Source organism: Pseudomonas chlororaphis (genome assembly GCA_001023535.1).
Taxonomy (GTDB): domain Bacteria; phylum Pseudomonadota; class Gammaproteobacteria; order Pseudomonadales; family Pseudomonadaceae; genus Aquipseudomonas; species Aquipseudomonas chlororaphis_E.
The window spans coordinates 3,038,994-3,153,667 of sequence record CP011020.1 but is presented as its reverse complement, the minus strand read 5'-3'; the positions used below and the strand labels follow the sequence as shown (position 1 = coordinate 3,153,667).

Here is a 114,674-nt window from a genome sequence, read left to right as displayed (position 1 = left end):
AAGTAATCCCACACGGCGCTGTTGAACACAGCGCCGAATGCATTTCTGGAGCCTGCATAAGGCTGCCCGAAAGCTTGAAGCCAACGATAGTCAGGACGTTATTTTTGAACACAGCGTTAATTGTCCCAAGCCAACGGCGCTTTGCCGGCCTGGCAGTGGAATCCAGCCACGAACTCTACGTGGGTAAACCGTGAGCGTTTCTCTAAGCCGTCTCGAGCGCCAGCTCGGCTATACCTTCAAGGATCCGGAGTTGATGCTCCTGGCCCTCACTCACCGCAGTTTTGCCGGTCGCAACAATGAGCGCCTGGAATTCCTCGGTGATGCGATCCTCAACTTCGTCGCCGGCGAGGCGCTGTTCGAGCGCTTCCCGCTGGCCCGTGAAGGCCAGTTGTCGCGTTTGCGCGCGCGCCTGGTAAAAGGTGAGACCCTGGCCGTGCTGGCCCGTGGTTTCGACTTGGGTGACTACCTGCGCCTGGGTTCCGGTGAGTTGAAAAGTGGTGGTTTTCGCCGCGAGTCGATCCTCGCCGATGCCTTGGAAGCGTTGATTGGCGCGATCTACCTGGACGCCGGCATGGAAAAGGCTCGCGAGCGCGTGCTGGCCTGGTTGACCTCCGAGATCGACAGCCTGACGCTGGTGGACACCAACAAGGACCCGAAGACGCGCCTGCAGGAGTTTTTGCAGTCGCGCAGTTGCGAGCTGCCGCGCTACGAAGTCGTGGATATCCAGGGCGAGCCGCATTGCCGAACTTTCTTCGTCGAATGCGAAGTTGTCTTACTGAATGAAAAAAGCCGAGGCCAGGGTGTGAGTCGTCGTATTGCCGAACAGGTAGCGGCCGCCGCAGCACTGATTGCCCTGGGCGTGGAGAATGGCAATGACTGATACAACCCTGACCCGTTGCGGCTATGTCGCCATTGTTGGCCGGCCGAACGTGGGCAAGTCCACATTGCTGAACCACATCCTCGGGCAGAAGCTGGCGATCACCTCGCGCAAGCCCCAGACCACCCGCCACAACATGCTGGGCATCAAGACCGAAGGCGCCGTGCAGGCGATCTACGTCGACACCCCTGGCATGCACAAGGGCGGCGAGAAGGCGTTGAACCGCTACATGAACAAAACGGCGTCGGCGGCGTTGAAAGACGTCGACGTGGTGATCTTCGTGGTCGACCGCACCAAGTGGACCGAAGAAGACCAGATGGTCCTCGAACGCGTCCAGTACGTGACCGGTCCCTTGATCGTGGCGCTGAACAAGACCGATCGCATCGAGGACAAGGCCGAGCTGATGCCGCACCTGACCTGGTTGCAGGAACAACTGCCCAACGCCCAGATCATCCCGATCTCGGCCCAGCACGGCCATAACCTCGACGCGCTGGAGCGGGTGATCGCCGAACACCTGCCGGAAAACGATCACTTCTTCCCGGAAGACCAGATCACCGACCGCAGCAGCCGTTTCCTGGCCGCCGAGCTGGTGCGCGAGAAAATCATGCGCCAGATGGGCGCCGAGCTGCCGTACCAGATCACCGTCGAGATCGAAGAGTTCAAGCAGCAAGGCAAGACCCTGCACATCCACGCCTTGATCCTCGTCGAACGTGACGGCCAGAAGAAAATCATCATTGGCGACAAGGGCGAGCGCATCAAGCGCATCGGCACCGAGGCGCGCAAGGACATGGAGCTGCTGTTCGACTCCAAGATCATGCTCAACCTGTGGGTCAAGGTGAAGGGTGGTTGGTCGGACGACGAGCGGGCGTTGCGCTCGCTGGGTTACGGCGACCTTTAATCCGTCCGGCCGTACGCCACGGACCTTGTGGGAGCGGGCTTGCTCGCGAATGCGTCCTGTCAGTCGACATCATTGTTAACTGATACACCGCCTTCGCGAGCAAGCCCGCTCCCACATTGGTTTGGGTTGTTATACAAACGTGCTCCGTCAGCGAGACTTCAACTTCCATGTCCTCCAGCCCACCCATCGCCCAATCCGCCTACGTCCTGCATTCGCGCGCCTACCGCGAAAGCAGCGCCCTGGTGGACTTCCTCACGCCGCAAGGGCGGCTGCGGGCGGTGTTGCGTGGGGCTCGGGGCAAGGCCGGGACCCTGGCGCGGCCGTTCGTGCCGCTGGAAGTCGAATTGCGCGGTCGGGGCGAGTTGAAGAATGTCGGGCGCATGGAAAGCCAGGGCGTTGCCGCCTGGCTCAATGGCGAGGCGTTGTTCAGCGGCCTGTACCTCAATGAATTGCTGATCCGCCTGCTGCCCGCCGAAGATCCCCATCCCGCGGTCTTCGACCACTACGCCGCGACCCTGCTAGCCCTCGCCGAAGGCCGCCCGCTGGAGCCGCTGTTGCGCTCGTTCGAATGGCGGCTGCTGGATGACCTTGGCTATGGTTTTGCCCTGGACACCGACCTGCATGGCGCGCCCATCGCGGCCGACGGCCTGTACCGCTTGCAAGTGGATGCCGGCCTCGAGCAGGTCTACCTGTTGCAACCGGGCTTGTTCAACGGCGCCGAACTGTTGGCCATGGCCGAAGCCGATTGGACCGCGCCAGGCGCCTTGTCGGCGGCCAAGCGTCTGATGCGCCAGGCCCTGGCGGTTCACCTGGGTGGCAAACCGCTGGTCAGTCGCGAGTTGTTTCGCAAGCCTTGATCAACCCGTATGCTGTGGGCCGTCCATTAGCCCATTCAGGAGCGCTTTTTCGTGAGCACCAGCCAACGCATTCTTCTCGGCGTGAACATCGACCATGTCGCCACCCTCCGCCAGGCCCGGGGTACGCGCTACCCGGATCCGGTCAAGGCCGCACTGGACGCCGAAGAGGCGGGCGCCGACGGCATCACCGTGCACCTGCGGGAGGATCGCCGGCATATCCAGGAGCGCGACGTACTGCTGCTCAAGGATGTGCTGCAAACCCGCATGAATTTCGAGATGGGCGTGACCGAGGAAATGATGGCGTTCGCCGAGCGCATCCGCCCGGCGCACATCTGCCTGGTGCCTGAGACGCGCCAGGAACTGACCACCGAAGGCGGCCTGGACGTGGCGGGGCAGGAAGCGCGGATCAAGGCGGCGGTGGAGCGGCTGGCGAAGACCGGTGCCGAGGTGTCGTTGTTTATCGACGCCGACGAGCGGCAGATCGAAGCCTCCCGACGTGTCGGCGCCCCGGCCATCGAACTGCACACTGGCCGCTATGCCGACGCCGAAACCCCGTCCGCCGTGGCCGATGAGCTGCGGCGGGTAGCCGATGGCGTCACCTTCGGCCTGGCCCAGGGCCTGATCGTCAACGCCGGCCACGGCCTGCACTACCACAACGTTGAGGCCGTGGCGGCCATCAAGGGCATCAACGAGCTGAACATCGGCCACGCGCTGGTGGCCCACGCGCTGTTCGTCGGGTTCAAGTCGGCGGTCTCGGAAATGAAAGCGCTGATCCTGGCGGCTGCTAAGGCCTGATGCCACCACATAACTCAATATGCCTGCTTATTTAAGGCCTGCTTGATTCATTGTGGCGAGGGGATTTATCCCCGTTGGGCTGCGAAGCAGCCCTAAAATCTGGCGCCTCGGTGTGTCAGGCAGATTGAGTTGACAGCTTTGGGGCTGCTTCGCAGCCCAACGGGGATAAATCCCCTCGCCACAGATTCATCACAGCATCAGGGATTGTGTGGGGCTTTCAGAGCGGCGGGGTTTCCTGGTTCGGCTTGCTCTTGTCGACGCCCGGTACGTGCAGGTTGCCCTCGGCCACCTGGTTGCCTTCGAGCTGCGGCTGCGTGACCCAGGTCAGGATGTCGTAGTAGCGCCGGATGTTCGCCACGAAATGCACGGGTTCGCCGCCTCGGGCGTAGCCGTAGCGGGTCTTGCTGTACCACTGCTTCTGCGACAGGCGCGGCAGGATTTTCTTCACGTCCAGCCACTTGTTCGGGTTCAGCCCTTCCTTGGCCGCCAGCTTGCGGGCGTCGTCCAGGTGACCGCTGCCGACGTTGTAGGCGGCGAGGGCGAACCAGGTGCGGTCCGGTTCTTCGATGCTCTCGTCCAGTTGGTCCTTCATGTAGGCCAGGTACTTGGCGCCCCCCATGATGCTTTGCTTGGGGTCCAGGCGGTTGGATACGCCCATGGCCTGGGCCGTGTTCTGGGTCAGCATCATCAGGCCGCGCACGCCGGTCTTGGACGTGACCGCCGGTTGCCACAGCGATTCCTGGTAGCCGATTGCCGCCAGCAGGCGCCAGTCGACCTTTTCCTGCTTGGCGTAGGTCTTGAAGTGTTGCTCGTACTTGGGCAGCCGTTGCTGCAGATGCTGGGCGAAAGTGGTGGCGCCCATGTAGCCGAGAACATCGACGTGCCCGTAGTAACGATCCTTGAGGCGCTGCAAGGTGCCGTTCTTCTGCACCTTGTCGAGGTAGCTGTTGATCTCGTTGAGCAGGCTGTTGTCTTCACCGGGGGCCACCGCCCAGCTCTGGCTGCGAGCGTCGCCCAGGTCGAAGGCCACGCGCACGTTGGGGAAGTACACCTGGTTCATCGCCACTTCGTTGGAGTCCACCAGGGTCAGGTCGATCTGGCCCTCGTCGACCATGCGCAGCAGGTCGACCACCTCCACGGCGTCGGACTCTTCGTATTCGATGCCGGGGTATTGCTGTTTCAACTGCGCCAGCTGCTCGGCGTGGGTGCTGCCCTTGAGCACCATGATTTTCTTGCCCGCCAGGGCCGCTGCGTCGGTGGGGCGCGACTGGCCGTTGCGGTAGATGACCTGGGGCGTGACCTCCAGGTAGGCGTGGGAAAACCGCACCTGTTTCTTGCGTGGCTCGCTGCTGACCAGGCCTGCGGCGGCCAGCACCGGGCCGTTGGGCTTGCCGATCTGGCTGAACAGGTCGTCGAGGTTGTCGGCGGTCTCGATCTTCAGCTCCACCCCCAAATCGTCGGCGAAGCGCTTCACCAGCTCGTATTCGAAGCCGGTTTCACCGTTGCGATCCTCAAAGTAGGTGGCGGGGCTGTTCCGGGTGATCACCCGCAGCACGCCATCCTCCTTTACGCGCTCCAGTGTGTTGGGTTTCTCAACACAACCACTGAGCACCAGGAAGAGTCCGGTTGCGATCAGCCACTTGGCATATCGCGGACGCAAAGCCGTTGGGGAAAACATCTGCGCAGTATACGCAAACGGCCCTTACCGCCATATCTCGACAGCAAATGGCCAGTCTGCTAGCGATTGCAAAACATGTCCGCAACTCAGGCCGGCCGGCGCGCGGCGGGTTTTATGGCACTGAAAAAAATCTCTGCACGAACATTGGAACGTGCGTCCAATCCGGTTTTTCGGGCAAAGACCGACATTCGGGGCGCATCCGGGGTGCCGTTTCGGGTGCCGTTGCCGGCGGTTTAGGCTAGAATGCACGGCCTCAAAGCACACCCCCTTCCCGAGGCTGTCCCGAAGATGTTGATCCTGCGCGGCGCTCCTGCCCTTTCTGCCTTTCGCCACAGCAAACTTCTTGAGCAACTGGGCCGATGCGTCCCGGCTGTCAGCGGCTTGTATGCTGAATTCGCTCACTTCGCCGAAGTCACCGGCGCTTTGACCGGCGACGAACAGCAGGTGCTCGCGCGCCTTCTGAAGTACGGTCCCAGTGTTCCCGTCCAGGAGCCCACCGGCCGCCTGTTCCTGGTACTGCCACGGTTCGGCACCATTTCGCCGTGGTCGAGCAAGGCCAGTGACATCGCCCGCAACTGTGGCCTGGCGAAAGTCCAGCGCCTGGAGCGCGGCATTGCCTTCTATGTCACCGGTGAGTTCAGCGAGGCCGACGCCCGGCTGATCGCCGAGAACCTGCATGACCGCATGACCCAGATCGTACTGGGCAACCTGGAAGAGGCCGCCGGCCTGTTCAGCCACGCCGAGCCCAAGCCACTGACCGCCATCGACGTGCTGGGCGGCGGGCGCGCCGCGTTGGAAAAAGCCAACGCCGAACTGGGCCTGGCCCTGGCCGAAGACGAGATCGATTACCTGGTCAACGCCTTCCAGGGCCTGCAGCGCAACCCCCACGACATCGAACTGATGATGTTCGCCCAGGCCAACTCCGAGCACTGCCGCCACAAGATCTTCAACGCCAGTTGGGACATCGACGGCCAGAGCCAGGAAAAAAGCCTGTTCGGCATGATCAAGAACACCTACCAGATGCACAGCGAAGGCGTGCTGTCTGCTTATAAGGACAACGCCTCGGTCATCGTCGGCAGTGTGGCCGGCCGCTTCTTCCCGGACCCCGAGACCCGCCAGTACGGCGCGGTCCAAGAGCCGGTGCACATCCTGATGAAGGTCGAGACCCACAACCACCCGACCGCGATTGCCCCGTTCCCGGGCGCGTCCACCGGTTCCGGTGGCGAGATCCGCGACGAAGGCGCCACGGGTCGCGGTGCCAAGCCCAAGGCTGGCCTGACCGGTTTCACCGTGTCGAACCTGCAGATCCCGGGCTTCGAACAACCGTGGGAAAAGCCCTACGGCAAGCCTGAGCGCATCGTCAACGCCCTCGACATCATGATCGAAGGCCCCCTGGGGGGCGCTGCGTTCAACAACGAATTCGGCCGTCCGGCGCTCACCGGTTATTTCCGCACCTTCGAACAATCCATCGCCACCCCGCGCGGTGAAGAAGTGCGCGGCTACCACAAGCCGATCATGCTCGCCGGCGGCATGGGCAACATCCGCGCCGAACACGTGCAGAAAGGCGAGATCGTGGTCGGCTCCAAGCTGATCGTCCTCGGTGGCCCGGCCATGCTCATCGGCCTGGGCGGCGGCGCTGCGTCCTCGATGGCCACCGGCACCAGTTCGGCGGACCTGGACTTCGCCTCGGTCCAACGGGAAAACCCGGAAATGGAACGCCGTTGCCAGGAAGTCATCGACCGTTGCTGGCAGCTGGGCGACAAGAACCCCATCAGCTTCATCCACGACGTCGGCGCGGGCGGCCTGTCCAACGCCTTCCCGGAGCTGGTCAACGACGGCGGCCGTGGTGGCCGCTTCGAATTGCGCAACATTCCAAACGACGAGCCGGGCATGGCCCCGCACGAAATCTGGAGCAACGAATCCCAGGAGCGTTATGTCCTGGCGGTCGGCCCGGCCGACTTCGACCGCTTCAAGGCCATCTGCGAGCGCGAGCGCTGCCCGTTCGCCGTGGTCGGCGAAGCCACCGCCGAGCCGCAACTGACCGTGACCGACAGCCACTTCGGCAACAGCCCGGTGGACATGCCGCTGGAAGTGCTGTTGGGCAAGGCCCCGCGCATGCACCGTTCGGCCGTTCGCGAAACCGAGCTGGGCGATGACTTCGACCCGTCCACTCTCGACCTCGCCGACTCCATCGAGCGCGTCCTGCATCACCCGGCCGTGGCAAGCAAGAGCTTCCTGATCACCATCGGCGACCGCACCATCACCGGCCTCGTGGCCCGCGACCAGATGGTCGGCCCGTGGCAAGTACCGGTGGCCGACGTCGCCGTGACCGCCACCAGCTTCGACGTCTACACCGGTGAAGCCATGGCCATGGGCGAGCGCACGCCGCTGGCGCTGCTGGACGCCCCGGCGTCGGGCCGCATGGCCATCGGCGAGGCCCTGACCAACCTCGCGGCCTCGCGCATTGGCAAGATCTCCGACATCAAGCTGTCGGCCAACTGGATGTCCGCCGCCGGTCATCCGGGCGAAGACGCCCGCCTGTACGACACCGTCAAGGCCGTCGGCATGGAGCTGTGCCCTGAGTTGGGCATCACCATCCCGGTGGGCAAGGACTCCATGTCCATGGCCACGCGCTGGAAAGACGAAGGCGTGGACAAGAGCGTGACCTCGCCGCTGTCGCTGATCGTGACCGGTTTTGCCCCGGTGACCGATGTCCGCCAGACCCTGACCCCGCAACTGCGCATGGACAAGGGCACCACCGACCTGATCCTGATCGACCTGGGCCGTGGCCAGAACCGCATGGGCGCCTCGATCCTGGCCCAGGTGCATGGCAAGCTCGGCAAGCAGGCACCGGACGTTGACGATGCCGAAGACCTGAAGGCGTTCTTCGCCGTGATCCAGGGCCTCAACGCCGACGGTCATCTGCTGGCCTACCACGACCGTTCCGACGGCGGCTTGCTGACCACTGTGATGGAAATGGCCTTCGCCGGTCATTGCGGCCTGAACCTGACCCTCGACAGCGTGGCCGAGTCCGCCAGCGAAATCCCGGCCATCCTGTTCAACGAAGAGCTCGGTGCGGTGATCCAGGTGCGCCAGGACGCCACCCCGGACATCCTCGCCCAGTTCAGCGCCGCCGGCCTGGCCGAGTGCGTCTCGGTGATCGGCCAGCCGATCAACAACGCGCACATCGACATCACCTTCAACGGCGACACCGTCTTTGAAGGCCAGCGCCGCCTGTTGCAGCGCCAGTGGGCTGAAACCAGCTACCAGATCCAGCGCCTGCGGGACAACGCCGAGTGCGCCGAGCAGGAATTCGACGCGCTGCTGGAAGAAGACAACCCGGGGCTGAGCGCCAAGCTCAGCTACGACGTCAACCAGGACGTGGCCGCGCCCTACATCAAGAAAGGCATTCGCCCACAGGTGGCGGTACTGCGTGAGCAGGGCGTCAACGGCCAGGTGGAAATGGCGGCGGCGTTCGACCGTGCCGGTTTCAACGCGATCGACGTGCACATGAGCGACATCCTCGCCGGTCGTGTCGACCTGAACGACTTCAAGGGCCTGGTTGCCTGTGGCGGTTTCTCCTACGGTGACGTGCTGGGGGCCGGCGAAGGCTGGGCCAAGTCGGCGCTGTTCAACAGCCGCGCCCGTGATGCGTTCCAGGGCTTCTTCGAGCGCAACGACAGCTTCACCCTCGGTGTGTGCAACGGTTGCCAGATGATGTCCAACCTGCACGAGCTGATCCCCGGCAGCGAGTTCTGGCCGCACTTCGTGCGCAACCGTTCCGAGCAGTTCGAGGCCCGCGTGGCGATGGTCCAAGTGCAGGAGTCGAATTCGATCTTCCTGCAGGGCATGGCCGGCTCGCGCATGCCGATCGCCATCGCCCATGGCGAAGGCCATGCGGAATTCGAAAGCGAAGAGGCGTTGCTCGAAGCCGACTTGTCCGGTTGCGTGTCGCTGCGTTTTGTCGACAACCACGGCAAGGTCACCGAAACCTACCCGGCCAACCCGAACGGTTCGCCGCGCGGGATCACTGGCCTGACCAGCCGCGACGGCCGTGTGACCATCATGATGCCGCACCCTGAGCGTGTTTTCCGCGCGGTGCAGAACTCGTGGCGTTCGGACGACTGGAACGAAGACGCGCCATGGATGCGCATGTTCCGCAACGCCCGCGTCTGGGTGAACTAAAGGCGTGTACAAACTCTGCTTCTTCGTCCCGGCCAGCCATGTGGACGAGGTCAAAAGCGCCGTATTCGCTGCCGGTGGCGGGCGAATCGGCGACTATGATCACTGTGCCTGGCAAGTGCTGGGCCTGGGCCAGTTTCGCCCGTTGGGCGGCAGCCAGCCGTTCATTGGCGAGGCGGGGCAGGTTGAGCAGGTCGAGGAGTGGAAGGTGGAGCTGGTTGTCGCTGATGAGTTGATTCGTGGGGTAGTGGAGGCTTTGAAACAGAGCCATCCCTACGAGACGCCGGCGTATGAGGTGTGGCGGTTGGAAGATTTTTGATCTTCCTACGCTTGAATCGCTTAAATGAAAAACCCGCTGAGTAGATCGGCGGGTTTTTTATTGGGGGCGAGATTTGGGTGTATATCCGTTGCTGCGGTCATGGCTGCTTAGGGTTCCGCCCTTACGGCGGGTCACTTTTGGAAGAGCGCCAAAAGTAACCAAAAGCGCTTTGCCCCACCACTCGGCACCTCGCCCAGGCGAGGTGCCGAGTGGTGGGGCCAGCGTTCTTTGCTTACTTTCTTCTGGGCCGGCATTCCGGGGCGTTTGAAAGAAAGTAAGTCGCCGTAAGGGCGAAACCGCCAGCAGCCATTACCGCAGCAACGGATATGCCCCCGTATGAAACATCCGCAACCAGGCAATTGGTCTGTCAGACGCACCGAAGTTTCCGACAAGTTTTTAAGGTTGTCCCTCGGAAGCGAGGGCTCTAGCTTTCGGGGCCCGTCTCCAAGCGCATGGATCGCCTATTAGTCTTTGGCAAGGCTGAGTGGCAGATCCAGGTTTCAAGGAGCAACACCAGCCTCTGAGGTTCAAACATGGAAATGCCGGAAATGATCACTCCTCGCCTCAATACCCGCACCGCGCTGGGGCAGGCTTTGGTTTCAATGTTCAAGTCCGTCGAAGCAGAGCTGACATCTGAGAGTGCAAAACCAGGGGCGGTTAAAGTCATGGTATTTGGTGGATGCGCAGTGCACCTCTATACAAATCATCGTGTTTCCACGGACGTTGACGCGGAAATCTATGAGGCCAGCCTTCCGGACGGTTTTGATCTTCGAATGCTGCTCGCGCAAGTGCCCGAGCAATTTCGCGACGAGAAATCCGGTCGATTGATGGAGCTAAACTACGACCTCCAATACAACACCAGCTTTGGTCCAATTCACGAGGACTACTGGGTTCGAAGCCTTCCCTTTGAAGAGTTCCCTGTCGAGTCTCCTTTGCATGTTCACATTGCCGCTCCGATCGATATTGCGATTTCAAAGCTGGGTAGGGCAACGGATCAAGATATTGGCGACATCATGGCGCTTATGAGGGCTGGCTTCATTTTATCTTCCGAGCTGCGTCGACTGGCGCTGCAGGCAATTGACGTATATGTTGGCAACAAAGAGCCTCCAACCTCTGTTCTTAACCACATTTTGCAAAATTATTTGGAGGATACAGATGACGAAGCCTGCTAACGGCCAAGTCCTCTCGGCCGCTCTGGACACATTGGTCAAGAACCCATTGGATCACGCAGACGATGCTGCGCTTGTGAGCATGGCCAAGGCTGTCTGGTATTCCAGCGCGGATTTAATAAGCGCAGCCCAAGCTTTCCTGAGCCAACACACTGATGAGGTCGAGCAGCGTCGAGCAGGATATTTGCTCGAACGACTCACCCGTTTTTCGTGTGTCACGGACAGTCGTGCGTTGGAAGTTTTCAATGCCCTAGAGCTGTTCTTGCGCTCGACACCCAAGCAAGCCATTACCTCACAGACTGCTGTCGCGCTTCGCAAGCGCCGTGATGAACTGGCTCTTTCTTGGGGGTTAAAGGAAGGTCTTGGTTTGAAGGTGCAAACCCTTTTGCCTTTTCAGACTCGGCATTATGAGGCTGAGCAGCGGGCAGCGTTTGTTTGAATCCAAATCACCAATGAAAACCGGCCTAGGCCGGTTTTTTGTTGTGTGAATACTTGTCCATTGGTCTGTCAGGCGCACCGAAGTTTCCGACAAGTTTTAAGGTTGTCCCTCGGAAGCGAGGGCTCTAGCCTTTGGATGTCGCTGCCAATTTCAGCGACCGGGTTTGACCGTCCGAAAACACAAGGGGCAATAGGCCCGGACAATTTGTCCTGGGCTCCATTAATAAAAGGAGCTTCCATTGAAAAATAATTCTGACATTCCAAACCCGGCATCCACCTTCCCCTACGGCGACTACGCCCCCGAAAAACTGAAGGAAGCCGCCGACCGAGCGATGGACCATTACCTCAAGCCTGACGACGGCGAGTCAGCCCCCCAACCCTCGACGCAGCTCTTCACCGTGACCGCCGGTGTCGACCCCGAAGTGATGCTGGCCAACCTCAGCGAAACCCTGGCCTCGGCCAACGCCATGCTCAGCGACCTGGCGTTCGACCTGGAAGGTTCACGACGCCATGTGGCACTGGGCGTGGCGCAGATGATCGAGCTGGGCACATTGCTGGCGAACAAATGCCTGGACCGGGCAGAGCACCGGGTTTGATGCCATAAGCACCGGCCCCATTGTCGGACTGGCCCAGCGGTCGCAGACCCCCTCGCCACAGCAGGGCGAGGGGGTGTACAAGGCCTCAAGTGGACCAGCCACCCTGCATGGCGGCTGGTGTCGGCTTGAAGCTATTGGTGGACGTTCTCGAGTCGGCAAACTTCTTTTTCAATGCCGATGCACTCGACCGGTTGGCTCACGCCTTTCTCGAAACGGCGAGCGTTCATCAACAGCCCGCTTTTGATACCACCGATGAATGCGAAGGCGCCTGGACGGTTGCCGGTATATTCACCTGACAGATCCACCGCCACGCTGTTGGGCCTGACCTCATAGACCCAGCCGCCGTTTTCTGCTTCCGTGACCGCCCAGATCTTGGCATCGCTATAGTCACGAAATGCCACGACGACCGATTGAATGGAGGGAGACTCTGGGCTGCTCGCCCAGCGTAAGACCGGTGGCTGCGAATTCTTTGCTCGTAACCCGCTGGCCAGTGCTTCTGCTCCCTGCACAGGATTGATCCTCGACGAGCCCACTGCCCAGAGGGATTGTTTGTTCGTTGTCCAGGCCAGACCTTCTGCGGGTGTGAGCTTGTTCCAATCGATTCGGGTCGCGGCCACTTCCTGCATTGTCTCGTGACCGGTGGGTTCACGGTAGTTAGGGTTCGCGACACAATCGGCGAGATTGGTTTTGTTGCAGGCCTGCTTGATAAAGATCCCCTTGACCCCGCCCGGGTAGCTGATCTCTTGCTCACCTACAATAGGCCCGCCCGATTGCTCCTGATCGATGCCATGGGGAGCCCTGAATTCGAACACCCATTCATTGGCGAAGCTCTGGGCGATACGTTGATTGCGGGTGGTGCTGCTATATACCGACCGTGGGGCGCCAGCGCCATGCCTGAACCAGTCATACATCCATTCGTCTTCGGGAAACGCGACGGATTTGGGCAATAGCCCGTCCTGGAACGCCTCCAACCCCTGATTGGTGGTGTCGCCCCGATAGAGCGTGTCCATGTCGGTTCGCCAGCGCAGGGAAGGGGTGGTCGCACGGATGTCCACGCTCGGGTCTGCCGTGACCTGAAGCCAGGCCTGGTACCAGGGCTCTTCTTTCTGCGCCGAGCCCTGGGTTGCCGCCCACGCATAAGAACCCGCTTGCCAGGCGCCAGCCAACACCACGGCGACCGCCGTCGCCCGGATGAAACCGTTACTTCTACTCATGATTTGGACACCTCACCTGAAACGAGGATGCCAACCGAATCACATACTTCATTACGACCTATTCTTCGAATTGACAGTTTAAATATTGATTGCGCAGTGCGAAGACCCCGCTGGGGTGCGCCTCGGTTCACTGCGTGAGACTGAGAATAGATGAAGGATCAGGGTTTGATGGCTCGATCTTGTAACAAGCTGATAGTCGAGGAATGGCAGGGACAGGGCGATGTGCGTCACTGGTCGGAAATATCCGTTACCTGTTATTTCTGACAGTAGATAAGCGTTGTGCGATGACTTTTAATCGAGGGTTTTGCAAGGGGTGGTGGAGCACCTGATTGCATTGCGCCTGTGGAATTGAGAGATGGCAAGGGAGGGGGCGGCTGGTAGGGCGCTTTCGCGGGCGAGCCCGCTCCCACAGGGGGAAATGCATTCGGGCATGCATCGGCATGGCCGGGGTCCTAGAGGCTGGGGTTCTCACCCCGCGTATGGCTGCGCCCACCGGCCCCTTCGCATCGTGGCGCTACGGCCGAATCTCGATCATCGTACCGTCGGGCACCAGGTTCCAGACTTCGCGCATGTCGACGTTGCGCATGGCGATGCAGCCGTCGGTCCAGTCCAGGGTGTGGAACAGTTCTTCAGGGTTTTCCTCGGTGTCCGGCGTGCCGTGGATCATGATCATGCTCCCCGGTTCCACCCCTTCGCGCCGGGCGCGGGCGGCGTCGCTGATGTTGGGGTAGGAAATGTGCATCGACAGGTAGAAGCGATCGCTGGTCTTGCGCCAGTCGATCCAGTAGAAACCCTCGGGGGTGCGCTTGTCGCCCTCGATCAGCTTGGGGCCTTTCTTGGCGCCCTTGCCCAATGAAATGCGGTAGGTCTTGAGCGGTTTGCCGTCGTTGATCAATTGCAATTGATGGGCGGACTTGAGCACCAGCACTTTTTCGATGAGCTTGCCGTCGTAGGTTCCCAGCGCAGACGCCTGGGACAGGGCGGTGAACGACAAGCAGAACAGCACAAGCAACCAGCGCATTGACAGGGTATTCCTATGGGGTTTCAGGTATTGGCAGGTTGAGCCAGCGGCGGGATCGATTCGCTGCGCACCGGGTAGGCCTCGGCGCGACGGTCCGCGTAGAAATATTCCAGGGTGCGCCCCACGGTGCGAAACGCCAGTTCATCCCAGGGAATGTCGGCTTCTTCGAACAGTTGCACTTCCAGGCTCTCGGGACCGGCGGCGAAATCCTCGTCCACCAGTTCAGCGCGGAAGAATACATGCACCTGGCTGATATGCGGTACGTCTATCAGCGTATAGATGCTCAGGTTGCGCACCCGGGCGCAGGCTTCTTCGGCGGTTTCGCGCACGGCGGCCTGTTCGACGGTCTCGCCGTTTTCCATGAAACCCGCCGGCAGCGTCCAGTAGCCGCGCCGCGGCTCGATGGCGCGCCGGCACAGCAGGACTTTACTGCCCCAGGTCGGTACGCAACCGGCCACGATGTTGGGGTTCTGGTAATGGATGGTGTGGCAGGTGTCGCAGACAAACCGCAGGCGCGAGTCGCCTTCGGGTATGCGTTGGGTCACCGGGTTACCGCACTGGCTGCAGAATTTCATGCTGGGGTTCCTGAATGCTGCGCCTATCTTGGCGTGCGCGGGCGGGGTCGGCAAGTTGTCGTTTCGCGACACGACGCGGTGTCGGGGGTTGGGCCGCTTGAACGATTGGTGCATGATGCAAGGTAGCGAATAAATCGAGAAGTCTCATGCTGGACGAGCTACTGCATCGAGTAAGCAACCATACCCCGCGTGACCTGCAGGCCGACCGTCGCTTCCCTGAAGCCGCTGTGCTGGTGCCGATCACTCGCGGTGACGAGCCGGAGCTGGTATTGACCTTGCGCGCCAGCGGGCTCTCGACCCACGGCGGCGAAGTGGCGTTCCCTGGCGGACGCCGCGACCCGGAAGACCCGGACCTGATCTTCACTGCCCTGCGCGAAGCCGAGGAAGAAATCGGCCTGCCCCCCGGTCTGGTGGAGGTGATCGGCCCGCTCAGCCCGCTGATCTCGCTGCATGGGATCAAGGTCACGCCGTATGTCGGGGTGATTCCGGATTTTGTCGAGTACCAGGCCAACGATGCCGAGATCGCCGCGGTGTTCAGCGTGCCGCTGGAGTTTTTCCGCAAGGATCCCCGCGAACATACCCACCGTATCGACTACCAGGGCCGCAGTTGGTACACGCCCAGTTACCGTTATGGCGAATACAAGATCTGGGGTCTGACGGCGATCATGATCGTCGAGCTGGTCAACCTGCTGTACGACGCGGGCATCGACCTGCATACGCCGCCCAAGAGCTTCATCAACACCTGACGCCCCGAGGATTGCCATGAAATACCGTTTGGGCGATGCCCGTGTCGAAACCCATCCCGACAGTTGGGTCGCACCCAACGCCACGCTGGTGGGCAAGGTCCGCCTCGAAGAGGGCGCCAACGTCTGGTTCAACGCCGTGCTGCGCGGCGATAACGAGCTGATTCTGATCGGCCGGAACAGCAACGTGCAGGACGGCACGGTGATGCACACCGACATGGGGTACCCGCTGACCATCGGCACCGGCGTGACCATCGGCCATAACGCCATGCTTCACGGTTGCACGGTGGGCGACTACAGCCTGATCGGCATCAATGCGGTGATCCTCAATGGCGCCAGGATTGGCCGCAATTGCATCATCGGCGCCAACTCGCTGATCGGCGAGGGCAAGGAGATCCCCGACGGTTCGCTGGTGATGGGCTCGCCCGGCAAGGTGGTGCGCGAGTTGACCGAGGCCCAGAAGAAAATGCTCGAGGCCAGCGCCGCCCACTATGTGCACAACGCCCAGCGCTACGCTCGCGACCTGTCCGAGCAAGACCAATGAGCGCGTCCGAGCGCCCGGTTCCTTCGCCCTGCGTGAGCATCTGCGCGCTGGACGATGACGACATTTGCACCGGTTGTCAGCGCAGCGTGGCGGAAATCACCCGCTGGAGCCGGATGGACAACGAAGAGCGGCGCAGCGTCCTGGCGTTGTGTCACGAGCGGGCGAAGGCCAGAGGGTTGGTGTGGATGTTGCCCGCGAAACCTTGAGCGATGAAAGCTCCACTGTGGCGAGGGAGCTTGCTCCCGCTGGGCTGCGAAGCGGCCCTAGAACCAGACAACTCGGTGTGTCAGACAGATTTGAGTCCACAGCGATGGGGTTGCTTCGCAACCCAGCGGGGATAAATCCCCTCGCCACAAAAGCGATCGGCGATAAATCCCTAGCGCGCCCGCCACCGATCAACCCCCACCACCCCCAGCGCAATCACGACAAACCCCAACAAGATCCCCCCGGCATTGATGAACACCTGTGGATAACCCAGGTTGGCCACATCAATGAACGGGTAGGGGTAGGCCGCCAGCAGATTGCCCCGCAACAAAATGTAGGCGAAATACACCAGCGGGTAGAGGATCCACAGCCCGATGTGGCCCAGGCGCAACGAGCCCTTGGGCACCCATTGCCACCAATAGATCAGGTAGAGCAGCGGCACCACGTCGTGCAGCAGCTCGTCGGCCACGAACTGCCAGCCTTCGGGTTGCCACAGGTGCCGCAGCAGCAGGTTGTAGGCCAGGCTCACCAGGGCAATGCTGGCGGCGATGCCGCTGCGCACGGCGGGCCGCAGGAACCAGCGGCGCACGGCCGATGGCCGTGGGGTCTGTTCCCAGGTCAGCACCACCGCCACCAGGGTGTTGGTCAGCACGGTGAAGAAGCTGAAACAATTGACCAGCCCACCCAGCAGGCTCGCGCCCAGTTCCCAGCGCCCCAGCAGGATCAGGTACAACTGGATGCTCAGCCCCGCCCAGGCCAGCAGTGCCGTCACCGACACGAAGTGCTGCCGCAGGGTGACGCGCCCATCCGAGCCCATGGCTCAGACCGGCCGCTTGGTACGCATCAGCTTGATGTAGAGACGTTCGACTTTCTCCCGCGCCCAAGGGGTCTTGCGCAGGAAGGTCAGGCTCGACTTGATGCTCGGGTCGCTCTTGAAGCAGCGGATGTCGATGCGCTCGGCCAGCCCGGACCATTCGTAGTGCTGCACCAGGACGTTGAGGATCTGCTCCAGCGTCACGCCGTGCAGCGGGTTGTTGTTGGGTTCGGTCATGGGGAGGCCTTTACGCGAAAAGGGTGAAAGCCGCGCACCTTAGCCGAGGTGCCCGTGGGGTGGAAGCCTAGCGTGCGCCATCGGGCGTCCGCGCGGTAGCTGTCGAGGCACACTGTTACCGATTTCGCGATGATCCATGTCAACAAAAGCACTTTCTCTATCTGTAACAGAACATTATCCTTGCGCCGCTTGCTGAAACGCTTCTTTTAGCGCGCTAGAGCCTTTTCGCTGTTTTCGATGTTCTGCCTTCAATCTTAAAAGACAGCGCTATCTCTGCATCCGCGGCGACCTGCTTTTCTGTGGGAGCGGGCTTGCTCGCGAAAGCGATTTCATATTCAGCCTCATTAGTCGACTGATTCACCGCTTTCGCGAGCAAGCCCGCTCCTACAGGGGGTTCGTAACATCCGGAAACTTTTAACTGAACCAAGCCCCCAAAGGATCGTCATCTACAGTGAGACTTTGCGCGGGACTCCTTAAAACCTCACGGAGAATCACACTATGAGCACTGAGGGTGCTTTGAGTCGAAGCCGTCTGCTACCGAGCCTGCTCGGCATTCTGCTTCTATTGATGGGCCTGGCCCTGCTGGCGGGTGGAGTCAAGCTGAGCACGCTTGGCGGCTCATGGTATTACCTGCTGGCGGGTATCGGCCTGGCGCTGACCGGCGTGCTGCTGATCATGGCCCGGCGCGTGGCCCTGGGCCTGTACGCGCTGGTGCTGTTTGCCAGCACCGTGTGGGCGCTGTGGGAAGTGGGCCTGGACTGGTGGCAACTGGTGCCGCGCCTGGCTCTGTTGTTTGCCCTGGGCATCGTCATGTTGCTGCCATGGGTGCGCCGTCCGTTATTGACCGCCGACGCGTCACCCATGGGCACCCGCGCATTGAGTGCGGCCGTGATCATCGCCGGTATCGCCGCGCTCGCCAGCCAGTTCACCAACCCGGGTGAAATCAAGGGCCAACTGGACCGCGACACCGTCGAAGGCATGACCAACACCGCCCCGGCGATGCCGGACGGCGACTGGAATTCCTACGGCCGCAGTGCTCACGGCGACCGTTACTCGCCACTGGCGCAGATTACCCCGCAGAATGTCAGTAAGCTGGTGCCGGCCTGGACCTATCGCACCGGCGACCTGCCAGGGCCGAACGACCCGGGCGAGACCACCGCTGAGAACACCCCGCTCAAGGCCAACGGCATGCTCTACGTGTGCACGCCCCACAGCCAGGTGATTGCCCTGGAGCCGGAAACCGGCAAGGAAATCTGGCGTTTCGATCCGAAGCTTTCCACGCAAAAGGCGGAGAACTTCAAGGGTTGGGCGCACATGACCTGCCGTGGCGTGAGCTATCACGATGACGCCGCGTACGCCTCCGCCGAACAGAGCCCCACCGGCGCTGCCAGCGCTGCGCCAGTCAGCACCGTGTGCCCGCGCCGGATCTTCCTGCCGACCGCCGACACCCGCCTGATCGCCCTCGATGCCGACACCGGCAAGATGTGCGAAGACTTCGGCGACAAGGGCCAGGTCGACTTGAGCGCCAACATCGGCGGCTTCACGGCTGGCGGTTACTATTCCACTTCGCCACCGGCGGTCACCCAGAACCTGGTAGTGATCGGCGGCCACGTCACTGACAACGTGTCCACCGACGAGCCGAGCGGCGTGATCCGTGCCTATGACGTGCACACCGGCAAGCTGGTGTGGAACTGGGACAGCGGCAACCCGGACGACACCACGCCGATTGCCGAAGGCCAGACCTATACCCGCAACTCGCCGAACATGTGGTCCATGTTCAGCGTCGATGAAAAACTCGGCATGCTGTACCTGCCGATGGGCAACCAGACCCCCGACCAGTTCGGTGGCATGCGCACCCCGGAATCGGAAAAATACGCCGCCGGCCTGACCGCCCTGGACATCGCCACCGGCAAGGTGCGCTGGTACTTCCAGTTCACTCACCACGACCTGTGGGACATGGACGTGGGCGGTCAGCCGACCCTTATGGACATGAAGACCGCCGAGGGCGTGAAGCCGGCCGTGCTGGCCTCGACCAAGCAGGGCAGCATCTACGTGCTGGACCGCAGCACCGGCAAGCCGATCATCCCGATCAAGGAGATCCCGGTGCCGCAAGGCGCGGTGGAAGGCGACCATACCTCGCCGACCCAGCCGATGTCCGATCTGAACTTCGTGCCGCCGGTCCTCAAGGAGCGCGACATGTGGGGCGTGACCCCGTTCGACCAGATGCTCTGCCGGATCGACTTCAAGTCGCTGCGCTATGACGGCATGTTCACCCCGCCGTCGCTGCAAGGCTCGATCGTTTACCCAGGCAACTTCGGGGTGTTCGACTGGGGCGGTATCTCGGTGGACCCGGTGCGTCAGATCGCCTTCGTCAACCCGAGCTACATGGCGTTCAAGTCCAAGCTGGTCCCGGCGGCGGAAGTGGCCGGCGGTCCGGGTCGCAAGAGCGAAACCGAGGGCGTGCAGCCGAACAAGGGCGCGCCGTATGGGGTGATCCTCGAAGCGCTGCTCTCGCCCATGGGCCTGCCTTGCCAGGCGCCGGCGTGGGGTTATGTGGCGGCGGTGGACCTGACCAACCACAAGACCCTGTGGAAGCACAAGAACGGCACCGTGCGTGACAGCTCGCCCGTGCCGATCCCGCTGAGCATGGGCGTACCGAGCCTGGGCGGCACCTTCACCACCGCCAGCGGCCTGGCGTTCCTGAGCGGCACCCTCGACCAGTACCTGCGTGCCTATGACGTGAAGAACGGCAAGCAACTGTGGGAAGGTCGCCTGCCAGCCGGCGCCCAGACCACGCCGATGACCTACACCGGCAAGGACGGCAAGCAGTACGTGCTGGTCGTCGCCGGTGGCCACGGTTCCCTGGGCACCAAGCAGGGTGACTATGTGATTGCTTACAAACTGCCGGATTAAGCCCTACCGGCGGACATGAAAAAGGCGACACCTTTACGGGTGTCGCCTTTTTTTGCAGCATCGGTTTTTGGTGAGCGCAGGCCTTTGAGCGGTTGAGCTTTTGTGGCGAGGGAGCTTGCTCCCGCTGGGCTGCGCAGCAGCCCCAAAAAGCAGCCACCTCAAACTACCTGATCCACCGAGTTGCTAGGTTTTAGGGCTGCTTCGCAGCCCAACGGGGATGAATCCCCTCGCCACAGATGAATCCCTTTACTACAGGGGATTAGTGTGCAGCTTTTACAACTCGATCTTCACCGCCTGCGAAGCCCGGGTCGCCTTGGCGCGGGCGGCGTCGATGGATTCGTCGCGGGCCAGGGCCACGCCCAGGCGGCGCTGGCCGTTGACTTCCGGTTTGCCGAACAGGCGCAGGGCGGTGTCCGGTTCGCTCAGGGCGGCGCCGAGGTTGGCGAACGCGGTCTGGGTCGACTGGCCTTCCACCAGGATCACCGCCGAGGCCGACGGGCCGAACTGGCGGATCAGCGGGATCGGCAGGCCGAGGATGGCGCGGGCATGCAGGGCGAACTGCGACAGGTCCTGGGAAATCAGCGTCACCAGGCCGGTATCGTGTGGCCGTGGCGACACTTCGCTGAACCACACTTGGTCGCCCTTGATGAACAACTCGACGCCAAACATCCCGCGTCCACCCAGGGCCTCGGTCACTGCCTGGGCGACGCGCTCGGATTCGGCCAGCGCCGCCGGGCTCATGGCCTGGGGCTGCCAGGATTCCTGATAGTCGCCTTTCTCCTGGCGGTGGCCGACCGGGGCACAGAAGGTGGTGCCGCCGGCATGACGGACGGTGAGCAGGGTGATTTCGTAGTCGAAGTCGATGAAGCCTTCGATGATCACCCGACCCTTGCCGGCCCGGCCGCCTTCCTGGGCGTAGTCCCAGGCTTTCTGCACGTCATCATCGCTGCGCAGCAGGCTCTGGCCCTTGCCCGACGAGCTCATCACCGGCTTGACCACGCAAGGGAACCCCAGGCTTTGCACGGCCTTGCGGTAGTCTTCGACGGTGTCGGCGAAGAAGTACGGCGAGGTCGGCAGGCCCAGTTCTTCGGCGGCCAGGCGGCGGATGCCTTCACGGTTCATGGTCAGTTGCGCGGCACGGGCGGTCGGGATCACCGTGAAGCCCTCGGCTTCCAGCTCCACCAGGGTGGCGGTGGCGATGGCTTCGATTTCCGGCACGATGTAGTGCGGCTTCTCGGCTTCGATCACTGCGCGCAGGGCAGCGCCGTCGAGCATGTTGATCACGTGGCTGCGATGGGCCACTTGCATGGCCGGCGCGTTGGCATAGCGGTCCACGGCTATCACTTCGACGCCCAGGCGCTGCAGTTCGATTACCACTTCCTTGCCCAGCTCACCGCTGCCACACAACAAAACGCGGGTCGCGGTCGGCGACAATGGAGTACCGATACGGGTCATCTGAAAGTCCTCAAGCAGGAGCGGATCGTCGAGGGTTGCGCGCCGGGCGAGCTTCCCGTGGGAGAAAGCGCGGCATTTTACATGAACCGCAGGTTTTGGCTTCAGCTGGCGACGGCCTGTTTGCGTAAACGCCAGGCCATGATCAGCCAGACCGCCGTGACCCCGGCGAACTTGGAGGCCAGGGCGGTCCCGACCACGCCCGGCGTCAGGGCATCGATCAGGCCGAAGAAGATGAAGGTGTCCAAGGGAATGCTCAAGGCCGAACTGATCCACAGCCGATCATGCAGCGGGCGCCGGGTGATGGTGAACACCAGCCAGTCGATGCACTCGGACACCGCGAAGGCCGTGGCGCTGGCCAGGGCGATGGTCGGGTCCGAGGTGACATAGGACAACACCAGCGCCGCCAACATCGCGACGATGGCGCCATGACCGAAGCGGGTCTGCACCATGTCCCGCAGGATAAACACCAGCCCACCCCAGGCCGACCAGATGATGTCCAGGTGCGGCGCCGCGGAAAACGCGTAGTTGATCAGCACGACGCTGCTGATGTAGGCGAGCAGGAAAAGCATGGGGGGACCCGGTTCAGCCGATATTCGAAGGCGAATGATAAACCGGTGGCGAAGCGATTTATCGGTGGAGAGGGATTTATCTGTGGTGAGGGGGTTTATCCCCGTTGGGCCGCGAAGCGGCCCCCATCAACTCGCCTCAATCGGCCTGATACTCCGGGTTGGCTGGTTTTAGGGCTGCTGCGCAGCCCAGCGGGGATAAATCCCCTCGCCACAGAGACCTGCTCTTGCCACGGGGCACAGGTGCATTCACTCCTCGTCGCTATCGTCCGCCTTCCAGTAGCCCACGGCCTTGACGTAATCCGGGTCCAGGCCTTTTTCCTCCAGCAACACTTTGCGAATGCGCCGCGACACTTTGCTTTCGGTGGCGACCCAGGCATACAGCTTGCCGGCAGGGACTTCCAGTTGCCTGACCGTGGTCACCAGATTGTCCTGGCGGCCTTCGCGCAGCACCCAGATCACATGGACCTGCGCCGGGCTTTGCAGCACTTGCTGCTCGGCGCCGTTTTCCACTTCCACCACCACCAGGGCGCGGCGGTTCGGCGCCAGGCCTTCGAGGCGGCGGGCGATGGCGGGCAGGGCGGTTTCATCGCCAACCAACAGGTAACTGTCGAACACGTCCGGCACGATCATCGAGCCCCGCGGCCCGCCGATGTCGAGGTATTGCCCCGGCTTGGCCTGGGCCGCCCAGGTGGCTGCCGGACCGTCGCCGTGCAGGACGAAGTCGAGGTCAAGCTCCAGGGTGTCCAGGTCGTAGCGGCGCGGGGTGTAGTCGCGCATGGGCGGCATTGCCGCCTGCCCTTTGCCGGCGCTGGGGTCGAAGTGCTCCAGGGCGGCGTGCTGCGCGGCGTCCTGCGGGAAAAACAATTTCACGTGATCGTCCGTGCCCAGGCTGACGAAGCCTGCCAGTTCCGGCCCGCCGACGGTGATGCGGCGCATGCGCGGGGTCAGCTCCACCACCCGCAGCACTTGCAGGCGACGACGCTTGATCTCGTGGTTGACGCGGTGAATGGTGGTTGGATCGACTTCAGTCATGGCTTGACTCCGAAACAGGTGGACGGTCGGGGCCGTCGATGATGGCTTTGGCAGTCTCGTTGAGCAGGTCGCGGATGCGCAGGATTTCTTCTGGATTCCAGCGCGCCTGGTGCATCTGCAGCGCGCGACGCAAGTTGACCACCGCTTCGTGGATTTCCGCCGGCCGCCCTTGCTCGCGCAGGACACGCTTGCTGGCCTCGATGCGTACCCGCACACCGTCCAGCGCCTCGGCCTGGTCTCGAAGGAATAGACGTCCGGCGTCGGTGGCGCTGTAACATTTTTTTCCGCCCTCGGCGTCGCGCAGGACCATCTTACCCATTTCCAGCTGTGTCAGCGTCGGGTAGATCACGCCGGGGCTGGGGGTGTAGGCGCCGTCGAACATGGACTCGATCTGGCGAATCAACTCGTAGCCGTGGCAAGGCTTTTCGGCGATCAACGCCAGCAACAGCAATTTCAACTCGCCGGCCGCGAACACCCGGGGGCCGCGCCCGCTGCGTTCGCGACCGGGCGGGCGCCGTTCGAAGCCATCGTGATGACCCTGGTCGCGAGTAGAGGGGAAGTAAGGGGCTGTCATCTTTCTGCTCTCTGTTCGGCATCAATAGAACCGAGATATATCTTTGATTTCAGATATATCTTCGCCTATAGATATATCTTGTCTTGGCGATATATCTTAGTTGCGTCCTACACTAAGTGGAATAAGACCTTACCTGAATCCCCCATGGTTGCGGGATGAATCGAAAGTGTCTGCGAGCCTTTTCCCCTTTGGCTCCTGGGGATGTGGGAAGTCTCTTACATTAAAAGTTACGCTTTATCGAAAGTTGCGTATTTTTCGCTCTTTTGTGTGCGCGATTTACTACATGACTGTGCGAACTTTCCTGCTTATTTTTAATTAAAGAGCGACGATCATGCAGCGGCGTTGAGGGGGCATGCCAAGGTGTATTTGGCCTGCCACTTCAACCCTTCTCTCTTTATTGCTATGAACAGGTGTTAACCCATGCTCATGAAAATCGTAACCGCCGCTTCCCTGACTGCTGCGGCCCTGAGTTCTTCGCTGGCTTTCGCTCTGGATGATGCACGTTCGGCCATCCACATCACCGCGAACATCCCGACCCAGCAGTTCCATGTACAACCGCGCGACGGGAACTGGGGTAAGGACGAAACCATGAACTACAACACGGTCAGCGGTACGCTGACGTCGCTGCGCCAGACCTATGACGTGAAGAACACCGAAGGTTCGGTCAATGCCTACATCGAAGGCGGCCCGGCTTCGCTGTACAACGGCAGCGATGCCATCGCCCTGACCACCACCTTCAATGGCATCACCCTGACCGCCCTGTCCCAGGAAGTGGTCGACGACGCCACCTCCACCCCGGGCACCCAGGCTGAGATGACCATCACCGCAGCCAAGCCGCTGGCGACCCAGAACGGCCTGTACACCGCCGACATGACCGTCATCTTCGACGCCGTGCCTCGCCCGTAAGGCCCCCGCTGCCCAGTGATCCCCACCTCATCCCAGGGCAGCAGCAGGTCGACCGGTTCTCCCCGACCGGTCGACCCACCCCGAAACGCCCAGAAAGCTCGCTGATTATGAGAGTCCGTTGATGTTTCCGATGACACCCATCGCGGGTGCGTTCGCGCTGCTGTTGTGCGCCAGCGCATTGGCCGCGCCGACTGCCCCCGGTACCACACCGACCAGCCTGCTGTCCCAGGCCAAGGGCCTTCCGGCGGAATTTGAAGCCCACTTCTTCGACGTGCCCCTGGCGGTTCGTATTGAGCTCAATCAGCAGTACCTCGGTGAAGCCATGGTGGTCTTGACGCGGGACGATCGCATTACCCTGCTGGAATTCACCGACACCCATGACAGCACGGTCAAGGCCGTGGAGCGGGACCAGTGGGAGCAGACGCTCAAGCAAGGCCAACGGCTGGGCGCCTGTGAAAAGAACTGCACCGCCGGGCTCCTGGCCGTGCACTACAGCCTTGAGAACTCGCTGGTGTCGATCCTCACGCGCGATGTCGAACGCGGTACCCACACCCAGCGCTATCACGACCAGCCCCAGGACGGCAGCCTCGGCCTGATCTTCAATAACCAACTCAATCTCAACGGTGGCCAGCAACAGGACACCGGCGGCCGCTATGGCCTCAACGCCAGTTCCAGCGTCGGCAACTGGAGCCAGTCCCTGGACCTCCAGCTCTCGCGCCTGGGCGGGCCGGACGACAAGCTCTACCACGCCGTCCATGAACTGTTCACCCAGCGTGAACTGGAAGGGCATTTCTTTCGCCTGGGCTATTTCACCCCCAGCTCCGATGGCTTGAACCGGCAGATTCGTTCGTTCGGCGCCAACCCGGACACCGCCCTGGGCGTGATGTATGGCAGCTCCGACAGCCTGGTGATCGAAAACCCCAAGCCCAGCGTCTACCCCATTTACGTCACCGCCAGCCGCCAGGCGTCGGTGGAGATCTATCGCAACGGCCTGCTGATCAACAGCCAGGCCGTCAGCGCCGGCTTGCAGAGCCTGGACACTCGCCCGTTGCCCGGCGGGATCTACGAAGTGGAAGTGCGGCTGATCGAGGACGGGCAAACCACCGCCACCAGCCAGGAACTGGTCTACAAGCCGAACAATTGGAACAGCACCGAGGAGCGCTGGCGCTACAACCTGTTCGCCGGCCGCGAGACCCGGCTCTGGAGCAACTGGGAAGACCAGCCCTCGGGGTTCACGACCGCGGGGGTTGGCGTCAACTACCTGCTGCACCCACGGGTGATCGTCGGGGGTTCCACGCGCCAGGTGCAGGACAAGCTGCAGGTCGGCACGTCGATAGATTGGACACTGGCCTCCCACACCAGTCTGTACGCCAACGTTTACCACACCGAGCAGTACGGCAACGGCATGGACGTGCAGGCCCTGTACAGCTATGGCTTGGGCAGCGTCGTCGCCAGCCACAACCGCAGTTGGCTGGACACCCGCAACACCTACGAAACCCTGCCGGACGGCACCCGCATTCGCCAGCGCAACGTGTACGTCGGCCAGACCAGCAATTCCTCGCTGTCGGTCAATCACCGCTTGAGCAGCAAGTCCTCGATCAATGGGCGGCTGGCCTACAGCGAAGGCAATGTCCAGGGCACGGGCCTGGACCTGGGTTGGACCCAGCGCGGCAAGCTGCGTGGCAGCGACGCCAACTGGCGGCTGTCGGTGTTCGACCGCCCTGGCACGTCGAGTACCAATGACCGGCGCAATCGCGGCGTGGACCTGAGCGTCAGCGTCGCCTTGGGCGGGCCGGGCGAATACTGGTCGGGCAGCATCGGCACTCGCACTTCCCGCGAAGGCGACCGGGACAACAATGCATCGCTGACCTATCGCCGGGACCTTGAGGATCATGTGCTGCAAAACGTCTCCGCCACGGCCCTGGCCGACACCTATGGCGTGGGCCTGTCCGGCATCGCCAGCTTCAGCACCGAATCGCTCTACGGCGACGGCTTCCTGCAGCGCTCTTCCTACAACGACAACCTCACCGGTGGCCTGAACCTGAGCAGCACGGTGGCCATCGGCGGCCAGAAAGCCGTCTTCACCGGCCTGCCCCAAGGCCGTGGCGCGGGGATGATCGTCGATGTGGAAACCGACCTGGACGACATCGTCCTGCGTGCCGATGACCTGACCGGTGGCTCCACCACGTTGCACCCGGGCCGCAACTTCGTACCGATCACCGCCTACCGCAACAGCATGGTGACCTTCGACTTCGAGGGCGTGCACCCACCGGCGGCGAGCATCGAGCCGGCACGCACCCGCTATCACCTGAACAAGGGCGGCGTGGATTACCGCAAGGTCAGCGTGATGAAAACCGTGACCGTGCTCGGGCGCCTGCTGGACGAACAGGGCGAGCCGCTCAAGGGCCATCACGTGATCAATCACGCCAGCCGTGGCGTGAGCGAGGCGGACGGGTTCTTCTCCATGGAAATGAATGCCGCCTCGCCGACCCTGGAAGTGCGCTACGGCAACGAGCTGTTCTGCCGCTTCCGCCTCGACCCGGAGAACGCCAGCAACGAAGGCGATGTGCTGATGATCGGCGACCTGCGCTGCACGCCGGACAGCCTGGCCGATAGCTCGCTGGCCGCGGCCCACAACGACCGGCAGCGCTCCTGAATCCTCACGTGGCGCGGGAGAGCAGGGCGCTCCCCGCGCGAGGATTCTTCCCCCAACTTGCAGGGATTCGCTTTGATGGATGAGGTTGTATAGATGAAATGTTTACCGGTGGCTGTGAGCAGCATCGTCTCGATGTTGTTGCTTGCCTGCGTGCCTGCTGCCAATGCCGTAAGCCGGGATATCACTGCGATATTCAGGCCGGATGCTTCGAAGCCTCACGAGAATGTGTTCCTCAATACCACCCCTATTGGTGGTTACTGCCAGCATCAACCGACGGTATGCGAGGCCAAGAAACTATCCAGCATTTTGTTGCCCGTGACTTTCGATTCAACCGGACCCATCCAGGCAAATCACACCGACCCTCGCAAGGGCGCAATGTTGAGTGTTCCCACTCAATGGCGCGAGCTCCAGGTAATCCATTCGGAGACAGGAGAAACCGAGACCGTAGAGTTTCGCTGGGCTGGTATAGGAGCGACCTATCGACTCCCCGTGTCCGCACCCAGTCTGGTTGGTGGGGGGGTATCTAACTGGACAGCTCATGGCCGATTGTGGGGCGGGAAGACCTGGCAAAGCGCGCCTGCGCCCTGCCAAGAGGTTGGTTTTATAGGTTATAGCGATAAAGACTTTCCGTTTATCTGGTGGACGCCGACTGACGGCGTATGTGCCAAAAAGGCTAGTTATGCCGTTCCCAGCCTGAAATATCTCTCGGTGAATTTTGCCTACGAATTGCGTACACCCAACCCGTTGAAAATGTCGTCTGGTCGATACACAGGTTCACTGAATTACACCATCGGACCGGGACAAGATTTTGATGCAGGCGACGTCATGATCCCTACCGACTCGCTGCTGACGCTCAATTTCAAACTCGACGTCGAACACACCCTCAAGGTCGAAGTCCCTCCCGGCGGCAATCGCGTGGAACTGGTGCCCCAGGAAGGTTGGCAATCCTGGCTCAACAGCGGGCGCAAGCCTACGCGGCTGTTCCGTGACCAACGCTTCCATATTTCCGCCTCTTCGCGTTTCAAGATGGCAATCGAATGCCAGTACATCAGCGGCAACACCTGCGCGATGTCCGAAACCGACACCGGTCACGCCGTGCCGGTGGACGTCAGCGTGACCCTGCCCGATGGCTTGATGGACGGCGCCGGGCAACCGGTCAACCGCCGCCGGCTGTTGCGTGACGGCAGTGGCACGGAGTTGTTCGAGCCCAGCTTATACGTCGACCGCAGGCTCGGGATGCTGCATTTCGAAGTGGGCCGCAGCAGCGTCGAAGCGATGCTCGACACGGGCGCCACGCGCTACACCGGGGATGTCACGGTGATCTGGGATTCGGAAGTTTAAAGGGCACGGATTGGCCTGCCTGAGGCGAAAGGACGGTGATTGATGAAAGGTCTACCAGTAGCAGTGCGTAGCATGGTTTCGGTGATGGTGTTGGCCGGCGCATCGGCGGCCCATGGCGTGAGCAAGGAGATCACCGCCGTCTTCAGGCCCGATCCCTCGAAGCCCAACGAGAACACCTTTCGCAACACCACGCCGGTTTCCGGTTACTGCGCTTCTAACCCGGCGGATTGTGAAAGGGAGAACGTATCCAGCCTGCAGTGGAACATCAACTCGTATTCCAACGCGCCCATTCAGGCCAATCATGCGGACCTGCGGCAAGGGGCGACATTCCATGTGCCTGCCAATTGGCGTCTGGCGCAGGTCACCCATACCGGCACGGGCGAGACTGAGATCGTCCAGGTGCGCATCGCCGGCATCGGCTCGATGTACTTCCTGCCGGTCAGTGTGATCGATCTGGTCGGAGGCGGCGTGGACATGGGGACCGCCCATGCGATGTTGTGGGGTTCGACCTGGAAGTACGCCCCTGCACCTTGTCGATCCAGCAGTGAATCGGGTTTGAACGACCGCGCCTACTTTTTCTTCTGGAAAACCCCGGTCGAAGGCAACTGTGCCAAAAGAGCCCGTTACCTGATTCCGGGCATGGAATACACCTCCATGAACTTCGCCTACGAACTGCGCACCCCCAACCCGCTGAAGATGTCGTCTGGCCAATATACCGGCTCCTTGGTCTACAGCATCGGCCCGGGGCAGGACTTCGACTTCGGTGACCTGATGATCCCCAACGAATCGGTGATCACCCTCAATTTCAAGCTCGATGTCGAGCACACCCTCAAGGTGGAGGTGCCCCCGGGTGGCAACCGGGTGGAACTGGTGCCCCAGGAAGGCTGGCAAGCGTGGCTGAACAGCGGGAGCAAACCGACGCGGCTGTTTCGCGACCAGCGCTTCCATATCTCGGCTTCGTCACGTTTCAAGATGAGGCTCGAATGCCAGTACGTCAGCGGCAACACCTGCGCGATCTCGGAAACCGGCAGCGGCCATACCGTGCCGGTGGATGTGCGCGTGAGCCTGCCCGAAGGTCTGGCAGACGTTGGCGGCCAACCGGTCGACCGGCGTCCGTTGTTACGCGATGGCAGCGGGACCGAACTCTTCCAGCCAAGTGTTTACGTTGATCGTCGGTCCGGGATGCTGCATTTCGAAGTGGCCCGGGGCAGCGTCGAAGAGATGCTGGACACCGGCGCCAAGGCTTACTCCGGCAGTGTCACGGTGATCTGGGATTCGGAAGTCTGAGTGGTCTGCCGGCCAAATTTTTTGTGAGTTGCGTTTAATGCATGAGGTCAAGCAAGTGATGAAACAACTATGGGCATGGGTGGGTATTTCTCTGTTTTGCGGCGTGGCCCAGGCCGGGCCGCAGATCGGTGTCGGGGTGGTCTACGACTACCTGGACGGCAACAAGACCACCTACATGAAGCGGGTGTTCAACGGCGGGACGTCGACGGCCTTCGTCAAGGTGAACATCCTGGAGATCATCTACAACGAGGACGGCACCTACAGCGAGGTGCCGCTGCAGAACCAGGCCAGTGCCCAGGCCAGGGATGGCCTGATGGCCAGCCCGGCGCGCCTGATCGTGCCGGCCAACGGTGTGCAGGGCACGCGGTTGTTGTTCATGGGCAACCGCGACAAGGAGCGTTACTTCCGCGTGCGTTTCGTGCCGGTGGTGCCGGAAGCGGAAGACGAATTCGCCGTCAGCGCCGAGGAACGCGAAGCCTATAAGAAAGAGCGCGTGGCCGCCGGGGTCAAGGTGTTGGCTGGGTACGGCACGGTGTTTTTCGTGCGGCCCAAGGACACCCGTTTCGACACCGTGATCGATCACAGCGCCACCCGCTACCAGTTGCGCAACAACGGCAACAGCGTGGTGGTGATCGACGAGTTCAAGGACTGCGAAGCGAAGAAAGAAAACGAATGCCGCCCGACCACCAAGCATCACGTCATGAAGGGCCGCACGTTCGCGTTCGACAAGGAGGCGGGGCGTGAGTACCGCTTCACCCTGATCGAAGGCAGCAAGACCCAGAACGTCGAGATCAAGGGCTGACGGCTGTCGCCGAACCGTCGTTGACGCAAGAGGTAAATCAAAATGATCAAGACACGGCTACGTCCCCTCGCATTGACCGCCCTGGTCATGCCCTGGTCTTTGGCCTGGGGGGCTGTCGAGCGGGAGACGTTCGAACTCTACGTGACCATCCCGACGGCCGACTTCTATGTGTTGCCACTCGACCCGCAGCTGGTCCAGCGAGAACAACGGCTGCCGTTCAGCACCATCACCTCGGACCTGAGCCCGTTGCGGGCCATTTATGAGGTGAAGAACAGCAACGGCTCCATTGGCGCGCGCCTCGGCGAGGAGGCCTACCTGTCCAATGGCCGCGACCGCATCGATTTGCGGGTGCGCTTCAACGGCGTCGAACTGACCCTGGATTCGACCCAGGTGGTCTCGGCCACCGAGGCCCGTCCGGGCCGCCAGGTTCCCCTGGAAATCGCCGCCATCAAGCCCGATGACGACTACAAGCCTGGCGACTACTACGGCACGGTGCACATGGTGTTCGACGCCACGGCGCCATAGCACTGGATAAAGATCATCGAAACAACACAAAACCCTGTGATGCAGATCATTTGAAGCAGCACCGATCGCCTGTGGCAAGGGAGCTTGCTCCCGCTCGGCTGCACAGCAGACGCAACGTATCCGAAGAACGCGGTGTTTCAGGAGAAGAGCGAGGGCGGCTGCGCCCCCCAGCGGGAGCAAGCTCCCTCGCCACGAATGCGAGGGCATCACGAAAAAGGGCACTCGACACCGCCCCGTTGCCACGGTTGGCAGTGATGGCATGGATGCTTCTTTAAAAACAACGATGAAAAAAGGTAGCAAGCATGTTGAAGAAATGTATATCCGTCATGGCCCTGGGCGCCGCGACCATGAGTCCGTCGCTGGCACTCGGGGCCGATGATGCGCGTTCAGCCATTCATATCAAGACGAACATTCCCACCCAGCAATTCCATGTCCAGCCACGGGACCCGGAGTTCGGCAAGCACGAGGTCATGCATTACAACCCCTTGAACGACGACCTGGGCATCTTGCGCCAGATCTTCGATGTGAAGAACACCGAGGGTTCGATCCACGCCTACATCGAGGGCGGCGCGGCGTTCCTGTCCAACGGCAATACCAGGATCCCGTTGAGGGTCCGGTTCAACGAAGTCCGTCTGGACGGCTTGCCGCGGGAAGTGGTGGACGATGCGTCCTCCACGCCCGGCACCCAGGTCGAGATGACCATCTCTGCCGATGCGATGCCGGCCCAGCGCAGGCCGGGCTTCTACACCGGCGACTTCACGGTGATCTACGACGCCGTGCCGCGGATCTCCGCTTGACCCACCCAGTTTCTCTACGGCTAAAAGGTATTTGCCATGTTCGATAAAAAGGTCTTTGCAATGGCTCTGGGCCTTGTTGCCTCGAGCGTTTCGCCGCTGCACGCGGCCGATGATGCCCGTTCGCCGATTCACATCACGGCAAACATTCCCACCCAGCAGTTCCATGTGCAGCCCCGGGATCCTGAGTTCGGCAAGGATGAGGTCATGCATTACGACCCGGTGACGAGTCAGTTCAGTACGATACGCCAGACCTTTGATGTGAAGAACACCGACGGGTCGGTGCATGCGTACCTGCCGGCTGGCCAGCCTGCGTTGACCAACGGCAGCAGCGATATTCCGCTGCTGGTGCGGTTCAACAACGTCACCCTGACCGCTTCGCCCCAGGAGGTGGTGGACGACCCCACGTCGACGCCAGGTACCCAGGCCGACATGGTCATCAGGGCTTCGGCCTTGCCTCTGCCCGGACAGACAGGTGTGTTCAATGCCGATTTCACGGTCATCTTCGACGCCGTGCCGCGGGTGAACCCGTAATCCGCGCGCCCGTCACTGGCGCGCCACCAACGGCTTGCACTGGGTATGACTGCCCGGCTGCAAGTAGGGCGAGAGGAATGGGGCCATGCCCTTGAGCACCTGTACCGGCAAGGCCGAGGTGAACCTGAAGTTCTGCGCCGACGCCCCCGGGACATAGGCGGTGAGGGTGCCGAAATGGCTGTCGCCGATGTAGAAGACGAAGGTGGCCGTGCGATTGATCGACTTGGAGCTGAGGATGCGCCCACCGGCGCCGATGGCTTCGATGCGGTTGTCGCCGGTGCCGGTCTTGCCGCCCATGGCCAGTGGCGTGCCGTCGTCCAGCTTGAAACTGCCGGCCACCCGTTTCGCGGTGCCGGCATCCACCACCTGGGACAATGCCCCGCGCAGGGCCCGGGCCACGTCCACTGGCATCACCCGCTTGCCGTTGTCTGGGTCGCTGACCAGCCGGGTTTCGTACGGCGTGCCCACCGCGAAATCCAGGCTGTCGACCCGCAGCGCCGGTTGGCGGATGCCGTCGTTGAGGATGGTGCCCACCAGTTCGGCCAAGGCCGCCGGGCGGTCGCCGGAGCTGCCGATGGCAGTCGCCAGTGACGGCACCAGGTGGTCGAACGGATAGCCGACTTTCTGCCAGCGCTGGTGGATATCCAGGAAGGCTTCGATCTCGAGCATGGTGCGAATGCGACTGTCGCGAGCGCTCTTGTGCCGGCTCTTGAACAACCAGCTGTAGACCTCCTGGCGCTCGAATTCGCTGGCCTTGACGATCTGGCTGAACTTGGCGTCGGGGTTGTTCAACAGGTACCCCATCAACCACAAATCCAGAGGGTGGACCTTGGCGATGAAGCCCTGGTCCGGCAGGTCATAGGCGCCGGGGCCATAGCTCTGGTAGAGCCGCTCCAGGCGCTCGTCGGTGAGTTTCTCGCTGCTCTTGACCGACTTGAGGTGCGAGCGCACGAACAGGTTGAAACTCTCCTGGCTGTCACCGGGAAAGAAATAGCGGTGCACGGCGGCCAGGCGGATCGCCGTGGGGTGCATGCTGTCGAGGAAGGTTTCCAGGCGTTCACCGGTGTCTTTCTTCTGGTACTTCTTCCAGAACCTGAGCAGGAACGAGGTGCCTTCGCGATCGGCGAACTGGGCCAGGTATTCCTGACGGCGCGGGTCGCTGTCGTCCTTGAGCAACTCGGCGCTGTTGCTGGGGCCGGCGTAGGTGGCATAGCGCACCAGGTCGCGCATCAGGCGGATGAACGGCAGGTTGATCGATTCGCGCAGGGCGTCGCGCAGGGTGGGGTTGCGGCCGTTGTCCTCGTTGCGAAAGTTATGGAAGGTGTGCAGCCCGCCACCGGTGAAGAACGCCTCGCCGGGGCTGGCCGAATAGGTACGGTCCAGGGCCGCTTCGAGCATTTTCGGCAGGCTGCGGTCGCTGTTCTGGCTCAGGTAGTCGACGGCCCAGCGGGACAGGCGGTCCTGCTCGGCGATGTCGGTTTTTCTCAGCTCCGCCGGGGTCTTCTGGGCGTAGCGATCGTGCAGCTCGGCGATGATCTGCAGGTAGGTGGTGAGCACCCGCAATTTGGCGGTGGAACCCAGCTCCAGCTTGCTGCCTTCATTGATGTCGAAGGGCTGGTCGGTGCTATCGGTCTGCACCCGCACCCGCGAGCCGTCCGGGGTCAATTCCAGCAGGGTGAAGCTGTAGCGCACCTGGGTGGTGCTGGTGGGGGTCAGCAGGCGCTCGCCCATGAGGCCGATCTCGGCCGCGAACGCCGGGTCGGCCAGGCGCTTGAGGTACTGGGTGGCCTGGGCCTGCAAGTCGCTTTGCAAAGTGCTGGTGGCCGACAGGTCCAGGCGATCGAGGTCATAGAGCGGGCGGTCGAGCAGCGTGGCGAGGCGACTGCGGGCGGCGCTGATGCCTTTGTTGGTCTCGTTGGGCTGGATCGTCGGTTGTTGCACCCAGTCGCGATAGCTGACCTTGCTCGCCAGGGCGGCAGCGGACAGGTCTGCGTCGATCACGCCGTTCTGGGCCAGCAGGCGGATGTGGCTGTCGGTCAGGCGCGCCAGTTCGTCGTGACCCTTGGTCAGGTAATGGGAAGGGCGGCGCTGGGCGATCATCAACGACAGCATTTCCCGCAGCGCCAGGCCTTTTTCGGCCAGGGTCTGTGGGTCGGTGGCGGTGCTGAACAGACGTTCGTTGGCCCGGTTGAAATCGGCGCCGTACCAGACCCGCAAACCTTCGGCCATGCCATGCACTTCACCGTGCCCCGGGACGGCCGAGAGCGGCACGCTGTTGAGGTAGTCACGGATCACCCGCTGCCGCGCCTCGAGGGTTTGCGGGCCGCCCTGGTAGGCGCGCACGCTGGCGGAGATCATCTGGCGGATCTTCTCCGCGCCCGACACGGTCAAGCCTTCAGGGGAGTGGCGGTATTTTTCCAACTGCGTCGCCAGCGTGCTGCCCCCGGCGGACTGCCCCGGCAAGCTCAGCAGCTTGGCCACCTGCGACCACGCCGCCATGGCGAAGCGCGGCCAGTCCACCGCCGGGTTCGCCAAGGGCTGCTGCGGGTCGAGCAGGAAGCGGTTCTCGATGAACAGCAGGCTTTGCACCACCACCGGCGGAATCGCGTCGAAACTGCCGTACAACTGCTGCGGGTACTTGAACTGGTACACCGGCGCGGCGCGGCAATCGGTGATGGTCAGCCCGGCCTGGATCTTCTCCGTATAGGGCACGAACAGGCCTTTTTCGACGTAGTCCATCAGGGCCGGTGAAAAGCGCGCCTGGGCCTGGATCACGTAGTCGCGCTTGAGCAACCGCGGCAGGAACTCGCCCAACGAGCTGTAGCCCAGGCGTCGGTCGAACGGGCCCGCGCCGGGGTAGACGATGGCATCGCTGGGGCCAGGTTGAACTGAATAGGAAAGGGAGTCGGCGTACTTGCTGATTTCCCGGGCCTGAAACCGCGAGGTGCGCATTTCCTTGGCCACCGCCAACCCGACCACCACCACGATGATCAGCAACAACAACCAGAACGCCCGCCAGCCATGCCGTACACGGGGCTTTTTTTGGGGTGAGGGCGCGTCTTCCATACGTTCAGTCGGGACCACAGGTTTGTTCGAATCGGTATGCCATAAAGCGCCCATAGTCGACTGATCCAATTAAGCAGATTGATCGGACTTGCTTGAAGCTTAGACGGTGGTTGGCGTGGGGGGAGGGGAAATTGCCGGGTATGCATCGCCAAAGGGCCAATCGTGTGTTTTGAGCGACGAGCTTTTGTGGCGAGGGAGCTTGCTCCCGCTGGGTGGCGAAGCCGCCCTCGCTTTGTTTGCCAGTTGGGGAATGTCCGGACCGACAAACGTTGCGTCTGCTGCGCAGCCGAGCGGGAGCAAGCTCCCTCGCCACAGGTACTACATTGTTTTCGGACATTTCGCTCAGTTATCAGCGCGCCGAATTGTCGTGGGTAAAGCTACCGTGATCAGTACCTAAATCACCGGAAGCGAAGGAATGCGTCCTCTACGTCCGAACTCTCATCGACTACGTCATGGCCGCTGCTCGGAGCGTGGACGCGGTTACCTCATCACGACGGTCGTTCACGAACGCGCGCCTGTTTTCCGAAACTGGGAACTGGGTCGCTTACTGGTTGCAGAAATGCGTCACGCTCATGAGCGAGGCCAGGTTACCTCGCTCGCCTGGGTCGTGATGCCTGATCATCTGCATTGGTTGGTGCAGTTGGAGGAAGTCCCGCTCGCTCAAGTGATGCAAGCGGTTAAATCCCGTAGCACCCTTGCCGTCAACCGAGCGATGAATAGAAGCGGTGCGTTCTGGCAAAGCGGCTTTCACGACCGGGCGCTCCGTGACAGCCAGGACCTGCTGCCGTTTGCTCGCTACATCATCGGCAATCCTCTTCGTGCCAGGTTGGTGGAGCGTATCGGCGATTACCCGCTGTGGGACGCGGCCTGGCTCTGATCAGTGCTGTTTCTGGGGACTGAAATGCTCTTGTGGCGAGGGAGCTTGCTCCCGCTGGGTGGCGAAGCCGCCCTCGCTTTGTTTGCCTGTTGGGGAATGTCCAGGCCGACCATCGTTGCGTCTGCTTCGCAGCCGAGCGGGAGCAAGCTCCCTCGCCACAGGGGGTGTGTTTGTAAGCCTTGTTTTAGAGCCATCGCCCTGTTGCTTAGGCATGACGCGGCACCATCACTGCGCGATACTCGCTGTCGCTGTGGTCATTTGCGGTAATCTCAGTCAATGCCTCTCCAAAAGAACCGATTTTGTTGAGGCTTTCCCCTGAATAACCCAGGTTTTACAGTGAAAATCTCTATCGCAGGCTTTTTATACTGCATGGCCCGCTGATCCTGAGGCTGTCGTTCCACAGGACGGCCTGTCCACAAGACAGGCCCGGTTTCGGCAAGGTGGCAGGCTTATCGGCCCGCGCCTTGGAGACTCGGTGGTTAATCCAATAACAAGACGAGGTTGTTCCCTATGCCAGTCGGCAATCATCTGCCCCATGGCGAGACCGCTCAGGGTGGTCCGCTCAAACGTGAGCTCGGCGAGCGGCATATCCGCCTGATGGCGCTTGGCGCATGCATCGGTGTCGGGTTGTTCCTCGGTTCGGCCAAGGCCATTGAAATGGCCGGCCCGGCGATCATGCTCTCCTACATCATCGGCGGCCTGGCGATCCTGGTGATCATGCGTGCCCTCGGCGAGATGGCCGTGCATAACCCGGTGGCCGGTTCGTTCAGCCGTTATGCCCAGGATTACCTCGGCCCTTTGGCAGGCTTTCTCACCGGCTGGAACTACTGGTTCCTGTGGCTGGTGACCTGCGTGGCGGAGATCACCGCCGTCGCGGTGTACATGGGCATCTGGTTCCCCGATGTGCCGCGCTGGATCTGGGCCCTGGCGGCGCTGGTCAGCATGGGCTCGATCAACCTGATCGCGGTCAAGGCCTTCGGTGAGTTCGAGTTCTGGTTCGCCCTGATCAAGATCGTGACCATCATTGCCATGGTCATCGGCGGCGTCGGCATCATCGCCTTCGGGTTCGGCAACGACGGCGTGGCGCTGGGTATTTCCAACCTCTGGGCCCACGGCGGCTTCATGCCCAACGGCGTGACGGGCGTGTTGATGTCCCTGCAGATGGTGATGTTCGCGTACCTGGGCGTGGAGATGATCGGCCTGACCGCCGGTGAGGCGAGGAACCCGCAGAAAACCATCCCCAACGCCATCGGCTCGGTGTTCTGGCGGATCCTGCTGTTTTACGTCGGCGCCTTGTTCGTGATCCTGTCGATCTACCCCTGGAACGAGATCGGCACCCAGGGTAGCCCATTCGTGATGACCTTCGAGCGCCTGGGCATCAAGACCGCCGCCGGGATCATCAACTTTGTGGTGATCACCGCGGCGCTGTCGTCCTGCAACGGCGGCATCTTCAGCACCGGGCGGATGCTCTACAGCCTGGCGCAGAATGGCCAGGCCCCGGCTGGCTTCGCCAAGACGTCCACCAACGGCGTGCCGCGCCGTGCATTGCTGCTGTCCATCGCCGCATTGCTGCTGGGTGTGCTGCTCAATTACCTGGTGCCGGAAAAAGTCTTCGTCTGGGTGACCTCCATCGCCACCTTCGGCGCGATCTGGACCTGGGTGATGATCCTGCTGGCCCAGCTCAAATTCCGCAAAAGCTTGAGTGCTTCGGAGCGTGCGGCCCTGAAGTACCGCATGTGGCTGTACCCGGTCAGCTCGTACCTGGCGCTGGCATTCCTGGTGCTGGTGGTGGGGCTGATGGCCTACTTCCCGGATACGCGAGTGGCGTTGTACGTGGGGCCGGCGTTTCTGGTGTTGCTGACGGTGTTGTTCTATACCTTCAAGTTGCAGCCGACCGGGCAAGCCCGGGGTTCGATGGATGCCGTTTCGTAAGTTGCCAACCATGCAGTAGAAATGCCCCGGTCGAATGATCGGGGCTTTTTGGGGGCCATGTCGATTACGTCTCTTTGAATGCTGTCCAAGGGGCAAGTCCCGAGGGCGTTGCATATGAATGTATCGCTGGTTTTCGATCGCGCGCTCGACCGCCGCCAAGTGGCGTGTTTTTTCCTCTTGGCGACCCTCCTGTATGCCTTGCCACTGATCCTCGCTGATTTTCGCTACATCGACGATAGCTGGCGAACGCTGGAGGCGGGCAACGCCTGGGCCGGCGAGGGGCGCTGGTTCACTGACCTGCTGTATCAGGTGCTGTCCTTTTCCGGCGCCGCGCCGGATATTTTTCCGCTGCCCCTGCTGCTTGCGATCTTGGCAGTGGCCCTGGCGCTGGCCCGGCTGACCTTCCATTATTTCCCTGAGCCGACACTCGCCTGTTGCCTGGTACCGTTGCCCCTCTGGTACAACCCTTTCCTGTTGCAGAACCTGTCGTATCAATACGACGGCCCGAGCATGGCCCTGAGCCTGGTCGCGGTTATCTACGCCGTCACCTGTCGGGGGACATCGCGCCTGCGACGACTGTGGGAGCCGGCGGCCTGGTTGGTGCTGGCGTTCGGGCTCTACCAGATCAGCCTCAACGTATTTCTGGGGTTGGTCTGCCTGGATCTGTGCCGAACAGTCTGCAACCGGTGGTCGTGGCGGCAGTGCTTGGACCTGCTGGGAGACAGGTTCGCCCAGCTTGGCCTGGCCCTCCTGGTGTACTTCGCCATGGCCGTCTGGCTGATGGGAACGGAGCGAACCGCGCTGCTGAACTGGAACGCTGATCCATTGATGCAGTTGGGCATCAATCTCGCCACGGTGCTACAGAAGGTTGCCCTGTTGTTCCACGGTGGCTACGCCTGGATATTGGCCGTGCTGGTGCTGATTGCGCTGATGGGGGCCTTGGGGGTGGGCCGCCGGCTTGAGGGAGGTGAGGAGCCTGGTTGGAAAACGTGGCTCCTGGGCCTGCTCTGGCTACTGACATCTTTGATACTGGCGCTGTTGGTACCCGGCATCACGCTGTTGTTTCGTGACTTCAATGAGGGGGCCCGCACACTGATGGGCTTCGGTGTGTGGTTGATGCTGCTGTTCTATCTGGCTTACCTCGCGCTGACGCCACTTCATCGTCGATTATCAGCGTTGCTGATCATTCCATTGCTGGCGACCCTGTCACTGTCCTTTGCCTATGGTCGGGTATTGACCCTGCAAAAAACCTTTTCCAGCGGCGCGCTTTATAGCTTGGCGCATGACATCACTTCCCGTCGCGAGCTGTATGAGGCTAAGCGCATCTATATGTCAGTGACTTATTCCGCCCATTGGCTGACAAGCGCCTGCGGCTCGTTCAACCAACTGCCGGTCCTGCATTACCTGCTCAATGTTGATTACTTGCTTCTTCCGGAAAGCCCGCCGTTCCTGGGTATCACTAACGTGGTGATCGAACGGGAGCGGCGCAATGCGACCCGAGTCGGTTATCGGGGTTATCCGCCGCTCGTGGACAACCTGTACTACCGGATTTATCTGCTGGGCGACTATGGCTTCATTGTCATGAAGGAGCCGTCGCGGACCCGCGCGCCGCTGTGCTAGCCAGCGGCGCCCCCGGAAAACCGCAGTGTGGAAATTTTTTGCTGTGGGCGTGTTCAAGCCGCCACGGTTTCCATCGGCTCAAAACTGTCCGCCCGCGCCATCTGCCACATCCGCGAATAAAAGGCTCCATTGACCTCGCCCGTCAGCAGTTCCCCGGGCTTTAAGAACACATGCAACTGCGAGAACAGCTTCACCTCGGTGGCCGACATGCGCCGCACCAGGTGCTTGGGCTGCAATTGCGACGGGTGTTCCAGGCCGGCGGCGGCGAGCATTTCGGCCAGGGCCTTGAGGGTGTTGCGGTGGAAGTTGTAGACCCGCTGGGCCTTGTCCGGGACCACCAGGGCGCGTTGGCGCAGGGTGTCCTGGGTGGCGACGCCGGTGGGGCATTTGTTGGTGTGGCAGCTTTGCGACTGGATGCAGCCGATGGCGAACATGAAGCCGCGGGCGGCGTTGGCCCAGTCGGCACCGATGGCCAGGACGCTGGCGATGTCGAACGCGCTGACGATCTTGCCGCTGGCGCCGAGCTTGATCTTGTCCCGCAGGTTCAGGCCCACCAGCGTGTTGTGCACGAACAGCAGGCCTTCGCGCAACGGCACGCCGATGTGGTCGGTGAACTCCACCGGTGCCGCGCCCGTGCCGCCTTCCTTGCCGTCCACGACGATGAAGTCGGGCAGGATCCCGGTTTCCAGCATGGCCTTGGCAATGCCCATGAACTCCCATGGGTGGCCCAGGCAGAACTTGAAGCCCACCGGCTTGCCGCCGGACAGTTCGCGCAGTTGTTGGACGAATTGCATCAGTTCCAGCGGCGTGGAGAACGCGCTGTGGCGCGACGGTGAAATGCAATCCTCGCCCATGAGGATGCCGCGGGTCTCGGCGATTTCCCGGGTGACCTTGTGCTTGGGCAGGATCCCGCCATGGCCGGGCTTGGCGCCCTGGCTCATCTTGATTTCAATCATCCGCACTTGTGGGTCTTGAGCCTGGACGGCGAAGCGCTCCGGGTCGAAGCGCCCGTCGCTGGTGCGGCAGCCGAAATAGCCGCTGCCCAGTTCCCAGGTCAGGTCGCCACCGTGTTCGCGATGGTAAGGGCTGATGCTGCCCTCGCCGGTGTCGTGGGCAAAATTGCCCAGCTTGGCGCCCTGGTTCAGCGCGCGGATGGCATTGGCGCTTAGCGAGCCGAAGCTCATGGCCGAGATGTTGAACACCGAGGCGGAATACGGTTGGGTGCACTGCGGGCCGCCGACCGTCACGCGAAAACCACTGGGGTCGCTCAACGGCGCCGGGCGCATGGAATGGCCGATGAATTCGAAGCCGGTCTGGTAGACGTCGATCAAGGTGCCGAACGGTTTGTCGGAGGTCTCGTTCTTGGCCCGGGAATACACCAGCGAGCGCTGGGCCCGGGAAAAGGGCAGGGCGTCGCTGTCGGATTCGAGCAGGTACTGACGGATCTCCGGGCGGATGCCTTCGACCAGGTAGCGGATGTTGCCCAGGATCGGGTAGTTGCGCCGTACCGCGTGACGGCTTTGCAGCAGGTCGAACAGCCCCAGCAGGCTCAACAGGCCTGTCACCAGCGCGAATGGCCAGAGCCAGTCGTGTTGCAGGAACGGCAGGCTGGCGAGGGTGAATATCACACAGCCGGCAAAGAAGGCGTAACGGCTCAGCAGAGACAGGCTCATACGGGTTCCTTGGGCAAGCATTGGGTAGGGCGCTGGGTATTCTGGACACCTATAAACCCGTGGCGAGGGAGCTTGCTCCCGCTCGGGCGCGCAGCGGCCGGTTTGAAGATTGCTTCGCAATCCAGCGGGAGCAAGCTCCCTCGCCACAATGATCAGGACTTCATGGCATCGGGGCATTCTGCGCTGGCAGTGAAACCCTGGGCAACCCTGCGGGCAGAAGCTTCATCCTGGCGCGCCTTGGCCCCACAGACAGCCCACTCACCCCGCCACCTTCATCTGCCGCACCGGCAACTCCACCCTGAAGGTCGTGCCGACTCCCACTTCGCTGCGCACCGTGATTTCGCCGTTGTGTTTTTTCACGATGCCGTAGGACAGCGACAGACCGAGCCCCGTGCCTTGGCCGATGGGCTTGGTGGTGAAGAACGGGTCGAAGATTTTTTGCAGGGTTTGCGGTGGGATCCCCGAGCCGTTGTCGGCGACTTCGATCCAGACGGTATCGCCGTCGACGCCGTTGCGCAGGGTGATGGTGCCGCGTTCGGGGCCGATGGCCTGGGCGGCGTTGACGATCAGGTTCATGATCACCTGGTTGATCTGCGACGGCAGGCATTCGACTTCCGGCAGCGGCGTGTATTGCTTGACCACGTCGGCCTTGTACTTGATTTCGTTGGCGACGATGTTCAGCGTCGAATCCATGCCCTGTTGCAAATTGGCCATCTGCCATTCCTGGTTGGAGTCGACGCGGGAGAAGTCCTTGAGGTCCTTGACGATCTGCCCGACCCGGCCGATGCCGTCCTTGGACTCCTTGATCAACAGCGGGATGTCCTCCACCAGGAAATCCAGCTCCACTTGCTCGCGCAGCGTCCTCAGGTGCACCAGTTGCTCCGGCGAGGCGATGGCTTGCTCGGCGCTGCCGTAGGCCGCGAGCATTTGCTGGAGCTTGCTGAAATAGCCGTCCAGGGCCCCCAGGTTGGAGGAAATGAAGCCGATGGGGTTGTTGATTTCGTGGGCCACCCCGGCGGCCAGTTGGCCCAGGGAGGCGAGTTTTTCCGATTGAACCAGCTGGGTTTCGAGCATCTTGCGTTCGTCGATTTCCATCTGCAGCAGTTCGCTGGCCTGCTTGAACGCCTGGGTTCGTTGTTCCACCAGGTCTTCGAGCTTGCTCATTTTCAACTGGGCGCGGGCGGTCATGGCCCATTTGGTGGTCAGGGTGTTGGCCATCTGCTGGACTTCGATGTTGTCGAAGGGCTTCTTCAGGATCAGCAGGCGGTCGTGGCCATTGAGGCGTTCCAGCAGTTCGTCCCAGGAGTAATCCGAGTAGGCGGTGCAGACCACTACCTGCAGCAGCGGATCGCGCTTCCACAGTTCTTCGATGGTCTTGGCGCCGTCCCAGCCTTCGGGCATGCGCATGTCGACGAAGGCCAGGGCATAGGGGCGTTCCCTGGCCTGGGCGTCGAGCAGTTTGTTCAGGCCTTCCTGGCCGCCATAGGCCGAGTCGAGTTCGAACACAGTGGCGACCGGTTTCGGTGCCTCGCCGAACAGGGCGTTCTCCATGTCCTGCAGGTCGGCGTTGATCTCGTTCTCGGGGGTGAGGATCTTGCGAAAATCCTCATGGATGGCCGGTGTGTCGTCGATCAACAGGATGCGGCGGTTGCTCAGGGTGTTCATGGCTCACCCTCCGCGAGTTTCAGTGGCACCTGCAGCTGGAACGTGGCCCCTTTGCCGGGGCCTTCGCTGTGGGCGGTCAGGCGCCCGTTCATTTCGATGGCCGCCAGGGCGCAACTGTGCAGGCCAAACCCGTGGCCGTCCTTACGCGTGGTGAAGCCGTGGGCGAAGATGCGTGTCATGTTTTCCTCCGGGATGCCTTCGCCTTCATCCTTGACGCTGATCTGCAGGGTCTCGCCATCCACCACGGCCGCCTTCAACGTCATGTTCCGCGCATGATTGGACACCCCCGCCATGGCGTACTTGGCGTTGCTGATGAGGTTGATCAGGATCAGCAGCAAGCGGTGCTTGTCGCCCATGATCCGCGGGACGTCTCCATACTCCTTGATCACCGTGACATGGTGGCGGGTCAGGGCGCCGGAGTTCATGCGCAGGGCGTCTTCGAGCAGTTCGCTGACCACCAGGGGCTCCAGCAGGCTGTTGGCCCCGGCGTAGGATTGCTGGGTCGAAACGATGTCCTTGATGTGGTCCACGCTCTTGCTCAACTGCCCCAGCTCGTCGATCAGGCTGTGCTGTTCCGCGGCGATGGCGTCCACCAGTTGGTTGAGGTAGCCGGGCAGCAGCTTGCCTTTTTCGTCTTCGGTGAGGAAATGCCCGAGGTCGTGGGGGTGTTCGTTGACCAGTTGCATGGCCTTGCCCAGCCCCAGCGCCTTGCTGCTGCGCAATTTGCGGCTGACCAGGTCGGCGGAAATGTTCACGCTGTTGAGAACGTTGCCGACGTTGTGCAGCACGTTGGTGGCGATTTCCGCCATGCCGGCCTGGCGGGCGGTGTCCATCAGCTCGCTCTGGGTGTCCTTGAGCTGGCGGGTGCGTTCTTCCACCCGTTGCTCCAGCTCGTCGTTGGCGGTTTTCAGGGCGCTGTTGACCCGCTTGATCTCGGCGAAGCTGCGTACCAGACGGATCGCCAGCCAGATCAGGATCAGCACCAGGAACATCGCGAACACCATCAGGTAGATGTGGTTGCGCTGGTGGAGGGCGGCAGCGGTTTCCTGATCCTTATCGAGCAGGCTGGTGATGGTGTCCAGCCGGTCCGCCACCGGGACCGCCTCAATGCCCTCCAGCAACTCGTTGACCTGGGGTTGTTCGCGCAGGACCATCGCGATGTGTCGGCTCATGGTGGTCACCGCGTTCTGGAACCCTTCGGGCAGGCGCTCCTTGTTGACGTCCAGCCGGTTCAGCCCAAGCAGTACCTCGGCGGCCGTGTCCGGGGTGGTGAGTTGGGCGAACTCCATGCTGCTGAGCAACAGGTCGTAGGTGTCGATGGCGACGTTTTGCAGCTGCAACCGTTGCTCGTCGGTGAGCCGGGCGAACTGGCCCTGGATATCGTCTTCGGCCGTTGGCAGGAAGGCCAGGGAGTTGCGCAGTATCGCGTGGTGCGACTTGAATTTTTCCACCAGGCGGGTCTTTTCCTTGACCGCCTCCAGATACGCGTCGCGCTGGGTTTCCCAGAGCGTGGGCGCGTGGCGGCCCGAGGCCGATTCGATGGCGTCCAGGCGCTGCCAGAGCCGGGTGATTTCATGCAGCGGCGAGACCAGGGGGTCGTAGTTGTGGGTCAGGGCGATCCGGGTCTTGAGCACTTCGTTGTCCCAGATCGCGTCCTGTTGCTTCAACTGCCGGACCAGGTCCCGGGACTCGATGTACGAGGCGGCCTGTTGCGCACCCGACTGGATGTACATGAACAGCAGCACCGAAACGAGCAACACGCCGATGAATGCCAGGCCAAGTCGACGGAGGGCCTTCATAAGGGTTTGCCCTCCCATTCGCCGGTCAGGGTCTTGAGGAACTCGACGATCAACTCGGTATCCTTGCCGGCCGGTTCACGGCCCAACTGGTACTTGAACATCACTTCCACCGCCTGCTCCAGCGTCGCCGCGGAGCCCTTGTGGAAATACGGTGCGGTGACGGCGACATTGCGCAGGCTGGGCACCTTGAACACCTGGCGATCACCTTCATCGCCGGTGACGTTGAAGCGCCCTTCATCGGCCCGGGTGAGGTTGCCCCGGTCCGCGATGTAGTCCCCCATGACACCGAACTTCTGGAACATGTTGCCGCCGATGTTCACGCCCTGGTGGCAGGCGATGCAGCCGTATTCCTTGAAACGCTCATAGCCGAATTTTTCCCGCGGCGTGAGGATGTCGGTGTTGCCCAGCAGGTATTGGTCGAAGCGTGAGTTGGGGGTCAGCAGGGTGCGTTCGAAATCGGCCAGGGCGCCCTGGATATTGGGCTTGGTCACGCCGTCGGGGTAGGTCGCGTTGAAGTCCCTGGTATAACCCGGGTCGTCGGCGATGCGCTTGACCACGGTGTCCCAGTTACTGCCCATTTCCGTGGGGCTGGTGACCACGATGTGCACCTGCTCTTCCAGGGTGTCGGCGCGGCCGTCCCAGAATTGATGGAAATTCAGGCTGGCGTTGAACACCGTGGGGGTGTTGACCTCCACCGGCTTGCCGTCGAAGCCCAGGGACAACGCCTTGTCGTCGGCACCGCCCTTGTCCAGGCGATGGCAACTGGCACAGGACAGGGTGTTGTTCACCGACAGCCGTGGGTCGTTGAACAGCCGCTGGCCCAGTTGGACGCGCTTGGGGTCCAGCGCGGGGACGGGAGGCAGCGGCTTGAGCGGTTCGTCCAGGGGCTCGGCGTGGGCGGCCACACTGAGTCCCATGAACAGGCCGAGAGCCAACAAGAGTCCTGGTGACGCCATCGCAGACTTCCTTGAACGTGGGTTGATGGAGCAGGCTGTTTTTAGGAAAACGGGTTCGGGCGCTGTTCCCATTCGGCCATCCATTGGGCGAAGGCGTGCGGTTCCACGGGCTTGCTGAAGTAATACCCCTGGGCCTCCTCGCACTGGTGGGCCCGGAGGAAGTCCAGTTGCGCCAGGGTCTCCACGCCCTCAGCAATGATGTGCAGGTTCAGGCCCTTGCCCAGGCTGATGATGGTGCTCACCAGCTTGGCGTCATTGCTGTCGATGCTCAGGTCGCCCACGAACGACTGGTCGATTTTCAGGACATCCACCGGGAATTTCTGCAGGTAGCTCAGGCTCGAGTACCCGGTGCCGAAATCGTCGATGGCCAGCCGCACGCCCAGTTGCTTGATGGCCTTGAGAATGGCGACGGTGGTGTCGATGTTCTGCATCAGCACGCTTTCGGTGATCTCCAGTTCCAACTGTGTCGGGTCCAGGCCGGTTTCCTTGAGGGTGCGGGCAATGCCTTCGACGAAGCCGCGCTGGCGAAAGTCGATGGCCGAGACGTTGACCGACAGGTACAGGGGTCGCATGCCCTGGTCTTGCCAGGTGCGGGCCTGCTGGCAGGCTTCCTGGAGCACCCATTGACTCAGCGGCACGATCAGCCCGCTGTCCTCGGCCACCGGGATGAAGTCCGACGGGTAGACCAGGCCGTGCTCCGGGCGATTCCAGCGCACCAGCGCCTCGACACCGACCACTTTGCCGCTCGTCAGGTCGAGCTTGGGCTGGTAGTGCAGCACGAATTCCTTGCGTTGCAGGGCCAGCCGCAGGCCAGACTCGATGGTCTGTTGCTGGCGGGCCCGGCGGTTCATGTCTTCGGTGAAGAAACGGTAGTCGTTGGGGCCGGCTTCCTTGACGTTGCGCATCGCCGTCTCGGCTTTCTTGATCAGCGCCACGGCGTCGAAACCGTCGGTGGGGTACACGCTTACCCCCAGGCTGGCGGTGACGGTCAAGTCATGGCCGTCGATCGGTTGGGGCGTGCTGACCGCTGCCAACAGTTTTTCCGCCACGCCCTTGGTCTGCTGCGGGTCGGCGATGTCCCCCAGCACCACCACGAATTCATCGGAGCCGTAGCGAAACACCGAGTCGGACTCGCGCACCACGGTGGCCAGCGCCCGGGCCACGCGCTTGAGCATCTCGTCGCCGACCGGGTGCCCCAGGGCGTTGTTGACCCGTTTGAAACGGTCCAGGCCGAGGAACATCACCGCCAGTTGCCGGTCATGTCGGCGGCACTGGGCCATGGCCTGGGTCAGGCGGTCGCCGAGCAACATGCTGTTGGGCAGTTCGGTGAGCACGTCGTATTGCAGCAGATGGGAGACCTTGAGCAGTTCCTGGACCCGCTCTTCAATCGTGCGCTCCAGGCTGCGCATCTTGCGCGCGGCATCCTGGGCCAGTTGCCATTTCCAGGTCATGGCGCTGGCCATCTGGCGGATTTCCAGGGTGTCGAAGGGTTTCTTGAGGATCAGCAACTGATCGTCGAACTCGATCCGTTCCGACATGGTTTCCCAGGTGTAGTCGGAGAACGCCGTGCACAGGGCAATTTGCAGCCGGGGGTCGGCTTCCCACAGTTTTTCGATGGTCTGCAGGCCGTCCCAGCCCGGCGGCATGCGCATGTCGGCGAACACCAGGGCGTAGGGCTGGCCTTCGGCCTGGGCGCGCTTGACCAGTTCCAGCGCTTCTTCGCCCTGGTACGCGGAGTCGATCTGGAACTGCGGCCGGCTGACCTGGGGCGTGCCGAACAACAGGCTCTCGGTATCGTCCAGCGACTCATCACCGCCGCCACCGGCGCTGAGGATCTTGCGAAAGTCCTGGTGGATGGCCGGGGTGTCATCCACCACCAGGATTCGCCTGTTCGCGGGTACGGACAAGGGGTTCATGGGGTGCTCTCCGATAGCTGGCTCGGGGGGCGCGTCCAGTGGTCGGCCGCCGGAACGATGCTGCCGGCCTTGAGCAGCTCGGCGGCCTGGTGGCTGTCCACGACCGTGCTGAAGTAGTGCCCCTGGGCTTGCATCGTCCCACCGCTGGACATCAGCGTGGTGCGTTGCTCCTGGGTCTCGACGCCTTCGGCGATGATCCCGATGCCCACGTCCCGGGCGAAGTTGAGGATGGCCCGCAGGGTCGTGGCGTTGCCGGGGTCGGCGTTGGCACTGTCGAGAAACCGTTGGGCGAGCTTGAGGTGGTTGACGCGGTAGGTCTTGAGGTAATCGAACGAGGAATATTCGGTGCCGAACTCATCGATTGCGATCTGCACGCCCAGTTCGCACAGGCGCGGCAGCACGTCGTTGTGAGTCCACTTGGTCTGGGCCAGGGTGGCTTCGGTGACGTCGAAGCGCAGGTCCCACGGGGCCAGTTCCCAGCGCGCGGTGGTGCGCAGCACGTCGTAGATCAGTTCCGGGCCGGTCTTGAGCTGGGTCAGGGACAGGTCGAGGGCGATCACCGGCGGCGCCATGTTCTGGTCGCGCCACTGGCGCATCTGCCGGCAGGCCTGGTCCAGCGCCCAGTGGCCCAGGCCGATGATGAGCCCGGTCTTCTCGGCGGCCGGCATGAACACCGCCGGCTCCAGCCAGCCGCGCTCGGGGTGGTTCCAGCGCACCTGCACGCCCATGCCGAGGATTTTGCCGGTGCCCAGGTCGACTTCCGGCAGGTAATGCAAATGCAGCTCCTGGTTCTCGATGGCCCGGCGCAGATCGTTGGCCAGGGCGACCCGGTCGGTGACTTCCTGGTTGATCTCTTCGTTGTGGAAATGGTACTGGTTGCGACCCTTCTCCTTGGAGCGGTACAGGGCCATGTCGGACTGCGCCATCAGGCTGTCGGCGCTCAGGCTCTGCGGCGTATACAGGGCGATGCCGATGCTCACCGAGATCCGCACGTCGTTGCCGTCCAGGGCGTAGGGCGCCACCAGGGCGTCGCGGATCTTCGCCGCCAGCGCGGCGCAATGGGTGGCCTCGTGAACGTCCAGTTGCAGGATGGCGAACTCGTCGCCGCCCAGGCGCGCGACCACGTCGTTCTCCCGGGTGCAGGCCTTGATGCGTGCGGCGACTTCCTGCAAGAGCAGGTCGCCGATGGGGTGGCCCAGGGTGTCGTTGATCCGCTTGAAGTGGTCCAGGTCCAGGTAGAACATCGCGAACGCCGGCGCCCCCCGGCGCGCGGCGGCGAAGGCCTGGTGCAGTCGTTCGATCATGGTGGCGCGGTTGGCCAGCCCGGTCAGGCCGTCGGTGCGGGCCAGCAGGGCGATCTTCTCTTCGGCCAGCTTGCGTTCGGTGATGTCGAGGATGATGCCTTCGACCTCCAGCAACAGGCCTTGCTCATTGCGCACCGGAATGTAGCGGTTCTCCACCCAGCGGTAGGTGTCGTCGCCGGTGCGCAGGCGAAACTCGATGGAGGCGCCGGCATTGTCCCGGTCCAGGACGCGGACCATGGCGGCGTCGATCTTGGACTGGTCATCGGGGTGGATGAGCATCTGCGCCCAGTCCGGCGCGCCCACCAGATGCGCCGCGACATGGCCGAACTTGGTGATGTTGTGGGAGATGTACATCAACGGGAACGGCGGCTCGCCCCGCAGGCGATAGAGGATGGTCGGGCTGTTCTGCACGATGATGTTGGCGTCGGCCAGTTCTCGGGTGCGCGCTTCGACCGCCCGTTCGAGCATGTCCATCTTCAGCGCGGCGTCCTCGGTCATCTGCCATTTGACCGTCAGCGTGCTGGCCATCTGGCGGATCTCGATGGCGTCGAAGGGTTTCTTCAGAATGAGCAGACGGTCGCCCAGCTCCAGGCGGTCGGCGATGTCTTCCCAGGAATAGTCCGAATAGGCGGTGCACAACGCCACTTGCAACTTGGGGTCGGCGCGCCACAGCCGCTCGATGGTTTCCAGGCCGTCCCAGCCGGGCGGCATGCGCATGTCGATGAAGGCCATGGCGTAGGGCTGCCCTTGCTCCAGCGCCGCCTCGACCTTGTTCAGGGCTTCCATGCCCTGGAAGGCCGAGTCGAGGTTGAAACTCTGGGCGGCGACGGCCACCGGCGCACCGAACAGGGCTTCTTCGGCACTGCTCAGGTGGTCCTCGGACGGCGCGTGGGGGCTGAGGATCTTGCGAAAATCCTCATGGATCGTCGGCGTGTCGTCGACGATCAGGATCCGCCGGTTGGCTCTTTCCGATGGCAGGCTCATGGCCGTGCACCGTGGCGATGCTGACAATAGAACCCTGGGAACATCTGATATCCCTTTCGCTGGCATGAGAGTTCTGGCCCGTACATGGCCTTCCATGGGGTACAGCATAGTCGGCTCATCGGGATGCGCTCGGCCCGTGATGGCAAATCGTGCCTAAATGCCGGCAATCTACTAGCCTGTCTTCTGGGGGACGGTAAACGGTCGTCATCAATAGGAGGGGGTAGCAATGGAAGATCAATCGCCGGACGTTCCGGTCAAAAAACCGACGGTGCTGTTGGTCGATGACGAAGAGTCGATCCTCAACAGCCTGCGCCGGCTGCTGCGCAGCCAGCCCTACGAAATCCTGCTGGCCGACAGTGGCGCCAAGGCCCTGGAAATCCTCAAGGAGCGGCCGGTCGACCTGGTGATGACCGATGCGCGCATGCCCAACATGGACGGCGCCACGCTGTTGGCACAGATTCGCCAGTTGTACCCATCGACCTTGCGCATCCTGCTCACCGGCTATGCCGACGTCGACATGATGACCAAGGCCATCAACGAGGGCGGCTTGTACCGCTACCTCAGCAAACCGTGGAACGACGAGGAAGTGGTGCAGGCCCTGCGCCAGGCCCTGGCCCACCAGCATTCCGAAAGCGAACGCCAGCGCCTCGAAGCGCTGACCCGCGAGCAGAACCAGCAACTCAAGACGCTCAACGCCACCTTGGAAAAACGCGTGGCCTCGCGCACCTCCGAGTTGCAGCAGACCGCCGACATGCTCGACCTGGCCTACGATGAACTCAAGCGCAGCTATGTCACCAGCACGGAAGTGTTCTCGCTGATCGCCAACCTGCGCCTGCCCAAGGCCAAGCAGACCAACCGGCAGATCATCGAGTTGATCCGGGTCTACAGCCGCCTGCATTTCCTCGACGAGTCCACCGATCGCGACCTGACCATGGCGGCGGCGCTGTACAACATCGGCAAGCTGAGCTGGACCGACAACATGATGGTCACGCCGGCCGACCTGCTGCACCACACCGAGCTGGACCTGTACCGCGCCTATCCGAAGCAGAGCGAATCGCTGTTGATGACCCTGGACCCGATGAAGGACGCGGCCCGGATCATTCGCCATCACCAGGAACGCTGGGACGGCAGCGGCTTCCCCGAGCACCTCAAGGGCGAGGCGATCCCGTTCGGTTCGCGGCTGTTGAAGCTGGCGGTGGACTTCATCGAGTTGCAGCGCGGGTTGATCCTCGAACGGCAGATGAACAGCGACGAAGCCCTGGTCTACATCCGCAAATACGCTGGCAAGCTGTACGACCCGGACATGATCGAGGACTTCATCAAGGCCTGCGGCGAATACCTGGACGACGTGACCCTGTCGGACCCGACGGTGAAGGTCTTGAACACCCGGGAGCTGTCGGCCGGGATGGTCCTGGCGCGCAACCTCAATGCCGACAACGGCATGTTGCTGCTCAACGCCGGCAAGGTCCTGAGCGGTCCGCTGGTGGAAAAACTCATCGCCTTCGAAGCGATGGAGTGCGCCCGCTACAGCGTGTTCGTCAAGATTCCCGAAGACGCTTCGGCGCCCAGGCCGATCCTGGGGTGAACACAGCTCAACCTGTGGGAGCGGGCTTGCTCGCGAAGGCGGTGTGTCAGTTAAGGATGTATTCCCTGACACGCCGCCTTCGCGAGCAAGCCCGCTCCCACAAGAGACAGTGTTGATCTTGAGGCTTTGCTCCAACCGCTGCGATCTGTAATCTCCCGGGCATTTTTTGCCCGAGGCCAATTCCCATGACCGATTCGCTCATCCGCATCGCCGCCGCCCTGTTGATCGGGCCGGACGGTCGGACCCTGCTGGTGCGCAAGCGCGGCACCCTGGCCTTCATGCAGCCGGGGGGCAAGATCGAGCCCCATGAGCAACCGGTCGAGGCCCTGGCCCGGGAGCTGGAGGAAGAGCTGGGCCTGGTGATCGATCCTGCCCAGGCGCGCTACCTGGGCGCCTTCAGTGCGCCGGCCGCCAACGAGCCAGGCTTTACCGTCCAGGCGCAGGTGTTCCTGCTGGAAATCGACGCCGCTGTTTCACCGGCTGCCGAGATCGAGGAAGTGCGCTGGATCGATCCGGCCGGCGAGCACGACCTGCTGCTGGCGCCGTTGACAGGCGAGGTCATCCTGCCGTTTTATCGAGCGTCGCCTTCCGTGGCCTGCTGATTCCAGGAACAACGCCCATGATTGCACTGCCAGACCTGCTGATTTTCGCCGCCGCCGCGTTGCTGATGGTGCTCACGCCCGGTCCGAACATGATCTACCTGATTTCCCGTTCGATCTGCCAGGGCCGCAAGGCCGGCGTCACTTCCCTGCTGGGAGTGGTGGCGGGCTTTTTCGTGCACATGTTCGCGGCGGCAGCGGGGCTGACGGCGGTGTTCCTGGCGGTGCCTCTGGCCTATGAAATCCTGAAGTGGGCCGGTGCGCTGTATCTGCTGTGGCTGGCCTGGCAGGCCGTGAAGCCCGGTGCTCGCTCACCGTTCGAGGCGCAGCAGTTGCCGGCGGACTCTACGCGCAAGTTGATCACCATGGGCTTTCTCACCAGTGCCCTGAACCCCAAGATCGCGGTGTTCTACCTGTCGGTGTTCCCGCAGTTCATCAGCCCGGAGCACGGCTCGCTGTTCACCCAGAGCCTCATCCTCGGGCTGACCCAGATCAGCATCAGTTTCAGCGTCAACCTGCTGATCGCGCTGTTTGCCGCCGGGATTGCGTCCTGGTTCGCCCACAACCCGACCTGGCTGGCGGTGCAGCGTTATTTCATGGGCTTTGTGCTCGCTACGTTGGCGCTGCGCCTGATGCTTGAGCAACGGCGCGGGGCATGAACATCCGGCGGCTGCGGGCCGGCGATGCCAGCGCGTATCGCGAACTGATGCTCCAGGCCTACGCGCAGCATCCGCAGGCCTTCACTTCCAGCGTCAGTGAGCGGGCGGCGCTGCCGATCAATTGGTGGGAGTCGCGGCTGACCAGCCGGCTGGACGTGGTGCTGGGGGCGTTCGAGGCGGGGCAACTGGTGGGGATGGTCGGTCTGGCCCTGGAGCCTCGGGCCAAGGCCCGGCACAAGGCGACTCTGTTCGGCCTGTACGTCAGCGCCGCCCATGGCCGCCAGGGGCTGGGCCAGCAGTTGCTGCAAGCGGCCCTCGACGAAGCTCGCCGCCACCCTTTCCTGCGTCTGGTGCAGTTGACCGTCACCGCCGGCAACGACCCGGCGGTCAAGCTCTACCAGCGTTGCGGCTTTGTGCTGTATGGGCTGGAGCCGATGGCCATCCGGGTAGATGACGAATACTTCGACAAGATCCATATGTGGCTTGAACTGTAGGGCCCCTTCGCGGGCAAGCCCGCTCCCACAGGGATTGGTGGTGTCCACAGAGTTGGGCTTTGCAGCAGATCTTCCCACAGGGGTTGGTGGTGTCCACAGAGTTGGGCTTTGCAGCAGGTCCTCCCACAGGGGGTGGTGGTGTCCACAGAATTGGGCTTTGCTGCGGATCCTCTGTGGGAGCGGGCTTGCTCGCGAAGGGCTCGCCGCCATCAGCGCACCGCACTGACCCCATCGAGGGTGGAAAACGACGTGTCCTTCGCCGTCAGCAGGAAGTCGCGCATGTACGGTGCGTCGAGCATGTCTGTGCGGACCGCTGCGTACAGGGTGGCGAACAGGCCTTTTTCGCCCAGGCGCTTGGCCTTCACGTAGCCCCGTGAGCTGTATTCATGCAGCGCCCAGTGGGGCATGCCGCAGACGCCGCGGCCGCTGGCCACCAGTTGCATCATCATCACCGTCAGTTCGGACGTGCGCACCTGGGCCGGTTCGATGTCGGCCGGCTCCAGGAAGCGGGTGAAGATGTCCAGCCGATCCCGTTCCACCGGGTAGGTGATCAGGGTTTCGCTGACCAGGTCCTCCGGCACGATGAACGGCTTGCCCGCCAGACGGTGCTGGTTGGCCACGGCGAGCATCGCTTCGTAGGTGAACAGCGGCACGTAGGTGATGCCGGCCAGTTCCAGCGGGTCGGACGTGACCACCAGGTCCAGGTCGCCCCGGGCCAGGGCCGGCAACGGCGCGAAGGCGAAGCCCGAGGCCAGGTCCAGTTCGACTTCGGGCCAGGCGTCGCGGAACTGGTCGATGGTGGGCATCAGCCACTGGAAGCAGCTGTGGCACTCGATCGCCATGTGCAGGCGCCCGGCGGTGCCGCCCGCCAGGCGCGCGATGTCCCGTTCGGCGCCGCGCAGCAGGGGCAGGGTGGCATCGGCCAGTTGCAGCAGGCGCAGGCCGGCGCTGGTGAACCGTACCGGTTTGGTCTTGCGCACGAACAACTGCATGCCCAGGCGTTCCTCCAGTTCCTTGAACTGGTGGGACAGCGCGGACTGGGTCAGGTGCAGGCGTTCGGCGGCTTCCACCAGGCTATCGGCTTCGCGCAGGGCATGCAGGGTCTTGAGGTGACGGAGTTCAAGCACCGGAGGCTCCATGAGAAAAACTTGTGATCAACACGAAAAGGTTGAGTTTGTCTCATGAAGGGTCGGCTGTCGACAATAGCGCCATCTTTTACAGGAGGACGCACACCATGGCCCTGGCCCACACCCTCGGTTTTCCCCGCATCGGCGCCGACCGCGAACTGAAAAAAGCCCTCGAAGCCTACTGGAAGGGCGACCTGGCACCGGACGCGCTGCAAGCGGTGGGACGTGAGCTGCGGGCCCGGCACTGGCAATTGCAGAAAGACGCCGGCATCGACCTGCTGCCCGTCGGCGACTTCGCCTGGTACGACCAGGTGCTCAGCCACACCCTGGCTTTGGGCGTGGTTCCATCGCGTTTCCACGACACCCTCAATGGCCAGGGCCGGCCTACCCTCGACACCTTGTTCGCCATGGCCCGTGGCGCCACCGCCAGCTGTTGCGCCGGTCACGACCAGGCGCAACACGCCCAGGAGCTGACCAAGTGGTTCGACACCAACTATCACTACCTGGTCCCGGAGTTCTCCGCTGACCAAGCGTTCACCCTGAGCTGGGAACAGCTGTTCGACGAAGTGGACGAGGCCCACGCCCTGGGCCATCGGGTCAAGCCGGTGCTCATCGGCCCGCTGACCTACCTGTGGCTGGGCAAGGCCAAGGGCGAGGACTTCGACAAGCTGGACCTGCTGGAGCGGTTGCTGCCGGTCTACGGTGAAATCCTCAATCGTCTCCAGCGCCAGGGCGTGGAATGGGTGCAGATCGACGAGCCGATCCTGACCCTCGATTTGCCCCAGGCCTGGAAAAATGCCTTCGAGCGGGCCTACCACATCCTTCAGTATTCGCCGCTGAAAAAACTCGTGGCGACCTACTTCAGCGGCCTGGCCGACAACCTCGGCCTGGCGGTGAGCCTGCCGGTGGATGGCTTGCACATCGACGCGGTACGTGCGCCGGAGCAATTGGGCCAGGTGCTGGACCGGCTGCCGAGCTACAAGATCCTGTCGGTGGGCCTGGTCAATGGCCGCAACGTCTGGCGTTGTGAGCTGGAACAGGCACTGGCGCAGTTGCAACCGGCCCAGGAACGTTTTGGCGACAACCTCTGGGTCAGCACGTCCTGCTCGTTGCTGCACAGCCCGGTGGACCTGGAGCGTGAAGACAAGCTCGATCCCGAACTCAAGAGCTGGCTGGCCTTCGCCGTGCAGAAGTGTGGTGAAGTGGCGGTGCTGCGCGATGCGTTGAATGACCCTCACGCCCCCGGCGTCCACCAGGCCTTGGCCGACAGCCGTGAAGTGCAGGCCCGTCGCGCCGCCTCGGCACGGATCCACAAGCCTGAGGTCCAGGCCCGACTCGACGCGATCAGTCCCCAGGACAGCCAGCGGCAATCGCCCTTCGCCCAGCGCATCGAACGGCAGCGTGCCAGGCTGAAGTTGCCGGCGTTTCCGACCACGTCCATCGGTTCTTTCCCACAGACGTCGGCGATTCGCCTGGCACGTCAGGCCTATAAACAGGGCAAGTTGTCGGCCAACGATTATCAGGACGCCATGCACACCGAGATCCGTCATGCCGTGCAGATCCAGGAGCGCCTGGGCCTGGATGTGCTGGTGCATGGCGAGGCCGAGCGCAACGACATGGTGGAGTATTTCGCCGAGCAACTGGACGGCTACGCCTTCACCCGTTTCGGCTGGGTGCAGAGCTATGGTTCGCGTTGCGTGAAGCCGGCGATCATCTACGGCGACATCAGCCGGCCCAAGCCCATGACCGTCGACTGGATCTGCTACGCCCAGCGCCTGACCGACAAGGTCATGAAGGGCATGCTCACCGGGCCCGTGACCATGCTGATGTGGTCGTTCCCCCGCGAAGATGTGTCGCGCCAGGTCCAGGCCCGCCAACTGGCCCTGGCCCTGCGGGACGAAGTGCTGGACCTGGAGAAAGCCGGCATCAGCATCGTGCAGATCGACGAGGCGGCGTTTCGCGAGGGCCTGCCGTTGCGCCGCGGCCAATGGCAGGAATACCTCGACTGGGCGGTGGAGGCCTTCCGCCTGTGCGCCTCGGGCGTGGGCGATGAAACCCAGATCCATACCCACATGTGCTACAGCGAGTTCAATGACGTGATCAAGGCCATCGCCGACATGGACGCCGACGTCATCACCATTGAAACCTCACGTTCGGACATGGAATTGCTGGAGGCTTTCGAAGCGTTCGATTACCCGAACGATATCGGCCCGGGCGTCTATGACATCCACTCGCCCCGGGTGCCGGACACGGCCGAGATGGTTTCGCTGATGAGCAAGGCGGTCAAGCGCATCGCTCCGGAGCGGTTGTGGGTCAACCCCGATTGCGGCTTGAAAACCCGGGCGTGGCCGGAGACGGAAGCGGCGTTGGTGAACATGGTGGCGGCGGCGCGGCAGTTGCGCAGTCAGTTGGCTTGACGCTGTAACGGATGAACGCAAGCGTCCCTGTGGCGAGGGAGCTTGCTCCCGCTGGAGTGCGAAGCACTCCCAAACATCTTTCGCCTGGAAGTAGGGTAAAGGCTCGAAGGTCTGGGGCGGCTGCGCCGCCCAGCGGGAGCAAGCTCCCTCGCCACGGTGTTCGGTTGCAACACCACTCGGCAATCTTCATCAAACTGTCACGCAACTGTGGCAGCGCGCTTGAACAAACTTCATCAGACTCGCGCTCTACTGGGGTTCTGCGTTTTGGTGTTTCTTCATGCGTGTATTCATTTTCCTGGCCGCCTTGTTGTGCGGCCTGCCGTCGATTGCGGCTTCTCGTTGTGATGTGAATGTGCCGACCCAACGGGTCGATCTGGATCAGGTCAGCGTGGCGTACCAGAGCGTGGGCCGCCCCTCCGATCCTGCGCTGTTGCTGGTGATGGGGCTGGGTGGGCAATTGATCCACTGGCCGGACGAAGTGGTGGTGGCACTGTGCGAACAGGGTTTCCGGGTGATTCGCTACGACAACCGGGACGTCGGCCTGTCCACCTGGCGCCAGGCGCCCGGCAGCGCCAACCTGGCCTTTGAAGCGCTGCGCTATAAACTCGGCTTGCCCGTGGCATCGCCCTATACCTTGACCGACATGGCCGAGGATGGCCTGGGCTTGATGGATGCCTTGCAGGTGCAGCGTTTTCATGTGTTGGGCGTGAGCATGGGCGGGATGATCGCCCAGCACATGGCTGCCATGGCTCCGCAGCGGGTCGAAAGCCTGACGCTGATCATGACCAGTTCCGGCGCCGAAGGCCTGCCGGCACCCAGCGCGGCATTGGTCCAGCTGTTGTCGCGGCGCAGCGCGCCGAATCGCGAAGTGGCGCTGGAGCAACAGGCCGACCTGCTGGCCGCCTTGGGCAGCCCCATGGTGGTCGACGATCGGCAGGCGCTGCTGCACCAGGCCGCGGTGGCTTATGACCGGGCCTTCAACCCCGAAGGCGTGCAGCGCCAGATCATGGCGATCCTGGCGGAGCCCAGCCGCGTGGCGTTGCTCAATCAACTGCGGGTGCCAACCCTGGTCGTCCACGGCACCGCCGACCCGTTGCTGCCGGTGATGCATGGCGTGCACCTGGCCGCACACATCCAGGGTAGCCAATTGAAGCTGATCCCAGGCCTGGCCCATCGTTTCCAGGAGGCGTTCAAGGCGCCATTGCTGGGCGCGGTGCTGCCTTACCTGCAACAGCATCGTGACGATACGTCGCACTGGGCGCAGATCGAACCGGTGCAGGCGCCGAATGTGCTTTGACAAGCATGCAGTTTTCTCAAGTTTCGTAGAACCTGTGGCGAGGGGATTTATCCCCGTTGGGCTGCGTAGCAGCCCCATCTTGCCGACTCAATTTACCTGACACGGCGAGCGGCACTCTTAGGGGCTGCTGCGCAGCCCAACGGGGATAAATCCCCTCGCCACAAAGGCCTACGGCTGTAGGCTCATCGCGCCTTGGCCTGCGCCACCAGCCATTCCATCAAGGCCTGCAACGGCGCCGCCACCTCGGCCTTGCGCGGGAACACCAGGTGATAACCCAACCCGGTTCCGACCTTCAGTTCGAACGGCATCACCAACCTTCCGGCGCTCAGGTCGTCGCCGATCAACGACCAGTCGCCAATCGCCACGCCGGTGCCTTGTGAGGCCATGGACATCGCCAGGTCGAGGGTTTCGAAGTGCTGGCCCTTGGCGGCGCTGCCCAGGTGCACCCCGGCGGCGTCCAGCCAGGTGGTCCAGTCGCGCCCGTCGGGGGTGGGGTGCAGCAACAGATGTTGTTGCAGGTCGTCGGGCGAGTGCAGCGGCACGGGGCCGTCCAGGAGCGGGCGCGAGCAGACCGGCGTCAGTTGTTCATCGAACAGGTGCAGGCTGGCCAGCGAGGCATCCGGCGGCGGGCCGTAGACCACGGCGGCGTCGAAGGCCTCGCGCTGGAAATCCACGCCGTGCTTGACCGTGGTGGTCAGCTCCACCGGCACATCCGGCCGCGCCTTCTGCCATTGCAGCAGGCGCGGCAACAACCAGCGCAGCACGCACGTCGGGGCCTTGAGTTGCAGGGCCCGGTGCTTGTCACCGATCTGCTCCACCGCCTCGCCGATCAGGTTGAACACCTGCTGCACCCGCGGCAGCCACGCCGCGCCTTGCGTCGTCAGGCTCAAGCCCCGGGCCTGGCGCTGGAACAACGCATAGCCTAGATGAGCCTCCAGCCCGGCGATCTGCCGGCTCACCGCGCCCTGGGTGATGTGCAACTGTTCGGCGGCCCGGGTGAAGTTGCAGCACTGGGCGGTGACCAGGAAGGTGTGCAGGGCCGGAAGCGGCGGAAGGCGTTTCATCGGTGCGAGCCATGACGTGAGGACATGGCGAGTATGACTTTTTATCGATTGTTGCCGCCATGGCCTGACCGTTCAATGACGCCATTCCAAGAGAAAAAGGGCAGTGGCGATGGCAACGTGCGGCGAAGTGTTGGTCAAGTTACTCGAAGGCTATGGCGTGGAGCAGGTGTTCGGCATTCCTGGCGTACACACCGTCGAGTTGTATCGCGGGCTGGCCCGTTCAAGCATTCGCCATGTGACGCCGCGCCATGAACAGGGCGCAGGTTTCATGGCCGACGGTTATGCGCGGGTCAGCGGCCAGCCTGGCGTGTGTTTCATCATCACCGGCCCCGGCATGACCAACATCACCACCGCCATGGGCCAGGCCTACGCCGATTCGATCCCGATGCTGGTGATCTCCAGCGTGCAGTCGCGCAGCCAGTTGGGGGGCGGGCGGGGCAAGTTGCATGAGTTGCCGAACCAGGCGGCGCTGGTGAGTGGCGTCGCGGCGTTTTCCCACACGCTGCTGTCCGTCGCCGAGTTGCCCGGCGTGTTGGCGCGGGCGTTCGCGATGTTCCAGGCCGGGCGCCCGCGGCCGGTGCACATCGAAATCCCGCTGGACGTGCTGGTCGAAAACGCCGACGCCTTGCTGGCCAGTGTACCGGTGAACGTCAGCCGCGCCGGGGCCGCACCGGCTGCAGTGCAACAGATGGCGGCGATGCTGGCCACGGCCCGCCGGCCACTGATTCTGGCCGGTGGCGGCGCCATCGAGGCTGGCGCCGAAGTGACCGCGTTGGCCGAACGCCTGGGGGCGCCGGTGGCCTTGACCATCAACGCCAAGGGCTTGTTGCCGTCCCGTCACCCGTTGCTGATCGGCTCGACCCAGAGCCTGGTCGCCACCCGCGCGTTGGTCGCCGAGGCAGATGTGGTGTTGGCCATCGGCACCGAACTGGCCGAAACCGACTATGACGTCACCTTCGCCGGTGGTTTCGAGATCCCTGGCGCGCTGCTGCGGATCGACATCGACCCGGACCAGACCGTGCGCAACTATCCCCCTCGGCTGGCGCTGGTGGCCGATGCCCGCAGCGCCGCCGCAGCCTTGCTCGATGCCTTGGGTCGGCAACCTATGGCTGAGCACTATCAGGACTGGGGCGCGGCGCGGGCTGCCCGGTTGCGGGCCGACCTTTCGAACCATTGGGACGCGTCGACCCGTGCCCAGACGGTTTTCCTCGACAATGTCTTGCAGGCGCTGCCGGACGCAGTCTTCGTCGGTGATTCGACCCAACCGGTGTACACCGGCAACCTGACCTTCAACCCCGAACAGCCGCGCCGCTGGTTCAACTCGTCCACCGGCTACGGCACCCTGGGCTATGCGCTGCCGGCGGCCATCGGCGCCTGGCTCGGCGGCAAGGACCAAGGGCACGGACGCCCGCCGGTGGTGTGCCTGATCGGCGATGGCGGGTTGCAGTTCACCCTGCCGGAACTGGCCAGCGCCGTGGAAGCACGCGTGCCGGTGATCGTGCTGCTGTGGAATAACCAGGGTTACGAAGAGATCAAGAAGTACATGCTCAACCGCGCCATCGAGCCGGTGGGCGTGGACATTTACACCCCCGATTTCATTGGCGTGGCCAAGGCTCTGGGCTGCTTTGCCCAGGCTGTGGAGGATACGGCGTCACTGCGCGCGGCGCTGCTTACGGCTCGTGAGCGGCAGGGACCGACGTTGATCGAGATTGACCAGGAGGTTTGGACATCGAAGTGCTGAGGTGTTTTTTACTCGCCTCATCGCGAGCAAGCTCGCTCCCACATTGATCGCTGGTGAGCAGACATTCTTGTTCCCTGGACATCCCTTGTGGGAGCGAGCTTGCTCGCGATGGGATCGGCCCAGTCAACGCAACACCGCCGGTCAAACCGTCAACCGCAACCGCGCCAGATCCCGCAACGGCGGCGCGCCAAACAGTCGGCTGTACTCGCGGCTGAACTGCGAAGGGCTTTCATAGCCCACCCGATAGCCCGCGGCGGAGGCTTCCAAGCCTTCGGCCAGCATCAGCCGCCGGGCTTCTTGCAGGCGCAGTTGCTTCTGGTATTGCAGCGGGCTCATCGCCGTCATGGCCTTGAACCGGTGGTGCAGGGTCGAGACGCTGAGGTTCACTTCCCGGGCCAGTTCGTCGATGCGCAGCGGTTGTTCGAAGTGGCGGTTGAGCCATTTGATCGCCTGGCTGATGCGATGGCTCTGACTGTTGGCGATGGCGATTTCGTACAGGCGATACCCCTGTGGACTGCGCAGCAGGCGATACAGGATCTCCCGGCGCACCAATGGCGCGAGCATGGCGATGTCTTTCGGGCTGTCCAGCAATCGGGTCAGGCGCAAGACGGCATCCAGCATTGGCGTGTCCAGGCGCTCGACATACAGGCCGCGTCCGGCCGGGCGGGTCGGCACGCCCAAGGGGCCTGCGTCGGCGATCAGCGCGGTGATTTCCGCCGGGTCGATGTCCAGGCGCAGTGCCAGGATCGGGTGCTCGGGCGACACGTTGGCGATGCAACCGCTCAATGGCATCGACACCGACACCACCAGGTAATGCAGCGGGTCGTAGTTGAACTGTTCGTCTGCCAGGCGCACCTGTTTGCTGCCCTGGGCCATGATGCACAGCGCCGGTTGCGCCAGCACGGGGGCAAACTCGTTGGGTTGGCTATGGCGCGACAGGTTCAGCGAGGCGATCGCCGTCGCGTAGGTGCCGTCCTCGCAGGTATTGCGCTGGATGATCGACGCCAGTTCGGCGCGCTGTTGTTCCAGGTACGTGTCCAGCGGGACGTGGGCGTGATCGAGTGGCGTCATGCCGGAATCCTCGGGAAATAGAGAGCGGTGGGCAAAAGCTTATGTTTGTGCAAGCCGCAGCGGTAGCCACATCCTGTTGAAAGCTTGCCTGATCCTGCACGGCGTGACAGGGGGCGGCCGGGCCATGCTGGCGAAACTTGCTTGAAACCTTTTGTTTCAAGTTCTCCGGATTCAGTCGACGACTCGGCGAATTTTGTAACGCTCTGGCGCAGGATTGTGCAATGGGTCGGCAGGAATCGACTAACGAGGCTGGTGCCTTGGCGCTTAACCTTTGATCCTGTCGCAGCCTGTCACCGGCTGCACCACGGATGACCTGGGAGGGTTGAACATGACGACACAGATCCCCGTCAGTCACATGGTTTTCGTGCGGGCCCGCAGCGGTTGCTCCAAGCAACTGGGGGCACGCCTGAGCACACTGGTCGCGCCCTCGCGCCAGTCCCCTGGTTGCCTGCACTTTGCGTTGCAGCAATCGCAATGCGACGCCGACTTGTGGCTGGTGTCGGGGCTGTGGACCCATCAGCAGGTGATGGAGGCCTACTTCAATTCCCCGGCCATGGCGATTTTTTCCGCATTGGTACAGGACTTGGTGGTCAGCAGCCTGGATTTCCACACCTTTCGCGAAGTGTCCGCCGCCCAGGCGACTGAAGGCTGCCTGGCGACGGTACACAAACTGGCCGGTTGAAGGTTTAATGACGGTTATTTTTCATCGCCAGGAAGCTTGAGCATGGCACGTAAAGCCTTTGAAACCTTTGAAGCTGTTTCCGCCGTCATGCCCCGGGAAGGGGGCGGCTATTTCGCGGCCATCGCCACCAAAGCCCTCGGTGGCTCGGGGGCGCCGCGTTTCAACAAGGTGCTTGAAGAGCAATCCTTCGACACCGCCGCCAAGGCCGATGAAGCGGCCGCCGTGGAACTGACCCGCCTGCAGGATGTGGATGAAGAGGGTGGGCTGGTGTGGCGAGTTGACTGATCATCGACACAGAGCGCCCTCGCCAAGGGTCGAATCGCTATTGCCTTACGTCGGGCGATGCATCTTGAACAGCGCCTCGGGGCCCAGCTGGAAATAGTCTGCCGGGCCGCCGCCGCGCAAGATCGGCTCGGCGGCAGCAGTGTCGTAGATCCCGTCCTTCAACAGCCATTTGGCGATGTGCACGGCAACCACTTCACCCAGGATCAGCCAGCTCGGCACCAATGTCTGGTCCGCCCGTTGCAGTTGAATGATCTGGGTGACCTTGCATTCGAAGGACACCGGGCTTTCAGCCACCCGCGGCACCTGGATCACCCGTGAGGCCGCGGGGGTCAAGCCTGCCAGTTCGAACTCGTCGACCTCAGGCGCGACCATCGCGCAGCTCTGGTTCATCTGCTCAGCCAGCGGGCGCGTGGCCAGGTTCCAGGCGAACTCGCCGGTCTGTTCAATGTTGTTCAGGCTGTCTTTGCGACCGACGCTGGAAAAACCAATGATCGGTGGGATGTAGTTGAAGGCGTTGAAGAAACTGTAGGGCGCCAGATTCAGGCGGCCCTCGGCATCCTGCGAAGAAATCCAGCCGATGGGGCGTGGGCCGACGATGGCGTTGAACGGGTCGTGGGGCAGGCCGTGGCCGTGGGCAGGTTCGTAGAAGTGGATCTCATCGGGCATGACAGCGTGTTCCTGGAAGGCATGGGTCGGCGACTCATAGTGCAAGGCCCGGCCTTTTAATTCCAGATGGATGAACGCAGAAAAATCGCAGCCTCCGGCATTGCCGAAGGCTGCGATCCTGTTTCCCGACCCTCAACCGATGGCTTCGGCGGTGCCAGTCTTGTCAAAACCGTCGGCCGCGATGGCGTCGGCGGTGCCGGTCTTGTCGAAACCGTCGGCCGCGATGGCGTCGGCGGTGCCGGTCTTGTCGAAACCGTCGGCCGCGATGGCGTCGGCGGTGCCGGTCTTGTCGAAACCGTCGGCCGCGATGGCGTCGGCGGTGCCGGTCTTGTCGAAACCGTCGGCCGCGATGGCGTCGGCGGTGCCGGTCTTGTCGAAACCGTCAGCCGCGTAGCTGCCCGAGTGGCTGCGTTCGATGGCGGCGCTGGCACCGGCGCCGAAGGCGGCCGATCCGGTCTTTTCATAGCCGTCCGCAGCGAAGGTGTTGGCGGCCAGTACGGACAGGGTCAGGGCGAGCATCAGTTTGGTTTTCATGTCGGTTACTCCAGAGTCGTTGGCGATGTGTCTTGCATGGGTTAAATGCTACGCCAAATAAGTTGATTGAAAAGTTCAAAATAATGCTAAAAAAGATCGATTAAGTAGATGTTAAGAGCGGCGCATTTCAATCGCTCTCGTCGTCGGAGCGAACGTCGCGCAGGTCATCGATCAAGTGAGGTCAGGGTGAAGGGCGGGCATTAACGTGCGATTAATCGCTGATTTCCCGTGAGTGACAGATTTTTCATACATTCCCAACCTGTTTTTCACCGCCACAACGCCAGTCTGCCGTACGGCCAGAGGTACAAGAGCCGGCCGCCACACACTGGAGCGTTCCCCGCGATGAATAAATTGCCCCAAATCACCCTGGCCTTCTGGGTCATGAAAATCTGCGCGACCACCCTGGGGGAAACCGCCGGGGACCTGCTGTCGATGACCCTTGACGTCGGTTACGCCATCAGCTCGCTGATCCTGATCAGCGTGTTCGTCCTGACACTGGTCACGCAGCTCATGGCCAAGACCTACAAGCCCTTGCTGTACTGGATTGTCATCTTGTCCACCAGCACCGCGGGCACCACCATGTCCGATTTCATGGACCGCACCCTCGAACTGGGCTACGCCACCGGGTCGCTGATCCTGATTGCGATTCTGCTGGCGATCTTCGCCGCCTGGCGCCTGAGCGGTGATTCGCTCAACGTCACCAAGGTGCAGACCTTCCGCGGCGAGATGTTCTATTGGATGGCGATTCTGTTTTCCAACACCTTGGGCACGGCGCTCGGCGATTACCTGGCGGACGATTCGGGCCTGGGCTTTGGTGGCGGTGCGTTGTTGATCGGCTCGGCCATCGCCGTGGTCGTACTGCTCAAGTACCTCACCCGGATTTCCACGGTGGTGTTGTTCTGGATCGCCTTCGTACTGACGCGCCCCCTGGGTGCGACGCTGGGCGACTTGATGACCAAGTCCCATGAAAAAGGTGGCCTGGATTTCGGCACCATCGGCTCGTCGGCGGTGCTGGCAGGCATCTTGGTGGTGATGATCGCCGGGGCGGCGTATGCGCAGAATCGCTATGGCAACCGGGAGCGTGCAGCGCAGGTGAGCTAAACCGAGTCGTTCCCTTCGCAAGCAAGCCCGCTCCCACAGGTTCGGCGTAAATCCTGTGGGAGCGGGCTTGCTCGCGAAAGGGCCCTTGCAATCACCAGGGCAGTGACTGCCAAAACACCTGTCAGTCAGTCACGATCCGCGAATGCTTGCGGGTGTCTTTCATGGTGATGTACACCAGCAGCGAGACTGCGATGCAGCCCGTCACGTACCAGTAGTAGCCGGTTTCCATGCCGATGCTCTTGAACCACAGTGCGATGTACTCGGCGGTGCCGCCGAAGATCGACACGGTCAGTGCGTAGGGCAGGCCGACACCCAGGGCGCGGATTTCGGTGGGGAACAGTTCGGCTTTCACCACGGCGTTGATGGAGGTGTAGCCGCTGACGATGATCAGCGCCGCCATGATCAGGAAGAACGCGCCCCACCAGGTCTGGATGGTGTGCAGGGTGGTGAGGATCGGCACGGTGCACAACGTGCCCAGGATACCGAAGGCGATCAGGATCGGCCGGCGTCCGACCTTGTCCGACAGGCCGCCGATCAGCGGTTGCAGGCACATGAACAGGAACAGAGTGGCGGCGGAAATGGTGGTGGAGTCGGAGATGCTCATGCCGACGGTGTTCACCAGGTATTTCTGCATGTAGGTGGTGTAGGTGTAGAACGCCAGCGTACCGCCCATGGTCAGGCCGACCACGGTCATCAGTTCCTTGGGGTGGCGCAGCAAGGTGCGCATGGCGCTTTCCTTGGACTTTTCCTTCTTGGTGAACGACTCGGTTTCTTCCATGCCGCGTCGCAGGTACAGCGCGACGATCGCACACAGGGCGCCGATGGCGAACGGAATGCGCCAGCCCCAGGCGTACAGCTGTTCGCTGGTGAGGAATTGTTGCAGCACGATCAGCACGCCCAGGGCGATGAGCTGGCCGGAGATCAGGGTCACGTACTGGAAGCTGGAGAAGAAGCCGCGACGTTCCTTGGTCGCCATCTCGCTCAGGTAGGTAGCCGAGGTGCCGTACTCGCCACCCACCGACAGGCCCTGGAGCAGACGGGCGAACACCAGGAGGATCGGGGCGCCGACGCCGATGGTTTCATAGCCGGGACTCAAGGCGATGATCAGCGAGCCGAAGCACATCAGGTAGACCGAGGCCATCAGCGCCCGTTTGCGGCCGGCGCGGTCGGCGTAGAGGCCCATCAACCAGCCGCCGATCGGGCGCATCAGGAAGCCCACGGCGAAAATCGCTGCGGTGTTGAGCAATTGGGCGGTGGTGTCGCCCTTGGGGAAGAAGACTTTGGCGAAGTACAACGAGAACGCGGCGTAGACGTACCAGTCATACCACTCGACCATGTTGCCGACCGAGCCGCTGAAAATCGATTTGATCCGGCTGGCGGTGGTCCTTTCACGGGCGGGCGCAGCAGCCGACCCAAGGGGCAGGGCGTTGGAGTTATCCATTGAAGGATCCTTCATTTAATTGTTGTTGTGGAGCGCGTGTGAACGCAGCCTGCCAGAGCTATAGCAGGACCTGTGCCACGTAGCTCAGGGCCGTTCTAGAGGGGTTTGCTGCGCTGGATGAGCGGAAATCCGCTTATTTGCGGCGGGCGGTGAGCGAAAATTCGCTCATTGGGGCTGTTCGCGAGCAAGCTCGCTCACACAGGGGGGAGTGGTGTGGGCGCTGGTTTTTCGGTTGGCCCGGATCAATGGGGGAGCGGGCTTGCTCGCGAAAGCGGCACCCCGATATCCAACTAACCCCGATACTCCGGCCGCTCGGCCAGCCCTTCCTTAAGGAAATCCACCAGCTTGCGCACTTTCGGCGACAGGTGCCGCTGTTGCGGGTACAGCGCCCAGACGGCGGTGTTGGGCGGTTGATGGGCTTGCAGCAGCGAGATCAGCGCACCGCTGTGCAAGTGCTCCAGCACGTAATAGTCCGGCAGTTGGCACAAGCCCATGCCTTGCAAGGCTGCGTCCAGTACCGCTTGCCCACTGTTGCAGCGCCAGTTGCCCTGCACCCGCTGGGAAAATTCCCGCCCGTTCTGTTCCAGTTGCCAGATGTCGGAGCTGCCCACCAGGCAGTTGTGCCGGCTCAATTCCGACAGGCTATGGGGGCGGCCATAGCGTTCCACGTAGGACGGCGACGCGCACAAGTACATCCGGCGCGGTGCGAGACGAGTGGCCACCAGGCGAGAGTCCTGCAGGCGACCCAGGCGAATCGCCAGGTCCAGGCCCTCGTGAACCAGATCGAGGGGCCGGTTGCTCAACTCGATGTCCACCCGCAGTTGCGGGTAAAGGCTCATGAAACGGGTCACCAGCGGCACGATAAAGCGCTCGCCGTAGGCCACGGCGCAGGTCATGCGCAGCATGCCCTTGGGTTCGCTGGTGAGATCGCCCACCGCCCGAAGTGCTTCTTCACGCCCATCCTGAAGACGCTGGCAATGGTGCAGGAAGGTTTGTCCAGCCTCGGTGAGGGTGACCCGGCGGGTACTGCGGTAGAGCAGTCGCGTCTGAAGACGCTCTTCAAGCCGTACGATTTGCCTGCTGATGTGGGAGGACGACACCCCCAGGCGTTCGGCCGCCGCCGTGAACTGGCTGCACTCGGCCACGGCGACGAACTCGTCGATCCCTTCCCAGCGGTTCTCGGACATGAAGGATTATCCCTGTACGGCAATAATGTTTTGCTTTTGGCTGGATTATTCATCGTCCGGTGGCGGATTACACTCCCCGTCTTGTTTTTATTTGCTGGAGAACCCGAATGATCAAGTCACGCGCTGCCGTTGCCTTCGAGGCCAAGAAACCCCTGGAAATCGTTGAAGTCGACGTTGCCATGCCCAAGACGGGCGAAGTGCTGTTGCGCGTCGTGGCTTCCGGTGTCTGCCACACCGACGCCTACACCCTGTCGGGTGCCGACCCGGAAGGAATCTTCCCGGCGATCCTCGGCCACGAAGGCGGCGCCATCGTCGAAGCCGTTGGCGAGGGCGTGACCTCGGTGGCGGTGGGCGATCACGTGATCCCGCTGTACACGCCGGAATGCGGCCAGTGCAAATTCTGCAAGTCGGGCAAGACCAACCTCTGCCAGGCGATTCGCGCGACTCAGGGTAAAGGCCTGATGCCGGACGGCACTTCGCGTTTCTCCTACAAAGGCGAGACCATTTTCCACTACATGGGCACCTCGACGTTTTCCGAGTACACCGTGCTGCCGGAAATCTCCGTGGCCAAGATCGCCAAGGACGCCCCGCTGGAAAAAGTCTGCCTGCTGGGCTGCGGCGTGACCACCGGCATCGGCGCGGTACTCAACACCGCCAAGGTCAAACCGGGCGATACCGTGGCGATCTTCGGCCTGGGTGGCATCGGCCTGTCCGCGGTGATCGGTGCGGTGAAAGCCAAGGCGGCGCGGATCATCGCCATCGACATCAACCCGGCCAAGTTCGAGATCGCCAGGCAACTGGGCGCCACCGATTGCGTCAACCCGAAGGATTTCGACCGTCCGATCCAGGAAGTCATCGTCGACATGACCGACGGCGGCGTGGACTTTTCCTTCGAGTGCATCGGCAATGTCCAGTTGATGCGTGCCGCACTGGAATGCTGCCACAAGGGTTGGGGCGAGTCGGTGATCATCGGCGTGGCCGGGGCCGGGCAGGAAATCGCCACCCGTCCGTTCCAACTGGTGACGGGGCGCGTCTGGCGCGGTTCGGCCTTTGGCGGCGTGCGCGGTCGCAGCGAGCTGCCCAGCTACGTGGAAATGGCCGAGAAGGGTGAAATCCCGCTGGATACCTTCATTACCCACACCATGGGCCTGGAAGATATCAACAAGGCGTTCGACCTGATGCATGAAGGCAAGAGCATCCGCACCGTCATTCATTTTTAAGAGCAGCGGCAAGCTCCAAGCGGCAAGCTGCAAGTGAAGCGCGTGCGTTTTTCTTGCAGCTTGACGCTCGCTGCTTGTAGCTGAGGTGAAGCTATGAACCTCGAAAATCTCTCCTGCCAGAAAAGCTTCGGCGGCTGGCACAAGCGTTACCGGCACCGATCCGACGTGCTCGGCTGTGACATGGTGTTTGCCGTGTACCTGCCACCCCAGGCCGAGCAGGGTGCGAAGCTGCCGGTGCTGTACTGGCTGTCCGGGCTGACCTGCACCGACGAGAACTTCATGCAAAAGGCCGGCGCCCAGCGCATGGCCGCCGAACTGGGGCTGATCATCGTGGCCCCGGACACCAGTCCCCGTGGCTCTGACGTACCGGGTGATCCGGACGGTGCCTGGGATTTTGGCCTGGGGGCGGGGTTTTATCTGAATGCCACGCAGGATCCTTGGGCGCGGCACTATCGGATGCATGACTACGTGGTGCAGGAATTGCCGGCACTCATCGAGGCGCATTTCCCGGCGTCGGATCAACGTGGCATCAGCGGGCACTCCATGGGCGGTCATGGTGCGCTGGTCTGCGCGCTGCGCAACCCCGGGCGTTACCGTTCGGTGTCGGCCTTTTCGCCGATCAACAACCCGATGGATTGCCCCTGGGGTCAGAAGGCCTTCTCCCGTTACCTGGGGGAAGACCGCTCGAAATGGCGTGAATGGGACGCCTGCGCGTTGATCGCCGAGGCGGATGAGAAGCTGCCACTGCTGGTGGATCAGGGCGATCGCGATGATTTCCTCGCCAACCAGCTCAAGCCCGAAGCCCTGCAACAGGCTGCCAAGGCCGCCGCTCACCCGCTGACGCTGCGGCTGCAACCGGGCTACGACCACAGCTACTTTTTCATCGCCAGTTTCATTGACGACCACTTGCAGCATCATGCGCGCGCTCTGAACGCCTAATGCAGGTAGAATCACGCCCTGACAGAAATCAGGGCGTTTTTTTATGCGTATTGGCCACGGCTACGATGTTCACCGTTTCGCTGAAGGCGATTTCATTACCCTGGGCGGCGTGCGTATTGCGCACGGCTTCGGGCTGCTCGCGCATTCCGACGGTGATGTCCTGCTGCACGCCCTGAGCGATGCATTGCTCGGTGCGGCAGCCCTGGGTGACATCGGCAGGCATTTCCCCGACACCGATCCCCAGTTCAAGGGCGCCGACAGCCGCGTGCTGCTGCGTCACGTGGTCGCGCTGATCCACGCCAAGGGCTGGAAAGTCGGCAATGTCGATAACACCATCGTCGCCCAGGCGCCGAAAATGGCGCCGCACATCGAGTCGATGCGCCAGTTGATTGCCGAGGACCTCCAAGTTGAGCTGGACCAAGTGAACGTGAAAGCCACCACCACCGAAAAACTCGGTTTCGTCGGGCGCGAGGAAGGCATTGCGGTCCATAGCGTCGCCTTGTTGCTGTGCTCATGACCGAATTGGAACTGTTGGGGCCACGGGCCTATGGCGAGTCGCTGGGCAGTGCGGTGCTCAAGGCCACGGCGGAGGATTTCCAGGTTGATGAGGTGCTCGACATTCCGTTGACCGGCGACGGCGAGCACCTATGGATCTGGGTGGAAAAACGTGGCTTGAACACTGAAGAGGCGGCCCGGCGAATCGCCAAGGCTGCCGGCGTGCCGTTGCGCACCGTCAGCTACGCCGGGCTCAAGGACCGCCAGGCCCTGACGCGCCAGTGGTTCAGCGTGCAGTTGCCGGGCAAGGCCGATCCGGACCTGTCGGCGGCCGAGAACGACACGCTGAAAGTCCTCAAGACGGGACGCCACAAGCGCAAGCTGCAACGCGGCGCGCATTCGGCCAATGGCTTCACCCTACGCCTGACCCAATTGCAGGGCGATCGGGCGGCCATCGATGCGCGCCTGCAACACATTGCCCAGCAGGGTATCCCCAACTATTTTGGTGCCCAGCGGTTTGGCCATGACGGCGGCAATGTCGTCGATGCCCGAGCCTGGGCCGCGCGCAAGGCCTTGCCGGAGCAGCGCAATGTACGTTCGCGGCTGTTGTCCGCGGCGCGCAGTTACCTGTTCAACCAAGTGCTGGCAGCCCGGGTGGCCGACGGCACCTGGCAGCACGCTCAGGTCGGCGATTTGCTGGCGTTCACCGACAGTCGCAGCTTTTTCCCGGCCGGTGAGGCCGAGTGCAGCGACCCGCGCCTGGCCATCCTCGACCTGCACCCCACCGGCCCGCAGTGGGGCGAAGGCCCTTCGCCGGCCGCGGGGGCGACCCACGCGCTGGAACAGGCCGTTGCCGAGCGCGAGGCGGATCTGCGCGATTGGTTGATAAACGCACGAATGAGTCACGAACGTCGCATCCTGCGACTGCCCATTGGCGGGCTGTCGTGGCATTATCCCTCGCCTGACATTCTGCAACTGGAATTCGTCCTGCCGGCCGGATGCTTCGCCACTGTCTTGGTGCGCGAACTCGTCGATCTGGTGCCGGTAGGGCAGACGGACAGCCCATGCGTATTCTGATTTCTAACGACGACGGGGTGACAGCACCCGGTCTTGCCGCGCTTTATGCTGCGCTGGCGGATTTTGCCGAGTGCGTGGTGATCGCCCCGGACCAGGACAAAAGCGGCGCCAGCAGCTCGCTGACGCTCGACCGTCCGTTGCACCCCTGCTACCTGGATAACGGTTTCATCAGCCTCAACGGCACGCCGACCGATTGCGTGCACCTGGGCCTCAACGGCTTGCTGGAACGCGAGCCGGACATGGTGGTGTCGGGCATCAACCTGGGCGCCAACCTGGGGGATGACGTGCTGTATTCCGGCACGGTCGCCGCCGCCCTGGAAGGTCGTTTCCTGGGCAACACGTCGTTTGCCTTTTCGTTCGTTTCACGGCAAGTCGACAACCTGCCGACCGCCGCCTATTTCGCCCGCAAGCTGGTCGAGGCCCATGGCGCGCTGGACCTGCCGCCGCGCACGGTGCTGAACGTGAACATTCCGAACCTGCCGCTCGACCACATCCGTGGCATCCAGCTCACGCGCCTGGGCCATCGAGCCCGCGCCGCCAGCCCCATGCACGTGGTCGACCCGCGCGGCAAGGCCGGCTACTGGATCGCCGCCGCCGGTGACGCCGAGGATGGCGGGCCGGGCACTGACTTCCATGCAGTGATGCAAGGTTATATCTCGATCACGCCGCTGCAGCTCGACCGGACCTTCAACGAGGCCTTTCGAAGCCTCGATGGCTGGCTGGAGGGGCTGCATTGATGCGTGAGCAAGACGATATGTTGCGTCGCGGCATCGGCATGACGTCCCAGCGCACCCGGGAGCGACTGATCCAGCGGCTGTACGAAGAAGGCTTGTCCAATGCCCAGGTGCTGGAGGTGATCCGGCGTACTCCACGGCATTTGTTCGTCGACGAGGCCCTGGCCCATCGCGCCTATGAAGACACGGCGTTGCCGATCGGCCATAACCAGACCATTTCCCAGCCTTATATGGTGGCCCGCATGAGCGAGTTGCTGCTGGAGGCCGGGCCGCTGGACAAGGTACTGGAGATCGGCACCGGTTCGGGTTACCAGACCGCGGTGTTGTCGCAGTTGGTGGAGCGGGTGTTCTCCGTCGAGCGGATCAAGGTGCTGCAAGACCGTGCCAAGGAACGCCTGGTCGAGCTGAATCTGCGCAACGTGGTGTTTCGTTGGGGCGATGGCTGGGAAGGCTGGCCGGCCCTGGCGCCGTACAACGGCATCATCGTGACCGCCGTGGCCACTGACGTTCCCCAGGCTTTGCTGGACCAACTCGCCCCTGGCGGGCGGCTGGTGATTCCAGTGGGAGCGGGGGAGGTCCAGCAACTGATGTTGATCGTGCGCGAAGAACATGGCTTCTCACGCCACGTGCTGGGCGCGGTGCGATTCGTGCCGTTACTCAACGGGCCATTGGCCTGAGCATTTATAAACAGACGCTGAATTCCTCGGCTGCGGTTGTGTCTTACAGCGGCAGCGATGGATTGAACGGCTTTCAACGGCGTCGAGCAAACGTGTGCGGAGACGCATCGCGCTTCATTAATAGAAGCGTGGTCGCGGCCAGCTATATTTGTATGACGTTTGCCTGGTCGGGCAGGCGTCGATTTTTCAGCCACCACAAAGGGAGCGGCGGGTGAGTCTCACAGTCATTGCGCAGCGTATGGGTATCACGAGCTTTCAGCGCCTGGTGACTGGCCTTGTCTTGAGTGTTTTGCTGGTCGGTTGTTCCAGTACGCCGTCAGGCAACGTGCGGGTGGTCGATCGCAACAATGCAACGCCCCAGCGTCCTACCGTCACCACCGGCCAGTATGTAGTCCGTCGCGGCGATACGCTGTTTTCCATCGCTTTTCGCTATGGCTGGGACTACAAGGCCCTCGCGGCACGCAACAACATTCCTGCGCCTTATACGATTCATCCCGGTCAGACGATTCGCTTCGATGGACGCAGCGGTTCAACGCCAACCGCCGTCGTGACACAGTCGGGATCGACGCCGTCGTCCTCGAGCAAAACCACGGTGATTCGCCGTCCGGCGGGCAACGAAACGGCCACGGTACCGTCCGTCGCGAGCAAACCTGCACCCGCGCCAATGCCTCCCGCAGGCCCCGCCCCGACAGGCTGGGGGTGGCCTTCTAATGGCGTTCTTATTGGAAAATTCTCTTCAAACGGTAGTTTGAATAAAGGAATTGATATCGCCGGGGATTTGGGACAGCCTGTTTTAGCTGCGTCTGATGGCACGGTTGTGTACGCCGGGAGTGGTTTGAGGGGCTACGGCGAACTCGTCATCATCAAGCACAGCGATACCTACGTCAGTGCCTACGGTCACAACCGCAGGCTGTTGGTTCGGGAGGGGCAGCAGGTCAAGGTCGGGCAGACAATTGCCGAGATGGGATCGACGGGAACAGACCGGGTGAAACTGCATTTTGAGATTCGCCGCCAAGGTAAGCCAGTCGATCCGCTGCAATTCCTGCCACGTCGTTGATGTGCTTGTCAGCCTGTTCCGTCACGTAGAGGGAACAGGCTCCAGCGTTGCCAAGGATAAAGGCGTCGCTTGAGCTTGAGGTCGAACTCACCAAAGGACTATAACAATGGCTCTCAGTAAAGAAGTGCCGGAGTTTGACATCGACGATGAGGTGCTCCTGATGGAGACCGGCATCGCTATGGATTCGATGTCGAATGATGAAGGGGCGACTCCACCTTCCGTTCGTGCCAAATCCAAACACTCCGCTTCGCTTAAACAACATAAGTACATTGATTACACCCGGGCGCTGGACGCCACTCAGCTGTACCTCAACGAAATCGGTTTCTCGCCACTGCTCTCCCCCGAGGAAGAAGTTCATTTTGCGCGTCTGTCGCAAAGTGGCGACCCGGCCGGTCGAAAACGCATGATTGAAAGCAACCTGCGCCTGGTGGTGAAGATCGCCCGACGCTATGTCAATCGTGGGCTTTCCCTGCTGGACCTGATCGAGGAGGGCAACCTGGGCCTGATTCGCGCTGTCGAGAAGTTCGACCCCGAGCGGGGCTTCCGGTTCTCGACCTACGCGACCTGGTGGATCCGCCAGACCATCGAACGGGCAATCATGAATCAGACCCGGACCATCCGGTTGCCGATTCATGTGGTCAAGGAGCTGAACGTCTACCTGCGGGCCGCCCGCGAGCTGACGCAAAAGCTCGACCATGAACCCTCACCCGAAGAAATCGCCAACCTGCTGGAAAAACCGGTGGGTGAGGTCAAGCGTATGCTGGGGCTCAACGAGCGGGTTTCCTCGGTGGACGTCTCGTTGGGGCCGGACTCGGATAAAACCCTGCTCGACACCCTCACCGATGATCGCCCCACCGACCCGTGCGAGCTGCTTCAGGACGACGACCTGTCGCAAAGCATCGACCAGTGGCTGTCCGAACTGACGGACAAGCAACGCGAAGTGGTGATTCGCCGCTTCGGCTTGCGTGGCCACGAAAGCAGCACCCTTGAAGATGTCGGCCTGGAGATTGGGTTGACCCGTGAACGGGTCAGGCAGATCCAGGTGGAGGGCCTCAAGCGCTTGCGGGAGATCCTGGAAAAGAACGGCCTGTCGAGCGAGTCGCTGTTCCAGTAGCACCTGCTCCACCCCGTGCATCGCAACGAATGAAAAAGGGCGCCAAACGGCGCCCTTTTTCAGTTTGTAGAGCCGAGATCTGTTCCCCTCTCAAGGCTGGCGAGTTATCCGTCGCGAGGGAGCTTGCCCCGTGCAGGTCCGTCCTTGCCCCATTTCCGGTTCAGTTTGTAAGCCTTTGCCTACTCTTGCGTAAGCGTTCGGTTCACCACCGTATCGACGCAAAACCATTTTTGTTGTTGGAATTTTTTATTCCATTGATTTAAATGGAATTTTTCATTTATGAACAGCCCGTGACAACCCTTTGGACCGGCATTGGGCGAATTGCACTTGTTCGGGAAAAAACTAATATCAGTCCTGTGTCGACGGACAGACACACCCGTCAAGGACGATGGGAATGGAAGGACATCGCAGGACGCGATTCATCAGGACGATGAAAAGGATTAAAGGGATTAGGGAAAAAATGTGGGCGGGTCAAACCGCCCCTTTTTTTTGCCTGGAGAAAAGCAAAAAGGCCCGCAAGGGCCTTTTCAATACAGCAGGGCGATCAGCGTTCGAGGTCGGCGATCTTGCCTGGCTTGCCATCCCACTCTTCAGCGTCTGGCAGTGCGTCTTTCTTCTCGGTGATGTTCGGCCAGATGTCCGCCAGCTCGGCGTTCAGCTCGATGAAGTTCTCCTGGCCAGCCGGCACTTCGTCTTCCGAGAAAATGGCGTTCGCCGGGCATTCCGGTTCACACAGGGCGCAGTCGATGCACTCGTCCGGGTGAATCACCAGGAAATTCGGGCCTTCGTAGAAGCAGTCCACCGGACAGACTTCTACGCAATCGGTGTATTTGCACTTGATGCAGTTGTCGGTGACGACGAAGGTCATTTCTAATTTTCTCCTCAGGCGCGGCGTGCTGCGCCCCTTCACGGTTAGGGGCGCCGGGTTCGGGAGCGATAGTCTGCGAACCAGGCTAATAGTTCGCAGCATCCCAAACCGCGCGAGATTCTAACAGCTTGAGCGCCCGTGCGTTAGATCCGTGTCTTCAATGTGTAGAGTAAATCCAGTGCCCGCCGTGGGGTCAGGTCGTCCAGGTCGAGTTTGGCCAGTTCGTCGAGGACCGGATGGGGCAGGCTGGCGAACAGGTCGCTTTGCTGTGGCGCGGCCGGTTTGCCCTTGGCAGGACGTGGCGCTTCGTGAGGCAGGCTGGTGGTTTCCAGGCGGCTCAGGTGCTCGCGGGCCCGGGTGATCACCTCGGTTGGCACTCCGGCCAGTTGCGCGACCGCCAGGCCATAGCTCTGGCTGGCCGGGCCGGGCAGCACGTGGTGCAGGAACACGATGCGCTCGTTGTGCTCGGTGGCGTTGAGGTGGACGTTGGCGACCAGCGGCTGGCTTTCTGGAAGCACGGTGAGTTCGAAGTAGTGGGTGGCGAACAGCGTGTAGGCTCGCAGGTGAGCCAGGCGCTCGGCTGCGGCCCAGGCCAGGGACAGGCCATCGAACGTACTGGTGCCGCGTCCGACTTCGTCCATCAGCACCAGGCTGCGCTCGGTGGCGTTGTGCAGGATGTTCGCGGTTTCGCTCATTTCCACCATGAAGGTCGAACGCCCGCCGGCCAGGTCGTCGCTGGAACCGATCCGGGTGAAGATCCGGTCCACCAGGGACAGCTCGCAGCTCGCCGCCGGGACGAAGCTGCCGATGTGAGCCAGCAATACGATCAACGCTGTTTGCCGCATGTAGGTGGACTTACCGCCCATGTTCGGCCCAGTGATCACCAACATGCGGGTGTTGTCGTCCAGGCTCAGGTCGTTGGCCACGAACGGCGTCGTCAACACTTGCTCCACCACTGGGTGGCGACCCTGGCTGATACGCATGCACGGCTCGCTGACGAACCGTGGGCAGTTGAGGTCCAGGTTCAGCGCGCGCTCGGCCAGGTTGCTCAGCACGTCCAGTTCCGCCAGCGCGGCGGCGGTGTCCTGCAGCGGCGGCAGTTGGCTGATCAAGTCTTCGAGCAGCGCGTCGTAGAGCATCTTTTCCCGGGCCAGGGCACGGCTCTTGGCCGACAGCGCCTTGTCTTCGAACGCTTTGAGTTCCGGGGTGATGAAGCGCTCGGCGCCCTTGAGCGTCTGGCGGCGGATGTAGTCGGCTGGGGCCTGCTCGGCCTGCTTGCTCGGCAACTCGATGAAGTAACCGTGGATGCGGTTGTAGCCCACCTTCAGGTTGGCCAGACCGGTGCGGGCCTTTTCCCGGGCTTCGAGTTCGATCAGGAACTGACCCGCGTTCTCGCTCAATGACTGCAATTCGTCGAGTTCGGCGTCGTAGCCGGTTTTCAGCACGCCGCCGTCACGAATCACCGCCGGCGGGTTGTCGATAATGGCTTTTTCCAGCAGCGCGGCCAGTTCCGGGTAGGTGCTGGTGGTGCGCGCCAGTTGTTGCAGGTGCGGCGCGTCGAGGTCGGTCATCGCCTGCTGGAGTTCGGGGAGTGCGCCGAGGGCATCCCGCAGGCGGGCCAGGTCCCGTGGCCGGGCGTTGCGCAGGCCGATCCGCGCGAGGATCCGCTCGATGTCACCGATTTCCTTGAGCTGCGGTTGCAGTTGCTCGAAGCGATAACGGTCCAGCAGGCAAGTAATGGACGATTGGCGCGCCAACAGGACAGTCAGGTCGCGCAGCGGACGGTTCAGCCAGCGGGTCAGCAACCGGCTGCCCATGGCGGTCTGGCAACGGTCGACCACCGATTGCAGGGTGTTGTCACGGCCGCCGGCCAGGTTGGTGTCCAGTTCCAGGTTGCGGCGGCTGGCGCCATCCAGCACCACCGTGTCATCCAGGCGCTCGTGACGCAGGCTGCGCAAATGGGGCAGGGCGGTGCGCTGGGTTTCCTTGGCGTAGGCCAGCAGGCAGCCGGCGGCGCCGATGGCCAGGGTCAGGTTCTCGCACCCGAAGCCCTTGAGGTCCTGGGTGGAAAACTGCTGGCAGAGGCTTTTCAACGCCGAGTCGCGCTCGAAATCCCACGGCGCCCGACGCCGCACGCCACGGCGTTTTTCCGCCGGCAGGTCCTTGGGCCAGTCATCCGGGATCAGCAACTCCACCGGGTTGACGCGCTCCAGCTCGGCCAGCAGGTTTTCCCAGCCCTTGATCTCCAGCACCGAGAAATTGCCGCTGGTGATGTCCAGCACCGCCAGGCCGAACAGGCGCTCGTCTCCCAGCACCGCCGCGATCAGGTTGTCGCGACGCTCATCCAGCAACGCCTCGTCGCTGACCGTCCCGGGCGTGATGATGCGCACCACCTGGCGCTCCACCGGCCCTTTGCTGGTGGCCGGGTCGCCGACCTGCTCGCAAATCACCACCGACTCGCCAAGCTTGACCAGCTTCGCCAAGTAGCCTTCCGCCGCGTGGTAAGGAATCCCACACATCGGAATCGCCATGCCCGCCGATTGCCCACGCGCCGTCAGGGTGATGTCCAACAGCTTGGCGGCCTTCTTCGCATCCTCGTAAAAGATCTCGTAGAAGTCGCCCATGCGGTAGAACATCAGCTGATCGGGGTGCTGATTCTTCAGGCGCCAGTATTGCTGCATCATTGGCGTGTGGGAGGACAGGTCGTTCACGGCTGTATTCATCGGTGTCAGGCAAGCTCGTTGAAAGGTGTGGGGCAAAAGGAGGGGCATCGGCCCGGCTTTTCCGCGATGGGCGCAAGGTTAACATGGGCGGTCTGGTGGGACCCAGGGATGAGCGTCTTCCATCGCATTGGTAAAGCTGGTTTTCTGAGCCTGGGGTATTTCCTGCCAGCGGAGTGCTTGCAATCGCCTTACGGAGCATGAGCTGGGGATAATAAAAAACCCGACGCTTGGTCGGGCTTCTCTTAAAATCCGGATATTAGGTTCGTTTCGCCTCGGCTTGCATCATCAGCTGATTTTGCTGCTTGGTAGCTTCAATCAAAACCTCGCTGTAAACACGCTTCTTTTGGTCCGATTTTGCATTGCGAATGAAATCGGCAAAGGTGCTTTTGGCCCCTTTAGTCAAGCCTAGCTTGATCGAGATCATAGGTGCGCTCCTGATGGTGGCCCGAGCGTGGCCTTTAGGTCGGCCCGCGTGTGTCGCTCAGGGATATGGTAGTCAATTTTATCGACACCAGCTTTGTAAAGTCGTCCCGAGTTGTCGATATGCTTGAGCAATAGATCCACATGCACGTCGCCTTGGTACTCTAGCTTAAGCGCGTTCACTACGTCACGTGCGGCGAAGTAATGCTCGATGAAGTGTTCTTTGCGAATTCTCCGGCCTTCAGCCGCTTCACGAGCGTTGACGAATCCCCATGCAAGCACCGGAGATTGGTAGACATACAAAATCTGTACGAATCGGCCTTTTTTCAAGGAGCGATCTACGTTCCGTCTTGCTACGTCTATGTTGGAAAACGTTCCGTCGAGGATGAAGGATTGCCTTTGGTCTAACGCAAAATCTAATATTTTTTCGACCAGAATCGACACGCCACCCTGAAAAAGCCAGGAGTTTGCTCCCGTGTACGCGGGAAACTCGCTTCGCAACTCATCGGGATCTATGCGTAGGATGGCTGCATCCGCAAATAGATTCACCAAGGCTATGGAGGCCTCGGTTTTACCTGCGCCCGGAGAGCCTGCCATGAAAACTGATACTGGTGCCTCTTCTGGCGGATAAATCAGCTTATCTGTGAGTCTTCTCGCAATTATTTTTTTATTGGATCGAGCGAAGCGCAACGCGCTTTCACAAGCGTCTTGCTCCGCTGGTGTCATTATCTGGTTACGTGAATCGGCATCGTCCGTCATTAATCCAGCTCCTTCTCGATAATGCCTGCTGTCTGAGCCGAGCTAGGCGGCCTAGTACTGTTTAATGATGTGGGCGAGCCCGTGGCGAGGGGCACGTCCCCCTCGCCGGGACTGCATCATGAATGCCTACCTCACCTCAACCACATCCAACGCCCGATTCGCCAGCAATTGCCCTAGCTCAATCATCTGCTGGCCCCCCGGCGCGATATGTCGCCGCGAGCCCTCCAGGTCGAACGCCAGGTCACTGACCATGACGTTGGCCGAGGCCAGGGTTTCGCTGAGGTTGGCGAGCAGGCACTCGGCATCGATGTTCGGGGCGATGATGAAAAGGGTGTCGAGGGTGTCGCAGGTTTCTTTGTCGGCTTTTGGTTCGAGGTAATAGTCCAGGGTGCGGGTGGCGGCTTCGTCGAGTTTCTTGGCGTTGGCCGATTGGCTGCGGGAGACGTGATCGTCAGGGAGATTTGGAGTGTTCTTCGGCATTCTATGGATCCTTGGAGTTGAGCCACCACACACTCGCGACTAAACGAGGGGTGGCAGCTGTACGCAGGTTAGTCGACCGGGGATCCAAGGAACCGGCGCGCCCGAGGGCGCCCTGCGCACAGCCACCATCAAGTACAGGGATGGGATACCTGACTAATGGAGCAGTGAGCACCTTGGAGTACCGAGCGACTAAACCCGATCACTGATGGGCAGTGACGAGAACTAAAGTACCGATGGGATCCAAGGTGGACGAGCCGGCGGATTCTGGCGTAGTTGTAGGCCGAGGCGCAAGGCGATGTAGCCTGGTGCCGCGCATTTGAAGGACGGGGGCGGAGCCTTTTCCTAAGGGTATGTAGGGCGATTCCGTAGCGAGGGAGCTTGCTCCCGCTTGAGTGCGAAGCGCTCCCAAAAGGGGGGCTGCTTCGCAACCCAGCGGGAGCAAGCTCCCTCGCCACAATGAATGCAAAGGCTGCAATTGCATATTTATGCGAAACAGCATTTGTTTTCTGCAAAAAGAACAAGCACTATGCGCATTATGCAAAAACGCAACGTTTCGACCGTATTAAGAGCACTGCTCGACCAGCACGGGATCTCCCCCACGGAGCTTCACCGGCGTACTGGCGTGCCCCAGTCCACCCTCTCGCGGATCCTCAGCGGCAAGATCGTCGATCCTTCGGATAAACACATCTCGAAGATCGCCGAGTACTTCTCCGTGAGCACCGACCAGTTGCGCGGGCGCGCGGATGTGGCCGCTGCCGGCGGCAGTCGTCGCGACGAGTCCCATGCCGAGCTCAAGGACATAAGCCTGTGGGACGACGAGACCCCCGTCGAGGAAGACGAGGTGTCGGTCCCTTTTCTGCGTGAGGTTGAATTGGCTGCTGGATCAGGAAGATTCGTCATCGAAGAGAGCGAGCGCTCAAGCCTGCGCTTCGGCAAGCGCAGCCTGCGCCATAACGGCGTGCAGTTCGACCAGGCCAAATGCGTGACGGTACGCGGCAACAGCATGTTGCCGGTGCTGCGCGACGGCGCCACGGTCGGGGTGAATGTGGCTCGGTGCAGCATCGGCGACATCGTCGACGGCGACCTCTACGCCATCAATCACAATGGCCAACTGCGGGTCAAACAGCTTTATCGACTGCCCACCGGTATCCGCTTGCGCAGCTTCAATCGCGATGAACATCCGGATGAGGACTACAGCTTCCAGGACATGCAGGAAGAGCAGATCGTCATTCTTGGCCATGTCTTCTGGTGGGGCATGTACGCCCGCTAACCCTTCCCCTGTCAGATAAAACCCGCCGTTGTGCGGGTTTTTTTTCGCTCCCGAAAACCCTCTGAGCCCTGCATTCGCTGGCCTTTGATGCGTTGGTGCATTTATGCTGCATAAATAAATGCATTTGTGCATTGACTGTATATGCATACATGCATAACCTGTGTCCAAGCCGCTCGACAAAGCGGCTGGCGACAACCGCTCTTTAGTTTCACCAAACAGGCAGCGATGAACCGGCCTCAACGGTTCAGAGGGTTGGCAACTGGCCCGGGTGTGCAGCGTAAAGCACCAGAAGCAGTTATCCGGCGGGCAGGGGCCGCGGTCGGAGGAACAATTTGAATGGATCCGTACCGCGCCAGTCGCGCCGAAAGATCAAGCGCATTACTGAAAAGCCTGGGCAACCGGGCTTTTTGGAATGCCTGCGCCGTGAGGCGCGTTCAACACATCACCGCCGCCAATGGAGGGCTTTCCATGCTGAAGGATTTCAGGTGCGGTCACTGCAAACGACTTCTGGCCCGTGTGGGCGAGAACACCGAACTCCAGATCAAATGTTCCCGATGCGGGACGTTGAATCATGTGAAGGCCGTGAGCCTCGAGTCATCGCCTTTGAGCGAAATGAATGCGCAATGCTGCGCGCAAAAACATCGACTCTTTGGGTGAAAGCATGAAAAAAATCAAACGTCTTATCGGTTCGCTCGTCTTGTCCACCGTGCTGTTGGCGGCGAGCGGTGCCGCCTTCGCGGCCAACCTGGTCGTGAACGGCAGTTTTGAAACCCCTGGTTGTGGCAATGATTGCGTACTCAATACCCCGGCCCAAGCCGACTTCGTGAACGGTTGGACCACGTTCCTGTCGGGCGTGGAATACATCAATGTCAGGGCTGCCATCGGCAGTTCGGTCGCCGCTGAAGGGGCCATGAGCGTCGACCTCGCCAACTACACCTATCAAAACGGCGGTGGTATCCAGCAAAACATCGACACGGTGGCAGGTGCACGATATCGCCTGACGTTCAGTGCCGGCAGTTCCAAGTACGTGGGCCGCACGGGGACCGGCATCATCAACGTCAAGGTAGCCGGTCAGACCACCCGTTTCGACACCCCTGTCGCCACCAGTGATGCGACCGTATGGGAAACCCGAACCTACGAGTTCACCGCGGTGAGCGCTCAAACCACATTGAGCTTCTGGAATGAGCAGGATCCGAATGCTCATTTCGCCTTTATCGACAACGTCATTGTCGAGCGGCTGTAAAACACCGTCCGCGCCGCAATTGCCCACCCCATCAACCATCACCCCCCGGAGGCGTGAATGACAAACGAGCAACAAGCGTTGCTGGACATGCCGATCTGGCTGGTCATCGTGCTCGCCCTGGTGGGCGGGGTGTCCGGCGAGATGTGGCGTGCCGACAAGGAGGGGGCCCGCGGCTGGTCGTTGCTGCGCCGCGTGGTCCTGCGCTCCGGCGCCTGCGTGGTGTGCGGCGTCTCGGCGACGATGCTGCTGTATGCCCTGGGCATGTCGATCTGGAGTGCCTGCGCCTTCGGCTGCCTGACCGCCATGGCCGGGGCCGATGTGGCCATCGGTCTTTATGAGCGTTGGGTAGCCAAGCGCATTGGGGTAGCGGGGCCTGCCGACCGCGACTCTCATCCCGATCAGCCGTAGACACAAAACACCTCCAACCTCTGCTCCAACTGCCCCACCGCTCGCGCAAGCAAGCCCTTCCACCGCGTTCTGACTTTACTTGCCTATCACTGGAGCACTCTCCATGAAGATCACGCCGATCCTCACGCAGTTGCGTGAGCAATGCCCGACGCTTGCCAATCGAGTGTTCGCGGCCCTGGACCTCGCCGCGCTGCAAACGGGCGCCGCCGTGCCGGTCCCTTGCGCCTATGTGCTGCCGACCACGGATGTGGCCAGCCCGAACACCGCGCAGAACGTCACGCTGCAAACGGTGCGTGATGGTTTCGATGTTGTGCTGGTGCTCGAGGCCAGTGACGTGGCGACCGCATTGGATGGCCAGCACGACCTGCGTGCCGAGTTGTGGCGTGCGCTGGTGGGGTTCAAGCCCGGCGCCGATTACACCGGCATCGAATACGACGGCAGCGAACTGATTTCCCCCATTGGCGGCCACGCGTTGTTCCGGCTGCGCTTTTTCGCGCAGTTCCAGCTGGGCCGCAACCTGACGAGCCAGCTTGCCGAAAGCTGGCACGAACGTGAACTGGACGGCTTGTCGTCCTTTACCGGGGCCACCGTGCGGGTCGATGCCATCGACCCGGCGGACCCCAACCTCAAACGTCCCGGCCCCGACGGGCGCCTGGAACTGACTTTCTCTGGAGACGTAACCCCATGAGCAAACGCATCACCGTGCTGCCGGCCCCGGGCCGTGCCGTACCGGACCCGGAAGCGGACGATCTGTTGCCCCTCGAGGGCCGTGAAGTGCCGGACAACGCCTGGTGGCGTCGACGTCTGGCCGATGGCGATATCACTACCAAAGCCGTGAAAGCGGCCAAACCACAGGGAGCCAAATAATGGCGATCGGATTCAGCAACATCCCCGCGGACATTCGTGTTCCGCTGTTCTACGCCGAGATGGACAACTCGGCCGCCAATAGCGCGTCGTCGTCCATGCGCCGATTGATCGTCGCCCAGGTCAACGACAACGTTGCCCCGGAGCAAGTCGGCAAGCTGGTGCTGGTCTCCAGCGTTGCCCTGGCCAAAAGCATCGGCGGGCAGGGCTCGATGCTCGCCTCGATGTACGAGACCTGGCGCAAGACCGACCCGCTCGGCGAAATCTGGTGCCTGCCGCTGCACAACGTCGAAGGCGCCATCGCCAAGGGCGTGCTGACCCTCACCGGCACCGCGACGCAAAGCGGTGTGCTCAACCTGTACGTGGGTGGCGTACGCGTCCAGGCGGCCATCGCCAACGGTGCCACCGCCGCCCAGGCTGCGACGGCGCTGGCCTTGAAAGTCAACGCGACGGCCGACCTGCCGGTGAGCGCTGCGGCCGTCGACGGTGTCGTGACCCTCAACGCCAAATGGACCGGCGACGGCGGCAACGATATCAGCCTGCAATTCAATCGCCTGGGCAAGAGCAATGGCGAAGATACCCCTGCGGGCCTGACCACTGCCGTCACCGCCATGACCGGCGGCGCTGGTGTGCCGGACCAGACCGCCGCCGTCGCGGCCCTGGGCGACGAGCCGTTCGAGTTCATCGCCATGCCGTGGTCCGATCTGTCGAGCCTGAATACCTGGCAAGCGGTCATGGACGACAGCACCGGTCGCTGGTCCTGGGCCAAGCAGTTGTTCGGCCATGTCTACAGCGCCAAGCGCGGGACCATCGGCACGCTCGTCGCCGCCGGCCAGGCGCGCAACGACCAGCACATGACCATCCAGGCCCTCGAGCCGGGCGTGCCGCAACCGTCGTGGGTCCAGGCCGCCGCGCTGGCCGCCCGTACCGCTGTGTTCATCTCGGCTGACGCCAGCCGTCCGACCCAGAGCGGCAGCTTGCCAGGCCTGGACCCTGCGCCGGCCAGCGAGCGTTTCACCCTGACCGAGCGCCAGTCGCTGCTCAACTACGGCATCGCGACGGCCTACTACGAAGGCGGCTACGTGCGCATCCAGCGCTCCATCACCACGTATCAGAAAAATGCCTTCGGCCAGGCTGACAATTCCTACCTGGACAGCGAAACCCTGCACCAGTCGGCCTTCATCGTGCGCCGTCTGCAAAGCGTGATCACCAGCAAGTACGGTCGCCACAAACTGGCCTCCGATGGCACGCGTTTCGGCGCCGGCCAGCCCATCGTGACCCCGAGCACGATTCGCGGCGAGCTGATCGCCCAGTACGCCAAGCTCGAACTGGAAGGCCATGTGGAGAACGCCGAGCTGTTCGCCGAGCACCTGATCGTCGAGCGCGACAGCCAGGATCCGAGCCGGGTCAATGTGCTGTTCCCGCCGGACTACATCAACGGCCTGCGGGTGTTCGCGCTGCTCAACCAGTTCCGTCTGCAGTACGACGCCGCCGCTTGAGTGTCGGGTTTGATTGGATGATTCCAGCCCACCGCGCGTGGGCTTTTTATTTGAAGGAGAAACACCATGGGTCAACTGATTGCGGGTACCTGCTACGTCAAAGTGGACGGTGCTCAACTGACCATCAACGGCGGCTGCGAAGCGCCACTGATGTTCACCAAACGCGAAACCGTCGTGCCGGGTTTCTACAAGGAAACCGACATTGCCCCGTCCTTCAAGGTGACGGCGCTGCACACCGCGGATTTCCCGCTCAAGCAACTGGTGGCCGGCACCGACATGACCGTCACCTGCGAGTTCAACAACGGCAAGGTCTACGTGCTGGCCGGCGCCTACCTGGTGGAAGAGCCGGTGTCCAAGGGTGACGACGCCACCCTCGAGCTGAAATTCGAAGGCATCAAGGGGACCTGGCAATGACCGATGTCGTGACGTTGCACGTGGCCATCGAGGCCCACGGCGAACCGTTGAACGAACTGACCTTGCGCCGTCCGACGGTGCAGGAGGTCCGGGCGATCAAGGCGCTGCCGTACAAGATCGACAAGAGCGAGGAGGTGAGCCTGGACATGGATGTCGCGGCCAAATACATCGCAGTCTGCGCCGGCATCCCGCCGTCGTCGGTCAACCAGTTGGACCTGGCAGACCTCAACGCACTGAGCTGGGCCGTCGCGAGTTTTTTCATGAGTGCGGCGTCGCAGCCATCGGCGACCTGATCGCCGCCGCCTATGACCTGGCCTGGTTCTGGAAGGTTGACCCCGAACAGATGATGGCCAGGCCACTGGATGTGCTCCGTGAGTCGTTGGAGCACGCGCAACGGATCAATGCGATGCAGCAGGTGCAGTGATGGCAGACACACAAAAGGTAGAGAAAAAAGCGTTGCTGCTGACCGGCATCGACGAGCTGTCGCCCAAGCTGGCCAGCCTGCGGGCGAAGGTCCAGGGCTTCAAGCAGAACCTCGATGCCACCGGCCTCGGCAGCCTGGATATTTCCGGACTGCTGCCGGACGGCGGGATCGCCAAGCCATTCATGGAAGGCCTCCGATCGGCGGCGGCTTTCAAGGGTGAAGTTGCTGGGGTGAACGCGGCGGTCGGCGCCGTCCAGGCGCCCGCCGCGCCTGGCGTGGCGGCACAGAGCCTGGATGGATTGAAGACTTCCATCAGCAATGTGTCGTTGCAGTTCGGCACGGCGCTGGGGCCGGCGGTCAATGCGATGACGGTCGGCCTGCAGCCGATGATCAGCGGCGTGACCCAGGTGCTGCAGGACAACCCGCAACTGGTACAAGGCCTGGCGGCGGGCGCCGTGGCGTTCAGCGCGATCCAGACCGCCGTCAACGGGGCGAGCCAGGCTTTCGAGGTGGTCAACCTGGCCTTGAAGATGAACCCCATCGGCCTGATCGCCATGGGTATCGCCTTGGCGGCCGGGATGATCATCGCCTACTGGGAGCCGATTTCGGCGTTCTTCGCTGGGCTCTGGCAACGGCTTGCGCCCATCGTCGTGCCGATGGCCGAGTTCTTCAAGACAATGTTCGCCTTCACCCCGCTAGGGCAGGTGATCAGCAACTGGGGGCCGATCAGCAGTTTCTTTGGCGCGCTGTGGAATGTGCTGGTGGCGGCGGCGACGCCGGTCATCGGTTTCATGCAGACGCTGTTCGCCTGGTCGCCCCTGGGCTTGATCGTCAACAACTGGGGGCCGCTGACCGGATTGTTCTCGGCCATCTGGGATCTGCTCAGGGCCTTGACGGTACCGGTGATGGACGCGCTCCAAGGGCTGTTCAACTGGACGCCGTTGGGCCTGATCATGGCCAACTGGGGCACCCTCGTGGACGTCTTCGCCGGGATCTGGGAAGGCCTGCGCAGCCAGGTGTCGATGATGCTGACGGTGTTCGGCGGGCTGTTCGACTGGTCGCCCATCGAGGGCCTCATGAAACAGTGGGGGCCGGTGGGGGAGTGGTTCAGCCAGTGGTGGGACCAGCTGCAGGGCGTGCTCGCGCCGATCAAAGCATTTTTCAACACAGGTTTTGGCGAAGTCATCACCACGTTCACCGGTAAGGTTCAAGGGCTGACCGAAGCGCAACGCAAGACCAATGCCGAGGGCAAGGGCGAGCTGGCGCCGGCGTTTTTTGGTGGCACCCGTGAACCGGCCCCGGGGCTGTCCTCCAGCCTGGCACCGGTGCCTGGCAACCTCCCGGCGAACGCCTCGCTGACGCCCGGCGCACTGGGGCAAACCTCCAGTGCGTTGGTGCAACAAAGCGCGGCGAACAACCGCACGCAACTCGAAGGCGGCTTGACCGTGCGCTTCGAAAACGCGCCGGCCGGGTTGCGCGCCGAGCCACCGCAAACCAATCAACCCGGCCTGGCGGTGAGCTCGCGCATCGGTTACCGCTCACTTTCCACAGGAGGCTCCAATGAGCTGGCGTGACCGTTTGTTGCCGGCGTCGTTTCGCGGCGTCGGGTTCTGGGTCGACCAGGCGAAAACCCCGGTCGGCCACAAGGGCCAGTTGCATGAGTATCCACAGCGCGACCAGCCGTTTTTCGAAGGGCTGGGCCAGCAGGCGAAGATTCATGAGCTGACGGCGTTCATTGTCGGCGCCGATTGCCTGGAGCAGCGCGACAAGTTGCTCAAGGCTCTGGAGCAGGGCAGTGGCGAGCTGGTGCATCCGTGGTTGGGACGAATGCAGGTCAAGGTGGGCGAGTGCGACATGACCCAGACCCGCCAGGACGGAGGGCTGGTGACGTTTGCCTTGAAGTTCTATCCCGACCAGCCGCTGCAATTCCCTTCGGCGGCGATCAACAGCCAGAAACTGTTGCTGGTGTCCGCCGACAGCTTCCTGGGTTCGGCGGTGCGCCGTTTCGAAGACGCGATGAGCTTGATCAAGGCCGCGCGGATCGGCATCGCCGACCTGCGCAACAGCCTCAAGGAGGTGTACGGCGTGATCGAACAGGAACTCAAGCCGTTGATCGAGACCTATCGGCAGATCAACGACCTGGTCAAGGCCGTGAAAGCGTTGCCCAAGGAGGTGGTGGCCGAGTTCAAGGGGTTGTTGGGGGATGTTCGCCAGTTGAAGGATTTTGCCCGTGACGGCTACCGCGGCGTGATTGCCAGCGTGTCGCAACAGGTAGAAGCCATCCGCCAGGCGGACGCGCCCAAGCTCACCACCGGCAAGGACACCACGGCGGCGGCCCAGGCCCTGGCCGACCTGGTCCAGGACACGCTGCTGGTGCAGGCCGCGCAATGGATCGCGGCGATGCCCGTGGCGGCGCCGGTGGTCAAGCTGGGGGCCACCCCGTCGGTGGCGCAGCAGGCCGTGCAGCCGATCCAGCGGCGGGACGTGCCGGTGGCCGATGATGTGCTGGCCCTGCGCGATGCTCTCAACGAAGCGATCTGGCAGGCCTCTCTCAAGGCGGACCCGGAGCATTACCAGGCCCTCAACCAGCTGCGTCAGCAAATGGCCGCGCACCTGACGGCAGTGGCGTCGTCGGGCGTACGGCTGATCAATTTGTCGTTCAAGCAAAGCCTGCCGGCGCTGGTGGTGGCCTATCAGCAATTCGCCGATGCCACCCGGGTCACCGAAGTTATCCAGCGCAACGGTGTGGCCCACCCCGGTTTCCTGCCGCCCAACAACCTGAAAGTCTCGGGGGAGTAAGCCATGAGCGAGCTCGACAATAGCGTCACGCTCACCGTCGGCGGGCTGGACTACGGCGGCTGGAAAAGCGTGGAAATCAGCGCGGACCTGGAGCGTCAGTTCCGCACCTTCAAACTCGACATCACCTGGCAATGGCCGGGGCAGACCCAGGCGGTGCCGATTCGTCCCGGTGATGAATGCCAGGTGCGCATCGGTGCCGACCTGTTGCTCAGTGGCTATGTGTTCAAGGCCCCGATCAGTTATGACGGGCGCCAGATCACGCTGAGCATCGAAGGCGGGTCCAAGACCCAGGATCTGGTGGATTGCGCGGCGATCAACCGTCCGACCCAATGGCGCGGGCAGACGGTGCTGAGCATCGTCCAGGCCCTGGCGTCGCAATACGGCGTGGGCGTGGTGAGTGAAATCCCGGAAACCGCGCGGTTGAGCGAGCACAGCATCGTGCCGGGAGAAACCGTCTTCCAATCCATCGACCGCTTGCTGACGTTGTTCCGGGTGTTTTCCACCGACGACGCCGAGGGCCGCGTGCTGCTGGCCAAGCCCGGCAGCGGCGGGCGGGCCAGTGATGTGCTGGAGTTGGGCAAGAACATTCTCTCGGGCAACGCGCCGAGGGACTACAGCCAGGTGTTCTCCGAATACCGGGTCATCGGCCAGCACAAGGGCAATGACCAGCGCAGTGGAACCGCCGTGAGCGAGGTGTCGGGCACGGCCACTGACTTGAGTTTCAAACGCAAGCGGGTGACGCTGATCAGCGAAAGTGCCCAGTTGACCTTTGAATTGGCCCAGCAGCGGGCCGACTGGGAAAGCGCCATCCGTACCGGCCGGGCCCTGACCACCACCTACCGCGTGCAGGGCTGGCGCCAGGCCAATGGCGACCTGTGGCGGCACAATACCCTGGTGCGGGTGATCGATCCGGTGTTGGGGTTCGACGGCGACCTGCTGATTTCCAAGGTGACCTACTCACTGTCTGCCCAAGGCTCTGTCACCACCTTGCAAGTCGCCCCGCCCCATACCTTCGACGCGAACCCGGTCAAGCCCAAATCCTGAGCACAGTTTCCGTCCAGCACACCTCTTCTGTGGGAGCGGGCTTGCCCGCGAAGGCGGCGGTACAGCCACCGCCCACCCTGACCGGCGCCCAAGCCGCTCTCACCCGATTTCCGAAGGAACCCCAATGAGCCTACTGACCCGCCTCCTGGCGCGCGGCACTGTCGTGCTCGCCAATTCGGCTTCCAAGTTGCAGTCGCTGCAGATGCGCCTCACTGCCGGCGAAGTGAACGACGACATGGAGCACTTCGAACCCTACGGCTTCACCAGCAACCCCCTCGCCGGCGCGGAGGGCATTGCGACTTTCCTGGGCGGCGACCGGTCCCACGCGGTGGTATTGGTGGTTGCCGACCGCCGCTTTCGTCTCAAGGCGCTGGCCCCCGGCGAAGTGGCGATCTACACCGACGAGGGCGACAGGATTCACTTCAAGCGCGGCCGAGTGATCGACATCGACACCGCCACCCTGAACATCCGCGCCAGCCGCGCGGTGAACATCGACAGCCCCGTCATCAACCACACCGGCAAGATTGTTTCCCAGGGCGACCAGATCGCCGGTGGCATCAGCCAGATCAAGCATGTGCATGTCGGCGTACAGGCCGGCAATGGCCAGACCGGTGCGCCGGCGGGAGGCCAATGATGTTCATCAGCCAGAACCTGCACGCCGCGTTGACCCGCTCGGTGCTGATCAGCCTGTTCACCTGGCGCCGCGCCGCTGACGACGACGCCGTCGATGACGAGGAGCGTTTCGGCTGGTGGGGCGACACCTTTCCCACGGTCGCCGATGACCGTATCGGCTCGCGGCTGTGGTTGTTGCGACGGGTCAAGCTGACCCGCCAGACCCAGCTCGACGCCGAGTTCTATGCCCGCGAGGCGCTGCAATGGCTGATCGACGATGGCCATTGCAGCGCTGTCGAGCTCATCAGCGAACGCCTTGACGCCCAGCGCCTGAACCTGCGCACGGTCCTGACCCTGGCCAACGGCGAGCGCCTGGATATCAACCCCGATAACAGTTGGCAGGTGACTTATGCCGTTTGAAACCCCTTCGCTGCCGGTGCTGATCAAGCGCGCCCAAAGCGACCTGGCCAGCGATTCGCTGCGCCAGTCCGATGCTCAGGTGCTGGCCCGCACCCTCGGTGGCGCCGCCTATGGCCTGTATGGCTACCTGGACTGGATCGCCGAGCAGATTCTGCCGGACAAAGCCGACGAGTCGACCCTGGAGCGCATTGCCGCCCTGCGCCTGAACCAGGCGCGTAAAGCTGCCCAGGCGGCCAGCGGCACAGTCAGCTTCACGGCGAACGCCGGTGCGGTGCTGGATGCCGACACGCTGCTGCAAACCACCGATGGCCGCACCTACAAAGTGACCGCCGCCCGCACCACCGGCAATGGCCTGAACAGCACCACCGTTGTCGCACTGGAGGCTGGTAGCCTGGGCAATGCCGACGCCGGCCTGGTCCTTGCGCCGGTGCAGCCGATCCTCGGCATTGGCAGCAGCTTCACCGTGCTGGCGCCGGGGCTCACCGGTGGGGTCGCCCGGGAAAGCCTGGAGTCCCTGCGGGCGCGTGTGATCCGTTCCTACCGCATCATTCCCCACGGCGGCTCGGCGCAAGACTATGAAACCTGGGCCCTGGAGTGCCCCGGTATCACCCGCGCCTGGTGCCGCGGCAGTTATCTGGGACCCGGCACCGTCGGCCTGTTCGTCATGCGTGACGATGATCCGCAGCCGATTCCCAATGCCGAGCAACTGGAAGAGGTCCGGGCCCATATCGAACCGCTGCGCCCGGTGACCGCCGAAGTGCATGTGCTGGCGCCGACGCAGGTGCCGGTGACCTACCGGCTGCGTATCACCCCTGACACCAGCGCGGTTCGCGCGGCGATCGAGGCTCAATTGCGCGACCTGCACAACCGCGAAGCCGGCCTCGGCGAAACGCTGTTGCTGACCCACATCGCCGAAGCCATTAGCAGCGCCACGGGCGAAACCGATCACAAGTTGAGTGCGCCAAGCGCCGATGTGACCGCGGCCAGCAATCAGCTGCTGACGTTCGGGGGCTGCGTATGGCTGGAATAAGAACCGCCGGCGAGTACCAGGCCCAACTGCGCAGCCTGCTGCCCAGCGGCCCCGCCTGGGACCCGGAACGAGTGCCGGAACTGGAGCAGGTGCTTGACGGCATCGCCCAGGAACTGGCGCGTCTCGATGCGCGTGCTGCTGATCTGTTGCATGAAATGGACCCGGCGGGTGTGAGCGAACTGGTGCCGGATTGGGAGCGGGTGATGAACCTGCCAGACCCTTGCCTGGGCGCCACACCGTTGTATGACGATCGCCGCCTGGCGGTGCGTCGACGCTTGCTGGCGGTCGGCAGCCAAGCCATCGCGTACTACGTGGAGATCGCCAGGAGCCAGGGCTACCCCAACGCCACCATCACCGAGCACAAGGCACCTCGCATGGGCCGTGCACGGTTCGGCGAAGCCCATTTCGGCACCTGGCAGGCACAGTTCATGTGGACCCTCAACACCGGCGGTCGCCTGCTGCTCGGCCGGCGTTTTGGTGCCAGCTACTGGGGCGAGCGTTTTGGCGTCAACCCGGGCTCGGCCCTGGAGTGCCTGATCCACCGCAGTGCGCCAGCACACACGAAGGTTCACATCAATTATGACTAGGGAATAGAAAGATGGATTATCCAAAAAGTGTACCCAGCGCCGGGTTGGTCAATGGCAAGTTCGTTGATGAAAACCCGCTGACCGGCACGCCCGGCTCCTTGATTCCGGCAGCCTGGGGCAATGGCGTGACCCAGGAAATCGTGAATGTCATCAAGGCGGGGGATCTGACGCCAGATGAAACCCAGAATGATCAATTGCTCGAGGCGATTCAGTCGGTCACGGCCAAGGGCTGGAACCAGGACCTCGCTCTTCCGATCGCCGCTTTACCGCTGCCAACGATTGCCACGGCGGACGCCCGACTGGCCATAACCCCGGTAGCACTGTCTACCAGCGGCGGTCGTGTCTCGATTCCGGCGGGTACATACATCAGCCTCGGACAAGAGGTGCTGAGTGGGCGGTTGGGGCGGTCACGTACCTACTTGACGGCAAACTGGAGCAGCGCCGATTTGTTGCCCAGCAGCAGTTATTTTCTACGAGCGCAGGTCATAGGCGGTGTGCTGACGTTCTATATGCAGCGTGGCAGCCTGTATGACCTCCCTCCGGAATCCTTGAAGGGCACTGTCAATGGCGCGTCCGGCGGCGGATTCGCGTCCACCCCCCTGGACATGTGCCTGGCGTGGGTCATGACCGGGACGCCAGGTTCCGCGCCGACTGTTCGCGCCATCTACAACCGCGCTCAATTGACTTGGACACAAACGGTCAATGGCACGGGGGTGGTGTATCTGCCACTGGATCCGCATGCTCGTGCAGCGCGGCTCGTGGCCGGCAATCCGACCCCCGCGCCGAACGCCGTCACCTCGCTGGCGTTCGTCCAAACTGGATGGCTTGGAGGCAACTACAGCTACCTGTCTCCCGTTGCGACAACGCCTGGCAACAATGCCGTGGGTTGGGCAACCCCTTCAAGCCCGTACATGTGCGTGTTGTTCTCCAACAACGTCGTCAATGACGTGAGCGTGTCCACGGTCACGGCCAGTTTTGACCATACCCAGTCGCGTTCGCTGTGGCAGTCGTACCAGGCCGAGCACACATTAGGCGCAACGATCGCTGACAGTGACGAGCTGCTATTGAGCATGGGGATCAAGGGACACCAGGCGCTGACGGATTACAGCGTGGGTATCGGCGTCAACTTCATCAACGCAGTCAATGTCCACCTGTCCTGGGAGATCATCCGATGAAAGTCATTCAAGAACTGCATGAGTACGAAGATGGGCTTCGTCCGCCTCCGCCTTCTCCCGCCCATGCCTGGGAGGACGGCAAGTGGGTGTTCAATGACGAGCGTGCGGCCGAGCTGTTGCGCCAGGAAGTCGAGCGCCTGAGCGCCTGTGTCGATGCCGCTGCCGACAGCGCACGGCGCACACTGGTCGGCGATCCGTTGCGGGCCTTGGAGTACCAACAAGCCGCTGTGCAAGCGCAGGCTTTCAAGGATGAAGGCTACCCGAAGAAAGCCGTCCCGTTGGCCGTTTCTGCGTGGGTTGTCAGAGGGCGCACCGCCAGGCAGGCGGCCGATCAGATACTCGCCAAAGCCACTGAATGTGAAGCGACCCTGCTGGCGCTACGTGAGGTGCGCCTCAAGGCCAAGGCGCGGATCCAAGGGCACCTTGCCAAAGGTCATGCGGATCTGGCCAACCAGGCCGCTGATGAGGTGCTGGCGGCTATCCGGGCGCTGACAGTCCGCGCCTGAGCCTGATCTTAGAGAGAGCAATAACATGGATTATCCAAAAAGTGTGCCCAGCGCGGGCTTGGTGGGCGGCAGGTTTGTCGATGAAAATCCCCTGACGGGGACACCGGGGTCCTTGATTCCGGCCAGTTGGGGGAATGGCGTCACGCAGGAAATAATCAATGTGATCGAGGCCGCGGGGATCACGCCATCGGAAGAAACCTACAATCAATTGCTATCCGCGCTGCGTGGCGGCGGGTTGTTTCTGACCGCCCCGCAGTTCGATAACGACAAGAGCGTGGCCACCACGGAGTTTGTCGTTCGCAATGGGGTCCAGTATTGCGGTTTTGACGTGTATGCCGGCAGTACCACGCTGACGCTCAAGGATGTGGGGGGCGTCGCCAGCTTCGCCAGCTAAACCCCGGTGACTGCCAAGTTGCCAGCGACCGCGGGAATCCTGCAGGGCGCTACGGTCCTGATTGTCAACGCGGGCAATGGCGTCGTGACCGTTTCAACGTCTTCGGCGGCCGACAGATTGTCCGGGTCCAATGGCGCGGAGGGCGTCATCAGCATTGGGCTGGGAGAAACGGCAGCCTTCATCAAGCTCAGCAACCAATGGCGCCTGATTGGCGGCACGGCGGCCCTGAAGTATTCGGCCATGTCGTCTTCATCGTTGCAGCCCAATGGCTGGAAGCGGATTCCCGATACCACCAGCCCGACGGGCTACGTGATCGAGCAATGGGGCGTGTCATCGAGCGGCGCGGATGCCAATGGTGTGCTGGTGACGTTTCCGATGTCGTTTCCCAACGCCGTCAGGAACATCACCGTGACCGACGGGGGCCCCACCTGTGCGGCATTCGGTGTCTCCATCGCTTCGCTGAGTCAGTTCAGGCTGTATGGTCGGGACTATAACGGCGCCTACTCAAACTGGACTGGCCTCTGGCGGGCGATTGGCTACTGAAAAGGAGATCGTCATGTTGCTTTTTTACGCCCCATCCACGGGTGGCTTTTACAACTCCATCGACCATTTCGGGAAGCTTCCTGAAGATGCCGTCGAGATTTCGGAGCACACCTACAACGGGTTGTTCGCAGCGCCTTTTTTAAACAGGTCCATAGCGTCGGATACCAACGGGCATCCGGTCTTGTCCGAGCGTTTGGTCAACAAGGTCGAGGCACAAATCATCAGCGAGACACACTGGCGCGATGCTCAGCTCAACGCCACCGACCGGCTCGTGGCTCGCGATCGCGATGAGATGGATGACGGAGGCGGCACAACGCTGGACCAGGCCCAGTACACACAACTGCAGGCCTATCGACGTGCCCTGCGAGAGTGGCCGCAGGACGAGCTGTTTCCGGCGGCTGAGCACCGACCTGTTGCGCCGCCCTGGCTGGCGACGCCATTTCAGTAATGTTTTTTCGATGGTCAGGCTATGGACATCACACAAGCACAACTTGCCCTCATCATGCCCAACGCCCGCTCCCAAGCGGGCGTTTTCATTCCAGCCCTCAACACCGCCATGTCCCGCCACCGTATCGATACGCCTAAACGCATTGCTGCGTTTTTGGCGCAGATCGGCCATGAGTCGGGGCAGTTACGGTACGTGCGCGAACTCGGCAGCGAGGCCTATCTAAGCCAATACGACACTGGCGCGTTGGCCGCTCGCCTGGGCAATACGCCGGTGGCGGACGGCGACGGCCAGAAGTATCGCGGCCGAGGTCTGATCCAGATTACCGGCCATGACAATTACCTTCGCTGCAGTCAGGGGCTGTTTGGCGATGCACGTTTGCTGGCCTTGCCTGAGCTTCTTGAACAGCCGCAATGGGCCAGCGAATCCGCCGCCTGGTTCTGGGAACAGAACGGCTTGAACGAGCTGGCCGATCGCGACCAGTTCAACAGCATTACCCGGCGCATCAACGGTGGTTTGAACGGCCTGCAGGATCGTCTGCAGCTCTGGGCGCGGGCGAGGGCGGTGCTATGCCAGTCTTCGGCCTGATGCCGTTTTCCTTGCGCACCTTCGGCGTCGTTGCCTTGCTGATGCTGCTGGCCGGTGGGCCGGCGGCCCTGGCATGGCGGCTCCAGGATTGGCGCTATGGCCGCCAGTTGGCGCAAATGGCCCAGTCCCGGGCCGAGACGCTGAATCAATTGGCCCAGGCAGCAGCGACGCAACACAAGGCCGAGCAAGACAAGCGCCTCGTCCTGGAACAACGGCTTGCCGCCAGCGAACAAACCCACTACCGAGCCTTGAGCGATGCCCAACGTGACCAGGATCGCCTGCGCGATCGCCTTGCTACTGCCGATGTCCGGCTGTCAGTCCTCCTCGACGCCAGCGATGCCCCCGGCGGCTGTGCGCTGCCTGCCGCCGCCGGCGCCAGCGGCATGGATCATGGCGCCCCACGCGCCCGACTTGACCCGGCGCATGCTCAACGAATTATCGCCATCACCGACGCCGGCGACCGCGGATTGATCGCCCTGCAGGCTTGCCAGGCCTACGTCAGGGCCTTGGTTCGGTAATCCGGCGAGCCTTGCAAGCGTCGACCGCTCGTGTACGGTAGGCCTTCATCGCGTCGAATCTGGAGAGCACCGTGGACGACATTACCGAACTGGCCGCTGAATTGGGTCGGCGCTTGCAGTTGCTCAATGCCCATGTCACCACCGCCGAGTCCTGTACCGGGGGCGGGATTGCCGAGGCGATCACGCGGATCCCAGGGAGCTCGGCCTGGTTCGAGGCCGGTTACGTGACTTATTCCAATCGCCAGAAGACCCAGCAACTGAATGTACCCAGCGGCTTGTTCGAGACGGTGGGGGCGGTCAGCCGCGAGGTGGTCGAGGCCATGGCCCAGGGCGCCCAGCATAAAAGCCTGGCGCGGTTTGCCGTGGCGGTCAGCGGCGTGGCCGGGCCCGACGGGGGCTCACCGCACAAACCGGTGGGCACCGTATGGCTGGCCTGGGGCGTTGGCGCGACGGTGATCAGTGAGCAGCGCTTTTTCCCGGGCAACCGGGATGAGGTCCGCCGACAAACGGTGAAGGCCGCGCTAGAGGGGCTGCTGCAGCATGCCTCGGTAGAAATCTCAAATCAGGGGTAGGCGATCTTCAATCCCTGTGGAATAATACTGGCTACTTATACAGGTGTTGGCCGCCAGGCCTTATTGATTACGTGAGGACTTTAATGGACGACAACAAGAAGAAAGCCTTGGCTGCGGCCTTGGGTCAGATCGAACGTCAATTCGGCAAGGGTGCCGTAATGCGTATGGGCGATCAAGACCGTCAGGCTATTCCTTCCATCTCCACCGGCTCCCTGGGCCTGGACATTGCGCTGGGCATCGGCGGCCTGCCAAAAGGCCGGATCGTTGAAATCTACGGCCCTGAGTCGTCCGGTAAAACCACGCTGACCCTGTCCGTGATCGCCCAGGCCCAGAAAGCCGGCGCGACCTGCGCCTTCGTCGACGCCGAACACGCCCTGGACCCGGAATACGCCGGCAAGCTGGGCGTCAACGTCGACGACCTGCTGGTTTCCCAGCCGGACACCGGCGAACAGGCCCTGGAAATCACCGACATGCTGGTGCGTTCCAACGCGGTTGACGTGATCATCGTCGACTCCGTTGCCGCCCTGGTGCCAAAAGCTGAAATCGAAGGTGAAATGGGTGACATGCACGTGGGCCTCCAGGCTCGCCTGATGTCCCAGGCCCTGCGCAAGATCACCGGTAACATCAAGAACGCCAACTGCCTGGTGATCTTCATCAACCAGATCCGCATGAAGATCGGCGTGATGTTCGGCAGCCCGGAAACCACGACCGGCGGTAACGCGCTGAAATTCTACGCCTCGGTTCGCCTGGACATCCGCCGTACTGGCGCGGTGAAAGAAGGCGACGAAGTGGTCGGCAGCGAAACCCGCGTCAAGGTTGTGAAGAACAAGGTGGCTTCGCCGTTCCGTCAGGCCGAGTTCCAGATCCTCTACGGCAAGGGCATCTACCTCAATGGCGAAATGATCGACCTGGGTGTGTTGCACGGTTTTGTCGAGAAGTCCGGTGCGTGGTACGCCTACAACGGCACCAAGATCGGTCAGGGCAAGGCCAACTCGGCCAAGTTCCTGGCGGACAACCCGGAAGTCGCTGCGGCCCTCGAGAAGCAACTGCGCGACAAGCTGCTGAGCCCGGTTGCCGACGTCAAGGCAGTGGCCAGCCGCGAGACCGCTGACGACCTGGCTGACGCTGACATCTGATCGACTCGATGACCGTCGTACTCGATACCCTCGTCGCGGTGCGGCGAACGGCGATGGATCTGCTTGCCAGGCGCGAGCACGGGCGGGTCGAGCTGACGCGTAAGCTGCGTCAGCGCGGTGCGCCCGATGAGTTGATCGACACGGCCCTCGACCGTTTGACCGAGGAAGGCCTGCTGTCGGAAGCTCGCTACCTTGAAAGCTTTGTCTCGTATCGCGCCCGCTCCGGTTACGGTCCGTTGCGAATTCGCGAGGAGCTGGGCCAACGGGGTTTGCAACGCCCCGATATCGAACTCGCCCTGCGCGAAAGCGGTATCGATTGGCAAGAGCAATTGACGGACACCTGGCGCCGCAAGTTTTCCGGGCATTTGCCCATCGATGCACGGGAACGCGCTAAGCAAGGGCGATTTCTGGCATATCGGGGGTATTCCATGGAGATGATCAACCGTTTGTTCAGCGGTCGCGGTCTGGATGATTGAACAAAAAGGCCCGCTATTTCGATAGCGGGCCTTTTTTTATGGGCTCAAGTCGCCTTGATCGGCTCCCATGTAAGGGGTTGGACCTTCTGGGTGGGTTCGGCCCAGTTCTCTGCCATGTTGATGTAGTCCACCAGTTCCCTCAAACGACCGTGATCGCGGGCGTTGAAGGTAAAGGCCAGTCGCGTCAGATGGCTGAAGCGAGCCTCATCGTGTTCTTCGTCGCTGTAGTCATGCTGATGAAAGCAGTCATTGAGGCACAGGTCGGCGAAGGCCACCTGCATCTGTTGGAGCGCCTGTTCGCTGAGCTTGTGGTTCATGCGAATCACGAACTGGTGCTTGAGCCAGCGGCTGGAGTGGAAGTTGCGATAGAACTGGTTGATCTCCTCCACGGCGTCTTCGGCGTTGTACACCAGGCGCATCAGTTTCATGTCCGTGGGCAGGATGTAGCGGTTCTCCTCCAGTTGTTCACGGATGAAATCCAGGGCGCCTTGCCAGAACTTGCCGCCCGGCATGTCCAGCAGGACCACCGGCACCAGCGGGCTCTTGCCGGTCTGCACCAGCGTCAATACCTCAAGGGCTTCATCCAGCGTGCCGAAGCCGCCCGGGCAGAGCACCAGCGCGTCGGCTTCCTTGACGAAGAACAGTTTGCGGGTGAAGAAGAAGTGGAACGGCAGCAGGTTCGGCGTGCCTTCGACGGTCGGGTTGGCGTGCTGTTCGAATGGCAGGGTGATGTTGAACCCCAGGCTGTGGTCGCGTCCTGCGCCTTCATGGGCCGCCGCCATGATGCCGCCGCCGGCACCGGTGATGACCATCATGTCCGAGCGCGCCAGCGCCACCCCGAGTTCCCGGGCCAGGCCGTACAGGGGATGCTCGATCGGCGTCCGAGCCGAGCCGAAGACGGTCACCTTGCGCCGTCCCTTGAACTGTTCGAGCGTGCGGAAGGCGTGTTCCAGTTCCCGCAGTGCCTGGAGGGTGATCTTGGCATTCCAGCGGTTGTGATCTTCCTGTGCCATACGCAGTACGGTCAGGATCATGTCGCGATAGATGGGAAGGTTCGGGCTGTTGGGTGAGACCAGGTTGAGTTGTTCTTCAACCTTGTGGATGAGGTCGTGGCCGTGGTTTTCAAAATGACGACTGAGCAGGTCATTCGGTTTATAAGGCATTCAACTTCTCCTTCTTGGCAGGACGAATCCAGATCCTCGCCCCGATCGTTGCTGTCTTGATCATGGCGCTCAAAAGTGACAGTTGGCAACCGCTGGATGCAGGCATGGATGCGCTGCGCCGCTCGTCAGATGACCAGCCACGCGTACAGGGCTCTGATTTACTGAGTATCAAGCGTGCCCATGCAAGCAGATGCCCAGGGCTGGGTGCCACGCGGTGGATTGAGGACGGATCGTGCAGGGAGGCGTGAAAGATGAGGGTGACACTGGAACTCGACAGGCAGTTGTATCTGATGCTGCTGGAGTCGGCCCAGGCCAATCGAGTGAGCCTGGAGGAAGAGTGCTGCCGCCGGTTGGAAGGGCGGGCCTGGCGCTCGCGCTACCTACAGGCGCTGGTGGAGGAATTGCGCGCCGATGATGAGCAGCGGCGCGACAGTGGCCTGTGTGGTTGATGCCTACAGGCCACGGGGCCGGCAGGGTTACTTCTTCGGCTTGGTCGCTTTCGGGCAATCCGATTCCTGGAAGCGTTCCGTGGCGACCGGGCGGTTGGTCTTGACCTCGGTAAACTCGTAACGCATCGTCGCGCCCTTGGCCATCAGCTTACGGAAACCCGGGTTGGTGCACACCGTGGAACCCAGCTGGAAATACACGGCCTTGGGGTCTGCACGCATTTTCTGGGCGTGGCTGCTCTGCACACTGAGGTGGTTGATCAGCTCGGTGCCTTCGACGGTGTAGCCCTGGTCGAGAATATCTTCGTTGATCGCCCGCGGCGTACCGATGCTGCTTTCCTTGGCAACGTTCTGCAGCATCTTGTTCAGTTCGAGTTCTTTCAGCGAGGCAGCCTGAGCGCTGAAGGACGTCGCCAGCAGAACGGCAACGGTAGGGACGATAAGGCGCAGCATGAAACTCTCCTGGTTCAGTGACGGTTTGTTCGACCGATCACATGACTGTGCGTTCAGTGGCCGGGAATTATAGGGGAGCCAGGGTGGACGGTACAGGCTTGCGCGCTCTGGTAGACTGCCGGCCTTTATTGCCCTGCCGAGTGTTGTTCGTGTCCAGTTCCCTTGTACGTCGGTGTCGTCCCCGATGAAACATGCCCCCAACGCCGTCGCCTGCCTGCGCGACCAGCGTATCGATGAAGGCATCAAGCCGCTCCAGGCTCGTGGCTGGCGGGCTCCCCGTTGCAGCGCCTGCCGGGTGATCGAGAGTCATTGCCTGTGTGCCTGGCGGCCGACTGTCGAGACCCGTTCCGGGGTCTGCCTGATCATGACCAACAAGGAAGTGTTCAAGCCGAGCAACACCGGTTGGCTGATTGCCGACGTGGTGCGCGACAATCACGCGTTCATCTGGTCGCGTACCGAGGTCGACAAACAACTGCTGGCGCTGCTGAACGACCCGCAATGGCAACCCTACCTGGTGTTTCCGGGCGAGTACGTCGAGCCTTCCCGGGTGACCCACACAGTTGACCTCGATCACGCCAGGCGCCCGTTGTTCATCCTGCTGGACGCCACCTGGACGGAAGCGCGGAAGATTTTTCGCAAGAGCCCGTACTTCGACCGGCTGCCGATCCTGAGCCTGCTGCCCGACCGGTTGTCGCGCTACCGCTTGCGCCGTTCGACCCGCAGCGAGCACCTGTGTACCGCCGAGGTCGCGGCGTTGTGCCTGGAACTGGCAGGAGACAGCGATGCCGCGTCGGCCCTGGACGCTTATTTCGACGTGTTCAGCCAGCACTACCTGGGGGCCAAGCGCCAGCAGGCGGTGAATGTCTCGACCCCGGCCCACGCCGAGTTGCAGCCCTTCATTCGCACTGCACCTGCCGTGTTGGCGCAATAGTGGCCCATACTGGACGCAAGGGCGGCCGTGCTGCTTGACCACCCCGGCTTCGCTGGGCATGCTTGGCGCCGACCCGGGTGCGGCCAACGGCTAAGATGCTGTGTTTGGCGCTAAATGTGCCCCTGTGGATTTGAGTTGTTTTGGCAGGGCGCGAATGCATCGGCCCGCCATTAAAAACAGGATCATTGAAAAAATGGCCACATACGAAATCCTGATTGCCGACGACCACCCGCTCTTTCGCAGCGCGTTGCGTCAGGCAGTGACCCTGGGCCTCGGCCCGGATGTCCGGTTGACGGAGGTGGCCAGTATCGCGGAGCTGGAAGCCCGGCTGACTGAAAAGGCTGACTGGGATCTCGTCCTGCTGGACCTGAACATGCCAGGTGCCTATGGTTTTTCAGGCTTGGTACTGTTGCGCGGCCAATACCCGCAGATTCCCGTGGTGATGGTTTCGGCCCAGGAAGAAGCTTCGGTGATGGTCAAGGCGCGCGAATTCGGAGCCAGTGGGTTCATTCCCAAGTCCAGTTCCCTGGAGATGATCCAGAAGGCCGTGAAGGCGGTGCTCGATGGCGATGTGTCCTGGCCATCGCAGGCATTCGAAGCCGTGAGTGTCTCCGAAGAGGCCAAGGCCGCCAGCGAGGGCCTGGCCAGCCTCACGCCACAGCAGTTCCGGGTATTGACCATGGTGTGCGAGGGGCTGCTGAACAAGCAGATCGCCTATGAGCTGAACGTGTCGGAGGCCACCATCAAGGCCCACGTCACGGCGATCTTTCGCAAGCTGAACGTGCGCACCCGGACCCAGGCGGCCTTGCTTTTGCAACAACTTGAGTCAATTTCGCCGCAGGCTTGAAGGACGGCTTCACGCTTTTTTGACCGGACTTGAATTAGCTTCTCCACTCCTTTTCGATCAGTGCCTACTCTATGTCACCTTTTAAAGGCCAAACCGGCCTGAAACGCATCCTCAACGCCTCCGGCTATTCCCTGGACGGGCTGCGCGCCGCGTTTGTCGGTGAAGCGGCTTTCCGTCAGTTGGTGCTGCTCAATGTCGTGCTGATCCCGTTGTCGTTCTTCCTGAACGTCAGCCGGGTCGAGCAGGCGCTGTTGATCGCGGTCTGCCTGTTGGCATTGATCGTGGAGCTGCTCAACTCGGCAGTGGAAGCGGCGATCGACCGCATTTCCCTGGAACTGCACCCCTTGTCGAAAAACGCCAAGGACATGGGCAGCGCTGCCCAACTCGTCGCCCTGACGATGATCGCCCTGGTGTGGGGCGTGATCCTGCTTTAACCCTTCAGGCAATGGCCGGCAGCACGATCTCGTCGCTGCGCTGGACCCCGGCGGTGAAGGCTCGGCACAGCTCCAGGAATTCACGCATGGCCGAGGTCTGGTACTTCTGCTTGTGCCAGATGAAGTAGAACTGCCTTGCCAGGTCCATGTCCGGGGTTTCCACGGCCACCAGGCTGCCACGGCGGAAGGCGTCGCGCAGGGCCAGGCGAGAAATGCAGCCGATGCCCAGGCCCGACTCCACGGCGCGCTTGATCGCCTCGGTGTGTTCCAGTTCCAGGCGAATGTTCAGCGCGCTGCGATGATGACGCATGGCCTGGTCGAAGGTCAGCCGCGTGCCCGACCCCTGTTCGCGCAATATCCACGCTTCGTGGGTCAGCTCCTCCATGCTTGCCTGGCCGCGTTTGGCCAGGGGGTGCTGCGGTGCGCAGAACACCACCAGTTCATCTTCGACCCAGCTCTGCACCTCGATGTCCGGGTGGTTGCAATCGCCTTCGATTAGACCCAGATCAATTTCATAATGGGCCACCTGGTGCACGATATTGGCAGTGTTCTGCACATGCAGCTTCACCTGGCTTTCCGGATGACGCTGCATGAAGCCGCCGATCAGCAGGGTCGCCAGGTAATTGCCGATGGTCAGGGTCGCGCCGACCGCCAAAGAACCGAAACCGGACTTGCCGTTGAGCAGGTCTTCGATCTCCTTGGCCTGGTCCAGCAGCGCTACGGCTTGGGGCAGCAGTTGTTTGCCGAGGGCGTTGAGGCTCAGGCGCTTGCCGGCACGGTCGAACAGTTGGCAGCTCGATTGCCGCTCCAGTTCGGTGATGGAAGTGCTGGCCGCCGATTGCGACAGGTTGAGCAGGCCCGCAGCGCGAGACACGCTCTCTTGCTGGGCGACGGCGACGAAGACTTGAAGTTGACGTAGAGTAAATCGCATATCTATATAACCGATAACCCTTATCTTAATAATTCAGTTAACAGATATTGTCGTCGCCATTAGAATGCGATGCAATTGCGCACCTTGACGACGCAGGCAACATTCCCAGGAGTCCCCGTACATGAGCAACATGAACCACGAGCGTGTCCTCAGTGTTCATCACTGGAACGACACACTGTTCAGCTTCAAGTGCACCCGCGATCCGGGCCTGCGCTTCGAGAACGGTCAGTTCGTGATGATCGGCCTGCAGCAGCCCAACGGCCGCCCGCTTATGCGCGCTTACTCGATCGCCAGCCCGAACTGGGAAGAGCATCTCGAATTCTTCAGCATCAAGGTTCCCGACGGTCCGCTGACTTCCCAGTTGCAGCACCTGAAGGAAGGCGACGAGATCATCATCAGCAAGAAACCCACCGGCACCCTGGTGCTGGACGATCTCAAGCCTGGCAAGCATCTGTACCTGCTCAGCACCGGCACCGGCCTGGCGCCGTTCATGAGCGTCATCCAGGATCCGGAAACCTACGAGCGTTTCGAAAAGGTGATCCTGTGCCACGGCGTTCGCTACGTCAATGAAGTCGCCTACCGCGAATTCATCACCGAGCACTTGCCGCAGAACGAGTTCTTCGGCGAAGCGCTGCGCGAGAAGCTGATCTACTACCCGACCGTGACCCGCGAGCCGTTCGAGAACGAAGGCCGCCTGACCGACCTGATGCGCAGCGGCAAGCTGTTCCGGGACATCGGCCTGCCGCCGATCAACCCGCAGGACGACCGCGCCATGCTGTGCGGCAGCCCGAGCATGCTCGACGAGACCAGCGAAGTGCTCAACAGCTTCGGCCTGACCGTTTCGCCGCGTATGCGCGAGCCGGGTGATTATTTGATCGAGCGGGCGTTTGTAGAGAAGTAAGCTGTATTTGTGGAGCCTGATAGATCGCTATCGCGAGCAAGCTCGCTCCCACAGGGTTTGTGTTGAGTCATATTTGGTGAACAACCCAGATCAAGTGTGGGAGCGAGCTTGCTCGCGATTGCAGCGACTCGATCCAACAGTTACCCGCAAAAAAGCCCGCGCCGCCTGATAAAGGCCGCGCGGGCTTTTTCGTTTCTGGTGTTTACGGTTTCGCCGGAACCACTTCCAACACCCGAATCAACCCCGCCTGCGGGTAATGCCAACGAACGTCCAGGTCCCAGAATTGCGCGCCATATTCCCGTTCGGCGGTAGGCATCTGGTACGCCGGGCGCGGGTCTTGGGCCAGGCACTGCTCAATCAGCTCCACCAGGGGCTCTCCCAGACGCGTGGCGTGCTCGTGGGCTTGAAGCAGGGCAGTGTCCGCCCACTGCACTGGAATCAATTCAGGCGCCGCACTGGCGATGCCGTTGGACGCGCAGTCGATGATGTCGGCATAGGGCACGTAGGGCTTGATGTCCAGCACGGGAGTACCGTCCAGCAGGTCGATGCCCGAGATCCACAGGCGCCCGGCTTCTACCCGTTCCAGCTTCACCACCGACTGGCCGATGCCGTTGGGGCGATGGGTCGCACGGGTGGCGAACACGCCCATCGACTTGTTGCCACCCAGGCGCGGCGGGCGCACTTTCAATCGCGGCTTGTCTTCCAGGGCCTGGTGGAACAGGAACAGCAGCCAGACATGGCTGACCTGCTCCAGGCCCTGCACCGCATCCCCCAGGTCGAACGGCGCCACCAGCTCCAGCACGCCGCGTGCGGCGGGGGCCAGCTGCGGTTGCCGGGGGATGGCGAACTTCTCCTTGAAACAGGAGCGGACGAAGCCGATGGGGGAGACGTTATAGGTCATTGCGGCCTCAAGCTTCAAGTTCCAAGCTGCAAGTGAAAAGCTTGCAGCTTGAAGCTTGGAACTGTTGTTTAAGCTCTGACGCGCAGCGTCAGGCCCTTGAGGAAGTTGCGCAGCAACTGGTCGCCACACGGGCGGTAGTTGGTGTGGCCGAACTTGCGGAACAGCGCGCTCAGTTCCGGCTTGGAAACCGGGAAGTCGGCCGCCTTGAGGATGGCGTGCATGTCGTCTTCCTTCAGCTCGAAGGCCACTCGCAGCTTCTTGAGGATGATGTTGTTGGTCACCGGCACTTCGATCGGTTGCGGTGGACGGCTGTCGTCCTTGCCACGCTTGAAGATCACCAGGCCATCGAGAAAGTGCGCCATGACCTCGTCAGGGCAGAACACGAAGCCTTCTTCCTCGTCTTTCTTGAGGTAGCCGGCCAGATCCGCCAGGGCCACTTCCAGGCCGCCGAGCTTGATGATCTCGATGACTTTCTTGTCGCTGATGTCGAGCATGTAGCGCACGCTGCGCAGTACGTCGTTGTGAATCATGTGTGCAATCCTGATCAATCGGCAGTGGGCGCCCGGCTCGGTGCGGCGCCGTAGAATTAGAACTTTTCTTTTGCGGACAGGTAACGCCATTGGCCCAGCGGCACCTTGCCGATGGACACGCCGCCGATGCGAATGCGGCGCATGGCGACCACCTTGAGGCCGACGGCCTGGCAGAACAGCGCGATCACGCCCGGTTGCGGGTTCTTCATGGCGAAGCGCAGACGGTTTTCGTTCTGCCAACTGGCCTTGACCGCCGGCAGCTCCTTGCCCTTGTAGGTCAGGCCATGGTTCAGGCGGTTGAGGCCGTGGGCGACCATCTCGCCTTCGACTTCCACTACGTATTCCTGTTCGATCTTGGCGGCATCGGCGGTGAGCTTGCGCAGGACTTTCCAATCCTGGGTGAACACCAGCAGCCCGCTGGCATTGGCTTGCAGGTCGGCGCTGGCGGTCAGGCGCAGGAAGTGGCCCTTGAGCGGCCGCTTGCCGAAGCGATGTTCTTCGCTCAGGGTCTGCGGTCCCAGGGATGCCATGGCGGTGTCGACGTCCAGGCCGGCGGGAACGTTCAGCAGCAGGGTGACCGGCTCCGGCGCGGTGGCCTTGGCCTCGGGGTCGAGCGCGACCTTTTCGGTGGTGACCTTGAACTGCGGTTCATCGATCACTTCACCGTCCACGGTGACCCAGCCGCCCTCGATGAACAGCTCAGCCTCGCGACGAGAACAGCCGACGAGTTCGATGAGGCGTTTGGAGAGACGAATCGGGTCAGTCATGACAGGGCCGTAACAAAAAGAGGGTGGGCATTGTACCTGCCTGGCGCCGGTTAATCGCGGGTCCATTTGCGCTGTGTGGCTTTTAGCCGCGTCGGGCCTTCAGGTCGGATTGCTTGTAGCGCATGTGCAGCAACGGGTAGGGCTGGTTCATGCCGTCCCGTTCCGAGCGGCCGATGACTTCGAAACCTTGCTTGAGATAGAAACCCAGGGCCTGGGGGTTCTGCTCGTTGACGTCCAGCTCGTCGGCGTTCAGGTGTTCCATGGCGTAGTGCAGCAATTGCTTGCCCAGGCCCTGGCCGCGGTGTTGCGGGTCGATGAAGAGCATTTCGATCTTGCCGGCCGCCACGCCGGCGAAGCCGGTAATCCGTTGGCGGGTGTCCCGGGTGCAAATGAGCATCACCGCGTCCAGGTAGCGGGTGAGCACCAGGTTCTTGAGCAACTCGATGTAGCTGTCCGGCAGGAAGTCATGGGTCGCGCGCACCGATGCCTCCCATACCTGGGTCAGTTCCTGGTAATCGCTCGATTTCGGTGTATGGATGACCGAATGCTGCCGCATGCCCGCCTGTTCCTTGTGCTGGATGACCTGATGTTCTCCATACGATAGCCGTAAAAAAGCCCCGCATCTTGTCGCAAGGGCGGGGCTTTTCAATTTTTACCGGGTTTCAAAAAATTGTGGGAGCGGGCTTGCCCGCGAAGGCGGTGTGTCAGTCGAAATGACGGTTAACTGATACGCCGCTTTCGCGAGCAAGCCCGCTCCCACAAGGTATTGCAGTGGCTCGATCAGTTGATCTGCTCAGCCCACAAGTCGTACTCATCGGCGTCGGTCACCTTGCACCAGACCTTGTCGCCTGGCTTGAGGTGGCTGCCGTTGTCGATGAAGACGTTGCCGTCGATTTCCGGGGCGTCGAAGAAGCAGCGGCCCACGGCTCCCTGTTCGTCGACTTCATCCACCAGCACTTCGATCTCACGGCCGATGCGCATTTGCAGGCGGGCCGAGCTGATGGCCTGCTGGTGCGCCATGAAGCGTTCCCAGCGGTCCTGCTTGACGTCGTCCGGCACCACGTCCAGGTTCAGGTCGTTGGCGGGCGCGCCTTCGACCGGGGAGTACTGGAAGCAGCCGACGCGGTCGAGCTGGGCTTCGGTCAGCCAATCCAGCAGGTACTGGAAGTCTTCTTCGGTTTCGCCGGGGAAGCCGACGATGAACGTGGAGCGGATGATCAGCTCCGGGCAGATTTCCCGCCAGTTCTTGATCCGGGCCAGGGTCTTGTCTTCGAACGCCGGGCGTTTCATGGCCTTGAGCACTTTCGGGCTGGCGTGCTGGAACGGGATGTCCAGGTACGGCAGGATCTTGCCGGCGGCCATCAGCGGGATCAGTTCGTCGACGTGCGGGTACGGGTAGACGTAATGCAGGCGAACCCAGACGCCGAGGGTGCTGAGGGCCTCGCACAGTTCGGTCATGCGGGTTTTCACCGGCGCGCCGTTCCAGAACCCGGTGCGGTACTTCACGTCGACGCCGTAGGCGCTGGTGTCCTGGGAAATTACCAGCAGTTCCTTGACGCCGGCCTTGACCAGGCGCTGGGCTTCATCGAGCACGTCGCCCACCGGGCGGCTCACCAGCTTGCCGCGCATCGACGGGATGATGCAGAAGCTGCAGCTGTGGTTGCAGCCTTCGGAAATCTTCAGGTAGGCATAGTGGCGCGGGGTCAGCTTGATGCCTTGCGGCGGCACCAGGTCGATCAGCGGGTTATGGTCCTGTTTCGGGGGCACCACCTCGTGCACGGCGTTGACCACCTGCTCGTACTGCTGCGGGCCGGTCACCGCCAGCACGCTGGGGTGCACTTCGCGGATGTTGCCTTCTTCCACGCCCATGCAGCCGGTGACGATGACTTTGCCGTTTTCCTTGATGGCTTCGCCGATCACTTCCAGGGACTCGGCCTTGGCCGAATCGATGAAGCCACAAGTGTTGACCACTACCACGTCGGCGTCCTGGTACGTGGACACGACGTCATAGCCTTCCATGCGCAGCTGGGTCAGGATGCGCTCGGAGTCGACCAGAGCCTTCGGGCAACCCAGGGAAACGAAGCCAACCTTCGGGTTGGCTGGCGCGGTAGTGGTGGACATGTCTAACCTCGGTGTAGGGGGATCGTCTCTTGCCGAGACAGGACGCCTGACGCGCCTCTGATCAAAAAGTGCGCAATTCTAGCGGTGGACGAGGCCGTTGACCAGCTTTATACCGGGAAAAACGACGAGTGCTGCGCTATGCTTCGCGCCTTTGCGCTTTACCGGTTTTTACAGTCAACAAAACACCTGTTACGAGATGTTAAACAGTGCATGCTGCGTCAGGTAGCAGAGTGCTTTCGTTCAAGCAGACAGGTCTGGGAATCAGGAGTGTTGGATGGGTCATGCAAGTAGTCAGGCGGCGGGTGCCGAGCATTCGGCAGCGAAGCCGCTGAGCATGCTGGTGGCGGCGGTCGGAGTGGTTTATGGCGACATCGGCACAAGTCCCTTGTACACCCTCAAAGAAGTGTTTTCCGGCGGCTACGGCGTGGCGGTCAACCATGACGGCGTGCTGGGCATCCTGTCGTTGATCTTCTGGTCGCTGATCTGGGTCGTGTCGATCAAGTACATGATGTTCGTCCTGCGGGCCGACAACCAGGGCGAGGGTGGGATCATGGCGCTCACTGCCCTGGCACGGCGGGCCGCAGCGGGGCGGGCGCGGTTGCGGACCTTTCTGGTGATCTGCGGCCTGATCGGCGCAGCGCTGTTCTACGGCGACAGCATGATCACCCCGGCGATCTCCGTGCTCTCGGCGATCGAAGGCCTTGGCCTGGCGTTCGAGGGCATCGACCACTGGGTGGTGCCGCTGTCGTTGGTGGTGCTGGTGGGGCTTTTCATTATCCAGCGTCACGGTACGGCGCGGATCGGCATCCTGTTCGGCCCGATCATGGTGACCTGGTTCCTGGTGCTCGGCGCCCTGGGGGTCTATGGCATCAGCCAGCACCCGGAAGTGCTGCAGGCGGTTAACCCGGCCTGGGCCGTGCGTTTCTTCCTCGTGCATCCCGGCATGGGCGTGGCAATCCTCGGTGCCGTGGTGCTGGCGCTGACCGGCGCCGAAGCGCTATACGCCGACATGGGCCATTTCGGTCGCAAACCGATCGCACGCGCCTGGTTCATCCTGGTGCTGCCGGCGCTGGTGCTCAACTACTTCGGTCAGGGTGCATTGCTGCTGGGCGACCCGGAAGCGGCGCGCAACCCGTTCTACCTGTTGGCGCCAAGCTGGGCGTTGATCCCGTTGGTGGGCCTGTCGACCCTGGCCACGGTGATCGCTTCGCAAGCCGTGATTTCCGGGGCGTTTTCCCTGACGCGCCAGGCGATCCAGCTCGGCTACATCCCGCGCATGTACATCCAGCACACCTCCAGCGCCGAACAAGGCCAGATCTACATCGGCGCGGTGAACTGGTCGCTGATGGTGGGCGTGGTCCTGCTGGTGCTGGGCTTTGAGTCCTCCGGTGCCCTGGCCTCGGCCTATGGCGTGGCGGTGACCGGCACCATGTTGATGACCACGATCCTGGTCTCGGCCGTGATGCTGCTGTTGTGGAAGTGGCCACCGCTGTTGGCGGTGCCGGTGTTGCTCGGTTTTCTCCTGGTGGACGGCCTGTATTTTGCCGCCAACGTGCCGAAGATCATCCAGGGCGGCGCCTTCCCGGTTGTTGCCGGTATTGCCCTGTTCGTGCTGATGACCACTTGGAAGCGCGGCAAGCAGTTGCTGGTGGAGCGTCTGGACGAAGGCGCGCTGCCGTTGCCGATCTTCATCAGCAGCATCCGCGTGCAGCCACCGCACCGTGTGCAGGGCACCGCCGTGTTCCTGACCGCGCGGTCCGACGCGGTGCCCCATGCGCTGTTGCACAACCTGCTGCATAACCAGGTGCTGCACGAGCAGGTGGTGTTGCTGACGGTGGTCTACGAAGACATTCCCCGGGTTCCGCCGCAACGGCGCTTCGAGGTCGATGCCTATGGTGAAGGGTTCTTCCGGGTGATCCTGCACTTTGGCTTCACCGACGAGCCGGATGTGCCGCTGGCGCTCAAGCTCTGCCATCTGGATGACCTGGACTTCAGCCCGATGCGCACCACCTACTTCCTCAGCCGCGAGACGGTCATCGCCTCCAAGCTCGAGGGCATGGCCCGCTGGCGCGAGTTGCTGTTCGCCTTCTTGCTGAAGAACGCGAACGGCAACCTGCGCTTCTTCAACCTGCCGGTGAACCGGGTGATCGAGCTGGGGACGCAGGTCGAGATGTAGCTCCGATCCACAATAAGCCCCCGTTGTCTTGCGGCCGCGGGGGCTTTTTTGTGGACGCTGTGACGAACTGTTTTATCAGGACAAAGATGTACTTTTGTGATGAGGAGGTTTATCTGTGGCGAGGGGATTTATCCCCGTTGGGTTGCGAAGCAACCCTCAATGTCGGCGAAAAACAAGCGAGTGCTTTGCACTCGGACGGGGATAAATCCCCTCGCCACAAAAGCATGCGCTATATATAAAAAGCCCTTGCGGTCCTAAGACAGCAAGGGCTTTTTTGTCGGGCTCGATCAGCTCACTGCTCGGACGTCGTCGCGTTCTGGCGCTTGTTGATCTCGTCGATCAGCCGCTTGGCCAGGGCCGGGTAGTTCTCGTCGAAGTGATGGCCACCAGGCAGCTTGATGGCTTCGCCCACGGCGGTCTTGTCGGTGCAGCCACTTTCGTCGGCTTCTTCGCCACCGTAGATGCACACCACTTTCTCGGCCGGCAGCTTGGCCATTTCCGGGCCGGTGGCGGCTTCGGTGCCGGCGTTGCCAAGCCAGCCCTCGACCTCGATCTCGAAACTGCCGGTGCGGGCGAAGGCCAGCAGGATAATCGCATCGACCCGCTGCTGCTCGGTGGCTGGCAGACGATTGTAGATCGCCGGCAGCACGTCGGCGCCAAAGGAATAGCCGGTGAGGATGAAACGCTTGGTGCCCCAGATCTGGCGGTAATGCTGCATCAGCTCGGCGAGGTCCGCCGCGCTCTGCTCGGGGCTCTTGTGCTGCCAGTAGTAACGCAGGGTATCGATGCCGACCACCGGGTAGCCGATCTTGGCCATTTCATCGGCCACGTCGCGGTCCAGGTCGCGCCAGCCGCCGTCGCCGGAAAGGAACAGGGTCACGGTGTCCCGTGTCTGGCTGGCGGGCACTTCGACCACCGGGATGGCCAGGCCACCCTTGCCCTTGTCGGCGCCGACCAGGATCTTGCGCAGTTCGTTGTTCAGCACTTGCGGCAGGCTGATGTCGTAGTCGCTGATGCTGGTTTCGGCATTCTTCTGGTCCCGTACGAAACCGGCGCTGGTGTCGTCGGGGTTGTCGTTCCAGGCCACCAGCCAGTGACCGTGGGCCGCGCTTTTCGGCAGCAGGTGGGTGCAGCCGGGTTTTTCCAGGGCCAGGTCCACCGACACGGCCTTGACGTTGTCGTCCTTCTGCTCGGCCAGCCAGCGCCAGGCGAGCACGGCACCCGGGCCGATGCCGCTGACCAGCGTGGCCGGGCCTTGGAGCTCGCGCAGGCCCGCTTGCAAGGCACGCCCTTGCTGCATGCAGTCCTTGGGCAGGATCACCTGGACAATCTGGGCCGAGCCACTGCGGCTGAGGGTCGTCAGTTGGCTGTCGCTGAGCTTCTGGTCTTCGTTGACCGCCACCAGCACCTGGGCACGGGGCTTGGTACCGGGGATGACCCGGGTCATGGCGGCGCCCTCGGCGGGCGTCAGTTGTTCCAGGGTGGGTTGTGGGGCAGGGCGGTTCCAGTACCAGTAACCGCCACCGAGAATCACCGCCAGCACCAGCAGGGCGGCCACTACGTATCGCCAGGAGCGTTGCATCATCAGCGTTTCACCAGTCCAGTCAGGCCGCCTGCAATCAGGGCGGCGGTATCGGCCAGGGCCACCAGCGGATCGAGTCCGGCGGGCACGGCCATGTAGCGAGGTTCCCAGTCAGGCTGGAATTTGTCTTTGAAGCGGCGCAGCCCCTGGAAGTTGTAGAGCTGCTCGCCGCGGCGGAACACCATCGAGCCCAGGCGCTGGGTCAGCGGCGCGCCACGACGCGGTTGCAGGCCCGACAGTGGGACCATGCCCAGGCTGAAACGGGCGAAATCATGGTTCTTATAATGCTGGATCAGGCCGACCATCATGAATTCCATGGTCAGTTTCGGTGCCTCGGGGTGAGCGCGCATCAGGTCGAGGCTGGCCAGTTCATGGCTGTGGGTTTCCAGCAGGTTGGCGAACGCCACCGGGCGACCCTCGAAGCGAATCACCGCGATGCGGAAATGCTTGAGGTAGTCGTCGCTGAAGCGACCCAGGGAGAAGCCCTTCTCGCGCACGTTCTTGCCGGTCAGCCAGGCATCGGAAATGACCTTGAGCTCATCCATCGGCGCCTGGCCCGGCTCGTGGATTTCCAGCGACAGGCCGTCGCGGCTGCCACGGTTCCAGGTGTAGCGCAGATCCTTCATCTCCTTGCCCTTGGCCTCGAGATCGAAGCGCTTGAGGTCGACGC

110 protein-coding genes and 1 pseudogene (2 of these 111 cut by a window edge) are annotated in these 114,674 nt (G+C 62.1%); 73 read left to right on the top strand and 38 right to left on the bottom strand.

Features of this window, described 5'->3' with window-relative positions; translation table 11 throughout:
- From VM99_13990 to VM99_13970, 5 genes are all read left to right on the top strand, one after another.
- Positions 1-6, top strand: the end of a protein-coding gene (locus VM99_13990; protein AKJ99125.1) for a signal peptidase. The gene continues 849 nt to the left of window position 1, outside the view; 6 of the gene's 855 nt are visible here — the last part of the coding sequence; its start codon lies beyond the left edge, outside the window; it ends in the stop codon at positions 4-6.
- A 184-nt stretch (positions 7-190) separates the two neighbouring features.
- Positions 191-880: a ribonuclease III gene (gene rnc, locus VM99_13985; protein ID AKJ99124.1), complete on the top strand. Its 690-nt coding sequence runs from the start codon at positions 191-193 to the stop codon at positions 878-880.
- Positions 873-1,775, top strand: a complete 903-nt coding sequence (locus VM99_13980) for a GTPase Era (GenBank protein AKJ99123.1) — start codon at positions 873-875, stop codon at positions 1,773-1,775. The genes rnc and VM99_13980 overlap by 8 nt, the downstream gene beginning before the upstream one ends.
- 167 nt (positions 1,776-1,942) lie before the next feature.
- Complete coding sequence (locus VM99_13975; protein ID AKJ99122.1) at positions 1,943-2,632, top strand: DNA recombination protein RecO; 690 nt, start codon at positions 1,943-1,945, stop codon at positions 2,630-2,632.
- 51 nt (positions 2,633-2,683) lie between these two features.
- Entirely contained in the window at positions 2,684-3,427 is a 744-nt protein-coding gene (locus VM99_13970) for a pyridoxine 5'-phosphate synthase (GenBank protein ID AKJ99121.1), read from the top strand.
- Between the two features lie 217 nt (positions 3,428-3,644).
- Here the strand turns inward: VM99_13970 and VM99_13965 are convergent, their stop codons facing one another.
- The gene (locus VM99_13965; GenBank protein AKK01755.1) at positions 3,645-5,039 is read right to left on the bottom strand and encodes a murein transglycosylase; all 1,395 of its coding nucleotides are present in this window, start codon (positions 5,037-5,039) and stop codon (positions 3,645-3,647) included.
- A 354-nt stretch (positions 5,040-5,393) separates the two neighbouring features.
- On the opposite strand from VM99_13965, the gene VM99_13960 reads away from it, so the two are divergent.
- From VM99_13960 to VM99_13940, 5 genes are all read left to right on the top strand, one after another.
- Positions 5,394-9,290, top strand: coding sequence for a phosphoribosylformylglycinamidine synthase (locus tag VM99_13960; GenBank protein ID AKJ99120.1), 3,897 nt, complete (start codon positions 5,394-5,396; stop codon positions 9,288-9,290).
- 4 nt (positions 9,291-9,294) lie between these two features.
- Positions 9,295-9,606, top strand: a complete 312-nt coding sequence (locus VM99_13955) for an NGG1p interacting factor 3 protein, NIF3 (protein ID AKJ99119.1) — start codon at positions 9,295-9,297, stop codon at positions 9,604-9,606.
- Between the two features lie 533 nt (positions 9,607-10,139).
- Positions 10,140-10,778, top strand: coding sequence for a hypothetical protein (locus tag VM99_13950; protein AKJ99118.1), 639 nt, complete (start codon positions 10,140-10,142; stop codon positions 10,776-10,778).
- Positions 10,762-11,214: a hypothetical protein gene (locus VM99_13945; protein ID AKJ99117.1), complete on the top strand. Its 453-nt coding sequence runs from the start codon at positions 10,762-10,764 to the stop codon at positions 11,212-11,214. Before VM99_13950 ends, VM99_13945 begins: the two co-directional genes overlap by 17 nt.
- Positions 11,215-11,470: 256 nt before the next feature.
- Positions 11,471-11,809, top strand: coding sequence for a hypothetical protein (locus VM99_13940; protein ID AKK01754.1), 339 nt, complete (start codon positions 11,471-11,473; stop codon positions 11,807-11,809).
- 131 nt (positions 11,810-11,940) lie between these two features.
- Here VM99_13940 and VM99_13935 read toward each other — a convergent pair whose 3' ends face one another.
- The 3 genes from VM99_13935 to VM99_13925 all read right to left on the bottom strand — a co-directional run bounded on the left by VM99_13935 (position 11,941) and on the right by VM99_13925 (position 14,619).
- Positions 11,941-13,023, bottom strand: coding sequence for a hypothetical protein (locus VM99_13935; protein ID AKJ99116.1), 1,083 nt, complete (start codon positions 13,021-13,023; stop codon positions 11,941-11,943).
- Between the two features lie 514 nt (positions 13,024-13,537).
- Positions 13,538-14,044: an ErfK/YbiS/YcfS/YnhG family protein gene (locus VM99_13930; protein AKJ99115.1), complete on the bottom strand. Its 507-nt coding sequence runs from the start codon at positions 14,042-14,044 to the stop codon at positions 13,538-13,540.
- Positions 14,045-14,067: 23 nt separating this feature from the next.
- Positions 14,068-14,619, bottom strand: coding sequence for an ADP-ribose pyrophosphatase (locus VM99_13925; protein ID AKJ99114.1), 552 nt, complete (start codon positions 14,617-14,619; stop codon positions 14,068-14,070).
- Positions 14,620-14,765: 146 nt separating this feature from the next.
- Here VM99_13925 and VM99_13920 point away from each other — a divergent pair, with 146 nt between their 5' ends.
- Genes VM99_13920 through VM99_13910 form a run of 3 tightly spaced genes read left to right on the top strand, consistent with a single transcriptional unit; the run spans position 14,766 to position 16,112 of the window.
- Positions 14,766-15,365: a DNA mismatch repair protein MutT gene (locus VM99_13920; GenBank protein ID AKJ99113.1), complete on the top strand. Its 600-nt coding sequence runs from the start codon at positions 14,766-14,768 to the stop codon at positions 15,363-15,365.
- A gap of 16 nt (positions 15,366-15,381) precedes the next feature.
- The gene (locus tag VM99_13915) at positions 15,382-15,906 is read left to right on the top strand and encodes a hypothetical protein (protein ID AKJ99112.1); all 525 of its coding nucleotides are present in this window, start codon (positions 15,382-15,384) and stop codon (positions 15,904-15,906) included.
- Positions 15,903-16,112 (top strand): Fe-S protein, encoded by a 210-nt coding sequence (locus VM99_13910; GenBank protein ID AKJ99111.1) that lies wholly within the window; start codon positions 15,903-15,905, stop codon positions 16,110-16,112. Before VM99_13915 ends, VM99_13910 begins: the two co-directional genes overlap by 4 nt.
- Before the next feature lie 170 nt (positions 16,113-16,282).
- Here the strand turns inward: VM99_13910 and VM99_13905 are convergent, their stop codons facing one another.
- The gene (locus VM99_13905) at positions 16,283-16,927 is read right to left on the bottom strand and encodes a membrane protein (GenBank protein AKJ99110.1); all 645 of its coding nucleotides are present in this window, start codon (positions 16,925-16,927) and stop codon (positions 16,283-16,285) included.
- Between the two features lie 3 nt (positions 16,928-16,930).
- The gene (locus VM99_13900) at positions 16,931-17,161 is read right to left on the bottom strand and encodes a hypothetical protein (protein AKJ99109.1); all 231 of its coding nucleotides are present in this window, start codon (positions 17,159-17,161) and stop codon (positions 16,931-16,933) included.
- A 498-nt stretch (positions 17,162-17,659) separates the two neighbouring features.
- Between VM99_13900 and VM99_13895 the strand changes: the two genes are divergently transcribed.
- Positions 17,660-20,074 carry a glucose dehydrogenase gene (locus VM99_13895; protein ID AKJ99108.1) on the top strand — a complete coding sequence of 805 codons (2,415 nt, stop codon included), beginning with the start codon at positions 17,660-17,662 and terminating at the stop codon, positions 20,072-20,074.
- A 273-nt stretch (positions 20,075-20,347) separates the two neighbouring features.
- Here VM99_13895 and purT read toward each other — a convergent pair whose 3' ends face one another.
- The 4 genes from purT to VM99_13875 all read right to left on the bottom strand — a co-directional run bounded on the left by purT (position 20,348) and on the right by VM99_13875 (position 23,704).
- Positions 20,348-21,529, bottom strand: a complete 1,182-nt coding sequence (gene purT, locus VM99_13890) for a phosphoribosylglycinamide formyltransferase (GenBank protein ID AKJ99107.1) — start codon at positions 21,527-21,529, stop codon at positions 20,348-20,350.
- A gap of 101 nt (positions 21,530-21,630) precedes the next feature.
- Complete coding sequence (locus VM99_13885; protein ID AKJ99106.1) at positions 21,631-22,098, bottom strand: preQ0 transporter; 468 nt, start codon at positions 22,096-22,098, stop codon at positions 21,631-21,633.
- Between the two features lie 246 nt (positions 22,099-22,344).
- Entirely contained in the window at positions 22,345-23,130 is a 786-nt protein-coding gene (locus VM99_13880; protein ID AKJ99105.1) for an FAD-binding protein, read from the bottom strand.
- On the bottom strand, positions 23,123-23,704 hold the full coding sequence (locus tag VM99_13875; protein ID AKJ99104.1) for a PadR family transcriptional regulator: 582 nt from the start codon (positions 23,702-23,704) through the stop codon (positions 23,123-23,125). The genes VM99_13880 and VM99_13875 overlap by 8 nt, the downstream gene beginning before the upstream one ends.
- A 420-nt stretch (positions 23,705-24,124) precedes the next feature.
- Here VM99_13875 and VM99_13870 point away from each other — a divergent pair, with 420 nt between their 5' ends.
- From VM99_13870 to VM99_13835, 8 genes are all read left to right on the top strand, one after another.
- Positions 24,125-24,610, top strand: a complete 486-nt coding sequence (locus tag VM99_13870; protein AKJ99103.1) for an adhesin major subunit pilin — start codon at positions 24,125-24,127, stop codon at positions 24,608-24,610.
- Positions 24,611-24,731: 121 nt separating this feature from the next.
- Positions 24,732-27,266 carry a pilus assembly protein PapC gene (locus tag VM99_13865; protein ID AKJ99102.1) on the top strand — a complete coding sequence of 845 codons (2,535 nt, stop codon included), beginning with the start codon at positions 24,732-24,734 and terminating at the stop codon, positions 27,264-27,266.
- 93 nt (positions 27,267-27,359) lie between these two features.
- Entirely contained in the window at positions 27,360-28,607 is a 1,248-nt protein-coding gene (locus VM99_13860) for a hypothetical protein (GenBank protein AKJ99101.1), read from the top strand.
- A gap of 42 nt (positions 28,608-28,649) precedes the next feature.
- Positions 28,650-29,894: a hypothetical protein gene (locus VM99_13855; GenBank protein ID AKJ99100.1), complete on the top strand. Its 1,245-nt coding sequence runs from the start codon at positions 28,650-28,652 to the stop codon at positions 29,892-29,894.
- A 58-nt stretch (positions 29,895-29,952) separates the two neighbouring features.
- Complete coding sequence (locus tag VM99_13850) at positions 29,953-30,696, top strand: pilus assembly protein (protein ID AKK01753.1); 744 nt, start codon at positions 29,953-29,955, stop codon at positions 30,694-30,696.
- A gap of 42 nt (positions 30,697-30,738) precedes the next feature.
- Positions 30,739-31,221 (top strand): adhesin major subunit pilin, encoded by a 483-nt coding sequence (locus VM99_13845; GenBank protein AKJ99099.1) that lies wholly within the window; start codon positions 30,739-30,741, stop codon positions 31,219-31,221.
- Between the two features lie 302 nt (positions 31,222-31,523).
- On the top strand, positions 31,524-32,018 hold the full coding sequence (locus VM99_13840) for an adhesin major subunit pilin (protein AKJ99098.1): 495 nt from the start codon (positions 31,524-31,526) through the stop codon (positions 32,016-32,018).
- A 36-nt stretch (positions 32,019-32,054) separates the two neighbouring features.
- Complete coding sequence (locus VM99_13835; GenBank protein ID AKJ99097.1) at positions 32,055-32,549, top strand: adhesin major subunit pilin; 495 nt, start codon at positions 32,055-32,057, stop codon at positions 32,547-32,549.
- A 12-nt stretch (positions 32,550-32,561) separates the two neighbouring features.
- On the opposite strand, the gene VM99_13830 is transcribed toward VM99_13835, so the two are convergent.
- A complete protein-coding gene (locus tag VM99_13830; protein AKJ99096.1) occupies positions 32,562-35,669 on the bottom strand; it encodes a glycosyl transferase family 51 in 3,108 nt (1,035 codons plus the stop codon).
- A gap of 361 nt (positions 35,670-36,030) precedes the next feature.
- Between VM99_13830 and VM99_13825 the strand changes: the two genes are divergently transcribed.
- The 3 genes from VM99_13825 to VM99_13815 all read left to right on the top strand — a co-directional run bounded on the left by VM99_13825 (position 36,031) and on the right by VM99_13815 (position 40,044).
- The gene (locus VM99_13825) at positions 36,031-36,492 is read left to right on the top strand and encodes a transposase (GenBank protein AKJ99095.1); all 462 of its coding nucleotides are present in this window, start codon (positions 36,031-36,033) and stop codon (positions 36,490-36,492) included.
- 510 nt (positions 36,493-37,002) lie between these two features.
- Positions 37,003-38,424, top strand: coding sequence for a D-alanine/D-serine/glycine permease (locus VM99_13820; protein AKJ99094.1), 1,422 nt, complete (start codon positions 37,003-37,005; stop codon positions 38,422-38,424).
- Positions 38,425-38,538: 114 nt separating this feature from the next.
- Complete coding sequence (locus VM99_13815) at positions 38,539-40,044, top strand: membrane protein (protein AKJ99093.1); 1,506 nt, start codon at positions 38,539-38,541, stop codon at positions 40,042-40,044.
- A 53-nt stretch (positions 40,045-40,097) separates the two neighbouring features.
- On the opposite strand, the gene VM99_13810 is transcribed toward VM99_13815, so the two are convergent.
- The 6 genes from VM99_13810 to VM99_13785 all read right to left on the bottom strand — a co-directional run bounded on the left by VM99_13810 (position 40,098) and on the right by VM99_13785 (position 50,341).
- On the bottom strand, positions 40,098-41,717 hold the full coding sequence (locus VM99_13810; GenBank protein AKJ99092.1) for a glutamate synthase: 1,620 nt from the start codon (positions 41,715-41,717) through the stop codon (positions 40,098-40,100).
- Between the two features lie 258 nt (positions 41,718-41,975).
- Positions 41,976-43,382: an ATPase gene (locus VM99_13805; protein AKJ99091.1), complete on the bottom strand. Its 1,407-nt coding sequence runs from the start codon at positions 43,380-43,382 to the stop codon at positions 41,976-41,978.
- A complete protein-coding gene (locus VM99_13800; GenBank protein ID AKJ99090.1) occupies positions 43,379-45,181 on the bottom strand; it encodes a histidine kinase in 1,803 nt (600 codons plus the stop codon). Before VM99_13800 ends, VM99_13805 begins: the two co-directional genes overlap by 4 nt.
- Complete coding sequence (locus VM99_13795) at positions 45,178-46,137, bottom strand: cytochrome B6 (GenBank protein ID AKJ99089.1); 960 nt, start codon at positions 46,135-46,137, stop codon at positions 45,178-45,180. Before VM99_13795 ends, VM99_13800 begins: the two co-directional genes overlap by 4 nt.
- A gap of 41 nt (positions 46,138-46,178) precedes the next feature.
- Positions 46,179-48,053: a diguanylate cyclase gene (locus VM99_13790; protein ID AKJ99088.1), complete on the bottom strand. Its 1,875-nt coding sequence runs from the start codon at positions 48,051-48,053 to the stop codon at positions 46,179-46,181.
- Complete coding sequence (locus VM99_13785) at positions 48,050-50,341, bottom strand: diguanylate cyclase (GenBank protein ID AKJ99087.1); 2,292 nt, start codon at positions 50,339-50,341, stop codon at positions 48,050-48,052. Before VM99_13785 ends, VM99_13790 begins: the two co-directional genes overlap by 4 nt.
- Before the next feature lie 226 nt (positions 50,342-50,567).
- Here VM99_13785 and VM99_13780 point away from each other — a divergent pair, with 226 nt between their 5' ends.
- From VM99_13780 to VM99_13765, 4 genes are all read left to right on the top strand, one after another.
- A complete protein-coding gene (locus VM99_13780; protein ID AKJ99086.1) occupies positions 50,568-51,926 on the top strand; it encodes a chemotaxis protein CheY in 1,359 nt (452 codons plus the stop codon).
- Between the two features lie 185 nt (positions 51,927-52,111).
- Positions 52,112-52,528, top strand: a complete 417-nt coding sequence (locus tag VM99_13775; protein ID AKJ99085.1) for a DNA mismatch repair protein MutT — start codon at positions 52,112-52,114, stop codon at positions 52,526-52,528.
- Between the two features lie 17 nt (positions 52,529-52,545).
- The gene (locus VM99_13770; protein ID AKJ99084.1) at positions 52,546-53,184 is read left to right on the top strand and encodes a lysine transporter LysE; all 639 of its coding nucleotides are present in this window, start codon (positions 52,546-52,548) and stop codon (positions 53,182-53,184) included.
- Positions 53,181-53,678: a GNAT family acetyltransferase gene (locus VM99_13765; protein ID AKJ99083.1), complete on the top strand. Its 498-nt coding sequence runs from the start codon at positions 53,181-53,183 to the stop codon at positions 53,676-53,678. The genes VM99_13770 and VM99_13765 overlap by 4 nt, the downstream gene beginning before the upstream one ends.
- A gap of 209 nt (positions 53,679-53,887) precedes the next feature.
- On the opposite strand, the gene VM99_13760 is transcribed toward VM99_13765, so the two are convergent.
- Positions 53,888-54,805, bottom strand: coding sequence for an XRE family transcriptional regulator (locus VM99_13760; GenBank protein ID AKJ99082.1), 918 nt, complete (start codon positions 54,803-54,805; stop codon positions 53,888-53,890).
- A gap of 107 nt (positions 54,806-54,912) precedes the next feature.
- On the opposite strand from VM99_13760, the gene VM99_13755 reads away from it, so the two are divergent.
- Together VM99_13755 and VM99_13750 are read left to right on the top strand one after the other, a co-directional pair.
- A complete protein-coding gene (locus tag VM99_13755; GenBank protein ID AKJ99081.1) occupies positions 54,913-57,222 on the top strand; it encodes a 5-methyltetrahydropteroyltriglutamate--homocysteine methyltransferase in 2,310 nt (769 codons plus the stop codon).
- Between the two features lie 277 nt (positions 57,223-57,499).
- Positions 57,500-58,519 (top strand): alpha/beta hydrolase, encoded by a 1,020-nt coding sequence (locus tag VM99_13750; GenBank protein ID AKJ99080.1) that lies wholly within the window; start codon positions 57,500-57,502, stop codon positions 58,517-58,519.
- Positions 58,520-58,701: 182 nt separating this feature from the next.
- Here VM99_13750 and VM99_13745 read toward each other — a convergent pair whose 3' ends face one another.
- The gene (locus tag VM99_13745) at positions 58,702-59,583 is read right to left on the bottom strand and encodes a LysR family transcriptional regulator (GenBank protein AKJ99079.1); all 882 of its coding nucleotides are present in this window, start codon (positions 59,581-59,583) and stop codon (positions 58,702-58,704) included.
- A 109-nt stretch (positions 59,584-59,692) separates the two neighbouring features.
- Between VM99_13745 and VM99_13740 the strand changes: the two genes are divergently transcribed.
- Positions 59,693-61,324, top strand: coding sequence for a hypothetical protein (locus VM99_13740; protein AKJ99078.1), 1,632 nt, complete (start codon positions 59,693-59,695; stop codon positions 61,322-61,324).
- 141 nt (positions 61,325-61,465) lie between these two features.
- Here VM99_13740 and VM99_13735 read toward each other — a convergent pair whose 3' ends face one another.
- Complete coding sequence (locus VM99_13735; GenBank protein ID AKJ99077.1) at positions 61,466-62,395, bottom strand: AraC family transcriptional regulator; 930 nt, start codon at positions 62,393-62,395, stop codon at positions 61,466-61,468.
- 328 nt (positions 62,396-62,723) lie between these two features.
- Here VM99_13735 and VM99_13730 point away from each other — a divergent pair, with 328 nt between their 5' ends.
- A complete protein-coding gene (locus VM99_13730) occupies positions 62,724-63,077 on the top strand; it encodes an antibiotic biosynthesis monooxygenase (GenBank protein AKK01752.1) in 354 nt (117 codons plus the stop codon).
- Between the two features lie 42 nt (positions 63,078-63,119).
- Positions 63,120-63,362 carry a hypothetical protein gene (locus VM99_13725; protein AKJ99076.1) on the top strand — a complete coding sequence of 81 codons (243 nt, stop codon included), beginning with the start codon at positions 63,120-63,122 and terminating at the stop codon, positions 63,360-63,362.
- 45 nt (positions 63,363-63,407) lie between these two features.
- Here VM99_13725 and VM99_13720 read toward each other — a convergent pair whose 3' ends face one another.
- Together VM99_13720 and VM99_13715 are read right to left on the bottom strand one after the other, a co-directional pair.
- A complete protein-coding gene (locus VM99_13720) occupies positions 63,408-64,028 on the bottom strand; it encodes an Asp/Glu/hydantoin racemase (GenBank protein AKJ99075.1) in 621 nt (206 codons plus the stop codon).
- A 132-nt stretch (positions 64,029-64,160) separates the two neighbouring features.
- Positions 64,161-64,562 (bottom strand): heme utilization protein, encoded by a 402-nt coding sequence (locus VM99_13715; GenBank protein ID AKJ99074.1) that lies wholly within the window; start codon positions 64,560-64,562, stop codon positions 64,161-64,163.
- Positions 64,563-64,904: 342 nt separating this feature from the next.
- Here VM99_13715 and VM99_13710 point away from each other — a divergent pair, with 342 nt between their 5' ends.
- Complete coding sequence (locus tag VM99_13710) at positions 64,905-65,663, top strand: membrane protein (GenBank protein ID AKJ99073.1); 759 nt, start codon at positions 64,905-64,907, stop codon at positions 65,661-65,663.
- 121 nt (positions 65,664-65,784) lie between these two features.
- Here VM99_13710 and VM99_13705 read toward each other — a convergent pair whose 3' ends face one another.
- The gene (locus tag VM99_13705) at positions 65,785-67,104 is read right to left on the bottom strand and encodes an MFS transporter (GenBank protein AKJ99072.1); all 1,320 of its coding nucleotides are present in this window, start codon (positions 67,102-67,104) and stop codon (positions 65,785-65,787) included.
- A 290-nt stretch (positions 67,105-67,394) separates the two neighbouring features.
- On the bottom strand, positions 67,395-68,291 hold the full coding sequence (locus VM99_13700; GenBank protein AKJ99071.1) for a LysR family transcriptional regulator: 897 nt from the start codon (positions 68,289-68,291) through the stop codon (positions 67,395-67,397).
- A gap of 107 nt (positions 68,292-68,398) precedes the next feature.
- Here VM99_13700 and VM99_13695 point away from each other — a divergent pair, with 107 nt between their 5' ends.
- The 8 genes from VM99_13695 to VM99_13660 all read left to right on the top strand — a co-directional run bounded on the left by VM99_13695 (position 68,399) and on the right by VM99_13660 (position 75,604).
- Positions 68,399-69,511: an S-(hydroxymethyl)glutathione dehydrogenase gene (locus VM99_13695; protein ID AKJ99070.1), complete on the top strand. Its 1,113-nt coding sequence runs from the start codon at positions 68,399-68,401 to the stop codon at positions 69,509-69,511.
- A 93-nt stretch (positions 69,512-69,604) separates the two neighbouring features.
- Positions 69,605-70,450 (top strand): S-formylglutathione hydrolase, encoded by an 846-nt coding sequence (locus tag VM99_13690; protein ID AKJ99069.1) that lies wholly within the window; start codon positions 69,605-69,607, stop codon positions 70,448-70,450.
- A 43-nt stretch (positions 70,451-70,493) separates the two neighbouring features.
- A complete protein-coding gene (ispF, locus tag VM99_13685) occupies positions 70,494-70,967 on the top strand; it encodes a 2-C-methyl-D-erythritol 2,4-cyclodiphosphate synthase (protein ID AKJ99068.1) in 474 nt (157 codons plus the stop codon).
- Complete coding sequence (locus VM99_13680) at positions 70,964-72,022, top strand: pseudouridine synthase (GenBank protein ID AKJ99067.1); 1,059 nt, start codon at positions 70,964-70,966, stop codon at positions 72,020-72,022. Before ispF ends, VM99_13680 begins: the two co-directional genes overlap by 4 nt.
- Positions 72,010-72,759: a stationary phase survival protein SurE gene (locus VM99_13675; GenBank protein AKJ99066.1), complete on the top strand. Its 750-nt coding sequence runs from the start codon at positions 72,010-72,012 to the stop codon at positions 72,757-72,759. Before VM99_13680 ends, VM99_13675 begins: the two co-directional genes overlap by 13 nt.
- Positions 72,756-73,433 (top strand): protein-L-isoaspartate O-methyltransferase, encoded by a 678-nt coding sequence (gene pcm / locus VM99_13670; GenBank protein AKJ99065.1) that lies wholly within the window; start codon positions 72,756-72,758, stop codon positions 73,431-73,433. The genes VM99_13675 and pcm overlap by 4 nt, the downstream gene beginning before the upstream one ends.
- 211 nt (positions 73,434-73,644) lie before the next feature.
- The gene (locus VM99_13665) at positions 73,645-74,490 is read left to right on the top strand and encodes a peptigoglycan-binding protein LysM (protein AKJ99064.1); all 846 of its coding nucleotides are present in this window, start codon (positions 73,645-73,647) and stop codon (positions 74,488-74,490) included.
- A gap of 106 nt (positions 74,491-74,596) precedes the next feature.
- Entirely contained in the window at positions 74,597-75,604 is a 1,008-nt protein-coding gene (locus VM99_13660; GenBank protein AKJ99063.1) for an RNA polymerase sigma factor, read from the top strand.
- Positions 75,605-76,148: 544 nt separating this feature from the next.
- Here VM99_13660 and VM99_13655 read toward each other — a convergent pair.
- The 4 genes from VM99_13655 to VM99_13640 form a co-directional block, all read right to left on the bottom strand.
- The gene (locus tag VM99_13655) at positions 76,149-76,472 is read right to left on the bottom strand and encodes a ferredoxin (protein AKJ99062.1); all 324 of its coding nucleotides are present in this window, start codon (positions 76,470-76,472) and stop codon (positions 76,149-76,151) included.
- A 143-nt stretch (positions 76,473-76,615) separates the two neighbouring features.
- The gene (locus tag VM99_13650) at positions 76,616-79,195 is read right to left on the bottom strand and encodes a DNA mismatch repair protein MutS (GenBank protein ID AKJ99061.1); all 2,580 of its coding nucleotides are present in this window, start codon (positions 79,193-79,195) and stop codon (positions 76,616-76,618) included.
- Between the two features lie 420 nt (positions 79,196-79,615).
- The gene (locus VM99_13645; GenBank protein AKK01751.1) at positions 79,616-80,341 is read right to left on the bottom strand and encodes a Zeta toxin; all 726 of its coding nucleotides are present in this window, start codon (positions 80,339-80,341) and stop codon (positions 79,616-79,618) included.
- 159 nt (positions 80,342-80,500) lie between these two features.
- Positions 80,501-80,854, bottom strand: a complete 354-nt coding sequence (locus tag VM99_13640) for a hypothetical protein (protein AKJ99060.1) — start codon at positions 80,852-80,854, stop codon at positions 80,501-80,503.
- A gap of 535 nt (positions 80,855-81,389) precedes the next feature.
- Between VM99_13640 and VM99_13635 the strand changes: the two genes are divergently transcribed.
- The 24 genes and pseudogenes from VM99_13635 to VM99_13520 all read left to right on the top strand — a co-directional run bounded on the left by VM99_13635 (position 81,390) and on the right by VM99_13520 (position 99,821).
- The gene (locus VM99_13635) at positions 81,390-82,124 is read left to right on the top strand and encodes a transcriptional regulator (protein ID AKK01750.1); all 735 of its coding nucleotides are present in this window, start codon (positions 81,390-81,392) and stop codon (positions 82,122-82,124) included.
- Positions 82,125-82,785: 661 nt separating this feature from the next.
- Positions 82,786-83,367: a dockerin gene (locus tag VM99_13630; GenBank protein ID AKK01749.1), complete on the top strand. Its 582-nt coding sequence runs from the start codon at positions 82,786-82,788 to the stop codon at positions 83,365-83,367.
- Between the two features lie 57 nt (positions 83,368-83,424).
- Complete coding sequence (locus VM99_13625) at positions 83,425-83,775, top strand: pyocin R2, holin (protein AKJ99059.1); 351 nt, start codon at positions 83,425-83,427, stop codon at positions 83,773-83,775.
- Between the two features lie 103 nt (positions 83,776-83,878).
- On the top strand, positions 83,879-84,463 hold the full coding sequence (locus VM99_13620) for a prophage PSSSM-04 (GenBank protein ID AKJ99058.1): 585 nt from the start codon (positions 83,879-83,881) through the stop codon (positions 84,461-84,463).
- A complete protein-coding gene (locus VM99_13615) occupies positions 84,460-84,642 on the top strand; it encodes a hypothetical protein (protein AKJ99057.1) in 183 nt (60 codons plus the stop codon). Before VM99_13620 ends, VM99_13615 begins: the two co-directional genes overlap by 4 nt.
- Entirely contained in the window at positions 84,642-86,138 is a 1,497-nt protein-coding gene (locus VM99_13610) for a tail sheath protein (protein AKJ99056.1), read from the top strand. The genes VM99_13615 and VM99_13610 overlap by 1 nt, the downstream gene beginning before the upstream one ends.
- Before the next feature lie 66 nt (positions 86,139-86,204).
- A complete protein-coding gene (locus VM99_13605; protein ID AKJ99055.1) occupies positions 86,205-86,552 on the top strand; it encodes a phage tail protein in 348 nt (115 codons plus the stop codon).
- Complete coding sequence (locus VM99_13600) at positions 86,549-86,845, top strand: ArsR family transcriptional regulator (GenBank protein AKJ99054.1); 297 nt, start codon at positions 86,549-86,551, stop codon at positions 86,843-86,845. The genes VM99_13605 and VM99_13600 overlap by 4 nt, the downstream gene beginning before the upstream one ends.
- A gap of 130 nt (positions 86,846-86,975) precedes the next feature.
- Complete coding sequence (locus VM99_13595; protein ID AKJ99053.1) at positions 86,976-88,550, top strand: tail protein; 1,575 nt, start codon at positions 86,976-86,978, stop codon at positions 88,548-88,550.
- Positions 88,537-89,775, top strand: a complete 1,239-nt coding sequence (locus VM99_13590; protein AKJ99052.1) for a 2-hydroxyacid dehydrogenase — start codon at positions 88,537-88,539, stop codon at positions 89,773-89,775. Before VM99_13595 ends, VM99_13590 begins: the two co-directional genes overlap by 14 nt.
- A 3-nt stretch (positions 89,776-89,778) precedes the next feature.
- Complete coding sequence (locus VM99_13585) at positions 89,779-90,819, top strand: baseplate protein (protein ID AKJ99051.1); 1,041 nt, start codon at positions 89,779-89,781, stop codon at positions 90,817-90,819.
- A gap of 124 nt (positions 90,820-90,943) precedes the next feature.
- Positions 90,944-91,453, top strand: a complete 510-nt coding sequence (locus VM99_13580; GenBank protein ID AKJ99050.1) for a phage assembly protein — start codon at positions 90,944-90,946, stop codon at positions 91,451-91,453.
- Entirely contained in the window at positions 91,453-91,851 is a 399-nt protein-coding gene (locus VM99_13575) for a phage GP46 (protein ID AKJ99049.1), read from the top strand. Before VM99_13580 ends, VM99_13575 begins: the two co-directional genes overlap by 1 nt.
- Positions 91,841-92,881, top strand: a complete 1,041-nt coding sequence (locus VM99_13570) for a baseplate J protein (GenBank protein ID AKJ99048.1) — start codon at positions 91,841-91,843, stop codon at positions 92,879-92,881. The genes VM99_13575 and VM99_13570 overlap by 11 nt, the downstream gene beginning before the upstream one ends.
- Entirely contained in the window at positions 92,869-93,468 is a 600-nt protein-coding gene (locus tag VM99_13565) for a phage tail protein (GenBank protein AKJ99047.1), read from the top strand. The genes VM99_13570 and VM99_13565 overlap by 13 nt, the downstream gene beginning before the upstream one ends.
- Positions 93,469-93,479: 11 nt before the next feature.
- Entirely contained in the window at positions 93,480-94,643 is a 1,164-nt protein-coding gene (locus VM99_13560) for a phage tail protein (GenBank protein AKJ99046.1), read from the top strand.
- Positions 94,640-95,149 carry a tail fiber assembly protein gene (locus VM99_13555; GenBank protein ID AKJ99045.1) on the top strand — a complete coding sequence of 170 codons (510 nt, stop codon included), beginning with the start codon at positions 94,640-94,642 and terminating at the stop codon, positions 95,147-95,149. Before VM99_13560 ends, VM99_13555 begins: the two co-directional genes overlap by 4 nt.
- A gap of 25 nt (positions 95,150-95,174) precedes the next feature.
- Positions 95,175-96,086 (top strand): annotated as a pseudogene (locus tag VM99_13550) (tail protein).
- 13 nt (positions 96,087-96,099) lie between these two features.
- The gene (locus VM99_13545) at positions 96,100-96,534 is read left to right on the top strand and encodes a hypothetical protein (protein ID AKJ99044.1); all 435 of its coding nucleotides are present in this window, start codon (positions 96,100-96,102) and stop codon (positions 96,532-96,534) included.
- Positions 96,535-96,555: 21 nt separating this feature from the next.
- Positions 96,556-97,119: a lysozyme gene (locus tag VM99_13540; GenBank protein AKJ99043.1), complete on the top strand. Its 564-nt coding sequence runs from the start codon at positions 96,556-96,558 to the stop codon at positions 97,117-97,119.
- The gene (locus VM99_13535; protein ID AKJ99042.1) at positions 97,101-97,637 is read left to right on the top strand and encodes a lysozyme; all 537 of its coding nucleotides are present in this window, start codon (positions 97,101-97,103) and stop codon (positions 97,635-97,637) included. Before VM99_13540 ends, VM99_13535 begins: the two co-directional genes overlap by 19 nt.
- 71 nt (positions 97,638-97,708) lie before the next feature.
- Positions 97,709-98,209, top strand: a complete 501-nt coding sequence (locus VM99_13530) for a damage-inducible protein CinA (GenBank protein AKJ99041.1) — start codon at positions 97,709-97,711, stop codon at positions 98,207-98,209.
- A gap of 83 nt (positions 98,210-98,292) precedes the next feature.
- Complete coding sequence (locus VM99_13525) at positions 98,293-99,345, top strand: recombinase RecA (GenBank protein ID AKJ99040.1); 1,053 nt, start codon at positions 98,293-98,295, stop codon at positions 99,343-99,345.
- 8 nt (positions 99,346-99,353) lie between these two features.
- Positions 99,354-99,821, top strand: a complete 468-nt coding sequence (locus VM99_13520; GenBank protein AKJ99039.1) for a recombinase RecX — start codon at positions 99,354-99,356, stop codon at positions 99,819-99,821.
- Between the two features lie 44 nt (positions 99,822-99,865).
- Here the strand turns inward: VM99_13520 and VM99_13515 are convergent, their stop codons facing one another.
- Complete coding sequence (locus VM99_13515) at positions 99,866-100,984, bottom strand: cytochrome D ubiquinol oxidase subunit II (GenBank protein ID AKJ99038.1); 1,119 nt, start codon at positions 100,982-100,984, stop codon at positions 99,866-99,868.
- A 251-nt stretch (positions 100,985-101,235) separates the two neighbouring features.
- Between VM99_13515 and VM99_13510 the strand changes: the two genes are divergently transcribed.
- Positions 101,236-101,433 (top strand): hypothetical protein, encoded by a 198-nt coding sequence (locus VM99_13510; GenBank protein AKJ99037.1) that lies wholly within the window; start codon positions 101,236-101,238, stop codon positions 101,431-101,433.
- Between the two features lie 27 nt (positions 101,434-101,460).
- On the opposite strand, the gene VM99_13505 is transcribed toward VM99_13510, so the two are convergent.
- Positions 101,461-101,883, bottom strand: coding sequence for a hypothetical protein (locus tag VM99_13505; protein ID AKJ99036.1), 423 nt, complete (start codon positions 101,881-101,883; stop codon positions 101,461-101,463).
- Positions 101,884-102,067: 184 nt separating this feature from the next.
- Here VM99_13505 and VM99_13500 point away from each other — a divergent pair, with 184 nt between their 5' ends.
- The 3 genes from VM99_13500 (at position 102,068) to VM99_13490 (ending at position 104,095) form a co-directional block, all read left to right on the top strand.
- Positions 102,068-102,814, top strand: a complete 747-nt coding sequence (locus tag VM99_13500; protein AKJ99035.1) for a DTW protein — start codon at positions 102,068-102,070, stop codon at positions 102,812-102,814.
- A gap of 193 nt (positions 102,815-103,007) precedes the next feature.
- Positions 103,008-103,661: a LuxR family transcriptional regulator gene (locus tag VM99_13495; protein AKJ99034.1), complete on the top strand. Its 654-nt coding sequence runs from the start codon at positions 103,008-103,010 to the stop codon at positions 103,659-103,661.
- A 71-nt stretch (positions 103,662-103,732) separates the two neighbouring features.
- Positions 103,733-104,095, top strand: coding sequence for a diacylglycerol kinase (locus VM99_13490; GenBank protein AKJ99033.1), 363 nt, complete (start codon positions 103,733-103,735; stop codon positions 104,093-104,095).
- Positions 104,096-104,099: 4 nt separating this feature from the next.
- Here the strand turns inward: VM99_13490 and VM99_13485 are convergent, their stop codons facing one another.
- The gene (locus VM99_13485) at positions 104,100-105,026 is read right to left on the bottom strand and encodes a LysR family transcriptional regulator (protein AKJ99032.1); all 927 of its coding nucleotides are present in this window, start codon (positions 105,024-105,026) and stop codon (positions 104,100-104,102) included.
- 121 nt (positions 105,027-105,147) lie between these two features.
- On the opposite strand from VM99_13485, the gene VM99_13480 reads away from it, so the two are divergent.
- Positions 105,148-105,927 (top strand): ferredoxin-NADP reductase, encoded by a 780-nt coding sequence (locus VM99_13480; protein ID AKJ99031.1) that lies wholly within the window; start codon positions 105,148-105,150, stop codon positions 105,925-105,927.
- 202 nt (positions 105,928-106,129) lie between these two features.
- On the opposite strand, the gene VM99_13475 is transcribed toward VM99_13480, so the two are convergent.
- The 5 genes from VM99_13475 to rimO form a co-directional block, all read right to left on the bottom strand.
- On the bottom strand, positions 106,130-106,828 hold the full coding sequence (locus VM99_13475; GenBank protein ID AKJ99030.1) for an S-adenosylmethionine-dependent methyltransferase RcsF: 699 nt from the start codon (positions 106,826-106,828) through the stop codon (positions 106,130-106,132).
- A 68-nt stretch (positions 106,829-106,896) separates the two neighbouring features.
- Entirely contained in the window at positions 106,897-107,358 is a 462-nt protein-coding gene (locus tag VM99_13470) for a hypothetical protein (GenBank protein AKJ99029.1), read from the bottom strand.
- 56 nt (positions 107,359-107,414) lie between these two features.
- Entirely contained in the window at positions 107,415-108,125 is a 711-nt protein-coding gene (locus VM99_13465) for an RNA-binding protein S4 (protein ID AKJ99028.1), read from the bottom strand.
- Between the two features lie 82 nt (positions 108,126-108,207).
- A complete protein-coding gene (locus tag VM99_13460; GenBank protein AKJ99027.1) occupies positions 108,208-108,681 on the bottom strand; it encodes an acetyltransferase in 474 nt (157 codons plus the stop codon).
- Between the two features lie 224 nt (positions 108,682-108,905).
- Positions 108,906-110,246 carry a ribosomal protein S12 methylthiotransferase gene (gene rimO, locus VM99_13455; protein AKJ99026.1) on the bottom strand — a complete coding sequence of 447 codons (1,341 nt, stop codon included), beginning with the start codon at positions 110,244-110,246 and terminating at the stop codon, positions 108,906-108,908.
- 274 nt (positions 110,247-110,520) lie between these two features.
- On the opposite strand from rimO, the gene VM99_13450 reads away from it, so the two are divergent.
- A complete protein-coding gene (locus VM99_13450; GenBank protein ID AKJ99025.1) occupies positions 110,521-112,422 on the top strand; it encodes a potassium transporter Kup in 1,902 nt (633 codons plus the stop codon).
- Positions 112,423-112,714: 292 nt separating this feature from the next.
- On the opposite strand, the gene VM99_13445 is transcribed toward VM99_13450, so the two are convergent.
- Positions 112,715-114,007, bottom strand: coding sequence for a virulence factor family protein (locus tag VM99_13445; protein ID AKJ99024.1), 1,293 nt, complete (start codon positions 114,005-114,007; stop codon positions 112,715-112,717).
- Positions 114,007-114,674 carry the 3' end of a membrane protein gene (locus VM99_13440; protein AKJ99023.1) on the bottom strand. It continues 1,975 nt past the right edge of the window, so the window shows 668 of its 2,643 coding nt (coding positions 1,976-2,643); its start codon lies off the right edge, out of view; its stop codon occupies positions 114,007-114,009. The genes VM99_13445 and VM99_13440 overlap by 1 nt, the downstream gene beginning before the upstream one ends.

Coding starts and splice junctions, on each gene's coding strand:
- VM99_13605 (AKJ99055.1), top strand. CDS start 86,205: ATGGGTCAACTGATTGCGGGTACCTGCTACGTCAAAGTGGACGGTGCT.
- VM99_13465 (AKJ99028.1), bottom strand. CDS start 108,125: ATGACTGACCCGATTCGTCTCTCCAAACGCCTCATCGAACTCGTCGGC.
- VM99_13870 (AKJ99103.1), top strand. CDS start 24,125: ATGCTCATGAAAATCGTAACCGCCGCTTCCCTGACTGCTGCGGCCCTG.
- VM99_13815 (AKJ99093.1), top strand. CDS start 38,539: ATGAATGTATCGCTGGTTTTCGATCGCGCGCTCGACCGCCGCCAAGTG.
- purT (AKJ99107.1), bottom strand. CDS start 21,529: ATGACCCGTATCGGTACTCCATTGTCGCCGACCGCGACCCGCGTTTTG.
- VM99_13885 (AKJ99106.1), bottom strand. CDS start 22,098: ATGCTTTTCCTGCTCGCCTACATCAGCAGCGTCGTGCTGATCAACTAC.
- VM99_13910 (AKJ99111.1), top strand. CDS start 15,903: ATGAGCGCGTCCGAGCGCCCGGTTCCTTCGCCCTGCGTGAGCATCTGC.
- VM99_13690 (AKJ99069.1), top strand. CDS start 69,605: ATGAACCTCGAAAATCTCTCCTGCCAGAAAAGCTTCGGCGGCTGGCAC.
- VM99_13485 (AKJ99032.1), bottom strand. CDS start 105,026: ATGCGATTTACTCTACGTCAACTTCAAGTCTTCGTCGCCGTCGCCCAG.
- VM99_13585 (AKJ99051.1), top strand. CDS start 89,779: ATGAGCGAGCTCGACAATAGCGTCACGCTCACCGTCGGCGGGCTGGAC.
- VM99_13950 (AKJ99118.1), top strand. CDS start 10,140: ATGGAAATGCCGGAAATGATCACTCCTCGCCTCAATACCCGCACCGCG.
- VM99_13535 (AKJ99042.1), top strand. CDS start 97,101: ATGCCAGTCTTCGGCCTGATGCCGTTTTCCTTGCGCACCTTCGGCGTC.
- VM99_13725 (AKJ99076.1), top strand. CDS start 63,120: ATGGCACGTAAAGCCTTTGAAACCTTTGAAGCTGTTTCCGCCGTCATG.
- VM99_13785 (AKJ99087.1), bottom strand. CDS start 50,341: ATGAGCCTGCCATCGGAAAGAGCCAACCGGCGGATCCTGATCGTCGAC.
- VM99_13740 (AKJ99078.1), top strand. CDS start 59,693: ATGGCAACGTGCGGCGAAGTGTTGGTCAAGTTACTCGAAGGCTATGGC.
- VM99_13555 (AKJ99045.1), top strand. CDS start 94,640: ATGAAAGTCATTCAAGAACTGCATGAGTACGAAGATGGGCTTCGTCCG.
- VM99_13695 (AKJ99070.1), top strand. CDS start 68,399: ATGATCAAGTCACGCGCTGCCGTTGCCTTCGAGGCCAAGAAACCCCTG.
- VM99_13710 (AKJ99073.1), top strand. CDS start 64,905: ATGAATAAATTGCCCCAAATCACCCTGGCCTTCTGGGTCATGAAAATC.
- VM99_13900 (AKJ99109.1), bottom strand. CDS start 17,161: ATGACCGAACCCAACAACAACCCGCTGCACGGCGTGACGCTGGAGCAG.
- VM99_13880 (AKJ99105.1), bottom strand. CDS start 23,130: ATGACTGAAGTCGATCCAACCACCATTCACCGCGTCAACCACGAGATC.
- VM99_13805 (AKJ99091.1), bottom strand. CDS start 43,382: ATGAACACCCTGAGCAACCGCCGCATCCTGTTGATCGACGACACACCG.
- VM99_13565 (AKJ99047.1), top strand. CDS start 92,869: ATGGCTGGAATAAGAACCGCCGGCGAGTACCAGGCCCAACTGCGCAGC.
- VM99_13700 (AKJ99071.1), bottom strand. CDS start 68,291: ATGTCCGAGAACCGCTGGGAAGGGATCGACGAGTTCGTCGCCGTGGCC.
- VM99_13610 (AKJ99056.1), top strand. CDS start 84,642: ATGGCGATCGGATTCAGCAACATCCCCGCGGACATTCGTGTTCCGCTG.
- VM99_13490 (AKJ99033.1), top strand. CDS start 103,733: ATGTCACCTTTTAAAGGCCAAACCGGCCTGAAACGCATCCTCAACGCC.
- VM99_13855 (AKJ99100.1), top strand. CDS start 28,650: ATGAAAGGTCTACCAGTAGCAGTGCGTAGCATGGTTTCGGTGATGGTG.
- VM99_13735 (AKJ99077.1), bottom strand. CDS start 62,395: ATGACGCCACTCGATCACGCCCACGTCCCGCTGGACACGTACCTGGAA.
- VM99_13640 (AKJ99060.1), bottom strand. CDS start 80,854: ATGCCGAAGAACACTCCAAATCTCCCTGACGATCACGTCTCCCGCAGC.
- VM99_13595 (AKJ99053.1), top strand. CDS start 86,976: ATGGCAGACACACAAAAGGTAGAGAAAAAAGCGTTGCTGCTGACCGGC.
- VM99_13905 (AKJ99110.1), bottom strand. CDS start 16,927: ATGGGCTCGGATGGGCGCGTCACCCTGCGGCAGCACTTCGTGTCGGTG.
- VM99_13755 (AKJ99081.1), top strand. CDS start 54,913: ATGGCCCTGGCCCACACCCTCGGTTTTCCCCGCATCGGCGCCGACCGC.
- VM99_13575 (AKJ99049.1), top strand. CDS start 91,453: ATGTTCATCAGCCAGAACCTGCACGCCGCGTTGACCCGCTCGGTGCTG.
- VM99_13510 (AKJ99037.1), top strand. CDS start 101,236: ATGAGGGTGACACTGGAACTCGACAGGCAGTTGTATCTGATGCTGCTG.
- VM99_13820 (AKJ99094.1), top strand. CDS start 37,003: ATGCCAGTCGGCAATCATCTGCCCCATGGCGAGACCGCTCAGGGTGGT.
- VM99_13865 (AKJ99102.1), top strand. CDS start 24,732: ATGTTTCCGATGACACCCATCGCGGGTGCGTTCGCGCTGCTGTTGTGC.
- VM99_13720 (AKJ99075.1), bottom strand. CDS start 64,028: ATGCCCGATGAGATCCACTTCTACGAACCTGCCCACGGCCACGGCCTG.
- VM99_13745 (AKJ99079.1), bottom strand. CDS start 59,583: ATGAAACGCCTTCCGCCGCTTCCGGCCCTGCACACCTTCCTGGTCACC.
- VM99_13705 (AKJ99072.1), bottom strand. CDS start 67,104: ATGGATAACTCCAACGCCCTGCCCCTTGGGTCGGCTGCTGCGCCCGCC.
- VM99_13650 (AKJ99061.1), bottom strand. CDS start 79,195: ATGAATACAGCCGTGAACGACCTGTCCTCCCACACGCCAATGATGCAG.
- VM99_13960 (AKJ99120.1), top strand. CDS start 5,394: ATGTTGATCCTGCGCGGCGCTCCTGCCCTTTCTGCCTTTCGCCACAGC.
- VM99_13840 (AKJ99098.1), top strand. CDS start 31,524: ATGTTGAAGAAATGTATATCCGTCATGGCCCTGGGCGCCGCGACCATG.
- VM99_13875 (AKJ99104.1), bottom strand. CDS start 23,704: ATGACAGCCCCTTACTTCCCCTCTACTCGCGACCAGGGTCATCACGAT.
- VM99_13590 (AKJ99052.1), top strand. CDS start 88,537: ATGAGCTGGCGTGACCGTTTGTTGCCGGCGTCGTTTCGCGGCGTCGGG.
- VM99_13925 (AKJ99114.1), bottom strand. CDS start 14,619: ATGAAATTCTGCAGCCAGTGCGGTAACCCGGTGACCCAACGCATACCC.
- VM99_13850 (AKK01753.1), top strand. CDS start 29,953: ATGAAACAACTATGGGCATGGGTGGGTATTTCTCTGTTTTGCGGCGTG.
- VM99_13620 (AKJ99058.1), top strand. CDS start 83,879: ATGAAGATCACGCCGATCCTCACGCAGTTGCGTGAGCAATGCCCGACG.
- VM99_13825 (AKJ99095.1), top strand. CDS start 36,031: ATGCGTCCTCTACGTCCGAACTCTCATCGACTACGTCATGGCCGCTGC.
- VM99_13635 (AKK01750.1), top strand. CDS start 81,390: ATGCAAAAACGCAACGTTTCGACCGTATTAAGAGCACTGCTCGACCAG.
- VM99_13810 (AKJ99092.1), bottom strand. CDS start 41,717: ATGAGCCTGTCTCTGCTGAGCCGTTACGCCTTCTTTGCCGGCTGTGTG.
- VM99_13935 (AKJ99116.1), bottom strand. CDS start 13,023: ATGAGTAGAAGTAACGGTTTCATCCGGGCGACGGCGGTCGCCGTGGTG.
- VM99_13580 (AKJ99050.1), top strand. CDS start 90,944: ATGAGCCTACTGACCCGCCTCCTGGCGCGCGGCACTGTCGTGCTCGCC.
- VM99_13800 (AKJ99090.1), bottom strand. CDS start 45,181: ATGAAGGCCCTCCGTCGACTTGGCCTGGCATTCATCGGCGTGTTGCTC.
- VM99_13930 (AKJ99115.1), bottom strand. CDS start 14,044: ATGCGCTGGTTGCTTGTGCTGTTCTGCTTGTCGTTCACCGCCCTGTCC.
- VM99_13715 (AKJ99074.1), bottom strand. CDS start 64,562: ATGAAAACCAAACTGATGCTCGCCCTGACCCTGTCCGTACTGGCCGCC.
- VM99_13615 (AKJ99057.1), top strand. CDS start 84,460: ATGAGCAAACGCATCACCGTGCTGCCGGCCCCGGGCCGTGCCGTACCG.
- ispF (AKJ99068.1), top strand. CDS start 70,494: ATGCGTATTGGCCACGGCTACGATGTTCACCGTTTCGCTGAAGGCGAT.
- VM99_13500 (AKJ99035.1), top strand. CDS start 102,068: ATGAAACATGCCCCCAACGCCGTCGCCTGCCTGCGCGACCAGCGTATC.
- VM99_13830 (AKJ99096.1), bottom strand. CDS start 35,669: ATGGGCGCTTTATGGCATACCGATTCGAACAAACCTGTGGTCCCGACT.
- VM99_13915 (AKJ99112.1), top strand. CDS start 15,382: ATGAAATACCGTTTGGGCGATGCCCGTGTCGAAACCCATCCCGACAGT.
- VM99_13450 (AKJ99025.1), top strand. CDS start 110,521: ATGGGTCATGCAAGTAGTCAGGCGGCGGGTGCCGAGCATTCGGCAGCG.
- VM99_13655 (AKJ99062.1), bottom strand. CDS start 76,472: ATGACCTTCGTCGTCACCGACAACTGCATCAAGTGCAAATACACCGAT.
- VM99_13525 (AKJ99040.1), top strand. CDS start 98,293: ATGGACGACAACAAGAAGAAAGCCTTGGCTGCGGCCTTGGGTCAGATC.
- VM99_13470 (AKJ99029.1), bottom strand. CDS start 107,358: ATGATTCACAACGACGTACTGCGCAGCGTGCGCTACATGCTCGACATC.
- VM99_13750 (AKJ99080.1), top strand. CDS start 57,500: ATGCGTGTATTCATTTTCCTGGCCGCCTTGTTGTGCGGCCTGCCGTCG.
- VM99_13520 (AKJ99039.1), top strand. CDS start 99,354: ATGACCGTCGTACTCGATACCCTCGTCGCGGTGCGGCGAACGGCGATG.
- VM99_13730 (AKK01752.1), top strand. CDS start 62,724: ATGACGACACAGATCCCCGTCAGTCACATGGTTTTCGTGCGGGCCCGC.
- rimO (AKJ99026.1), bottom strand. CDS start 110,246: ATGTCCACCACTACCGCGCCAGCCAACCCGAAGGTTGGCTTCGTTTCC.
- VM99_13860 (AKJ99101.1), top strand. CDS start 27,360: ATGAAATGTTTACCGGTGGCTGTGAGCAGCATCGTCTCGATGTTGTTG.
- VM99_13540 (AKJ99043.1), top strand. CDS start 96,556: ATGGACATCACACAAGCACAACTTGCCCTCATCATGCCCAACGCCCGC.
- VM99_13645 (AKK01751.1), bottom strand. CDS start 80,341: ATGACACCAGCGGAGCAAGACGCTTGTGAAAGCGCGTTGCGCTTCGCT.
- VM99_13975 (AKJ99122.1), top strand. CDS start 1,943: ATGTCCTCCAGCCCACCCATCGCCCAATCCGCCTACGTCCTGCATTCG.
- VM99_13780 (AKJ99086.1), top strand. CDS start 50,568: ATGGAAGATCAATCGCCGGACGTTCCGGTCAAAAAACCGACGGTGCTG.
- VM99_13675 (AKJ99066.1), top strand. CDS start 72,010: ATGCGTATTCTGATTTCTAACGACGACGGGGTGACAGCACCCGGTCTT.
- VM99_13680 (AKJ99067.1), top strand. CDS start 70,964: ATGACCGAATTGGAACTGTTGGGGCCACGGGCCTATGGCGAGTCGCTG.
- VM99_13625 (AKJ99059.1), top strand. CDS start 83,425: ATGACAAACGAGCAACAAGCGTTGCTGGACATGCCGATCTGGCTGGTC.
- VM99_13945 (AKJ99117.1), top strand. CDS start 10,762: ATGACGAAGCCTGCTAACGGCCAAGTCCTCTCGGCCGCTCTGGACACA.
- VM99_13475 (AKJ99030.1), bottom strand. CDS start 106,828: ATGACCTATAACGTCTCCCCCATCGGCTTCGTCCGCTCCTGTTTCAAG.
- VM99_13980 (AKJ99123.1), top strand. CDS start 873: ATGACTGATACAACCCTGACCCGTTGCGGCTATGTCGCCATTGTTGGC.
- VM99_13920 (AKJ99113.1), top strand. CDS start 14,766: ATGCTGGACGAGCTACTGCATCGAGTAAGCAACCATACCCCGCGTGAC.
- VM99_13515 (AKJ99038.1), bottom strand. CDS start 100,984: ATGCCTTATAAACCGAATGACCTGCTCAGTCGTCATTTTGAAAACCAC.
- VM99_13545 (AKJ99044.1), top strand. CDS start 96,100: ATGTTGCTTTTTTACGCCCCATCCACGGGTGGCTTTTACAACTCCATC.
- VM99_13895 (AKJ99108.1), top strand. CDS start 17,660: ATGAGCACTGAGGGTGCTTTGAGTCGAAGCCGTCTGCTACCGAGCCTG.
- VM99_13460 (AKJ99027.1), bottom strand. CDS start 108,681: ATGCGGCAGCATTCGGTCATCCATACACCGAAATCGAGCGATTACCAG.
- VM99_13630 (AKK01749.1), top strand. CDS start 82,786: ATGAAAAAAATCAAACGTCTTATCGGTTCGCTCGTCTTGTCCACCGTG.
- VM99_13560 (AKJ99046.1), top strand. CDS start 93,480: ATGGATTATCCAAAAAGTGTACCCAGCGCCGGGTTGGTCAATGGCAAG.
- VM99_13845 (AKJ99099.1), top strand. CDS start 30,739: ATGATCAAGACACGGCTACGTCCCCTCGCATTGACCGCCCTGGTCATG.
- VM99_13765 (AKJ99083.1), top strand. CDS start 53,181: ATGAACATCCGGCGGCTGCGGGCCGGCGATGCCAGCGCGTATCGCGAA.
- VM99_13480 (AKJ99031.1), top strand. CDS start 105,148: ATGAGCAACATGAACCACGAGCGTGTCCTCAGTGTTCATCACTGGAAC.
- VM99_13775 (AKJ99085.1), top strand. CDS start 52,112: ATGACCGATTCGCTCATCCGCATCGCCGCCGCCCTGTTGATCGGGCCG.
- VM99_13770 (AKJ99084.1), top strand. CDS start 52,546: ATGATTGCACTGCCAGACCTGCTGATTTTCGCCGCCGCCGCGTTGCTG.
- VM99_13795 (AKJ99089.1), bottom strand. CDS start 46,137: ATGGCGTCACCAGGACTCTTGTTGGCTCTCGGCCTGTTCATGGGACTC.
- VM99_13570 (AKJ99048.1), top strand. CDS start 91,841: ATGCCGTTTGAAACCCCTTCGCTGCCGGTGCTGATCAAGCGCGCCCAA.
- VM99_13835 (AKJ99097.1), top strand. CDS start 32,055: ATGTTCGATAAAAAGGTCTTTGCAATGGCTCTGGGCCTTGTTGCCTCG.
- VM99_13600 (AKJ99054.1), top strand. CDS start 86,549: ATGACCGATGTCGTGACGTTGCACGTGGCCATCGAGGCCCACGGCGAA.
- VM99_13660 (AKJ99063.1), top strand. CDS start 74,597: ATGGCTCTCAGTAAAGAAGTGCCGGAGTTTGACATCGACGATGAGGTG.
- VM99_13505 (AKJ99036.1), bottom strand. CDS start 101,883: ATGCTGCGCCTTATCGTCCCTACCGTTGCCGTTCTGCTGGCGACGTCC.
- VM99_13790 (AKJ99088.1), bottom strand. CDS start 48,053: ATGAACCCCTTGTCCGTACCCGCGAACAGGCGAATCCTGGTGGTGGAT.
- VM99_13495 (AKJ99034.1), top strand. CDS start 103,008: ATGGCCACATACGAAATCCTGATTGCCGACGACCACCCGCTCTTTCGC.
- VM99_13445 (AKJ99024.1), bottom strand. CDS start 114,007: ATGATGCAACGCTCCTGGCGATACGTAGTGGCCGCCCTGCTGGTGCTG.